General features: G+C 73.6%; 89 protein-coding genes, 1 tRNA gene, 1 other RNA gene and 5 pseudogenes (2 of these 96 running past the window's edge). 47 read left to right on the plus strand and 49 right to left on the minus strand.

Annotation, left to right across the window (positions count from 1 at the left end):
* From nadA to J7462_RS11470, 3 genes and pseudogenes are all read left to right on the plus strand, one after another.
* On the plus strand, positions 1 to 384 hold the 3' portion of the coding sequence (gene nadA / locus J7462_RS11460) for a quinolinate synthase NadA (protein ID WP_219464045.1). 816 nt of this gene lie to the left of the window's left edge; the window shows 384 of its 1,200 coding nt (coding positions 817-1,200); its start codon lies off the left edge, out of view; the stop codon is at positions 382 to 384.
* A gap of 239 nt (positions 385 to 623) precedes the next feature.
* On the plus strand, positions 624 to 1,979 hold the full coding sequence (murA, locus tag J7462_RS11465; protein ID WP_208568735.1) for a UDP-N-acetylglucosamine 1-carboxyvinyltransferase: 1,356 nt from the start codon (positions 624 to 626) through the stop codon (positions 1,977 to 1,979).
* A gap of 89 nt (positions 1,980 to 2,068) precedes the next feature.
* Positions 2,069 to 2,712 (plus strand): annotated as a pseudogene (locus tag J7462_RS11470) (DUF3043 domain-containing protein).
* Positions 2,713 to 2,839: 127 nt separating this feature from the next.
* Here the strand turns inward: J7462_RS11470 and J7462_RS11475 are convergent.
* From J7462_RS11475 to J7462_RS11485, 3 genes are read right to left on the minus strand one after another with little or no spacing between them, the layout of a single operon-like run.
* Complete coding sequence (locus J7462_RS11475) at positions 2,840 to 3,820, minus strand: ATP-binding cassette domain-containing protein (RefSeq protein ID WP_219464046.1); 981 nt, start codon at positions 3,818 to 3,820, stop codon at positions 2,840 to 2,842.
* Positions 3,817 to 4,659, minus strand: coding sequence for an ABC-2 family transporter protein (locus J7462_RS11480; RefSeq protein WP_308290861.1), 843 nt, complete (start codon positions 4,657 to 4,659; stop codon positions 3,817 to 3,819). The genes J7462_RS11475 and J7462_RS11480 overlap by 4 nt, the downstream gene beginning before the upstream one ends.
* Positions 4,652 to 5,500: an ABC-2 family transporter protein gene (locus J7462_RS11485; protein WP_219464047.1), complete on the minus strand. Its 849-nt coding sequence runs from the start codon at positions 5,498 to 5,500 to the stop codon at positions 4,652 to 4,654. The genes J7462_RS11480 and J7462_RS11485 overlap by 8 nt, the downstream gene beginning before the upstream one ends.
* 2,990 nt (positions 5,501 to 8,490) lie before the next feature.
* On the opposite strand from J7462_RS11485, the gene J7462_RS11490 reads away from it, so the two are divergent.
* Positions 8,491 to 10,287, plus strand: coding sequence for a WG repeat-containing protein (locus J7462_RS11490; protein ID WP_308290862.1), 1,797 nt, complete (start codon positions 8,491 to 8,493; stop codon positions 10,285 to 10,287).
* 90 nt (positions 10,288 to 10,377) lie between these two features.
* Entirely contained in the window at positions 10,378 to 11,376 is a 999-nt protein-coding gene (locus J7462_RS11495; protein WP_219464048.1) for an aldo/keto reductase family protein, read from the plus strand.
* 42 nt (positions 11,377 to 11,418) lie between these two features.
* Here J7462_RS11495 and J7462_RS11500 read toward each other — a convergent pair whose 3' ends face one another.
* Both J7462_RS11500 and J7462_RS11505 read right to left on the minus strand, forming a co-directional pair.
* On the minus strand, positions 11,419 to 12,216 hold the full coding sequence (locus tag J7462_RS11500) for a site-2 protease family protein (RefSeq protein ID WP_208568740.1): 798 nt from the start codon (positions 12,214 to 12,216) through the stop codon (positions 11,419 to 11,421).
* The gene (locus J7462_RS11505; RefSeq protein ID WP_208568741.1) at positions 12,216 to 12,416 is read right to left on the minus strand and encodes a hypothetical protein; all 201 of its coding nucleotides are present in this window, start codon (positions 12,414 to 12,416) and stop codon (positions 12,216 to 12,218) included. The genes J7462_RS11500 and J7462_RS11505 overlap by 1 nt, the downstream gene beginning before the upstream one ends.
* A 169-nt stretch (positions 12,417 to 12,585) precedes the next feature.
* Between J7462_RS11505 and J7462_RS11510 the strand changes: the two are divergent.
* The 3 genes and pseudogenes from J7462_RS11510 (at position 12,586) to J7462_RS11520 (ending at position 16,889) form a co-directional block, all read left to right on the plus strand.
* A pseudogene (locus J7462_RS11510) lies at positions 12,586 to 14,765 on the plus strand (bifunctional adenosylcobinamide kinase/adenosylcobinamide-phosphate guanylyltransferase).
* Positions 14,755 to 15,528: an adenosylcobinamide-GDP ribazoletransferase gene (gene cobS / locus J7462_RS11515; protein WP_308290863.1), complete on the plus strand. Its 774-nt coding sequence runs from the start codon at positions 14,755 to 14,757 to the stop codon at positions 15,526 to 15,528. Before J7462_RS11510 ends, cobS begins: the two are co-directional and overlap by 11 nt.
* A 65-nt stretch (positions 15,529 to 15,593) precedes the next feature.
* Entirely contained in the window at positions 15,594 to 16,889 is a 1,296-nt protein-coding gene (locus J7462_RS11520; protein WP_219464050.1) for a DUF2314 domain-containing protein, read from the plus strand.
* A 342-nt stretch (positions 16,890 to 17,231) separates the two neighbouring features.
* Here the strand turns inward: J7462_RS11520 and gcvT are convergent, their stop codons facing one another.
* Positions 17,232 to 18,362: a glycine cleavage system aminomethyltransferase GcvT gene (gene gcvT / locus J7462_RS11525; protein WP_219464052.1), complete on the minus strand. Its 1,131-nt coding sequence runs from the start codon at positions 18,360 to 18,362 to the stop codon at positions 17,232 to 17,234.
* A 160-nt stretch (positions 18,363 to 18,522) separates the two neighbouring features.
* On the opposite strand from gcvT, the gene J7462_RS11530 reads away from it, so the two are divergent.
* Positions 18,523 to 20,094, plus strand: a complete 1,572-nt coding sequence (locus J7462_RS11530) for a leucyl aminopeptidase (protein ID WP_219464053.1) — start codon at positions 18,523 to 18,525, stop codon at positions 20,092 to 20,094.
* 105 nt (positions 20,095 to 20,199) lie between these two features.
* On the opposite strand, the gene J7462_RS11535 is transcribed toward J7462_RS11530, so the two are convergent.
* On the minus strand, positions 20,200 to 20,529 hold the full coding sequence (locus tag J7462_RS11535; protein WP_219464054.1) for a hypothetical protein: 330 nt from the start codon (positions 20,527 to 20,529) through the stop codon (positions 20,200 to 20,202).
* Positions 20,530 to 20,671: 142 nt separating this feature from the next.
* Here J7462_RS11535 and lpdA point away from each other — a divergent pair, with 142 nt between their 5' ends.
* Entirely contained in the window at positions 20,672 to 22,099 is a 1,428-nt protein-coding gene (lpdA, locus tag J7462_RS11540) for a dihydrolipoyl dehydrogenase (protein WP_219464055.1), read from the plus strand.
* Between the two features lie 71 nt (positions 22,100 to 22,170).
* Entirely contained in the window at positions 22,171 to 23,997 is a 1,827-nt protein-coding gene (gene sucB, locus J7462_RS11545) for a 2-oxoglutarate dehydrogenase, E2 component, dihydrolipoamide succinyltransferase (RefSeq protein WP_219464056.1), read from the plus strand.
* Between the two features lie 223 nt (positions 23,998 to 24,220).
* On the opposite strand, the gene J7462_RS11550 is transcribed toward sucB, so the two are convergent.
* Positions 24,221 to 25,165: an SDR family NAD(P)-dependent oxidoreductase gene (locus J7462_RS11550; RefSeq protein ID WP_219464057.1), complete on the minus strand. Its 945-nt coding sequence runs from the start codon at positions 25,163 to 25,165 to the stop codon at positions 24,221 to 24,223.
* A gap of 298 nt (positions 25,166 to 25,463) precedes the next feature.
* Here J7462_RS11550 and J7462_RS11555 point away from each other — a divergent pair, with 298 nt between their 5' ends.
* From J7462_RS11555 to J7462_RS11590, 8 genes and pseudogenes are all read left to right on the plus strand, one after another.
* On the plus strand, positions 25,464 to 26,060 hold the full coding sequence (locus J7462_RS11555) for a TetR/AcrR family transcriptional regulator (RefSeq protein WP_307799482.1): 597 nt from the start codon (positions 25,464 to 25,466) through the stop codon (positions 26,058 to 26,060).
* A gap of 295 nt (positions 26,061 to 26,355) precedes the next feature.
* On the plus strand, positions 26,356 to 26,874 hold the full coding sequence (locus tag J7462_RS11560) for a hemerythrin domain-containing protein (RefSeq protein ID WP_219464058.1): 519 nt from the start codon (positions 26,356 to 26,358) through the stop codon (positions 26,872 to 26,874).
* A gap of 252 nt (positions 26,875 to 27,126) precedes the next feature.
* The gene (locus J7462_RS11565) at positions 27,127 to 28,065 is read left to right on the plus strand and encodes an LLM class flavin-dependent oxidoreductase (RefSeq protein ID WP_219464059.1); all 939 of its coding nucleotides are present in this window, start codon (positions 27,127 to 27,129) and stop codon (positions 28,063 to 28,065) included.
* A gap of 117 nt (positions 28,066 to 28,182) precedes the next feature.
* Positions 28,183 to 29,196 (plus strand): aldo/keto reductase, encoded by a 1,014-nt coding sequence (locus J7462_RS11570; protein ID WP_219464060.1) that lies wholly within the window; start codon positions 28,183 to 28,185, stop codon positions 29,194 to 29,196.
* Between the two features lie 261 nt (positions 29,197 to 29,457).
* The gene (locus J7462_RS11575; RefSeq protein ID WP_219464061.1) at positions 29,458 to 30,360 is read left to right on the plus strand and encodes a TIGR01777 family oxidoreductase; all 903 of its coding nucleotides are present in this window, start codon (positions 29,458 to 29,460) and stop codon (positions 30,358 to 30,360) included.
* Between the two features lie 64 nt (positions 30,361 to 30,424).
* Positions 30,425 to 32,248: a DUF2079 domain-containing protein gene (locus J7462_RS11580; RefSeq protein ID WP_219464062.1), complete on the plus strand. Its 1,824-nt coding sequence runs from the start codon at positions 30,425 to 30,427 to the stop codon at positions 32,246 to 32,248.
* A gap of 139 nt (positions 32,249 to 32,387) precedes the next feature.
* The gene (gene lipB / locus J7462_RS11585) at positions 32,388 to 33,026 is read left to right on the plus strand and encodes a lipoyl(octanoyl) transferase LipB (protein WP_208568756.1); all 639 of its coding nucleotides are present in this window, start codon (positions 32,388 to 32,390) and stop codon (positions 33,024 to 33,026) included.
* A gap of 4 nt (positions 33,027 to 33,030) precedes the next feature.
* Positions 33,031 to 33,414 (plus strand): annotated as a pseudogene (locus tag J7462_RS11590) (VOC family protein); the annotation flags it as partial.
* A gap of 594 nt (positions 33,415 to 34,008) precedes the next feature.
* Here the strand turns inward: J7462_RS11590 and aspS are convergent.
* On the minus strand, positions 34,009 to 35,295 hold the full coding sequence (gene aspS, locus J7462_RS11595) for an aspartate--tRNA(Asn) ligase (RefSeq protein WP_219464063.1): 1,287 nt from the start codon (positions 35,293 to 35,295) through the stop codon (positions 34,009 to 34,011).
* A 358-nt stretch (positions 35,296 to 35,653) separates the two neighbouring features.
* Here aspS and lipA point away from each other — a divergent pair, with 358 nt between their 5' ends.
* The 3 genes from lipA to J7462_RS11610 all read left to right on the plus strand — a co-directional run bounded on the left by lipA (position 35,654) and on the right by J7462_RS11610 (position 39,295).
* The gene (gene lipA, locus J7462_RS11600; RefSeq protein WP_208568758.1) at positions 35,654 to 36,703 is read left to right on the plus strand and encodes a lipoyl synthase; all 1,050 of its coding nucleotides are present in this window, start codon (positions 35,654 to 35,656) and stop codon (positions 36,701 to 36,703) included.
* A 215-nt stretch (positions 36,704 to 36,918) separates the two neighbouring features.
* The gene (locus J7462_RS11605; protein ID WP_219464064.1) at positions 36,919 to 38,445 is read left to right on the plus strand and encodes an NAD(P)/FAD-dependent oxidoreductase; all 1,527 of its coding nucleotides are present in this window, start codon (positions 36,919 to 36,921) and stop codon (positions 38,443 to 38,445) included.
* A gap of 160 nt (positions 38,446 to 38,605) precedes the next feature.
* Entirely contained in the window at positions 38,606 to 39,295 is a 690-nt protein-coding gene (locus J7462_RS11610; RefSeq protein WP_219464065.1) for a DUF4191 domain-containing protein, read from the plus strand.
* A gap of 393 nt (positions 39,296 to 39,688) precedes the next feature.
* On the opposite strand, the gene J7462_RS11615 is transcribed toward J7462_RS11610, so the two are convergent.
* Positions 39,689 to 40,096 (minus strand): RDD family protein, encoded by a 408-nt coding sequence (locus J7462_RS11615; RefSeq protein WP_219464066.1) that lies wholly within the window; start codon positions 40,094 to 40,096, stop codon positions 39,689 to 39,691.
* 392 nt (positions 40,097 to 40,488) lie between these two features.
* Here J7462_RS11615 and glnA (J7462_RS11620) point away from each other — a divergent pair, with 392 nt between their 5' ends.
* Positions 40,489 to 41,913 carry a type I glutamate--ammonia ligase gene (gene glnA, locus J7462_RS11620; protein ID WP_208568762.1) on the plus strand — a complete coding sequence of 475 codons (1,425 nt, stop codon included), beginning with the start codon at positions 40,489 to 40,491 and terminating at the stop codon, positions 41,911 to 41,913.
* Between the two features lie 319 nt (positions 41,914 to 42,232).
* Here the strand turns inward: glnA (J7462_RS11620) and mptB (J7462_RS11625) are convergent, their stop codons facing one another.
* From mptB (J7462_RS11625) to J7462_RS11640, 4 genes are all read right to left on the minus strand, one after another.
* A complete protein-coding gene (gene mptB / locus J7462_RS11625) occupies positions 42,233 to 43,717 on the minus strand; it encodes a polyprenol phosphomannose-dependent alpha 1,6 mannosyltransferase MptB (RefSeq protein ID WP_219464067.1) in 1,485 nt (494 codons plus the stop codon).
* Between the two features lie 13 nt (positions 43,718 to 43,730).
* The gene (gene mptB / locus J7462_RS11630; protein ID WP_219464068.1) at positions 43,731 to 45,146 is read right to left on the minus strand and encodes a polyprenol phosphomannose-dependent alpha 1,6 mannosyltransferase MptB; all 1,416 of its coding nucleotides are present in this window, start codon (positions 45,144 to 45,146) and stop codon (positions 43,731 to 43,733) included.
* A 154-nt stretch (positions 45,147 to 45,300) separates the two neighbouring features.
* A complete protein-coding gene (locus J7462_RS11635; RefSeq protein ID WP_308290864.1) occupies positions 45,301 to 46,914 on the minus strand; it encodes a hypothetical protein in 1,614 nt (537 codons plus the stop codon).
* Positions 46,915 to 47,023: 109 nt separating this feature from the next.
* Positions 47,024 to 47,638 (minus strand): XRE family transcriptional regulator, encoded by a 615-nt coding sequence (locus tag J7462_RS11640; protein WP_308290865.1) that lies wholly within the window; start codon positions 47,636 to 47,638, stop codon positions 47,024 to 47,026.
* A 101-nt stretch (positions 47,639 to 47,739) separates the two neighbouring features.
* Here J7462_RS11640 and J7462_RS11645 point away from each other — a divergent pair, with 101 nt between their 5' ends.
* Both J7462_RS11645 and J7462_RS11650 read left to right on the plus strand, forming a co-directional pair.
* Entirely contained in the window at positions 47,740 to 48,807 is a 1,068-nt protein-coding gene (locus J7462_RS11645) for an NAD(P)/FAD-dependent oxidoreductase (RefSeq protein ID WP_219464069.1), read from the plus strand.
* Between the two features lie 106 nt (positions 48,808 to 48,913).
* A complete protein-coding gene (locus J7462_RS11650; RefSeq protein WP_374197573.1) occupies positions 48,914 to 49,534 on the plus strand; it encodes a class I SAM-dependent methyltransferase in 621 nt (206 codons plus the stop codon).
* Positions 49,535 to 49,747: 213 nt separating this feature from the next.
* Here the strand turns inward: J7462_RS11650 and J7462_RS11655 are convergent, their stop codons facing one another.
* Together J7462_RS11655 and J7462_RS11660 are read right to left on the minus strand one after the other, a co-directional pair.
* Entirely contained in the window at positions 49,748 to 52,762 is a 3,015-nt protein-coding gene (locus J7462_RS11655) for a bifunctional [glutamine synthetase] adenylyltransferase/[glutamine synthetase]-adenylyl-L-tyrosine phosphorylase (RefSeq protein WP_219464070.1), read from the minus strand.
* Position 52,763: 1 nt separating this feature from the next.
* Complete coding sequence (locus J7462_RS11660; protein ID WP_219464071.1) at positions 52,764 to 53,528, minus strand: type 1 glutamine amidotransferase; 765 nt, start codon at positions 53,526 to 53,528, stop codon at positions 52,764 to 52,766.
* Between the two features lie 139 nt (positions 53,529 to 53,667).
* Here J7462_RS11660 and J7462_RS11665 point away from each other — a divergent pair, with 139 nt between their 5' ends.
* Together J7462_RS11665 and J7462_RS11670 are read left to right on the plus strand one after the other, a co-directional pair.
* Positions 53,668 to 54,543, plus strand: a complete 876-nt coding sequence (locus J7462_RS11665; protein ID WP_244252891.1) for an LD-carboxypeptidase — start codon at positions 53,668 to 53,670, stop codon at positions 54,541 to 54,543.
* Positions 54,544 to 54,776: 233 nt separating this feature from the next.
* On the plus strand, positions 54,777 to 55,253 hold the full coding sequence (locus J7462_RS11670; protein ID WP_219464075.1) for a hypothetical protein: 477 nt from the start codon (positions 54,777 to 54,779) through the stop codon (positions 55,251 to 55,253).
* A 189-nt stretch (positions 55,254 to 55,442) separates the two neighbouring features.
* Here J7462_RS11670 and J7462_RS11675 read toward each other — a convergent pair whose 3' ends face one another.
* From J7462_RS11675 to glnA (J7462_RS11690), 4 genes are all read right to left on the minus strand, one after another.
* Positions 55,443 to 55,817 carry a VOC family protein gene (locus tag J7462_RS11675; RefSeq protein ID WP_208568771.1) on the minus strand — a complete coding sequence of 125 codons (375 nt, stop codon included), beginning with the start codon at positions 55,815 to 55,817 and terminating at the stop codon, positions 55,443 to 55,445.
* A 220-nt stretch (positions 55,818 to 56,037) separates the two neighbouring features.
* On the minus strand, positions 56,038 to 56,730 hold the full coding sequence (locus J7462_RS11680; RefSeq protein WP_219464076.1) for a YafY family protein: 693 nt from the start codon (positions 56,728 to 56,730) through the stop codon (positions 56,038 to 56,040).
* A gap of 103 nt (positions 56,731 to 56,833) precedes the next feature.
* Positions 56,834 to 57,259, minus strand: coding sequence for a DUF350 domain-containing protein (locus tag J7462_RS11685; protein WP_219464077.1), 426 nt, complete (start codon positions 57,257 to 57,259; stop codon positions 56,834 to 56,836).
* Positions 57,260 to 57,467: 208 nt separating this feature from the next.
* The gene (glnA, locus tag J7462_RS11690; protein WP_208568774.1) at positions 57,468 to 58,817 is read right to left on the minus strand and encodes a type I glutamate--ammonia ligase; all 1,350 of its coding nucleotides are present in this window, start codon (positions 58,815 to 58,817) and stop codon (positions 57,468 to 57,470) included.
* Positions 58,818 to 59,062: 245 nt separating this feature from the next.
* On the opposite strand from glnA (J7462_RS11690), the pseudogene J7462_RS11695 reads away from it, so the two are divergent.
* The 3 genes and pseudogenes from J7462_RS11695 (at position 59,063) to J7462_RS11705 (ending at position 62,558) form a co-directional block, all read left to right on the plus strand.
* Positions 59,063 to 60,822 (plus strand): annotated as a pseudogene (locus J7462_RS11695) (NAD+ synthase).
* 308 nt (positions 60,823 to 61,130) lie between these two features.
* A complete protein-coding gene (gene panB, locus J7462_RS11700; RefSeq protein ID WP_219464078.1) occupies positions 61,131 to 61,976 on the plus strand; it encodes a 3-methyl-2-oxobutanoate hydroxymethyltransferase in 846 nt (281 codons plus the stop codon).
* Between the two features lie 66 nt (positions 61,977 to 62,042).
* Entirely contained in the window at positions 62,043 to 62,558 is a 516-nt protein-coding gene (locus tag J7462_RS11705; RefSeq protein WP_219464079.1) for a hypothetical protein, read from the plus strand.
* A 203-nt stretch (positions 62,559 to 62,761) separates the two neighbouring features.
* On the opposite strand, the gene npdG is transcribed toward J7462_RS11705, so the two are convergent.
* Both npdG and J7462_RS11715 read right to left on the minus strand, forming a co-directional pair.
* The gene (gene npdG, locus J7462_RS11710) at positions 62,762 to 63,460 is read right to left on the minus strand and encodes an NADPH-dependent F420 reductase (protein WP_219464080.1); all 699 of its coding nucleotides are present in this window, start codon (positions 63,458 to 63,460) and stop codon (positions 62,762 to 62,764) included.
* A gap of 105 nt (positions 63,461 to 63,565) precedes the next feature.
* On the minus strand, positions 63,566 to 64,996 hold the full coding sequence (locus J7462_RS11715) for an RNB domain-containing ribonuclease (RefSeq protein WP_219464081.1): 1,431 nt from the start codon (positions 64,994 to 64,996) through the stop codon (positions 63,566 to 63,568).
* A gap of 2,144 nt (positions 64,997 to 67,140) precedes the next feature.
* Here J7462_RS11715 and J7462_RS11720 point away from each other — a divergent pair.
* The 5 genes from J7462_RS11720 (at position 67,141) to J7462_RS11740 (ending at position 71,174) form a co-directional block, all read left to right on the plus strand.
* Positions 67,141 to 67,512, plus strand: coding sequence for a hypothetical protein (locus tag J7462_RS11720; RefSeq protein ID WP_067306011.1), 372 nt, complete (start codon positions 67,141 to 67,143; stop codon positions 67,510 to 67,512).
* Positions 67,509 to 67,997, plus strand: a complete 489-nt coding sequence (locus tag J7462_RS11725; protein WP_308290867.1) for a roadblock/LC7 domain-containing protein — start codon at positions 67,509 to 67,511, stop codon at positions 67,995 to 67,997. The genes J7462_RS11720 and J7462_RS11725 overlap by 4 nt, the downstream gene beginning before the upstream one ends.
* Positions 67,998 to 69,377: 1,380 nt before the next feature.
* Complete coding sequence (locus tag J7462_RS11730; RefSeq protein ID WP_208568782.1) at positions 69,378 to 69,938, plus strand: hypothetical protein; 561 nt, start codon at positions 69,378 to 69,380, stop codon at positions 69,936 to 69,938.
* Between the two features lie 176 nt (positions 69,939 to 70,114).
* On the plus strand, positions 70,115 to 70,597 hold the full coding sequence (locus J7462_RS11735; RefSeq protein ID WP_219464082.1) for a hypothetical protein: 483 nt from the start codon (positions 70,115 to 70,117) through the stop codon (positions 70,595 to 70,597).
* A gap of 268 nt (positions 70,598 to 70,865) precedes the next feature.
* Positions 70,866 to 71,174, plus strand: a complete 309-nt coding sequence (locus J7462_RS11740) for a hypothetical protein (protein WP_219464083.1) — start codon at positions 70,866 to 70,868, stop codon at positions 71,172 to 71,174.
* 302 nt (positions 71,175 to 71,476) lie between these two features.
* On the opposite strand, the gene rnpB is transcribed toward J7462_RS11740, so the two are convergent.
* Positions 71,477 to 71,895, minus strand: an RNA gene (rnpB, locus tag J7462_RS11745) — RNase P RNA component class A.
* A 136-nt stretch (positions 71,896 to 72,031) separates the two neighbouring features.
* On the opposite strand from rnpB, the gene J7462_RS11750 reads away from it, so the two are divergent.
* Positions 72,032 to 72,793 (plus strand): sulfite exporter TauE/SafE family protein, encoded by a 762-nt coding sequence (locus J7462_RS11750; RefSeq protein WP_219464085.1) that lies wholly within the window; start codon positions 72,032 to 72,034, stop codon positions 72,791 to 72,793.
* A 16-nt stretch (positions 72,794 to 72,809) separates the two neighbouring features.
* Here the strand turns inward: J7462_RS11750 and J7462_RS11755 are convergent, their stop codons facing one another.
* A complete protein-coding gene (locus J7462_RS11755; protein ID WP_219464086.1) occupies positions 72,810 to 74,033 on the minus strand; it encodes an MFS transporter in 1,224 nt (407 codons plus the stop codon).
* 69 nt (positions 74,034 to 74,102) lie between these two features.
* On the opposite strand from J7462_RS11755, the gene J7462_RS11760 reads away from it, so the two are divergent.
* Positions 74,103 to 74,582, plus strand: coding sequence for a MarR family winged helix-turn-helix transcriptional regulator (locus tag J7462_RS11760; RefSeq protein ID WP_219464087.1), 480 nt, complete (start codon positions 74,103 to 74,105; stop codon positions 74,580 to 74,582).
* 287 nt (positions 74,583 to 74,869) lie between these two features.
* Here the strand turns inward: J7462_RS11760 and mctP are convergent, their stop codons facing one another.
* The 7 genes from mctP to J7462_RS11795 all read right to left on the minus strand — a co-directional run bounded on the left by mctP (position 74,870) and on the right by J7462_RS11795 (position 81,893).
* Positions 74,870 to 76,525: a monocarboxylate uptake permease MctP gene (gene mctP, locus J7462_RS11765; protein WP_219464088.1), complete on the minus strand. Its 1,656-nt coding sequence runs from the start codon at positions 76,523 to 76,525 to the stop codon at positions 74,870 to 74,872.
* Between the two features lie 178 nt (positions 76,526 to 76,703).
* Complete coding sequence (locus J7462_RS11770; RefSeq protein WP_219464089.1) at positions 76,704 to 76,946, minus strand: DUF3311 domain-containing protein; 243 nt, start codon at positions 76,944 to 76,946, stop codon at positions 76,704 to 76,706.
* A 226-nt stretch (positions 76,947 to 77,172) separates the two neighbouring features.
* The gene (locus J7462_RS11775; RefSeq protein ID WP_219464090.1) at positions 77,173 to 78,408 is read right to left on the minus strand and encodes a bifunctional RNase H/acid phosphatase; all 1,236 of its coding nucleotides are present in this window, start codon (positions 78,406 to 78,408) and stop codon (positions 77,173 to 77,175) included.
* Positions 78,409 to 78,412: 4 nt separating this feature from the next.
* Positions 78,413 to 79,150, minus strand: coding sequence for a zinc ribbon domain-containing protein (locus J7462_RS11780; RefSeq protein ID WP_219464091.1), 738 nt, complete (start codon positions 79,148 to 79,150; stop codon positions 78,413 to 78,415).
* Positions 79,147 to 80,013 (minus strand): Nif3-like dinuclear metal center hexameric protein, encoded by an 867-nt coding sequence (locus J7462_RS11785; RefSeq protein WP_219464092.1) that lies wholly within the window; start codon positions 80,011 to 80,013, stop codon positions 79,147 to 79,149. Before J7462_RS11785 ends, J7462_RS11780 begins: the two co-directional genes overlap by 4 nt.
* Positions 80,014 to 80,068: 55 nt before the next feature.
* Positions 80,069 to 80,650 (minus strand): flavoprotein, encoded by a 582-nt coding sequence (locus J7462_RS11790; RefSeq protein ID WP_208568793.1) that lies wholly within the window; start codon positions 80,648 to 80,650, stop codon positions 80,069 to 80,071.
* Between the two features lie 16 nt (positions 80,651 to 80,666).
* Positions 80,667 to 81,893, minus strand: coding sequence for a helix-turn-helix domain-containing protein (locus tag J7462_RS11795; protein WP_219464093.1), 1,227 nt, complete (start codon positions 81,891 to 81,893; stop codon positions 80,667 to 80,669).
* 251 nt (positions 81,894 to 82,144) lie between these two features.
* On the opposite strand from J7462_RS11795, the gene J7462_RS11800 reads away from it, so the two are divergent.
* Positions 82,145 to 82,816 (plus strand): bifunctional DNA primase/polymerase, encoded by a 672-nt coding sequence (locus J7462_RS11800; protein WP_208568795.1) that lies wholly within the window; start codon positions 82,145 to 82,147, stop codon positions 82,814 to 82,816.
* A gap of 461 nt (positions 82,817 to 83,277) precedes the next feature.
* Here the strand turns inward: J7462_RS11800 and J7462_RS11805 are convergent, their stop codons facing one another.
* Genes J7462_RS11805 through J7462_RS11825 form a run of 5 tightly spaced genes read right to left on the minus strand, consistent with a single transcriptional unit; the run spans position 83,278 to position 89,449 of the window.
* A complete protein-coding gene (locus J7462_RS11805) occupies positions 83,278 to 84,000 on the minus strand; it encodes an FAD:protein FMN transferase (protein ID WP_219470256.1) in 723 nt (240 codons plus the stop codon).
* Positions 84,001 to 84,047: 47 nt separating this feature from the next.
* Entirely contained in the window at positions 84,048 to 84,626 is a 579-nt protein-coding gene (locus tag J7462_RS11810) for an FMN-binding protein (RefSeq protein ID WP_219464094.1), read from the minus strand.
* A 13-nt stretch (positions 84,627 to 84,639) separates the two neighbouring features.
* Positions 84,640 to 86,061, minus strand: coding sequence for a ferric reductase-like transmembrane domain-containing protein (locus tag J7462_RS11815; RefSeq protein ID WP_219464095.1), 1,422 nt, complete (start codon positions 86,059 to 86,061; stop codon positions 84,640 to 84,642).
* Positions 86,058 to 87,425, minus strand: coding sequence for a DUF1501 domain-containing protein (locus J7462_RS11820; RefSeq protein ID WP_308290869.1), 1,368 nt, complete (start codon positions 87,423 to 87,425; stop codon positions 86,058 to 86,060). The genes J7462_RS11815 and J7462_RS11820 overlap by 4 nt, the downstream gene beginning before the upstream one ends.
* Before the next feature lie 44 nt (positions 87,426 to 87,469).
* Positions 87,470 to 89,449 (minus strand): DUF1800 domain-containing protein, encoded by a 1,980-nt coding sequence (locus J7462_RS11825; RefSeq protein ID WP_219464098.1) that lies wholly within the window; start codon positions 89,447 to 89,449, stop codon positions 87,470 to 87,472.
* 640 nt (positions 89,450 to 90,089) lie between these two features.
* Here J7462_RS11825 and J7462_RS11830 point away from each other — a divergent pair.
* Positions 90,090 to 90,347 (plus strand): DUF3040 domain-containing protein, encoded by a 258-nt coding sequence (locus J7462_RS11830; protein ID WP_219464100.1) that lies wholly within the window; start codon positions 90,090 to 90,092, stop codon positions 90,345 to 90,347.
* Between the two features lie 117 nt (positions 90,348 to 90,464).
* On the opposite strand, the gene J7462_RS11835 is transcribed toward J7462_RS11830, so the two are convergent.
* The gene (locus J7462_RS11835; RefSeq protein ID WP_308290870.1) at positions 90,465 to 91,499 is read right to left on the minus strand and encodes an SWIM zinc finger family protein; all 1,035 of its coding nucleotides are present in this window, start codon (positions 91,497 to 91,499) and stop codon (positions 90,465 to 90,467) included.
* A gap of 98 nt (positions 91,500 to 91,597) precedes the next feature.
* Positions 91,598 to 94,903 (minus strand): DEAD/DEAH box helicase, encoded by a 3,306-nt coding sequence (locus tag J7462_RS11840; protein ID WP_219464103.1) that lies wholly within the window; start codon positions 94,901 to 94,903, stop codon positions 91,598 to 91,600.
* A 64-nt stretch (positions 94,904 to 94,967) separates the two neighbouring features.
* Between J7462_RS11840 and J7462_RS11845 the strand changes: the two genes are divergently transcribed.
* Positions 94,968 to 95,861 (plus strand): carbohydrate kinase family protein, encoded by an 894-nt coding sequence (locus tag J7462_RS11845; protein WP_219464104.1) that lies wholly within the window; start codon positions 94,968 to 94,970, stop codon positions 95,859 to 95,861.
* A gap of 20 nt (positions 95,862 to 95,881) precedes the next feature.
* On the opposite strand, the gene J7462_RS11850 is transcribed toward J7462_RS11845, so the two are convergent.
* Positions 95,882 to 96,403 carry a DinB family protein gene (locus J7462_RS11850; protein WP_219464105.1) on the minus strand — a complete coding sequence of 174 codons (522 nt, stop codon included), beginning with the start codon at positions 96,401 to 96,403 and terminating at the stop codon, positions 95,882 to 95,884.
* A 119-nt stretch (positions 96,404 to 96,522) separates the two neighbouring features.
* Between J7462_RS11850 and J7462_RS11855 the strand changes: the two genes are divergently transcribed.
* The gene (locus J7462_RS11855) at positions 96,523 to 96,720 is read left to right on the plus strand and encodes a hypothetical protein (RefSeq protein WP_208568803.1); all 198 of its coding nucleotides are present in this window, start codon (positions 96,523 to 96,525) and stop codon (positions 96,718 to 96,720) included.
* Positions 96,721 to 96,853: 133 nt separating this feature from the next.
* Here J7462_RS11855 and J7462_RS11860 read toward each other — a convergent pair whose 3' ends face one another.
* A complete protein-coding gene (locus J7462_RS11860) occupies positions 96,854 to 98,002 on the minus strand; it encodes a polysaccharide pyruvyl transferase family protein (RefSeq protein ID WP_219464106.1) in 1,149 nt (382 codons plus the stop codon).
* Positions 98,003 to 98,449: 447 nt separating this feature from the next.
* On the opposite strand from J7462_RS11860, the gene J7462_RS11865 reads away from it, so the two are divergent.
* A complete protein-coding gene (locus tag J7462_RS11865; RefSeq protein WP_219464107.1) occupies positions 98,450 to 99,409 on the plus strand; it encodes a phosphotransferase in 960 nt (319 codons plus the stop codon).
* Between the two features lie 89 nt (positions 99,410 to 99,498).
* Here the strand turns inward: J7462_RS11865 and J7462_RS11870 are convergent, their stop codons facing one another.
* The 7 genes from J7462_RS11870 to J7462_RS11905 form a co-directional block, all read right to left on the minus strand.
* Positions 99,499 to 100,287, minus strand: coding sequence for an alpha/beta fold hydrolase (locus tag J7462_RS11870; protein ID WP_219464108.1), 789 nt, complete (start codon positions 100,285 to 100,287; stop codon positions 99,499 to 99,501).
* Positions 100,288 to 100,345: 58 nt separating this feature from the next.
* The gene (locus tag J7462_RS11875) at positions 100,346 to 100,705 is read right to left on the minus strand and encodes a nuclear transport factor 2 family protein (protein WP_219464110.1); all 360 of its coding nucleotides are present in this window, start codon (positions 100,703 to 100,705) and stop codon (positions 100,346 to 100,348) included.
* Positions 100,706 to 100,816: 111 nt separating this feature from the next.
* A tRNA-Val gene (locus tag J7462_RS11880) sits at positions 100,817 to 100,888 on the minus strand.
* A gap of 138 nt (positions 100,889 to 101,026) precedes the next feature.
* The gene (locus tag J7462_RS11885) at positions 101,027 to 101,494 is read right to left on the minus strand and encodes a peroxiredoxin (RefSeq protein WP_204959437.1); all 468 of its coding nucleotides are present in this window, start codon (positions 101,492 to 101,494) and stop codon (positions 101,027 to 101,029) included.
* Positions 101,495 to 101,598: 104 nt separating this feature from the next.
* Positions 101,599 to 102,036: a DUF3052 domain-containing protein gene (locus tag J7462_RS11890; RefSeq protein WP_091238156.1), complete on the minus strand. Its 438-nt coding sequence runs from the start codon at positions 102,034 to 102,036 to the stop codon at positions 101,599 to 101,601.
* 113 nt (positions 102,037 to 102,149) lie between these two features.
* Positions 102,150 to 104,459: a thiamine pyrophosphate-dependent enzyme gene (locus J7462_RS32130; RefSeq protein WP_374197574.1), complete on the minus strand. Its 2,310-nt coding sequence runs from the start codon at positions 104,457 to 104,459 to the stop codon at positions 102,150 to 102,152.
* 827 nt (positions 104,460 to 105,286) lie between these two features.
* Entirely contained in the window at positions 105,287 to 105,766 is a 480-nt protein-coding gene (locus J7462_RS11905) for a MarR family winged helix-turn-helix transcriptional regulator (protein WP_219464111.1), read from the minus strand.
* Positions 105,767 to 106,009: 243 nt separating this feature from the next.
* On the opposite strand from J7462_RS11905, the gene J7462_RS11910 reads away from it, so the two are divergent.
* Positions 106,010 to 107,677, plus strand: coding sequence for an alkaline phosphatase (locus tag J7462_RS11910; RefSeq protein ID WP_219464113.1), 1,668 nt, complete (start codon positions 106,010 to 106,012; stop codon positions 107,675 to 107,677).
* Positions 107,678 to 107,809: 132 nt separating this feature from the next.
* Here the strand turns inward: J7462_RS11910 and J7462_RS11915 are convergent, their stop codons facing one another.
* The gene (locus J7462_RS11915; RefSeq protein ID WP_219464114.1) at positions 107,810 to 108,214 is read right to left on the minus strand and encodes a YjbQ family protein; all 405 of its coding nucleotides are present in this window, start codon (positions 108,212 to 108,214) and stop codon (positions 107,810 to 107,812) included.
* Positions 108,215 to 108,455: 241 nt separating this feature from the next.
* Between J7462_RS11915 and aceE the strand changes: the two genes are divergently transcribed.
* Positions 108,456 to 111,194 carry a pyruvate dehydrogenase (acetyl-transferring), homodimeric type gene (aceE, locus tag J7462_RS11920; RefSeq protein ID WP_219464116.1) on the plus strand — a complete coding sequence of 913 codons (2,739 nt, stop codon included), beginning with the start codon at positions 108,456 to 108,458 and terminating at the stop codon, positions 111,192 to 111,194.
* Between the two features lie 127 nt (positions 111,195 to 111,321).
* Here aceE and J7462_RS11925 read toward each other — a convergent pair.
* A pseudogene (locus tag J7462_RS11925) lies at positions 111,322 to 111,767 on the minus strand (SRPBCC family protein).
* 184 nt (positions 111,768 to 111,951) lie between these two features.
* On the opposite strand from J7462_RS11925, the gene J7462_RS11930 reads away from it, so the two are divergent.
* From J7462_RS11930 to gltX, 3 genes are all read left to right on the plus strand, one after another.
* Positions 111,952 to 113,277, plus strand: coding sequence for a GH1 family beta-glucosidase (locus tag J7462_RS11930; protein WP_219464118.1), 1,326 nt, complete (start codon positions 111,952 to 111,954; stop codon positions 113,275 to 113,277).
* Positions 113,274 to 114,551, plus strand: a complete 1,278-nt coding sequence (locus J7462_RS11935; protein WP_219464119.1) for an MFS transporter — start codon at positions 113,274 to 113,276, stop codon at positions 114,549 to 114,551. The genes J7462_RS11930 and J7462_RS11935 overlap by 4 nt, the downstream gene beginning before the upstream one ends.
* A 136-nt stretch (positions 114,552 to 114,687) precedes the next feature.
* Positions 114,688 to 115,343: the 5' portion of a glutamate--tRNA ligase gene (gene gltX / locus J7462_RS11940; protein WP_308290872.1), read on the plus strand. It continues 754 nt past the right edge of the window; the window shows 656 of its 1,410 coding nt (coding positions 1-656); its start codon is at positions 114,688 to 114,690; its stop codon lies off the right edge, out of view.

Raw genomic sequence — 115,343 nt, forward strand, 5'->3', positions numbered from 1 at the left:
AACGTGCTGGTGCACCCGGAGTGCCGGCACGAGGTGGTCACCGCCGCCGACCAGGTCGGTTCGACGGAGTACATCATCAAGGCGATCGAGGCGGCACCGGCCGGCTCGGCGTGGGCGGTCGGCACCGAGCTGAACCTGGTCCGCCGGCTGGCGCTGGCCCACCCCGACAAGCAGATCATGTTCCTGGACAAGGCGGTCTGCTACTGCTCCACGATGAACCGGATCGACCTGCCGCACCTGGTCTGGGCGTTGGAGGAGCTGGTCGCCGGCCGGGTGGTCAACCAGATCACCGTCGACGCGGACACCGCGCACCACGCCCGGGTGGCGCTGGACCAGATGCTCGCGCTGCCGGGTGCCGACACCCCGCCGCCCGCCGCAACCTGATCACCTACGGTCACCGCCGAGGTACGGGAACGTACCGGATTCGCCGGTTCGTTCCGTAACCCGTGCGGTGACCGATTCCTATTTCGTCACGGAGGGCTATGCTGCCGGGGCGACGTACCACGGGGACCGTTTTGAGCCGGCCCCGTCCCGGGTAGCTGGACAGCTCGTATCGGACAGCTGGACAGCATGCCCCATCATCGACTCACCCCGCACCACCCGACACGCGCTGGAGGTTTGCGTTGACGGACGACGTCCTGGTCGTACACGGAGGTACCCCGCTCGAAGGGCGGATCCGCGTGCGCGGCGCGAAGAACCTGGTCTCCAAGGCGATGGTCGCGGCCCTGCTGGGCGACTCGCCCAGCAGGCTGTTCGACGTCCCCAAGATCCGTGACGTCGAGGTGGTCCGCGGGCTGCTCGGCCTACACGGGGTGAAGGTGACCGACGGCACCGAGGACGGCGAGCTGGTCTTCGACCCGTCCAACGTCGAGAGCGCCAGCACCGACCAGATCAACGTGCACGCCGGGTCCAGCCGGATCCCGATCCTGTTCTGCGGCCCGCTGCTGCACCGGCTCGGCCACGCGTTCATCCCCGACCTGGGCGGCTGCCACATCGGCCCCCGCCCGATCGACTTCCACCTCCAGGCGCTGCGCGAGTTCGGCGCGACGGTGGAGAAGACCCCCGAGGGTCTGCACCTGTCCGCACCCAACGGGCTGCACGGCACGAAGTTCGCCCTGCCGTACCCGAGCGTCGGCGCGACCGAGCAGGTGCTGCTGACCGCGGTGATGGCCGAGGGCGTCACCGAGCTGCGCAACGCCGCCGTCGAGCCCGAGATCATCGACCTGATCTGCATCCTGCAGAAGATGGGCGCGATCATCAAGGTGCACACCGACCGGGTGATCGAGATCCAGGGCGTCAAGCGGCTGCACGGCTACAGCCACCGGCCGATCCCGGACCGGATCGAGGCGGCGAGCTGGGCGGCGGCGGCGCTGGCCACCCGGGGTCACGTCGAGGTGCTCGGCGCGCAGCAGGCCGACATGATGACCTTCCTCAACATCTTCCGCTCCGTCGGCGGCGAGTACGAGGTCACCGACGCCCGGCCGCCGAAGCTCAGCGACCCGGGCCAGGAGGGCGGCATCCGGTTCTGGCACCCCGGCGGTGAGCTGAACGCGGTGGCGTTGGAGACCGACGTGCACCCCGGCTTCATGACCGACTGGCAGCAGCCCCTCGTCGTGGCGCTGACCCAGGCCCGGGGCCTGTCGATCGTCCACGAGACGGTCTACGAGCAGCGGCTGGGCTACACCGAGGCGCTGAACACGATGGGCGCCAACATCCAGGTCTACCGGGACTGCCTCGGCGGCACCCCGTGCCGGTTCGGCCGGCGCAACTTCAAGCACTCCGCGGTGATCGCCGGCCCGAGCAAGCTGCACGCCGCCGACCTGGTCATCCCGGACCTGCGGGCCGGGTTCAGCCACCTGATCGCGGCACTCGCCGCCGAGGGCACCTCCCGGGTGTACGGCGTCGACCTGATCAACCGGGGCTACGAGGACTTCGAGGCCAAGCTGGCCAGCCTCGGCGCGCACGTAGAACGGCCGTAACCGACCGTCCCCCCGGCGGCCCCGACCGCCACCCGACGGCCCCCGTGGGCCCGTTCGACCCGCTCCACCGAGCGCCCGGTGCACCCGTGATGTGCACCGGGCGCCGTCGGGTGGCTACCCTTCACCTCGTGCCGTCGCTGTTTCGCCGCAAGTCCGCCGACTCCGACTCCTCCGCCACCGCCACGGTGGTGACCGAGGAGCCATCCGCCGCGCGCCCCCGGGGCTACACCCCGAGCAAGAAGGAACTGGGCGTCGAGACCCCGAAACGGCCGGTCGCCGGCCGCCGGCCGGCCGGTCCGACCCGGCCGCTGACCAAGGAGGAAGCCCGGGAGCAGCGCCGCAAGGCGCGCACCGAGGCCGCCGCCGAGTTCCGCCGCGAGGGCGGCCCCGGGACCGGGGGCCGGAGCGGCTGCTGGCCCGCAACGTCGTCGACTCGCGGCGGACGATCGGCACCTGGTTCTTCGGTGGCGCGTTGATCGTGCTGATCGGGTCGAACGCCGCGATGCCGCAGGCGATCCGGCTCGCCTCCAACGTCGTGTGGGGGGCGCTCGCGCTCGGCGTGGTGATCGACTCGGTGCTGATCTCCCGCCGGATCAAGAAGCTGGTGCGGGAGCGCCACCCCAACAGCGGCGAGCGGATGGGTTCGCTCTACCTCTACGCGATCATGCGGTCGATCACCTTCCGCCGGATGCGCGCCCCGGCACCCCGGGTGAACATCGGCGACCCGATCTGACCGACGTCTCCCGACGGCCCCGCCCCGGTGGCGGGGCCGTCGTCGTGTCCGGAAGCCGTCGTCGCGTCCGGAAGCCGTCGTCGCGTCCGGCGGCTCGGAACGGCGGGCGGGACCGGTCCGGGACCGGTCAGGACGGGCGGCGCGGGTCGGGGGCCGGGCTGCGGTAGAGCCGGGCCACCACGTCCTCGATGTCCGGTTCGACGATCGAGACGTCACGCAGCGCGGCCAGCCCGGCCAGCGCGGAGACCACCTCCGCCACCCCCGCCGACTCCAGCGCGTAGACCAACCGGCGGCCGTCGGCCTCGACCCGGTGCAGCGGCGCCCCCACCGGCTGCGGCGGCGTCGACAACGGGGCGTCCAACTCGGCGACGACCAGCCGGCGGGAACCGTAGCGGGCGTGCAGGGCGGCGATCGAACCGTCGTGCACCACCCGGCCGTGGTCGACCACCACCAGCCGGGCGCAGAGCCGCTCGATGTCGGCCAGGTCGTGGGTGGTCAGCACCAGCGTGGTGTCACCGGCCCGGCCCAACTCGGCGAGGAACCCCCGGACCGCCTGCTTGCTCACCACGTCCAGCCCGATGGTCGGCTCGTCGAGGAAGAGCACCTGCGGGCCGTGCAGCAGCGCCGCGGTCAACTCGCCGCGCATCCGCTGCCCCAGCGACAACTGCCGCACCGGGGTGTCCAGGAAGGCGTCCAGGTCGAGCAGGTCACGACAGCGGCGCAGCCGGGCGGCGTGGTCGGCGGCAGGCACCCGGTAGAGGTGGCGCAGCAGGTCGAACGAGTCGCCCAGCGGCAGGTCCCACCACAACTGGGACCGCTGGCCGAAGACCACCCCGATGCGCAGCGCCAGCCGGGTCCGGTCGGCGACCGGGCGCAGGCCGCAGACCCGGGCCTGACCCGCCGACGGGCTCAGCACCCCGGTGAGCATCTTCAGGGTGGTCGACTTGCCCGCCCCGTTCGGGCCGATGTAGCCGAGCATCTCGCCCTGCTCCACCCGCAGGTCGATGCCGTCCACGGCGGTGACCGTCCGCTTCTCCCGGCGTAGCCGGCCCGCCTTCACCCGTACCGTGAACTCCTTGCGTAGCCCGTCCAGTTCGATGACGCTCATGACCCCGTACTCCGGTAGTGGCGGATGCCGGTGCGCCAGGCCGTCGCCGCGAGCGCGGCGGCGACCAGGGCCACCGCCGGCGCCGCCCAGCCGGCCCACGACGGCAGGCCGAGCGGGTCGGCGCGGCCCAGCAGCGCCAGCGCCGGCTGGTAACTGACGAAGGCGAACCCCAGGCCGTACGCGAAGGCGGCCCGGAACCACCCGTCGAAGATGGTCACCGGGTACGTGGTGAAGTCCCGCCCGCCGTAGGTGACCGAGTTGGCCAGCTCACCGGAGTCCACCCACCAGAACGACACGGTGGCGGTCGCCACGAAGAGCGACCCGAAGAACACCACCCCGGCCAGCGGGGCGACCACCGCCAACGCCACCCGGGCCGGCGTCCAGTCGATCCCGGCCGAGGTCAGCGCCACCACCAGCACGCCCACCCCGAACACGCCCCGGGACACCTTGCGCAGCGGCAGGTTCATCAGCAGCAGTTGGGGCAGCGCGCCGAGCGGGCGCAGCAGCACCGCGTCGAACAGGCCGGTCCGCACGTGGGTGGGCAGCCGCTCGATGTTGCCGACCAGCAGGTCCGCCACCGCGAAGGCGCTGGCCGACAGCCCCACCATCACCAGCGTCTCGCGCAGCGTGAACCCGCCCAGCTCCCGGGTCACCCCGTAGATCACCAGGACGGTGACCACGTCGAACACGGTGGCCCCCACGTTGCCCAGCAGGTCCAGCAGGAACGATGCCCGGTACGCCGTCTGCGACCGGGCCTGCGCCCCGAGCAGCGCCCGGTACGCCCGCAACGTCCCACCCGACCGGACCGCCTCGCCGGTGCACACCCCCTGCTCAACCACCCTGCACCACCAGCCGACGTTCGGCCCGCCGCTGCACCAGCCGGCAGGCGGCCAGCACCAGCACCGCCCAGCCGAGCTGGAGCGCGACCAGGCCGACCTGGACGGCCGGCGGATCCCGCTCCACCAGCACGTCCAGCGGGGTCTGCAGCAGGCTCGGGAACGGGGTGCCACACCACAGCACCAGTTGCAGCCACTCCGGCAGAAACCGCAACGGGAAGTAGAGCCCGGCCAGCACCCCCGAGCCGAGGGTCCACAGCAGCAACGGACCCCGCGCGTCCTGCCACCAGTACGCGGTGGCGTTGACCAGGAACCGGCAACCGAAGCAGAGCACCACGGCGGTCACCACGGAGACCACGAAGAGCCCGACGGTGGGCCACCGCGACGGCAGGTAGACGTCGAAGAACAACGGCCCCACCAGGACCGGCGGCAGCAGCCGGGCCAGCGCCGCGTAGCCTGCCCGACCCAGGTCGGTGGCGAGGTAGCTGGTCACCGGGTGCACCGGGCGGAGCAGGTCGGCGGCCACGTCACCGGTGCGGATCCGGTCGGCCAGGTCGCTCCAGCCCCAGAGCAGCACCACGGCGAGCAGCCCCTGCCCCACCCAGACGAAGGTCGCGAGCTGTGGCCGGTCGTACCCACCGACGGTCCCGGAACCGGCCGCGGCCAGCAGCACCGCGCAGCGCAGGAAGCCGAACACGGTGTTGGTCACGGCACCGGCCACGGCCGCCTGCCGGTAGGTGGAGTAACGACGGAAGCCGGCCCGGGATAAAGCCCCGAATGTCCGGAACCATCGGGTAACGTTTGCGCTCGTGGCCGGTGCCACAGTGGCGGTGACCGAGCCCACGCCGTTACCCTCCTTCCGCAGCCCCGCCGTGCCGGACGGGGGACTCTACCGGCATCCCGGAGCGCCCCGCACGACAATTTGCAACGAGGTGACACCGCCGTGAGCGAGCGACGCGAGCCGGGCATCGGACCGCGCCGCACGCGTGGCCACGGAGCCCCCCGATGACGGGCGGTTGGCCCGACCGTTGGGACGCCCCGCCGGAACCCGCCTGGGTGATCGAGCCGACCGGCGAATGGCATCCCCAGTTCCCCGGCCAGCGCTACCCCGGCGACATCGGCAGCCAGTACGCCGACCCCCGGGGGCGGGTCGCCGCCTCCGGTCGTGCCGAGGTGCCCCCACTCGCCCCGACCCGCCCCGACGGCACCTACCTCGGCCGGTCCTGGGCCGACCAGCAGGACGACCAGACGAACCTCAGGGGCGAACCGCACACCGACCACGACGCGTACCGGCGACCGACCGACGACGCGTACCGGCGGCTCCCGGACGAGCCGATCTGGCAGCGGGAACGCCGTCAGCCCGCAGCGGACCGGCACGTACCCGACCGGTACGACGCACTGTCGGCCCTGGACCGGCAGACCGGTCGGACCAACTGGTCCGACCGGCGGCGCGGCACCGCCGAGCCGGCCCCGACCGGGTGGCACCGCGACCGGGCCGGCGGCGACCGGCACGACACCGACCGGCACGACACCGGGCGGCACGACGACACCGGCCGGCACGACGCCCCGCCCCGCCAGGACCGCACCGCCCCCGGTGTCACGCCGGTCTCCCCCGGCCGCCCGCCGGTATCCCCCGCCCCCCGCCACGAGCCGCCCCACGGTGCCCGGCCCGACCGGTCCACCGAACCGGGCTGGGGGGCCGCCCCGACGCAGAACCCACCCCGCCGCCGGGTCACCGGGGAACGCCCCAGCGCCGACCGTCGCACCACCGACGACACACACGACTACGACCGGCTGACCGCCGAGGACTTCGCCGAGCCCGACCAGCGGGCCGGCAACGGCGCGCAGCACCGCACCACCGGTGGGTACGAACCTCTCCCGGCCCGGCCGGCACCGACCGGACGGGACCTGCCACCCCGGTTCCGCGACGACGACCCGCAGCGGTCCCCCCGCCGGGACGACGACGGACGACCCGCCGCGCACAGCCACGACGACCAGCGGTACCGCCTGCCCGGGGACGCCCCACGGCACCGCCCGCCCGACGGCGGCCGAGGGGCGATGGCCGCCATTCCCGAGGAGCGTTGGCAGCACCCGCGCGGGCCCGACGAGCGCCGGTCGCCGGACCCACGCGAGGCGGCCGTGCGCAGCGAGTCGTACCCCGACCTACGCTCCCGCGAGGTGGTCACACCACCCCGCGAGCCGTGGAACACCTCCGGCACCGACCGGGCGGAGCCGCTGCGCCCCGCCCGGGAAGCGGAGCACGGTCGCGACGTCCGGCAGCCGTACTCCCGGCCGGAACGCCACCCGGCGGAGGCGACCCGGCCCCCGCCCCGCCTGCCCCGTCCGGCCCGTGGGGTCCCCGTCCCGGCCCGCCCCCGGCGCAGCCCGGCGAGCACCCCGCCACTGCCCGCCCGGGCGACGCCGACGCCACCAACCCGGGCGTCGGGCGGCCCGACCCGGCGCCGCCGGGCACGCCCGTACCGCCGGCCGACCTGCCGACCCGGCAGCGCCGCACCGACCGGTGGTCGCCCGCGCCCGACCCGGACGAGACCGCCCCGGTCTCGGCGCCGCCGGCCGCCCGGTTGCACCTCGAGTTCCGCCAGCCCACGCCGGCCACCCCGCCGGCCGACCGGCCCACCACGGGGTCCGGCACCGACCGGGCCGTTCCCGGGCGGACCCCGGCGGCGGCCACGGCTGGCTCCGCAACCGACCGGACCGCTCTGGAGATCACCCCGGACCGACCACGCCGGTACGTCCCACCGACGCCGGAACCCGACCCGACCGACCACCGGGACACCGCTGCCCGTACCACGTCCGGGGGTCCCGCAGCCTGGTTCCAACCCGGCCGCTCGGCCTCCGCACCAACCACGCCCGCACCGTCCAGCCCGACCACACCGCCCGGCCCAACCACAACACCGCCCGGCCCGACGCCCACGCCATCCGGCCCGACGCCTACGCCATCCGGCCCGACGCCCACGCCGCCCGGCCCGACCGTGTCGCACAGGCCGACCGCGTCGGCCGGCGCTGCGCCCGCCACGGTCGAGCCGCCGGCACCGCGCACCGGTCGACCGGCCTCCACCCCACCCCCCTCGGACGTGTCACGGGCGGAGGGCACGGAGGTCCGGGCCCCCGGTCGCCGGCCCCCGACGCCGCTCCCCGGCCGACCCCGCCCATCGCTCCCCCTCCCGCCGAGGACCGGCCGGAGACCCCGGTAGCCGACGCCGCCGACACCCGTGGGCGGCCGACCGTCGTCGACCGAGAAACGGGGTCGGCCGCCCACGGGCTCGCCGAGCGCGAAACGGGGTCGGTGGACCTGGCGCCCAGTTCCGGCACCTCCGGCACCCGACCCGGTCCCGACCGTGGTCCCCTGCCGACCGCCGGTCGGGACGCCCCGTCCCCCGTCGCCGGCCCCCCGGGTGGAACCGGGCTGCCTCCGTCAACTGACCCCGGCACGGCCGGCCCCGGCACGGTTGCCGGCTCCCGCCCGACCGCCCCTGTCACGGACGGCACCGGCACGGACGAAACCGGACCGGCCGACGACGATCCGGCCACCGGTAAAGCCACGGGCGTGAGTGCCGCCGCGGCGGCGACCGCCGCTCCCACGCCGCCCGACACCGCAACGGTGCCCGACACCTCAACGCCGCCGGGCACCACGCCACCGCCGGGCACCGCAACACCGCCCCGCCCGACAGCGCCGACCGATACCCCGCCATCGCGCGACACCACAGCACCGCCGGGCACCACGCCACCGCCCGGTACCCCGGCACGGACCGGCACCACGCCACGCGCCGGCACCACAGCACCGGTCGACACCCCGGCACTGACCAGCGCGGGGTGTCGAACGCCACGGCAGCGCCGACCGCCGCCGGAGTTCCGCCGGGCGACCTCGCACGGGCAACCGCCGCGCCCGCCACCGACGCAGTGGCCGACGCCGTCGGGCCGGCCGGTGGCACACCGGAGCCGGCCACCACCGGGACCCGACCGGACACCACCGGGGTCCAGCAGGACACCACCGGGGTCCAGCAGACCGCTACCGGGGTCCAGCCGGAGACCACCAGCCTGGCGGCGACGGTGGTCGGCGGCCTGGACCGGACGTCATCTCCGGACCGGCCCCCGGCTCCGGGGCGAGCCACGACCACGGACCCGACCACCAGCACGGAACGGAACACGGCTCCCGAAGGGGCCACGACCACCGGGCAGACCTCGACCACCGGGCAGACCTCGACCACGGACCGGTCCGGCACTGCCGAACAGGCTGCGACACCCGAGCTGGTCCCGGCCACGGGCGGTGCCGCTGCTGCCCGGCAGGCCGCGTCGACGCACCTGCCCCAGGGCGATCCGGAGCAGGCGCTGGCCGGCTACCGGTGGCAGCTGGACCCGCAGACCCTGCGCGAGGTGGTCGACGACCCGACCGAACTACGACTCATCCGCCGCCGGTTGACCGAGAAGCTCGCCTCGGCCCTGGACAACCGGGCCCGGGCCCGGCTGCTCAGTCTCCGGGCGGTGCTCTCCCGGCTGGTCGGCGACCTCGCCGACGCGGTGGCCGACGGCCGGCTCGCGCTGACCTACGCCGAGGCGACCGGTGAACTGCGGCGTACCGCGCTGGCCCGGGCGCGGCTGGCCGAGGCGCTGCGCTGGAAGGGTGAGTTCGCCGAGGCCGACCGGCTCTTCGCCGAGGCCAACTCGACGGAGCTGCCGGACCGGCTGCGGTCGGCCCTGCACGAGCACGCCGGCCGGTGCTGCTATGACCAGGGCCGGTTGATCGAGGCGTGCGGGCACTTCGAGCGGGCCCTCGACCTGCACCGGGCCGACGATCCGGAGCTGACCGAGCGGATCGGGGTGGCGCTGGACGCGGTGTACGCGCGGGCGGTGGCCCGGGAGGGGTTCGGGCCGTACCCACGCAGCCGTGACGAGGTGCGGCACGGCCGCCGGTCCCCGCGGCCCACCCAGGACGGCCGGGGCCGCTGGGGGTACGCGGACACCGACGGTGACCTCGTCGTCGACTACCGCTACGCCGAGGCGCAGCCGTTCCACGAGCGGCTGGCCTGGGTACGCCGCCCCGACCAGGCCGGCTGGGAGCTGATCGACGAGTCGGGCGTCACCCGGCTCGACACCGCGTACGCCCGGGTGCTGGCCTTCTCCGACGGCCTGGCCTGGGTGTCGCAGGGCGGCGACGCGGACTGGTCGGCGATCGAGCCCGACGGCACGGTGGTGGTGCCGGCGGGTTTCGAGGAGGTACGACCGTTCCGGGCCGGGGTGGCGGCCGTACGGCGGGGCGGCTGGGGGGCGGTGGACCGGCACGGTCGACTGGTCGTCCCCCCGCGCTACCACGGGCTCGACACGATGCTGTCCGACGGTCGCCGGCTCGACGGCTTCACCGACGAGGGGCTGGTCGTGGTGGAGCTGGCCGGCCGCCGGGGCGTGCTCGACCGCACCGGCGCGGTGCTGGTCCGGCCGGTGCACCCGGCGTTGGTGATCCATCCGGTGGCGTTCCTGGTCGGCGACGGGATGAGCCACTGGGGGGCGTTGGACCGGCGGGGCGAACCGCTGATCCCCCCGGTGCACCCCGACTGGGACACGGTGGTGGCGGAGATCGACAGGCTGCTCGCCGACACCCACCCGGTGCTCTGACACCCATCCGGTGCACCGACGCCCACCGGGTGCTCTGATGCCCGACCGCGTCGGCGGGTGCCCGGGGCCGGTCGGGGCTAGGGTCGCAGGATGGAATTCCGACACCTTGGCCGTTCGGGCCTCATGGTCAGTGAGATCTCGTACGGCAACTGGATCACCCACGGTTCCCAGGTCGAGGAGGAGGCGGCGCTGGCGTGTGTCCGGGCCGCCCTGGACAACGGCATCACCACCTTCGACACCGCCGACGTCTACGCCGGCACGCGCGCCGAGACGGTGCTCGGCAAGGCCCTCGCCGGGGAGCGCCGGGAGGGGTTGGAGATCTTCACCAAGGTCTACTGGCCGACCGGCCCCGGCCGCAACGACCGTGGCCTGTCCCGCAAGCACATCATGGAGTCGATCAACGGTTCGCTACGCCGCCTCCAGACCGACCACGTGGACCTCTACCAGGCCCACCGGTACGACTACAGCACGCCGCTGGAGGAGACGATGGAGGCGTTCGCCGACGTCGTACGTGCCGGCAAGGCGCATTACATCGGTGTGTCGGAGTGGAAGGCGTCACAGCTGCGCGAGGCGCACGCCCTCGCCCGGGAACTGCGCATCCCGCTGGTGTCCAACCAGCCGCAGTACTCGATGCTGTGGCGGGTCATCGAGGCCGAGGTGGTGCCCGCCAGCGAGGAGCTGGGCATCTCCCAGATCGTCTGGTCGCCGATGGCCCAGGGGGTGCTGTCCGGCAAGTACCTGCCGGGCCAGCCGCCGCCGGCCGGTTCCCGGGCCACCGACGAGAAGTCCGGTGCCAACTTCATCGCGCAGTGGCTGGGCGACGAGGTGCTGACCCGGGTGCAGCAGCTCAAGCCGCTCGCCGAGCAGGCCGGGCTGACCATGCCGCAGCTCGCCGTCGCCTGGGTGCTCCAGAACCGCAACGTCGCCTCGGCGATCATCGGCGCGTCCCGCCCCGACCAGGTGCACGACAACGTCAAGGCGGCCGGGGTGACCCTGGAGGCCGACCTGCTCAAGGCCATCGACGAGATCGTCGCCCCGGTCACCGAGCGGGACCCGGCCAAGACCGAGAGCCCGGCCCAGCGCCCCTGACCGGCGCCGGTCCCATCCCACCCCGTCTGGGGTGGGATGGGATCAGGTCTGCCAGAAGCGGATCAGGGACAGCGCGGTGCTGTAGAGCCACGGCGGCAGGCCCAGCAGGTCGCTCAGCCAGAAGACGGCGGTGAAGAACCAGTTGCCGATGCGCGGGTTCCACAGCAGGGCGAAGAGCAGGATGAAGCCGAACGGCGCGAACATGTCGTACATCCGGCGCCACTGCGGGTTGAGCCACGGCTGGATCATGTTGCCGCCGTCCAGGCCGGGCACCGGGAGCAGGTTCAGCACGCTCGCGGTGAGCTGGAGGAACGCCAGCAGCGCCACCCCGGCCCAGAACTCGATCGGGCCGCCCGCGTCGATGCCCACCCGCAGCACCACCACCAGCAGCAGGGTGAACAGCACGTTGGTGGCCGGGCCGGCGAGGCTGACCAGGGTGTGCCGCAACCGCCCCGGGATGGCGTGCCGGTCGACCCACACCGCCCCACCGGGCAGGCCGATGCCGCCGAGCAGCACCACCACCACCGGCAGCACGATCGACAGCAGCGGGTGGGTGTACTTGAGCGGGTTCAACGTCAGGTAGCCCCGGTGGGCGATGTCCCGGTCACCGGCCCGGTAGGCGACCACCGCGTGCGCGTACTCGTGCAGGCACAGCGAGACCAGCCAGCCGGAGACGACGAAGAGGAACACGTCGAACCGGACGTTGCCCACCCCGTTCCAGACCAACACGCCACTGGTGACGAAGAGCGCCACCAGGGCCAGGAAGATCGGGCTGGGCCGGAACGCCGCCCGGGGCACACCGAGCACCAGCGGCTCGCCCCCCGGGCGGTCGTACCCCATCACTCCGCCGTCGGCAGCAGGCTCATCCGGTAGTCCACCCGATCGTCCTCGACGAGCGTGACCGAGGTGACGCCGGACGTCGCGAGCTCCCGCCAGGTCTGACCGATCCAGGACTCGGCGTCCGCCTGGCTGCTGAACGTCTCCGCCGGCCCGTCGACCGGTGCGCCGTCCGTGCCCTCGTACCGCCAGCTCCACGCCATGCCGCGTCTCCCCTCGCCGCTCAACCGTCCCCGGGGGACGGACCCCCGCAAGCGTAGTCGGCCGGTGCGGAGCGCACCGGACGCACGCCCCCTGGCTGCCGGGTTCCGCGCAGCGTGACGGGCCCGGGCCGGCGGGCGGGGCCGGGTCGGGCGGCCTTAAGGTACGGGCATGTCCGTTGACGGGTGGAACACGGTCCTGGTGCTCGGCGGTATCCGTTCGGGCAAGTCGGAGTTCGCCGAGTCCCTGGTGGCCGAAGCCCCCACGGTGCGGTATGTGGCGACGTCGGCCGCCGCCGACCCGGACGACACCGAGTGGGCCACCCGACTGGCCGCCCACCGGGCCCGCCGGCCGGGCAGCTGGACCACCGAGGAGACCGCCGAGGACCCGCGCCGGCTCGCCGACGTGCTCGCCTCGGCCGGGCCGAACGAGACGCTGCTCGTCGACGACCTGGGCGGCTGGGTGACCGTGCTGCTCGACCCGACCCACCAGCCGGCCGACGACGTCGCCACGATCACCGAGCTGGCCGACGCGGTACGCGCCAGCGAGGCGCGGATCGTGCTGGTCAGCCCGGAGGTGGGGCTGTCGCTGGTGCCGACCACCCCGTTGGGGCGGGCGTTCACCGATGCGCTGGGCGCCGCCAACCGGGCCGTCGCGGACGCCTGCGACGCCGTCGCGCTGGTGGTCGCCGGCCAGCCGGTCTGGCTCAAGCCGGCCACCCCGGCCCGACCGGTCGACGTACCCACCCAGGCCACCCCGACCACCGGTGCGGCCGCGCCGACCGGCGGTGTGGCGGACCCGACCGGCGGCGCGCAGCCGCCGCTGCCGGACGTGCTGACCCCCACCGTGCCGGCGGCCCCGGCCGCACCGACCGCCGACGGCACCGGCTGGGCGGCACCGACCATGGCGCTGCCGGTGGTCGCCACCGGGCTCGTCATCCAGCCCGGCATGGAACTGCCGATGCCCGACGAGTACTCCGGACCGCAGGCGGTGCAGCGGCTCGGCACCCTGGACCTGCCGGGGGCAGGGCTGGGCGTGCTGGAGCGGGTGGTCGAGTTCGCCGCCGCCACCCAGGGCACGCCGACGCCTACGCCGTGGACCGGTGTCCGGGTGCTGCTACTGCACGGCGACCACGCCGGTGGCGCGGCGGCCGGGGCACCGGTCGGGGAGTCGGCCCGACTGGCCCGGCAGGCCCGCGCCGGCCGGGGTGCGTTGGCCCGGCTGGCCGCCGAGAGCGGTGCCAGCCTCCAGGTGGTGGACGCCCCGCCGTCCGCGCCGATCGAACACGGGCCGGCGCTGGACGCCGACGCCGTCGAGGCGGCGCTGCGCTACGGCTGGCGGTTGGCCGAGGAGGCCGCCGAGGCGGGCGTACGACTGCTGGTGCTGGGGGCCTGCGGCGCGGGCGCGGAGGCCGCTGCGGCGGCGGTGCTCGTCGCGACGGCCGGCGCGGAGGCCCCGACCGTGCTGGGTCGGGTGCACACCGCCGACGGCGAGATCGACGACGCCGCCTGGATGGTGCGGTGCGCGACCGTACGGGACGCCCTGCACCGCACCCGTCGCTCCCCCGCGACGCCAAGGACATCCTGGCCGAGCTGGGCGGCGGCGACGTGGCGGTGGCGGCCGGTGTGCTGCTCGGTGCGACCGCCCGCCGGGTGCCGGTGCTGCTGGACGGGCCGGTCGGGCTGGCCGCCGGCATGGTCGCCCGGGACCTGGCCGGCCAGGCCCGGCACTGGTGCCTGCTGGTCGACCACGGCGGCCACCCGGCGGTCCGGCTCGCCGCCGACGTGCTCGGCCTGACCCCGCTGCTGGACCTGCGGCTCGACCTCGGCGAGGGGGCCAACGCGCTGGCCGCCCTGCCGCTGCTGCGCTCGGTGCTGGCGCTGGCCGGGTCGCTGCCCGCGCACCCGCACCACGGTGGCCCCGACGACGAGCCCACCGGCACCACGCCGACCGGCGACGCCGCCCCGACCACGCCGACCTCCGCCACGACCACGCCGACCGGTGAGGTCGGGGCCACGCCGACCGATGAGGTCGGGGCCACCACCGCTCCGGCCACCGCCGACCGGGCCACCGGCCTCCCGGCCGGCGACGCCGCGACCGGGGCGGCGGACCCCGACGCCGGGCCGGCCGTGGCCGAGGTGGCCGATCCCGACGCCGGGCCGGCCGGGGCCGAGGTGGCGGACCCCGACGCCGGGCCGGCCGGGGCCGAGGTGGCCGATCCCGATGCCGGGCCCGCCGGGCCGGACGCCACCCCGGAGTTCGCGGAGCCGGTGCCGGCCGGCCCAGGCCCGACCACCACCGCCACCGACGCCGGGCCGGAACGCGACCCGTCCGGCCGGCGTGCCGGCTGAGTCGGGGCGCGGCGACGGGTTCCGACTGGCGCTGACCACCCTCACCACCGTGCCGGTCCGCGCCGGCCGGATCGACCGGGCCACGGCGGGCACCGCGATGGCGCTCGCCCCACTGGTCGGGGTGCTGCTCGGCGTGCTGCTCGGGGCGGTGCTGCTGGTCCTGGCCGCGCTCGCCCCACCCCTGGTCGCCGCCGGGCTGACCGTCGGAGTGGCGGCCCTGCTGACCCGGGGGCTGCACCTGGACGGGTTGGCCGACACCGTGGACGCGCTGGGGTCGTACCGGCGCGGGGCGGCGGCGCTGGAGATCATGAAATATCCGGACGTGGGCCCGTTCGGCGTGGTCGCGCTGGTGGTCGTCCTGCTGCTCCAGACGGCGACCCTCGCCGAGCTGGCCGGACGCTCCTGGCCGACGGCGCTCGCCGCGGTGGTCGCCGGCACCGCCGCCGGTCGACTCGGGATCACCCTGGCCTGCCGCCGGGGCGTACCGGCGGCCCGCCCCGACGGGATGGGCGCGCTGGTCGCCGAGACGGTCGGGCCGGTCGCACCGGTCGTCGGCACCCTCGTCGTCGCGCTGGCGGCGGTGCCGGCCGTGCCGGGCCGCCCGTGGCAGGGGCCGCTGGCCGTGCTGGCCGCCCTCGCCGTCGCCACCGGCCTGCTCCGCCATCTGGTACGCCGCCTCGGCGGGATCACCGGCGACGTGCTCGGGGCCCTCGTGGAGGTGGTGACCACGCTGGTCTACCTGGGCTTGGTGCTGTCCGGCTGAGGACGACGCGGCGCGCCGGGTAGCGTTTGCCCCGACAGCACCGGCACGGCCTTCCGGGGGACGACTTGCTCATCACGGACGACTTCCTGCCCGTACCGGTCCCGGAGTCGCTCAGCGCGACCTACCTGGTACCGATGGCGGGGTTGCCACCGGTGAGCCCGAAGACCGCGGTACGGGCGTTGGCGGGCCGGCTCGCCGACCCGGTCTACGGACTGGCCACGCAGATGCTGGACAGCCCGCTGATGTCGGTGGACACCCGCTCGATCGACGAGTTCCCGCAGCTGCCGCCGGACCTGCTCACCGCCTTCGGCGCGACCGAGGCCCAGTTGGGCCGGCTCGCCGCCGCCAGCCACCTGGTGGTGGTGCAGGCCGAGTACCGGCCGGGTTGGCCACCGGCGCACGAGTGGGCGGCCCGCGCGGTGGCCGCCGCCGTCGCCGAATCCGTCGACGGTGACGTGGTGGACGTGTTCGGGTTGCAGTTCCTCGACCCGGCGACGGCGCTGAAGTCGCTGCCGGACGCACAGGGCCGCATCCGGCTGGTCGACTGGGTGCTGGTCCCGTACTCCTCGGACACCGAGGGGCTGTGGTTCACCACCAAGGGGTTGCGCCGCTTCGGGCTGCTGGAGTTGCAGACCCAGGGGGTGCCCGACCACCTCACCCGGGCCTGGGGCGCGGTGCTGACCGGTGCCGCCCGCCGGCTGCTGCGGGACTGGACCGACGGGCTCGCCGGCGAGGAGGTGCCGGCGTTCGTGCAGCTGCCGGTGCTGGCCACGGTGACCGGCCACGACATCGCGGTGGCGTACGGCAACCCGGAGCAGCACGGCGCGACGGCCCCGGTGCTGCTGCGCTTGGAGCTGGACCCGGCGACCGACCCGGAGGCCGACTCGTTCCTCAGCCTGCGCCCGCCGCCCGGCCACCCCGGGCCGGACGGTCGCTACTTCGCGGCGGCCTGCGCGACCCTCTTCTCCGGCATCGAGCCGGACGTCCGGTACGCCCGCTCGGGCGACGCGATGAGCCGGGCCGTCGCCACCGCCCGCGCCGGGTTGGACGACATCCGGGCCCGGTTCCTCGCCGACGGGCTGCCACCGGAGGCCCAACTGGTGATCAAGTACGGCCTACCCGGCGACGACGGCCCCGAGTACGTCTGGGCCGGGGTCAACTCGTGGGACGCCCCGGAGCGGATCGTCGGCGCGAGCGCCAGCGACGCCAACACCGACCCCACCGTCCGGATCGGCTCCCCGGTCGAGGTGGCCGTCACCGAGGTCGTCGACTGGGCGGTCCTCGACGGCACCGGGGTCATCGAGGGCGGCTGGACCCAGGCCGTCCTCGACGCCGGCGAACGCCCCCACCCCACCCACTGACCCCACCCGGCCCACCCCGGCCCGCCCCGGCCCGGCTCGGCCCGCCCCGGCTCGGCCCGGTGATCAAGAGGTTTAGGTCAAAATCTCGGCCTGACATGACGTAAACCTCTTGATCACCGAGGCCGGTCGGAGGCGCGGAGGCCAGCCTCGGGTGATCAAGAGGTTTAGGTCAGGATTTCGGCCCGACGTGACGTAAACCTCTTGATCACCGAGGCCAGCCCCCCGGGGGCGGAGGCCAGCCCGGGGGCGGAGGCCAGCCCGGGGCGGAGGCCAGCCCGGGGCGGAGGCCAGCCCGGGGGCGGAGGCCAGCCCGGGGGCGACGCCAGGACCGGTGGGGTGGGGTCAGCGGACGGAGGGGGTGACGAAGGGGGGGCGGGTGATGCGCATCTGGGCGCGGCGGCCCCGGATGTCGACCTCGACGAGGTCGCCGTCGGCGAGTTTCGGGGCGGTGTCCAGCAGGGCGAGGGCGATGCCCTGCTTGCGGGTGGGGCTGAAGGTGCCGCTGGTGACCGTGCCGACCGGGGCGTCACCGGCGTAGACGGTCATCCCGGCGCGGGGGATGGCCCGGTCGACGGCCTCCAGGCCGCGCAGCGTACGGCGGGGGCCGGCGGTCTTCTCGGCGCGCAGCGCGTCGCGGCCCCAGAAGGCCGGCTTGTCCCAGCCGACGGCCCAGCCGGAGCGCCCCTGCACGGGGGTGACGTCCAGGGAGAGGTCCTGCCCGTGCAGCGGGTAGCCCATCTCGGTACGCAGGGTGTCCCGGGCGCCCAGCCCGCAGGCGCGCAGCTCGACCTGCTCCCCGGCGGCGAAGAGCGCGTCCCAGACGGCGACGGCGTGTTCGGCCGGCACCACCAGCTCGTAGCCCAGCTCACCGGTGTAGCCGGTACGGCAGACGGTCAGTTCGGCACCGGCCAGTGTCGCCGGGGAGAAGCTCATGTAGTCGTGCCCGGTGGGCAGGCCCAGCGCGTCGAGCAGCTCGGCCGAGCGGGGGCCCTGTACGGCCAGCACGGCGTACCGGTCGTGTTCGTCGGTGACCTCGACGTCGGCCGGGGCGGCGGCGCGCAGCCGGCGTACCACCTCGGCGGTGTTCGCCGCGTTGGGGATGAGGAAGACGTGGTCGTCGGCGTACCGGTAGGCGATGATGTCGTCGACCACCCCGCCGGTGGCGTCGTCGCAGCAGAGCGTGTACTGCGCCTTGCCCGCCCCGATCCGGTCCAGGTCGTTGGTCAGGCAGGAGTTGACGAACCGCGTCGCGCCGGGGCCGGTGACCCGCGCCTTGCCCAGGTGCGAGACGTCGAAGACGCCGACCGCCGTCCGGACCGCCGCGTGTTCCCTGAGTACGCCGCCGCCGGCGTACTCCAGGGGCATCTCCCAACCCCCGAAGGGGGCGAACTTGGCACCGAGCGCGGTGTGCCGCGCGTGCAGCGGGGAACGGCGCAGCCGGGTCGCGGCGGCGTCGGAGGTCACGTCCGTCATGGGTGGCAACTTACCGGTGGGTGCGCCGCTGGTTAGCATCGGCGGGACCCGTCGGCAGTTCGGCGGGACGCACCCGCGCTCCGGCGGATAGGTTGCCGCCGGAGACCATCACCGCCGGTACGCGACGACGCGGCCGGCCCGGCCCGCCCGGAGTAGCTCAGTGACATCGTCCAGCACCACCCTCAGCCTGGTCGACACCGACCCCGCCGAGCTCACGGTCGACGCGATCGTGATCGGCGTACACAGTCAGACCACCGGCCCGGACGCCACGAGCGGTCCCGCCGGCACCCTGCTGCTGGCCGACGGCGCGGAGAGTATCGCCGCCGCCTTCGACGGCAAGCTGACCGCGACGCTGGCCCTGCTCGGCGCGACCGGCGGCCCCGGCGAGGTGATCAAGCTGGCCACGCTGGGCACCGTCACCGCACCGCTGGTCGTGGCGGTCGGGCTGGGTCCGGAGCCGACCGGTGCCGCCCCCGCCCCGGAGACCCTGCGCCGGGCCGCCGGCGCGGCGGTCCGGGCGCTGGCCGGGGCACCCCGGGTGGCGCTGAGCCTGCCGCTGCCCGACAACGCCGACGCCCCGGCCGTGCTGCGCGCGGTCGCCGAGGGCGCGCTGCTCGGCGGCTACCGGTTCGCCGGTTACAAGACCAAGCCGCAGCCGTCCCGGCGGGAGCCGGTGGCCGAGGTGCTGATCGCCGTGCCGGACGCCGCCGACGCGACCGCCAAGGCCGAGATCGACCGGGCCACCGCGGTGGCCGGTGCGGTGCGCACCAGCCGGGACTGGGTCAACACCGCGCCGAACGAGCTGCGTCCGCCGGCCTTCGCCGACGCCGTCGCCACCGCCGCCCGCGCTGCCGGCCTCGACGTCGAGGTGCTCGACGAGCAGGAGCTGAGGGCCGGCGGGTACGGTGGCATCACCGCCGTCGGGCAGGGCTCCGAGGCCCCGCCGCGCCTGGTCAAGCTCACCTGGACCCCGCAGGGTGAGACGAACGGCAAGCGGGTCGCGCTGGTCGGCAAGGGCATCACCTTCGACACCGGCGGTATCTCGATCAAGCCGGCGCAGGGCATGTGGGAGATGAAGTCCGACATGGCCGGCGCGGCGGCCGTCGGGGCGGCGATGCTGGCGATCGCCGCGCTCAAGCCGTCCGTGACGGTGACCGGTTACCTGCCGATGGCGGAGAACATGCCGTCGGGTACCAGCTACCGGCCGGGTGACGTGGTCACCATGTTCAACGGCAAGCGGGTCGAGGTGCTCAACACCGACGCCGAGGGCCGGATGATCCTCGGCGACGCGATGGCCCGGGCCTGCGCCGACGGCACCGACTACCTGTTCGAGACGTCCACCCTCACCGGTGGTCAGGTGATCTCGTTGGGCAAGCGGATCGCCGGGGTGATGGGTACCCCCGAGTTGTGCGAGCGGGTGAAGGTGGCCGGTGACACGGTCGGCGAGCCGGCCTGGCCGATGCCGCTGCCGGACGACGTCCGCAAGGGCATGGACTCGGACGTGGCGGACATCTCGCAGGTCAACGCGGGCATGGACCGGGCCGGTCACATGCTCCAGGGCGGGGTGTTCCTGCGCGAGTTCGTCACCGACGACGTCGCCTGGGCGCACATCGACATCGCCGGCCCCGGCTACCACTCGGGTGAGCCGACCGGCTACTGGACCAAGGGCGGCACCGGTGTGCCGGTGCGTACCCTGGTGCAGCTGGTCGAGGACGTCGCCGCCAACGGCTGACGGATTCGCGACACGACGACGGGACGCCCACGGGCGTCCCGTCCGCGTTTTCCCGGGCCGGGCGCGTCGCCGGTCGGGCGTGACGTCGCCGGCGCCGGGCGGGACTCAGAACAGCTCGGGTCGGCGTTTGCGGCGTTCGTTGTAGTCGCGCATCCGCTGCGGGTAGCCCATCAGCCGGACGTCGTAGATCGGGATGCCCAGGGCGTGCGCGAAGCGGCGGGCGCCCTCCGGGCCGTCGATGCGCCGCCGGGTCCACTCGCCGTCGTCGGCGATCATGATGACGGTGGTCTCGGTCATCGTGGTCCGGGGTTCGACGAACGCCTCGACCCCCCGGCGGGTGCGGGCGAAGTTGGCCAGGTGATCCAGGTCAGCCCGTTCGGCCGGCCGGTCACGGTTGGCCGGGGTCGGCGGTTTGCGTCGCCGGAACAGCGCCACCGGGCTACTCCTCTCCCCCGTCCGTCGTCGAGGACGGTGCCAAGAGTACGTGTCGGGGACGTGTCGTTGGGCACCTCGGTACGCGCCCCGGACGGGCAAGTGACAAGATGACCGAGGTGGGGTCTGCCCGTGCCGCCCCGCCGTGACCCCCCGATGCAGCGAAGCGACCAGGGAGTTGGACGTGAGCGAGCCGAACGACGCAACCTTCGACATCGTCATTCTCGGAGGTGGCAGCGGCGGCTACGCGGCGGCGCTGCGTGCCGCCCAGCTTGACCTCTCCGTCGCGCTGATCGAGAAGGGCAAGCTCGGCGGCACCTGCCTGCACAACGGCTGCATCCCGACCAAGGCGCTGCTGCACGCGGCGGAGATCGCCGACCAGACCCGGGAGTCGGCGCAGTTCGGCGTCCAGGCCGAGCTGGTCGGCATCGACATGGCCGGGGTCAACGCGTACAAGGACGGGGTGATCTCCCGCCTCTACAAGGGCCTGCAGGGGCTGGTCGGCGGCAGCAAGAACATCACCTTCGTGGCGGGTGCCGGCAAGCTGGTCGGCAAGAACGTCGTCGAGGTGGACGGCAAGCGCTACACCGGCCGCAACGTGATCCTGGCCTCCGGTTCGTACGCCAAGAGCCTGCCCGGCCTGGAGGTCGACGGCGAGCGGATCATCACCAGTGACCACGCGCTGACCCTGGACCGGGTGCCCGCGTCGGTGATCGTGCTGGGCGGCGGCGTGATCGGCGTCGAGTTCGCCAGCGTGTGGAAGTCCTTCGGGGTGGACGTCACCATCGTCGAGGCGCTGCCCCGGCTGGTGGCCGCCGAGGACGAGGAGTCGTCCAAGGCGCTGGAGCGGGCGTTCCGCAAGCGGAAGATCAACTTCAAGGTCGGCAAGCCCTTCGAGAAGGTCGAGAAGACCGAGAAGGGCGTCAAGCTGACCATCGCCGGCGGCGAGACCGTCGAGGCCGAGCTGCTGCTGGTCGCCGTCGGCCGGGGCCCGAACACCGCCGACCTCGGCTACGCCGAGCAGGGCGTCAAGCTCGACCGGGGGTACGTGCTGACCGACGAGCGGCTGCGCACCGGCGTGCCGAACGTCTACGCGGTCGGCGACATCGTGCCCGGCCTCCAGCTCGCCCACCGGGGTTTCGCCCAGGGCATCTTCGTCGCCGAGGAGATCGCCGGCCTGAACCCGGCCGTGATCGACGAGGCCGGCATCCCGCGCGTCACCTACTCCGACCCGGAGCTGGCGTCGGTGGGGCTGAGCGAGGCCAAGGCCAAGGAGCAGTACGGCGACAAGGTCAAGGTCTACAACTACAACCTCGGCGGCAACGGCAAGAGCCAGATCCTCAAGACCGCCGGTTTCGTGAAGCTGGTACGCGTCGAGGACGGGCCGGTGGTCGGCGTACACATGGTCGGTGCCCGGGTCGGCGAGCTGATCGGCGAGGCGCAGCTCATCTACAACTGGGAGGCCTACCCGGCGGAGGTGGCGCAGCTCGTGCACGCCCACCCGACCCAGAACGAGGCGCTGGGCGAGGCGCACCTGGCCCTGGCCGGCAAGCCGCTGCACGCGCACGCCTGACCCACACTCATTCCGCGACGCCGGCGGCAAGCGGGCGAGGATCGCACCAGGCCACGAAGGAGTTTCAGAACATGCCGGTATCGGTCACCATGCCTCGGCTCGGCGAGAGCGTCACCGAGGGCACCGTCACCCGCTGGCTCAAGCAGGAGGGCGAGACCGTCGAGGTCGACGAGCCGCTGCTGGAGGTCTCCACCGACAAGGTCGACACCGAGATCCCCTCCCCCGCCGCGGGGGTGCTGAGCCGGATCGTGGTCGGTGAGGACGAGACCGCCGAGGTGGGCAGCGAACTGGCCGTCATCTCCGGCGAGGGCGAGTCGGCCGGCTCGCAGGACGACGGCGGGGCCGCCGAGCCGGAGCAGGCCGAGCCGGCCACCGAGCCGACGGCCGCCGCCGAGGGCACCGGCCCGGAGCCGGAGCAGCCGGAGCAGGAGCAGCCGGCGGCGCAGGCCGCCCCGGCGTCCTCGGGCGAGGGCACCGCGGTGAAGATGCCGGCGCTGGGCGAGAGCGTCACCGAGGGCACCGTCACCCGGTGGCTCAAGCAGGTCGGCGAGACCGTCGAGGTCGACGAGGCGCTGCTGGAGGTCTCCACCGACAAGGTCGACACCGAGATCCCGTCGCCGGTCGCCGGCACCGTCCTGGAGATCAAGGTCGCGGAGGACGAGACCGCCGCCGTCGGCGCGGACCTGGCGATCATCGGTACGGCGGACGCCGCCCCGGCCGAGTCGACGCCGGAGCCGGAGCCCGCCCCGAAGGCGCAGGCCAAGCCCGCGCCGAAGGCCGAGCCGAAGCCGGAGCCCGAGGTCACCGAGCCGACCCAGGGCGCGGGATACAACGAGCCGGCCGCCGAGACCGAGTCGGCGGCCCAGCCGGCGAAGGCGGAGCAGGCCGCCCAGCCGGCCGCCCCGACCGCCACGCCGGCCCGGCCGTCCGCCCCCGTCCAGGGCGGCGGCGAGGAGGCCGCCGGTTACGTGACCCCGCTGGTGCGCAAGCTGGCCGGCCAGCACGGCGTCGACCTGGCCTCGGTCACCGGCACCGGCGTCGGTGGCCGGATCCGCAAGCAGGACGTGCTGGAGGCGGCGGAGAAGGCGAAGGCGGCCAAGGCCGCTCCGGCGGCCCCCGCGCAGCCGGCTGCGAAGGCTCCGGCGAAGCCGGCGGCCAAGGCGCAGCCGAGCGCCAAGCGCGGCAGCACCGAGAAGCTGCCCCGGATCCGGGCGACCATCGCCAAGCGGATGCAGCAGTCGCTGCACGAGATGGCGCAGCTGACCACGGTGATCGAGGTGGACGTCACCCGGATCGCCAAGCTGCGCGCCCAGGCCAAGGAGGCGTTCCAGCAGCGGCACGGCGTGAAGCTGTCGTTCCTGCCGTTCTTCGCCCTGGCGACCATCGAGGCGTTGCAGACGTACCCGATCGTCAACGCGAGCATGGACCTCGACGCGGGCACGATCACCTACCCCGACGCCGAGCACCTGGGCATCGCGGTGGACACCGAGCGCGGCCTGATGGTGCCGGTCATCCACGGCGCGGGCGACCTCAACCTGGGCGGCATCGCCAAGCGGATCGCCGACCTGGCCGAGCGCACCCGGACCAACAAGATCAGCCCGGACGAGATCGCCGGGGCGACCTTCACGCTGACCAACACCGGCAGCCGGGGGGCGCTCTTCGACACCCCGATCGTGCCGTCGCCGCAGTCGGCGATGCTCGGCACCGGTGCCGTGGTGAAGCGTCCGGTCGTGGTGAACGACCCGGACCTCGGCGAGGTCGTCGCGGTCCGGTCGATGGTCTACCTGGCCCTGTCCTACGACCACCGGCTGATCGACGGCGCCGACGCGGCCCGTTTCCTGGTCGCGGTCAAGGAGCGGCTGGAGGGCGGCAACTTCGAGGCCGAGTTGGGCCTGTAACACCCGCGTTCGACGGAGGCGCCCCGGTCGGTCGACCGGGGCGCCTGCGTCGTCAGCACGCCAGGTGCCGGCACGGGCGGACCGACCGGCCACCACCCGCCGGGCCGTGCCGGGCCGCGCGGGGCGGGGAGGGGCATGGCGGGCGCACCGACCGGCTACCGCACGTCGGGCCCCTCGATCCGAGCAGGGCGGGCCGGGGCACGGCACCCGGCGGATCGGCGGGTCAGCCGCGCAGGGTCTGCTCGGAGACCGTCCAGAGCCGCTCGGCGGCGGCCGGGTCGAGGGCGTACGCGGCGACGCCGGTGCGGGTGCCGGGCTGGTGCGGGGCGGCCTGCTGGCAGTCCTCGAAGTACCGGCCACCGATCCCGTCGAGCAGCGGCGAGGTGGCGACCAGGACGGAGGTGGCGGCACCCTGCTCGACGGTCTTCCAGGTGGCCGCGCCGCCACCGCTGGCGGCCCGCATCCGCTCCAGTTCCTCGGCGCTGACGTACCGCTGGAGGTTGGTGTGGATCGCGCCGGGCATCAGCGCGTTGCTGAGGATGCCGTCGTCGGCCCAGCGCCGGGTCGCCTCGACGGCGAACAGCACGTTCGCGGTCTTCGACTGCCCGTACGCCGCCCACGGGTCGTAGGGGCGCTGCCGGAAGTGGATGTCGTCGAAGACCACCGGGGACCGCAGGTGCGCCGCGGAGCTGACCGAGACGATGCGGGCACCGTCGGCGGCGGCGAGGGCGCGGTGCAGCCCGGTGGCGAGGGCGAAGTGCCCGAGGTGGTTGGTGGCGAACTGCAACTCCCAGCCCTCGGGGGTACGCCGCTCGGGCGAGGCCATGATGCCGGCGTTGTCGACCAGCAGGTGCAGCGGCCCGTCCCAGGTGGCCACGAAGGCGGCCACCGACGCCTGGTCGGCGAGGTCGAGCGGGGCGACCAGCAGCCGGTCGTTGCCGGTGCTGGCGGTGATGTCCCCGGCGGCCCGCTGGCCGGCGTCGAGGTCCCGGACGGCCAGGGTGACGTCGGCTCCGGCGGCGGCGAGGGCGCGGGCGGTCTCCACGCCGATGCCGGAGGCACCGCCGGTCACCACGGCACGGCGGCCGGTGAGGTCGACGTCGCGGACCACCTCCAGGGCGGTGGTACGGGCGTCGAAGGGGGTGTGGACTGGCGAGTCGGTGGTCATGATCCGTCCTTGTCGGTGCGGTACGGGCCGGACGACCCGACCGCTACGATGAGAAGTGGAGGGCCCTCCGTTACAACTCCGAGCCTAACCGGAGGATCCTCCGTTTGCCACCCGACCCCCGAGCGGACCTGATCCCCGCGCAGACCCGCCCCTGAGCAGACCCGACCCTGACCGGACCCGGACCCGGACCCGGACCTGAGCAGACCCGGACCTGAGCAGACCCGGACCGGGGCCTGAGCGGACCCGACCGCCGGAGACACCACCCGTCAGCACCACTGCACCAGATCCAGGAGGCGACGTGTCGCAGAACCGCTCAGGAGGCGACGTGCCGGAGCGCGGTTCCCGGCCGCTGCGCGCCGACGCGCTGCGCAACCGGCAGCGGCTGCTCGACACCGCCGTGAAGGCGTTCTCCCGACAGGGGCCGGAGGTGACCCTGGAGTCGATCGCCCGGGACGCCGGGGTGGGCATCGGCACCCTCTACCGGCACTTCCCCACCCGGGAGGCGTTGGTCGAGGCCGCCTACCGCAGCGAACTGGCCAAGCTCTGTGCCGCCGCCGACGACCTGCTGACCCGACTGCCGCCCGCCGAGGCGACCCGGGCCTGGATGGACCGCTTCGTCGACTACCTGGCCACCAAACGGGGCATGGCCGACGCCCTGCGCCTGGTGATCGCCGCCGGCACCAACCCGTACGCGCAGAGCCGGGACCTGCTGGTCGCCGCGCTGACCCGGCTGCTGGCGGCCGGCGTCGCCGACGGCACGATCCGTCCGGACGTCGACCCCGGCGACGTGCTGGCCGGGCTGGGCGGGATGTCGCTGGCGGCGCAGGGACCCGAGCAGCGAGACCTCGCCGGCCGCCTGCTCGATCTCCTCCTGGCCGGCCTACGCCGACACTGACGGCCCGGGTGCCGACGCCCGTCGGCAGGCCAGGGCCGACACCCGTGACGGTGGGCCGGGTCGGCACCAACGGCGATGGACCGGCACCCGTGACGACAGGTCGGGTCGACACCCACGGCGATGGGCCGGCACCCGTGACGGTGGGCCGGGTCGACAACCGGCGGTGGGTCGGCATCCGTGGCGGTGGGAGGGCGGACAGCGCGGCGGGTGGGTCGTAGGATCGTCGCCAGCGTCGCAGTGCACCCGGCAAGGAGACCGCCGAGGGCATGGAGGCGCGGGACAGCATGGGACACACGTGCACCCCGATTCCACCCCGGCCGACCGGTTGACCGCGCTCGGCCACCAACTGGTAGAGATCCACCTCTGGTTGCTCGACGAACTCGACCAGCTCCGGGCCGGCCTCGACGCCGGTCCCGACGGATCACCCGGGGCAGGCCGGCTGCGCGGCCTGCGTACCCACTGCCTCAGCTTCTGCGCGGCGCTCACCCGGCACCACACCGGCGAGGACGCCGGGGCGTTCCTGGTGCTCGCCGACGAGGCACCCGAGCTGCGGCCCGTGCTCGACAAGCTCAGCCGGGACCACCGCATGGTCGACTGGATCGTCCACCGGATCGAGGCGCTGTTCACCGACCCACCGCCCGACGACCCGGCGGCCCTCGACCGGGTACGCGTCGAGCTGGACGGGCTGTCCGCCATCCTCGAATCGCACTTCCGCTACGAGGAACGCACCCTCACCGCCGCCCTCGACGCGCTCGGCGACCGGGCCGGCGGCACCACCGAACTGCTCGGGGTGACCCCACCGCCGGACTGGTGACCCCACCGGGGCACAGCAGACCCGGCCAGGCCGCATCAGACCCGGCCAGGCCGCAACAGACCCGGCCAGGCCGCAACAGACCCGGCCAGGGCGCAACAGACCCGGCCAGGGCGCAACAGACCCGGCCGGCGCGCAGCAGACCCGGCCGGGGCGCGCGGTAGGACCGTCGGGAGCGTGGGCGGTGATTCTCCGGTTGGCAGAATCCGGGGTCGCGGGCTGGCCGGAACGGCACGCGACGGCAAAGCTGGGCCGGTGACCGTCTTCTCGCTCCAGGCCACCCCGACCGACGCGGCGGGCTGGGTCGACCTCGCCCGCCGGGCCGAGGCGGTCGGCTTCGACGCCCTGCTCGCCGCCGACCACCCGGGCGACGTGACGTCCCCGTTCGTCGCGCTCGCCGCCGCCGCGTCGGTGACCACCACGATCGGGCTCGGCTCGTACGTGTCGAATCTGGGGGTGCGGGAGCCGATCCTGCTCGCCGGCGACGTGGCCACCCTCGACCTGGTCTCCGGCGGGCGGGCCCGGCTCGGTGTCGGGGCCGGCCACACCCCCGCCGAGTGGGCCGCCGTCGGCCGGGTACGCCCCGACGTGGCCGGCCGGGTACGCCGCTGTGTGGCCGTCGCCGAGGCGGTGCGTGCCCTGCTCGACGGTTCCCCGGTGACTGTCGACTCCCCCGACCTGGTGGCGCGGGAGGCCCGGCTGACCTCGCCCCGGCCGGTGCAGGAGCGCATCCCGCTGACCATGGGCACCGCCAACTCGACGCTGCTGCGCTGGGCCGGGGCGCACGCCGACGTGGTCGGGTTGACGGGTTTCGGGCGTACCCTCGCCGACGGTCACCGGCACGAGGCGCGTTGGCGGACCGACCAGATCGAGGCGCAGCTCGCCCAGGTGGCCGCCGGCGCGGCCGGCCGGGACACCCCGCCCGCGGTGGAGGCGCTGGTGCAGACGGTGGTGGTCACCGACGACGCCGAGGCCGCCGCCGCCGAACAGGCCGGCCGGATCGGGCTGACCGTCGCCGAGCTGCTGGCCACCCCGTTCGTGTTGATCGGCACGGTGGACGAGATCGTCGCGGCGGTCGCGGCCCACCGGCGTCGCTGGGGCGTCACCCGCTTCGTGGTACGCCGGGACGCCCTCGAACCGCTCGTCCCGGTCCTGTCCCGGCTGCCCGGCGCCGCAGCGACGCGGGACGGGTGAGGTCCCGGTCCGCGGGCACAGCGGAGAGTGCCGGGGCTGGAACACCCACGGGCGCCGGCCGAGGGGCGGAGGCCATCGCTTGACCTGGAGCGCGCTCCAGGTTGAACACTGGTCGGCATGACGACGACACGGACTCTGGGCCGCAGTGGAATCGAGGTCGGCGCGATCGGCATGGGGTGCTGGGCGATCGGTGGCCCGCTCTGGGGCGACGACGGTCAGCCGTACGGCTGGGGTGAGGTGGACGACGACGAGTCGGTCGCCACCGTCCACCAGGCCCTCGACCTGGGTGTCACCCTCTTCGACACAGCCAGCAACTACGGGGCCGGGCACAGCGAGCGGGTGCTCGGCCGGGCGCTCGCCGGCCGGCGGGACCGGGCGGTGATCGTCACCAAGTTCGGCAACCGCAGCGACGAGGCGACCCGGCGGGCGCTGGGCGTGGACGCCAGCCCGGCGTACGCGGTGGCCAGCCTGGAGGGGTCGCTGCGTCGGCTCGGCACCGACCACGTGGACCTCTACCTGCTGCACCTCAACGACCTGCCGGCGTCCACCGCGCTCGACCTGGTCGACACCCTGGAGGGCCTGGTCACCCAGGGCAAGATCCGCGGGTACGGCTGGAGCACCGACAACCCGGGGTCGGCGCGGGCGTTCGCCGGGGCGGGGCCGCACTGCGTCGCCGTCGAACACGACGAGTCGGTGCTGAACGACAACCCGGAGGTGCTCGCCGTCTGCGACACCTTCGACCTGGCCAGCCTCAACCGGGGACCGCTGGCGATGGGCCTGCTCACCGGGGCCACCCGCACGCTGGGCGCGGACGACGTGCGGGGCCGGGCGCCGCAGTGGCTGGTCTGGTTCCGCGACGGCCGGCCCACCCCCGAGTGGTCGGCCCGGGTGGCGGCGATCCGGGCGGCGTTGACCTCGGACGGCCGTACCCTCGCCCAGGGGGCGCTGGGCTGGCTGCTGGCCCGCAGCCCCCGTACGCTGCCGATCCCCGGGTGCCGGACGGTGGCGCAGGCCCGGGAGAACTTCGCCGCCCTCACCCTCGGCCCCCTCCCGGCGGACGCGTTCGCCGAGGTGGAGCGCCTCCTGGCCGACCTGCGCCCGACCCCCGCCGGCGCCCCCGCCACCCGGTAGGTCCCGCCACCGCGCACCCCACCCGCCACCCGCCACCCGCCACCCGCCCGCCCGCCCCGACTTCCCCACCCCACCTCGGCGGGTCGCCGGCCGGCCCCGGTGATCAAGAGGTTCAGGTCAGTTGATCAAGAGGTTCAGGTCAAATTGAAGATCAATCTTGACGCAAACCTCTTGATCACCGGGACGAGGCGGGCGGGGGTGGGGGTGGGGGGGTTGGTGGTCGGCGCATCCGGTCGGGGGCGCGTGCCCGAAGATGGGGGTATGCGGATCCTGATGGCCGGCGTGTCCGGCTTCCTCGGCACCCGGCTGGTCGACCGGCTCACCGGCGACGGGCACCAGGTCACCCGGCTGGTCCGGCGCTCGCCGCGTACCCCCGACGAACAGCGGTGGGACCCGGCCGCCGGGCAGCTCGACCCGGCCGTGGTGGCCGCGGCCGACGCGGTGGTCAACCTGGCCGGGGCCGGGGTCGGCGACAAGCGGTGGACCGACGACTACCGCCGGGTGATCCGGTCCAGCCGGGTGGACAGCACCACCACGCTGGCCGTGACGATCGCCGGGTTGCCGGCGGCGGACCGGCCCCGGGTGCTGCTCAACTCCTCGGCGGTCGGCTGGTACGGCAACACCGGCGACCGGGTGGTCGAGGAGGACGCCCCCGCAGGTGAGGGGTTCCTCGCCGACGTGTGCCGGGTCTGGGAGGCGGCGACCCGGCCCGCCGAGGACGCCGGGGTACGGGTGGTACGGCTGCGGACGGGCCTGCCGCTGCACCGCCACGGGGGGCTGCTCAAGCCGCAACTGCTGCCGTTCAAACTGGGCATCGCCGGCCGGCTCGGCAGTGGGCGGCAGTGGCTGCCGTGGATCTCACTGTTGGACTGGCTGGACGCCACGGTGTACCTGCTGACCGCCGGGGAGGTCGCCGGCGCGGTCAATGTGGTCGGCCCGCACCCGGTCACCAACGCCGAGTTCACCCGGGAGTTCGCCCGCCAACTGCACCGGCCGGCGATCGTCCCGATTCCGGCGCTCGCCCTGAAGGTCGCCCTGGGCGGCTTCGCCCAGGAGGCGCTGACCAGCACCCGGGTCCTGCCCGCCGTGCTCACCCGGGCCGGTTTCCCCTGGACCCACCCCGAGCTGCCCGCCGCGCTGCACGCCGCCCTGCACGACGACTGACCGGGAGGGGTCGGGGTCGCGGGTCCGACCGGTCGGTCCAGTTCCGGTTGGTAACGTCCGCTCCGTGCCGACTTCCCCGACCCTGGCCGCCGACCAGCCACCCACCGCCGCCCCCGACACCGCCCGGGGTCGGCGGGCCGACCTGATCATGCTGGTCGTCGCGGTGGCGCTGGCGGTCTGGGTGACCAGCGGCCTGTGGCGCGACCCGAACCAGCGGGCGATCACCGTGAACTCCAGCGACCAGGCACTCTTCGAGTGGTTGCTCGCCTTCGGCGGGCACGCGGTCACGCACGGGGAGAACCCGCTCTTCACCCATCTGCTCAACGTGCCGGACGGGGTGAACCTCGCCGTCAACACCTCGATCACCGTGTACGCGGTGGTCTTCGCACCGCTGACGTACCTGATCGGGCCGCCGGCGACGTTCCTGGTGATCCTCACCCTCAACCTCGCCGCCACCGCGCTGGCCTGGTACTGGTTGCTCTCCCGGCACCTGGTCGCCAGTCGGCTCGCGGCGGGCGTCGGGGCGCTGTTCGTCGCCTACTCCCCCGGCATGGTCGCGCACGCCAACGCCCACCTGAACTGGACCGCCGGCTGGTTGGTGCCGCTGCTGGTGGCCGGGGTGTTCGCGCTGCGCCGGCCGGGCCGTTGGTTGCGGGGCGGGCTGGTGCTCGGGGTGCTGGTCGCGGTGGCCTTCTCGATCGCCGCCGAGGGGTTGTTCTTCACCGCGCTGGCAGTCGCCGTCTTCCTCGCCGTCTGGGCGCTGCACCCGGCCCGCCGGGCGCAGGCCCGCGCCGCGTTGCCGGACCTCCTGCGCGGGTTGGCGGTGACCGCGCTGGTCGCCGGGGTGCTGCTGGCGTACCCGCTGTGGTTGCACTTCGCCGGGCCGCAACGGTTCCACGGCACCGGTTTCGACCCGGTCATCCACGCCGAGGACATCGCCGCGTTCGGGGCGTACCCGAGCCGGTCGGTGGCCGGGGCGCTGGGCTGGGACACCACGCTGGCGCCCAACCCGACCGAGGAGAACAGCTTCTTCGGGGTGCCGCTGCTGCTGCTCACCGTGGTCTGCTTCGGGTGGCTGTGGCGTCGGGCCAGCCCCGGCCGGCAGGCCACGCTGACCGCGCTCGGGGTGACCGCCGTGGTGTTCGCGGTGCTGTCCTGGGGGCCGGTGGCGAAGTGGAACGGGAGCCGTACCGGTCAACTGCTGCCTTTCGGGGTGCTGGACGACCTGCCGGTGGTCAACGCCGCCCTGCCGTCCCGGCTGGCCCTGGTGGTCGCCCCGGTCATCGGGGTGCTGCTGGCGTACACCGTCGACCGGCTGCGGGCGACGCCACCGGGTCGCACGGCGGCCTGGGTGTGGGGGGTGGGTTTCGCCGTGGCGTTGCTGCCGCTGCTGCCGACCCCGCTGCTGACCAGCGTCCGCCCGCCGGTGCCGGAGTTCGTCACCGCCGGCACCTGGCGGGAGTACGTCTCACCGGGCGGGGTGCTCACCCCGATCCCGCTGACCCTGGACGTCACGCCCGACGGGCAGCGCTGGCAGGCGTACGCCCTGTCCCACCGGCAGGGTGAGTTCCGGCTGCCCGCCGGCTTCTTCCTCGGCCCGGGCGGCCCCGACGGGCGGGGGCGGATCGGGCCGCCGCCGCGCACCTTCGACACGCTGATGGACCAGGCCGGCCGGACCGGGCTGGTGCCGATCGTCACCGAGGGCAGCATCCGCCTGTCCCGGGCGGACCTGCGGTACTGGGGGGTCGAGGCGGTCGTCCTGCCCGACGAGGTGCACGGGGCCAAGTACGACCTCGACGAGGACGCCCTGCGCCGTACCGCCACCGCCCTGCTCGGCGAGCCCCGCCGGGTGGACGACGTGTGGCTCTGGACGGTCCCCGCCGCCTGACGGTCCCCCTGACCGGTCACGCCCACGGCGCAGGTCCACGCCCGGACGCGCGGGGTCACGCCCAGTGCCTGGGGTCACGCAGGGTGGGGCGACGAGGCTCACGGGGCGGAGCGCGGGCGGGCGGGGCTAGGGTGGCGGGGTGAGCGTGACGACTTCCGGGGTGACCGCCGTCCGGGCCGGTGTGGTCGACTACCCGACCGCGTGGGACGAGCAGCGGCGGCTGCACGCCGAAGTGGTGGCCGGTGAGCGTGGCGACACCGTGCTGCTGCTGGAACACCCGAGCGTCTACACCGCCGGCAAGCGCACCGAGCCCTGGGACCGGCCGATGGACGGCACCCCGGTGGTCGACGTCGACCGGGGCGGCAAGATCACCTGGCACGGTCCGGGGCAGCTCGTCGGCTATCCCATCGTCCGGCTGCCCGACCCGGTCGACGTGGTCGCCTACGTCCGCCGCACCGAGCAGTTGCTGATCGACGTCTGCGCCGAGTTCGGGCTGACCGCCGGCCGGGTCGAGGGGCGCAGTGGCGTCTGGGTGCCCGACGACGACCGGGGCCCGGCCCGCAAGGTGGCCGCCATCGGCATCCGGGTCGCCCGGGGCGTCACCCAGCACGGCTTCGCGATCAACTGCGACTGCGACCTGTCGTACTACGACCGGATCGTGCCCTGCGGCATCGCCGACGCCGGCACCACCTCGCTCACCGCCGAGCTGGGCCGCCCCGTGACGGTGGCCGAGGTGCTGCCCGTGGTGGAGCGGCACCTGCCCACCCTGCTCGGCTGAGCGGGTGCGGATCGACCTCGTCACCGTCGTCGTCGCCGACTACGACCCGGCCATCGCGTTCTTCACCGGGATCCTCGGTTTCGAGCTGGTCGAGGACGAGCCGTCGCTGACCAACGGCGGCCGCCCGAAGCGGTGGGTGGTGGTCCGCCCGCCCGGCGCGCAGACCGGCATCCTGCTGGCCCGCGCCGACGGGGAACGGCAGGAGGCGGTGGTCGGTGACCAGGTGGCCGGTCGGGTCGGCTTCTTCCTCCAGGTCGACGACTTCGACGCCGTCCACCGGCGAATGGTCGACGCCGGCGTGGAGTTCGTGAAGCCGCCGCGCACCGAACCGTACGGTCGGGTGGCGGTGTTCCGGGACATCGCCGGCAACCGCTGGGACCTGCTCGGCCCCGGCCTGACGCCGCTGCCCGCTGCCTCCGTCGAGCCGCTGCAGCTCCACCGGGCCCGGTATCCGCCGGGCCGGGGCCCAGGTCCTACCTCCCGCCCCCGCCCCCGCATCCCCCATCTGTTCCGATCCCGGCCCGGCCCCCGCACTGGTCCCGCTCCCGGGCTCCGCTCCCGGCTGCCGATCCCGGGCTCCGGTCCCGGCTGCCGATCCCGGGCTCCGGTCCCGGGTCCCGCTCCAGCCGCCGCAGCACCTCCCCGTCCGCTACGCAGCGTAAAGACCTCGCCGGGCGTCACTTACCTCACTCGCACACTTTGCTCTGCTGCCCTGGACGCACCGCATGCGGAGAGTGACCGTCGCGTCGATGGCAGCAGAGCAAAGTGCGAATGGGCGGGTAAGTGGGACAGGAAGGGGTGGCAGCAAAACTCCTGTTCAGCGAGGTGCGGGATGCTGCCCGGCAAAAATCAGCTTTGCCCACACCTCGCATCGATCACGGAGAGCAACCAACAGCGAGTTCAGCGAGACCACTACCCAGAGTGCGTACCCAGACGCCTGGTGAGGGCCCACGGCAGGCCGGTCGCGCGGACACCCGGCGGCTCAGGGGGCCAGCCGGTGCAGGTCGCGGGGGAAGGCGGTGACCTCCCGGACGTTCGTCGCACCGACCAGCCGGGCCACGAAGCGTTCCAGGCCGATCGCGAAGCCGCCGTGCGGCGGCATCCCGTGCCGGAACGCGTCCACGTACCCGGCGTACGGCTCGACCGGCTCGCCGCGCGCCGCCAGCGCCGCCAGGTAGTCGGCGTGGCGGTGCAGCCGCTGCCCGCCGGTGACCAGCTCCAGCCCGCGAAAGAGCAGGTCGAAGCCGTTCGAGTACGCGGGCCGCGCCGGGTCGGGGTGGGTGTAGAACGGCCGCTTCGCCATCGGGTACCCGGTGACGAAGAGGAAGTCCGAGCCGTGGGTGGCACGGGCCCACTCGCTCAGTGTCCGCTCGTGGGCGGGGGCCAGGTCGGGTTCGTCGGCGGGTGCGCCGGCGATCCGCAGCGCCTCGGTGAAGTGCACGGCCGGGATCTCGACCGGCACGTCGGGCAGGGTCAGCCCCAGGGTCGCCACCGCGCCGCCGGCCCGCCGGGCCACCTCGGCGAGCATCCCCGCGAGGGTGTCCCGCAGCACCGCCATCACGTCCCGGTGGTCGTCGACGAAGCCCAACTCGACGTCGAGCGAGGTGTACTGGGCCAGGTGCCGGACGGTGTCGTGCGGTTCGGCCCGGAACACCGGCCCCACCTCGTAGACCCGCTCGAAGACGCCCACCATGAGCTGCTTGTAGAACTGCGGCGACTGGGCCAGGTAGGCGGGCCGGCCGAACCAGTCGAGGGCGAAGACGTTCGCCCCGCTCTCGGTGGACGTGGCGACCACCTTCGGGGTGTGCACCTCCACGAAGTCACGGCCGTCCAGGGTGGCCCGGAAGCCGGCCACCGCCGCCGCCGAGATCCGCAGGGCCGCCGAGCGGGTCGGGTGCCGCAGCGCCACCGGGGCGTGGTCGAGCTGGGTGGGCAGGGTCGCGGTGAGTGCCGGCCGGTACAGGTCGAACGGCGGCGGCACGGCGGCTGGGCCGAGTGGTCGTACCGTCGGATGGGTCACCTCGACCCCGGCGGGCGCGGTGCCGTTCGCGGTGACCGTGCCGACCACCTCGACCACGGTCTCCTCGGGCAGTGCCGTCACGGCGGCCCGGACGGCCGGGTCGGTGACCACCACCTGGGTCAGGCCGGCGGCGTCCCGGACGATCAGGAAGGCCACCGACTTCAACAGTCGGCGGCGGTGCACCCACCCGGCGATCCGCACGGTCTCGCCGACGCGGGTGGGCAGGTGGGAGGACAGGATGCGTTGCACGGCGGTTACCTCCTCGATCAATCGCAACGCGATCCCCGGGAGGTGTGGGCGAGCGGGAGCCTCGCGGTGCCACCACACCTTCGCCCCCGCCGTGGCGGGGGCCTCATTCGTCGCCTTTTCACCGGGGCCAGCCGGGCGGGGTCTACTGGGCGCGCGGACGCGCCGTTCTTCCCGCGGCTCGGGAGGGTCTTCGCGCCCCGGCGTCAGACCGCCTTCCAGCAAACCGGCGGCTCTCTGCACTGGCGGATCGGGGCGGTACTCGGCTCCGTCACAGCTCTGCCGGCACGCTAACACCCGTTCCCCCGGCTGTAACGGGCTTTTTCGGCCCGCCGGTGTCCGGTGTCACAAGACCGGTGACGTGACGCCGGTCGCCCGACGTGCATCGATCGCCGCCGTCGGGCGTAGGCTCGGTTTTGTGACGATCGAGCACTCCGCGCCGACGACCCAGCAGGCAGCGCGCTCCGCGACGGTCGCCCCCGAGGGGCGACGGATGCTGCGGATCGAGGCGCGCAACGCCGAGACGCCGATCGAGCGCAAACCGCCGTGGATCAAGGTCAAGGCCAAGATGGGGCCGGAGTACACCGAGCTACGCGGGCTGGTCTCGCGTGAGGGGTTGCACACCGTCTGCCAGGAGGCCGGCTGTCCCAACATCTACGAGTGCTGGGAGGACCGGGAGGCCACCTTCCTCATCGGCGGCGACCAGTGCACCCGGCGCTGCGACTTCTGCCAGATCGACACCGGCAAGCCGGCCGAGTTCGACGCCGACGAGCCCCGCCGGGTCGCCGAGTCGGTCGCCACCATGGGCCTGCGGTACGCCACCATCACCGGTGTCGCCCGGGACGACCTGCCCGACGGCGGCGCGTGGTTGTACGCCGAGACCGTCCGGCAGATCCACGCGCTGCGGTCCGGCTGCGGCGTCGAGCTGCTGATCCCCGACTTCAACGCGGTCCCCGAGCAGCTCGCCGAGGTGTTCGGTGCCCGGCCGGAGGTGCTGGCGCACAACGTCGAGACGGTGCCCCGGATCTTCAAGCGGATCCGCCCGGCGTTCCGCTACGAGCGTTCGCTCGACGTGATCCGGCAGGCCCGCGCCGCCGGTCTGGTCACCAAGAGCAACCTGATCCTGGGCATGGGCGAGGAGCGGGCGGAGGTCTCCCAGGCGCTGCGTGACCTGCACGAGGCGGGCTGCGAGCTGATCACCATCACCCAGTACCTGCGGCCCACCCCCCGGCACCACCCGGTGACCCGCTGGGTCAAGCCGGAGGAGTTCGTCGAGCTGCGCGCCGAGGCCGAGGAGATCGGCTTCGCCGGGGTGATGAGCGGGCCGCTGGTGCGTTCGTCGTACCGGGCGGGGCGGCTCTACCAGCAGGCGTTGACGGCCCGCGAGGAAGCCTCGGTCACGGTCGGCTGACCCGGGCCGTGGCGGAACGATGCCCCGGGATCGCGCCGGGTCACGGCGACGCCCGCCGGGCATTCGAGTGTGTCGATCTTCCCAGACCTGGGCGACGCCCGCAAGGGGTGGTGGGCGGCAGCTCAGCGTCGATTCGACGACGCTCCCCGGGCAGGGCGAGATCGTGTTAGATTCCGCCAGCCCCGACCCCTAACTCATCGATGGTGGTGTCTTTGATGGCGCAGCCGCACACGGTTGTCATCGGCGCCGGCCCCGCCGGACTCACCGCCGCGTACGAGTTGACGCGGCGGCACGCCCCGGTCGACGTAGTGGAGGCCGACGACGTGGTCGGCGGGATCAGCCGCACCGTGGAGCGGGAGGGCTGGCGGTTCGACATCGGCGGGCACCGGTTCTTCACCAAGGTGTCCCGGGTCGAGGCGTTCTGGCACGAACTGCTCTCCGAAGACGACTTCCTGCTGCGCCCCCGGATGAGCCGCATCCACTACCAGGGGCGGCTGTTCGACTACCCGCTGCGGGCCGGCAACGCGCTGCGCAACCTGGGCGTGTGGGAGGCGTGCCGGTGCGTCGGGTCGTACCTGTGGGCGCGGGTGCGCCCGCCGGCCGACCAGAGCCACTTCGAGGGCTGGGTGTCGGCCCGGTTCGGGGCCCGGCTGTACCGGATGTTCTTCAAGACGTACACCGAGAAGGTCTGGGGAATCCCCGCGACGGAGCTGCAGGCGGACTGGGCGGCCCAGCGCATCCGCAACCTCTCCCTCGGCGCGGCGATCCGCGGCGCGCTGCTGCCCCAGCGGGGCGGCACCGAGGTGACCAGCCTGATCGAGGAGTTTCGCTACCCCCGGCTCGGCCCGGGGATGATGTGGGAACGCTGCGCCGAGCTGGTGGTCAAGGCCGGGGGGACGGTCGAGCTGGAGACGCCGGTACGCACCGTGCACCGCGCGGACGGCCGGGCGGTCGCGGTGACCGTCGCCGGCCCGACCGGTGAGCGGCGCATCGACGCCGACCACGTGGTCTCCACCATGCCGATCTCGGCCCTGGTCCGGGCGATGGACCCGCCCGCCCCGCAGGCGGTACGCGACGCCGCCGACGCGCTGCGGCACCGGGACTTCCTGACCGTGGCGCTGGTGGTGCCGGCCGAGGCCGGTTTCCCCGACAACTGGATCTACGTGCACACCCCCGGGGTGCAGGTCGGGCGGATCCAGAACTACGGCGCCTGGTCGCCGGAGATGGTCCGCGACGGCGGCACCTGCCTGGGCCTGGAGTACTTCGTCAACGAGGGCGACGAGCTGTGGTCGACCCCCGACCCGGAGCTGGTCGCCTTCGGCACCGCCGAGCTGGAGCGGCTCGGCCTGGTCCGCCCCGGCTCGGTCACCACCGGGTACGTGGTGCGGATGCCGAAGGCGTACCCGGTCTACGACGAGGGGTACGCCGAGGCTGTCGAGGTGATCCGCCGCTGGCTGGCCGAGGCGGTGCCGAACGTGCACCCGGTGGGTCGCAACGGCATGCACCGGTACAACAACCAGGACCACTCCATGCTCACCGCGATGCTCGCCGCGGAGAACATCCTCGACGGCACCGACCACGACGTCTGGGCCGTCAACGTGGAGGAGGACTACCACGAGGAGGGCGGCAGCGACGGTGCCGGCCACGCCGGCACGGGTCAGGGTGGCACCGGCCGCGCCGCCCCCGTCATGCCGCGCCCCCGCACCGCACCGCCGGCCGGGGACCGCTCCCCCACCGGCTGACCACCGTCGGGAACAGCCCCGGTCGATCACGGCCCGACCCACCCCGCCGGCCGGGGATCGACCCCGCTCGCGGGGTCCCGCCACCCGGGAACACCGCGGCCCACCGCCGACCACCGGCCGGGGATCATCCGTCCTGGCGGCGACCACTAGACTCGGCGGCATGGCAAAGCCCCAGGAGAAGGTCTCGTTCGGCCAACGGCTGAAGCAGATCGGGATGGTGTTCAAGTTCACCGCCAAGCAGGACCGGTGGTTCGCGCCACTGGCCGCCGGGGCGGTGCTGATCCCGCTCGCGCTCTCCGTGGTCGCGGTGATCCTCTGGGGCTGGCTGTGGCTGCCGATCGGCATCCTGTTCGCCCTGCTCGCCCTGCTCGTCGTGCTCAACCTGCGGTCCAACAAGGCGATGATGAACGCCGCCGAGGGGCAGCCGGGCGCGGCGGCGCAGATCATGGAGAGCATGCGTGGCGACTGGCGGGTCACCCCGGCGGTCAGCTCCACCACCCAGATGGACATGGTGCACCTGGTGATCGGCCGGCCCGGCGTGATCCTGCTCGCCGAGGGCAACCCGCAGCGGGTCCGTGGCCTGCTGGGCCAGGAGAAGCGCCGGCTGGCCAAGGTGATCGGCTCCGCGCCGCTGCACGACTACGTGATCGGCCAGGGCGAGGGTGAGCTGCCGATCCGCAAGCTGCGGATGACCCTGATGCGGCTGCCGCGCACCCTCAACGGCAAGGACGTCAACTCGCTCGACAAGCGGCTCAAGGCGCTCACCGCCCGCCCGCAGATGCCCAAGGGCGCGATCCCGAAGAACATGCGGCCCCCGGGCCGCGCGTTCCGCCAGACCCGGGGCCGCTGACACCCCCGTCGTACGCCCGGCCACCGGCCACCGGCCGGCTGCCACCTGCCACCGGCCGGCTCCGTGCCCACCCGGCTCTGCCCGTGCCCACCCGGCTCTGCCCGTGCCACCCGGCTCTGCCTCGTGCCCGTGTGTCCACCTCTGCGCGGGGGACAACGCCTGCCCGCCCCGCGCCCACCCGTGCCGCGCCTGCACGCGACCCGGCGTGGTCCTCTCCGCAGCGGGGGTCGGCCGCGAGCGCCCGGGCGGCGAGCACCTGGCGGGCAGCGCGAGCACTCGCCGGGCAGCGCCGCGAGCACCCGCCGGGCGGGGCGGGCACCCGCCGGGCGGGCGGGCACCCGCCGGGCGGGGCGGGCACCCGCCGGGCGGGGCGGGCACCCGGCGGCGGGGCGATCAGGTGGTGGGGCGGGGGGCGTCGGCGATGACCGCGCCGGTGAGGCGGTCGTGCAGGCCCCGGCGCTGCTCGTCCATGATCAGCGGCGGTACGACCAGGGCCAGGAGCAGGCCGCGCAGGAGCGCCCGGGGGACGCCGATCCGCCCGCCGTCGGACCAGTCGAGGCAGCGCAGCCGGGTGATCCTCATCCCGGGGGTCTGGGCGAAGAGGCCGAGGAAGAGGCCGTACTCGACGATGAGCACCGCCACCGGGGCCCAGCCGTCGCGGACCGGGTCGGCGAAGAAGTTCGCCACCAGCAGGCAGAGCACCCAGTCGATCACCAGGGCCCCGAACCGTCGGCCGAGGGTCGGCGGGGTGAAGGCGGGATCGGTGGCGGGCGGCACCGGCGCCGCAGGCGAACTCGTCACGGTGCTCAAGGGTAGTCAGCACCGCCCTGCCACCGGCCAGGGCGGCACCGGCACCCGCCACCACTCAGGGCGGCACCGGCACCCGCTACCGCTCAGGGACGGCGGCCGGCCGGGGGTGGTCACCCGGGCCCCGGGTCGGTCGGCGGCCGGTCACCAGGTGGACAGGCAGGGTGTTCCAGCAATCTGTGCACATTCGGTCTAATCACTACGAATGGCAGCACAGCGCTTCAGCCGGTATCGTCCGAACGGACAACCCGGCGGGTACTGAGCGGCGCAGATGACGCTCCGCTAGCGGCGTAACACGGCAGAAACATTGGAGACACGGGCGAGCAACCCCACGGTCATAGCGTCGCCAGAGCCCAGCCACCGGAGTGGACGTGCCAGGAGGACGTGTGTTTGCCAATCCCGAGGAACTCCTGCGATACCTCAAGAACGAGGACGTAAAGTTCGTCGACGTACGTTTTTGTGACCTGCCCGGCGTGATGCAGCACTTCAATCTGCCGGTGGAGTCCTTCGACGACAGCGTCTTCACCGACGGTCTCGCGTTCGACGGTTCGTCGATCCGCGGTTTCCAGGCGATCCACGAGTCGGACATGCTCCTGCTCCCGGACGTCGCGACCGCCTTCATCGACCCGTTCCGCGCGCAGAAGACCCTCGCGCTCAACTTCTTCATCCACGACCCGTTCACCCGTGAGGCGTACTCGCGGGACCCGCGCAACGTGGCCAAGAAGGCCGAGGCCTACCTCGCCGCCAGCGGCATCGCCGACACGGCGTACTTCGGTGCCGAGGCCGAGTTCTACATCTTCGACTCGATCCGCCACGAGACCTCGGCGCACCAGTCGTTCTACTACATCGACTCGATCGAGGGCGCGTGGAACACCGGTCGTGAGGAGGCCGGCGGCAACCGCGGCTACAAGACCGCGTACAAGGGTGGTTACTTCCCGGTGCCGCCGGTGGACCACTACGCCGACCTGCGCGACTCGATCGTGCGTCGGCTGGTCGACGGCGGGTTCACCGTGGAGCGTTCGCACCACGAGGTCGGCACCGCCGGCCAGTCGGAGATCAACTACAAGTTCTCCACCCTGCTGCACGCCGGTGACCAGCTCCAGCTCTTCAAGTACATCGTGAAGAACGAGGCCTGGGCCAACGGCAAGACGGCCACCTTCATGCCCAAGCCGCTCTTCGGCGACAACGGCTCCGGCATGCACACCCACCAGAGCCTCTGGCTCAACGGCGAGCCGCTGTTCTACGACGAGACCGGCTACGCCGGCCTGTCGGACACCGCCCGCTGGTACATCGGTGGTCTGCTGCACCACGCCCCGTCGCTGCTGGCGTTCACCAACCCGACGGTCAACTCGTACCGTCGGCTGGTGCCCGGCTACGAGGCCCCGGTCAACCTGGTCTACTCGCAGCGCAACCGCTCCGCCTGCACCCGCATCCCGGTCACCGGCAGCAACGCCAAGGCCAAGCGGGTCGAGTTCCGGGTGCCGGACCCGTCCAGCAACCCGTACCTCGCCTTCTCGGCCATGATGATGGCCGGCCTGGACGGCATCAAGAGCAAGATGGAGCCGCCGGCCCCGATCGACAAGGACCTCTACGACCTCCCGCCGGAGGAGTGGGGCGACGTCAAGCAGGTGCCGGGCTCGCTGCCGGAGGTGCTCGACGCGCTGGAGGCCGACCACGACTACCTGCTCGACGGTGGCGTCTTCACCCCCGACCTGATCTCCACCTGGGTCGGCTGGAAGCGGGCCAACGAGGTCGACCCGGTGCGTCTGCGCCCGACCCCGCACGAGTTCGCGATGTACTTCGACTGCTGAGGTCCGCCTCGACGGTCACGTTCCACCGGCCGGGCCGGCTCCGCTTCCGCGGAGCCGGCCCGTTCCGTCACCCCGGCCCGTTCCGTCACCCCGGCCCGTTCCGTCACCCCGGCCCGTTCCGTCACGCCAACCCGCTGCGTTACACGACCGGCACCGTCACATCGGCCCGGCACCGTCACGCCGGCCCGTTCCGTCACGCCAGCCCGCAGCGTTACACGACCGGCACCGTCACATCGGCCCGGCACCGTCACGCCGGCCCGTTCCGTCACGCCAGCCCGCAGCGTTACACGACCCGCACCGTCACGCCGGCCCCGCACCGTCACGCCGGCCCGGCACCGTCACGCCGGTCCGTTGGATGCCACCGGCCCCGTGCCGCGCCGACCAGCAGCACCAGCAGCAGCGCGGTCATCACGATCGCGCCGGGTGCCTTGGTGTACCGGGCGACCGACGTGCCGTCGGGCAGGGTGAGGAAGGCCGCCACCGCCGCCGGCACCACGAACCAGGTCGTCCGGGTCGCCGACACCGCGAGCAGCAGCAACGGCCAGGTCACGTACCACGGGTGCAGGACCGGGGCGAGCAGCACCGTCGCGGCCAGCGCCGCGCCCGCCGCGCCCAGGGTGACCCGGGGCCGGGCCGCCGCCAGCCGGTGCACCCGCTGCCGGACGTCGTTGAGCCGGCGCAGCGCCGTCCACGCCCGCCACCAGAGCAGCACCAGCAGCCCCGCCAGGAGCAGCAGGCCCACCGCCCGGGTCACCGGCACCGCGTCCGGCCGCCGACCGGCCAGCTCGCCGACGTAGTCGACCACGAAACCGACCGCCGTCGGCGCCGACGTCCACTGCTGTGAGTCACCGCTGCGGGCCAACCCGGCGACCCAGCCCAGCCCCAGGCCGGACAGCGCCGAGACCGCCGCCAGGGTGGCCAGGGCCACCCCGGCGAGCCGGCCGCCGTCGCACAGCAGGGCCCGGAGGGTGTAGCGGCCGTGCACCGCCGCCAACGCCGCGAACGGCAGCACCACCACCGCTGTCGCCTTCACCGCCATCGCCAGCCCGAGCAGCACCCCGGCGACGAGCAGCCCCCGGGTCCGGCCGGGCGCGCGCACCAGCACCAGCAGGCCCAGCAGGAGCAGACCGAGCATCACCACGTCGTTGTGCGCGCCGGCCACCAGGTGCACCCCGACCAGGGGGGAGGCCAACCCCAGCCAGGCCGCCCGGCGGGTGGGTACCCCGGCGGCGCGGGCCAGGCCGGGCAGGCAGAGCGCCACCAGCAGCACCCCGGCCACCGCGTACAGCCGCAGCACCATCAGGGTGCCGACCAGGGTCCCGCCGAGCACCGCGGCGAGCGCGGCCAGCAGCACGAAGGCGGGGCCGTACGGGGCCGGGGTGTCCCGCCAGATCGGCGCGACCGCGTCGACCCACGGGCAGCCGGCCGCCGCCACCCCCACCCGGTACGGGTCGTGCCCGGCCGCGTACGACCACCCCTGGCAGGCGTACGAGTAGACGTCCCGGCTGGCCAGCGGTGGGGTGAGCAGCAGCGGCAGGGTCCACAGCCCGGCGGTGACGTACGCCCACCGGGTGGACGGTGCACCGGCGCGCAACGCCCACCAGGCACCCACCATCAGCGCCGTCCCGACCAGCCAGCAGAGGACCGCTGCCGGCCCGTGTGGCGCGCGCCACGGCCCGGTCGGCGGCACCTCGGGCAGCACCCCGCCCAGCCAGCCGGCCACGGCGAGCAGCACCGCTCCGGTCAACCCGAGGTGACGCGCCGCACGGGCCCGCCTCCCGGTCGGCACGCCGGGCTCGGTCACCGGCCACCTCTCCTCAGTCGGCGGGCGCGTCCACGGGGGCGGGCCGCCGGCCCGCCCGAGCCGACCGTACCAACCGGACGGCCACCACGATCACCAACAGCGTCATCAGCGGGGCACCGGGCATCTTGGTGTACCGGGGCAGCCCGGTGCCGTCGGGCAGCACCAGGAACGACGAGAGCAACGCCACCAACGCGAACCACCGGGTCGGCCGGTGGGTGGTCGCGGCGAGCACGGCCAGCGGCCACAGCCAGTACCAGGGGTGGAACAGCGGCGCGAGGGCCACCGTCGCGGCGAGTGCCAGGCCGGCGTGCCAGAGCGGGTCGCGGGTGCGGGCCCGCCACCACAACCAGACCAGCAGCACCGCCAGCACCAGCATGCCGATCGTCCGGGTCACCGGTAGCGCGTCGATGTCCGCGCCGAACAGGGCCGCGACGTAGCCGGCGGTCTGCCCGACGGCGGTCGGCGGCGACGTCCAGGCGATCGCCAGGCCACCCTGCTGCAGGCCGGAGATCCAGCCGAAGTTCAGTCCGGCCGCCAACGTCGCCCCGACCACCGTCCCCACCGCGCCACCGACCACCCAGCCGCCGTCCCGGCAGAGCCTGCGGATGGAGTACGTTCCGGCCAGCGCGGCCAACGCGGCGAAGGGCACGACGACCAACGCGGTCACCTTGATCCCGGCAGCCAGGCCGAGCAGCATGCCACCGGCCAGCAGCGGGCCGGGGCGGCCGGGATGTGACGCCACCACCGCCAGCCCGGCGACGAGCAGTCCGACCATCAGCGCGTCGTTGTGCGCGCCGGCGACCAGGTGCACCCCGACCAGCGGCGACCCGAGCGTCAGCCACAGCGCCCGTTCCGGTGCCACCCCGCATCGGCGGGCCAGTACCGGCAGCACCGCCGCGAGCAGGGCGACCCCGGCCACCGCCAGCAGCCGGAACAGCACGATGCTGCCGACCAGTGAGTCCGTCGCCGCCACCGCCGCGCCGGAGAGCAGGGCGAACAGCGGCCCGTACGGGGCCGGGGTGTCCCGCCAGATCGGCGAGACCGTGTCCAACCACGGGCACGGCAGCGCCGACACCCCCTGCTCGTACGGGTTGAACCCGGCAGCGTAGGTGGCACCCTGGCAGGCGTACGCGTACACGTCCCGACTGGCCAGTGGGGGGGCGACGAGCAGCGGGACGAGCCAGAGCCCGATGGTCACCAGCGCCCACCGGGTCGACGGGACGCGATCGCGCAGCGTCCACCACACTGCGGCCATCAGCCCCAGCCCGACCACCCACAGCGCGACGAGCAGGGGCCCGTTCGGGCCCTGCCAGATGCCGACCGGGGTGTTTCCGTGCCGCGAGGAAGGCAGCGCGCCGCCCAGGAACGCTGCGACGGCGAGCATCGTCGAGCCGGCCAGGCCGGTCCAGCGCGCCAAGGGGAGGGGCATGGGAGAACATGCTGCCAGTACCACGGTGACGCCACGGGGGTGGGCTATGGCAGTGGGCTACGGCGGCGGTGGGCGGGAGCGCCCTGGTGTCGGCACCGGGGCCACTCGGCGGGTGGGCGCGGGCCGGCCACGTCGCGGCGGCCGGTCGACCCGGTCAGCAGTGACGCGCGGGCAGGAGGTCGCTCGACATCCAGAACTCACCCGGGCCGTCCACCCTGATCTCGGTCCACCCGTCGGGTCCCGGCCGCAGACAGCCGGCTGCCCCCGACAGCGAGAGCCAGCGCGACCACCGTACGCGCACCTGCACGTTCCCGGTCCGGTCGGCCGTGAACCGGACCCCGCTCTGATCCGCGGAGACCAGCCGTCCGGGAGCGCTCACCATCGGCGCGGGGTCGGCGACGGCGTACAGCCGCCAGTCGGCGTTGCGCCACACCTCGCGCAGGTAGGGCTGGCCGCCCAGCACCAGGTTGGCCTCGTCGCGCGCCCACCGGTCGGGTGGCGCGTCGGGCGCGACGGCGACGTAGCGGACGGCGTTGGCGCGCAGCCATTGGGCGTACGAGTCGGCGGTCAGCCGGCCGGTGTAGAAGATCGCGTTGCGGTCGGCGTCGACCTGCCGTTCCCACCCACGGGCCAGCGGGACGGTCGGTGGGAGGTACGCCGACTCCCAGTGGTCGCGCAGCGGCACCACCTCGGCCCGGCCCACCGGTTGCCGTCGGGCCAGTTCGTCGACGAGCGGACGGTAGAAGGCGGCGCCGCTCTGCACTGAACCGGCGCGCGTCACGTCGCTGACCATCACCGGGTTCTGCCACCAGACAGCGGCGACGAGCAGACCGGCCAGCCACGGTCCGCGCACCGCAGCGAACGCGGCGAGCAGCGGCAGGCCGAAGAGCATCGGCAGCCGCAGGGCGTTGGAGCCGATCGGGCTGGGCAGGTAGAAGGCGGCGACCAGCAACACCACGGTCAGCAGCGCGCCGATGCGCAGCACCCGGTGTTGCCGGCCGAGGACGGCGTACCCCAGCACGGCCAGCGCCACGTTGATCCGCATCGACTCGGCCGAGTACGGCTGGGTGCCGCCGTTGCCGAACAGCACCGCCATCGGCGCGAGGGCGAGCGCGGGGGTGAGGCTGAGGACGAGTCCGTCGGCCACCGGGCTGGTGGTCCGCCAGCCGCCGGGCAGTGCTCTGCCCGGGCCGTCGCCTCGTCGCAGGGCGGCCAGCAGCACTGCGGCACCGGCCAGTCCGGTGAACAGACCGGCGACCGGGCTGGCCCAGGTGGCGAGGGCGGCGAGCAGGGCGGCTGCCACCAGCCGCAGTGGCCGGCCGGGTCGTTGCGCCGCCACCGCGCAGAGGGCGAGCAGCCCGAACGCGAGCCCGACGGCGAAGGTGATCCGGCCGCTCGCCAGGTTCCCGACCAGGACCACCGCGCCCAGGACCGCGCCCAGCAGGCAATGACGGGCACCGGAGCGGACGAACAGCCAGGCCAGTGCCGCCGACGAGACGACCGCTGCCGACGCGCCGAGCGGCCGTACGCCGACCAGCGCGCCGAGCAGTTGGGTGTAGAGGCTGTAACCGCCCTGGTGGACTCCGCCGTACCAGGCGAAGTCGATGGGGGCCAGGCCGTTGCGGTCGGCGAAGCCCGCGCGGGCGACCTGGGCCGACAGGTCGGTGCCCATCGGCGGGGCGAGCAGGAATGCGACGGCGAGCAGCAGCGACACCGCCAGCGCCGCGAGGACGGGACGCGCGGACTGCTCACGGCGGGTCGTCGGCACCGAGCAGTCCTACCACGGTAGGCGCGGTGACACCCGCCCGGGGTGGTCGCGCGTACCGCCAGCGCACGCCGCCAGTGCACCGCCAGCGCGCCGGCACCCGGGCTGCCGGTCAGGGGCGGGTGGGGCGGACCGGGGACGGGCGGGCGCGGACGTGCAGGCGCTCACCCTGGGGGCCGAAGAGGCTGAGGATCTCCGCCGGCTCGTCGTAGGGGTTGCCGAACCAGTGCGGGGTGCGGGTGTCGAACTCGGCGACCTCACCGGCGTCGAGGGTGAGATCGTGGCTGCCGAGCAGCAGCCGGACCCGGCCGGAGAGCACGTAGAGCCACTCGTACCCCTCGTGCGCCTGCTGGGTCGGCTCCCCCACCGGCACCTGCGGTGGATAGATCATCTTGTACGCCTGGACGCCACCCGGGCGACGGGTCAACGGCACGATGGTGACGCCGTGACGGACGACGGGCCGGCGGTGGACCCGGGGGTCGCGGGTCTGCGGCGTGCCGACCAGATCGTCCAGCGGCACCCGGTGGAAGCGGGCCAGGGCGAGCAGGAGTTCCAGGGTGGGCCGCCGGCCACCGGACTCCAGCCGGGACAGCGTGCTGACCGAGATGCCGGTCGCCGCGCCGAGCTGACCCAGGGTCACGCCGCGCTGCTGCCGCAGCGCCCGCAGCCGGGGTCCGACGGCGGTGAGCACCTCGTCCGGGGGGATGTCGCTGTGGTCGTCGGTCACCGCACCAGTTTGCCATTTCGGCAACCAGATTTGGCAGTACGGTGATCCGGGCGCACGATCCGGGGCATCGGCGGGACGGACCCGCCCGTGAGGAGGCGGTCATGACGTACCCGGTGGTGCACGACGTGGTGGTGGTCGGTGGCGGTGCGGCCGGGCTCAGCGGTGCGCTCGCCCTGGGCCGGTTCCGCCGCGACGTGGTGGTGGTCGACGGTGGTGCCCCGCGCAACGCCCCGGCCGACCACGTGCACAACTTCCTGACCAACGAGGGTGTCCCACCCGCCGACCTGTACGCGACGGGCCGGTCCGAGGTGGCCCGGTACGGCGTGACCGTCCTCGACGGCACCGTCACCGCCACCCACCCGATCGACCCTACCCACCCGATCGACCCGGCCCACCCGCACGACGCCACGGCACCGGCGGGCGACGTCGGTCCGGGGCGGTTCGCGGTGACCCTGGCCGACGGCCGTACCCTGCACACCCGCCGGTTGCTGGTCACCACCGGCCTGGTCGACGAGTTGCCCGACGTGTCGGGCCTGGCCGACCGCTGGGGCCGCGACGTGCTGCACTGCCCCTACTGCCACGGGTGGGAGGTACGCGACCAGGCCGTCGGGGTGCTCGCCACCGGCCCGATGGCCGCCCACCAGGCGCTGCTGTTCCGTCAGCTCACCGACGACGTGGTGGTCTTCACGCACACCGCCGGGCCGTTGCCCGCCGACGAGGCGGAGAAGCTGGCCGCCCGGGGCGTCACCGTGGTCGACGGGGAGGTGGCGGAGCTGGAGGTCACCGGCGACCGGCTCACCGGCGTACGGCTGCGGTCCGGCCGGGTGGTCCCCCGGGAGGCGCTGGTGGTGGCCCCCCGGTTCGGCGCGCGGGCCGCTTTCCTCGCCGGGCTCGGGTTGCCCACCGAGGAATTCGTCGTCGGTGGGCACACCTTCGGTGACCGGGTGGCCGCCGACGCCTCCGGCGCGACCGGGGTGCCCGGCGTCTGGGTGGCCGGCAACGTCACCGACCCGCAGGCCACCGTGATCGCCGCCGCCGCGGCGGGGCTGAAGGCCGCCGCCGCGCTCAACGCCGACCTGATCGCCGAGGACACCGACCGGGCGGTGGCCGCGCACCGGGCCACCGCCGCCCGCACCGGCGACGAGGACGGCGGACAGGCCAGTGAGTGACCACGGGACCGGCAACGAGGACGGCGGGCAGGGCCGCAGTACCCACGGGACCGGCAACGAGGACGGGCAGGGCGGCGGGACGCACGGAACCGTTGTCGACGCGGCCGTGGACGAGCAGACCGCCCGGCACTGGGACGAGATGTACCGGGCCCGGGGGCGGCAGTGGAGCGGCCGACCCAATCCGCACCTGGTCGACGTCGTCGGGGCGCTGCCGCCGGGCAGCGCCCTCGACCTCGGTTGCGGCGAGGGCGGCGACGCGGTGTGGCTGGCCCGGCAGGGCTGGCGGGTGACGGCGGTCGACGTCTCCACCACCGCGTTGGAGCGGTCGGCCGCCGCCGTGACGGCCGCCGGGGTGGCGTCCCTGGTCGACTTCCAGCGGCACGACCTGGCCCGGACCTTCCCGGCGGGCAGGTTCGACCTGGTCTCGGCGCAGTTCCTCCAGTCGCCGCTGGACTTCCCCCGGGCGCAGGTGCTGCGGGCGGCGGTCCGGGCGGTCGCCACGGGCGGACGGCTGCTGGTGGTCGAGCACGGCGCGGTGCCCCCGTGGGGTGCCGCCGAACATCGCCACGTGCGGTTCCCCACCCCGCAGGAGACCCTGGCCGAGCTCGACCTCGACCCGGACGGATGGCACGTCGAGCGCCTCGACGCGCCGCAGCGGCAGGCCACCGGCCCCAACGGCGAGGCCGGCACCCTGATCGACCATCTGGTGCTGGTCCGCCGCCGGTGACCCGGCGAGGCCGGTGACCGGGCCGCCCTGGTGACCGGGCCGCCGTCGTCGCCCGGCTACCCGGCCCGGCACGGCCGCCCGGCCCGGCATGGCCGCCCGGCCCGGCACGGCACGGCCGCCCGGCCCGGCTGCCCGGCCCGGCTGCCGGCCCGGCTGCCCGGCACGGCTGCCCGGCCCGACTATGCCAACGGCTTCGGTGCCGGCGGCGGGGGCTCAGCTCTCCAGGACCCGCTGCATGGCGGCCCGGGACCGCCGGGCGGTGCGCAGGTAGTCGTCGAGGAACTCCCCCGGGTCGTCCGCACCGAGCAACCGCGCCACACCGGCCAGCTCCACCCCGTGCCGGGGAAGCTGGTCGCCGGCCCGACCCCGGACCAGCATCAACGCGTTGCGGACCTGCGCGGCGAGGGTCCACCCGGCGACCATCGCGGCGGCGTCCGCCGGGTCGACCAGCCCCGCCTCCCGGGCCGCCGCGAGGGCATCGAGGGTACGCGTGCCGCGCAGCTGCGGGTACGCCCCGGCGTTGCGCAGCTGCAGCAGCTGCACCGCCCACTCGACGTCGGCCAGGCCACCCCGCCCGAGCTTGGTGTGGGTGGCCGGGTCGGCGCCCCGGGGCAGTCGTTCGTTCTCCACCCGGGCCTTGATCCGGCGGATCTCGACGACCTGCTCCCGGGTCAACCCGTCGGCCGGGTAGCGGACCGGATCGACCATCGTCTCGAACTCGGTGCCCAGGTCGGCGTCGCCGCAGACGAAGCGGGCCCGCAGCAGCGCCTGCGCCTCCCACACCCGCGACCAGCGGGCGTAGTACTGGGCGTAGGCGGCGAGGCTGCGGACCAGCGGGCCCTGCCGTCCCTCGGGGCGCAGGTCGGCGTCGACGCCGAGCGCCGGATCGGGGGCGGGGGCGGCGAGCAGCCGGCGCAGTTCCTCGGCGATCGCGTGCGCGGCGGCGCTGGCGGTGCTCTCCGCCGTCCCGGCCGGCGGGTCGTAGACGAACAGCACGTCGGCGTCGGAGAGGTAGTTCGACTCGTACCCGCCGAGGCGACCGAGGCCGATCACCGCGAACCGCAGGCCGGGTAGCTCCGGCTGGGCGGCCCGGACGGCGCGCAGCGCGGCGGACAGGGTGGCGTCGGTGACGTACGACAGGCCGGTGCCGACCCGGGTGACGTCGGCCAGCGGGCCGACCGGCACACCACGCTCGGGTCGCGGGGCCAGCCCGCCGGCCCGGCTGAGCACGTCGGCGCAGGCGATCCGGACGAGTTCCCGGCGGCGCAGCGCGCGTACCGCCCGGGTCGCCTCGACCGGGTCGGCGTGCCGGGCCGCCGCGGCGGCGAACCCGTCGCAGAGCACCTCCCGGGGTCGGGGCGTCAACTCGTTCTCCTCGGCCAGCAGCCGCAGCGCCTCCGGTTCCCGGGCCAGCAGGTCGGCCGCGTAGCGGGACGACGACAGCACCCGGGCCAGCCGGCGGGCCACCGGCCCGGAGTCGCGCAGCAGCCGTAGGTACCACGGGGTGCTGCCGAGGGAGTCGGAGACCTGCCGGTAGTTGAGCAGCCCCCGGTCCGGTTCGGGCGCGTCGGCGAACTCGCTGAGCAGCACCGGCAGCAGGGTCCGCTGAATGGCGGCGGTCCGGCTCACCCCGCCGGTGAGGGCTTCGAGGTGGCGCAGCGCCCCGGCCGGGTCGGCGAAACCGAGGATCTCCAGCCGGTGCCGGGCCGCCTCCGGGGTGAGCCGCAGGCCGTCGGCGGGCACCCGGGCCACCGACTCCAGCAACGGCCGGTAGAGCAGTTTGGCGTGCAGCCGGCGTACCTCGGTGGCGTGCGCGACCCAGTCGGCGCGGAAGCTCTCCACGGCGCTGCGGCCCGGGATGGCGGCGTAGCCGAGCGCGGCGGCCAGCCAGCGCAGCGCGGCCGGCTCGGTCGGCACGGTGTGGGTGCGCCGCAGCGCCTGGAGCTGGAGCCGGTGTTCGACCCCGCGCAGGAAGCGGTATCCGCGCAGCAGCGCCTCACCGTCGGCCCGCCCGACGTAACCGCCGGCCACCAGCGCGCGCAGCGCCGGCACGGTGCCCGGCACCCGCAGCGACTCGTCGCCCCGGCCGTGCACCAGTTGCAGCAGTTGGACGGCGAACTCGATGTCCCGCAGCCCGCCCGGACCGCGCTTGATCTCGCGGTCCAGCTCCTTCGGCGGGATGTTGTCGATGATCCGGCGGCGCATGGCGCGTACGTCGGAGACCGCTTCGGGACGCTCGGAGGCCCGCCAGACCAGCGGGGCGAGGGCGTCGACCCACTCGCCGGCCAACGCCAGGTCACCGGCGGCCGGGCGGGCCTTGAGCAGCGCCTGGAACTCCCAGGTGCGAGCCCACCGCTGGTAGTAGGCGAGGTGGCTGGCCAGGGTACGCACCAGCGGCCCCCGGTTGCCCTCGGGGCGCAGCGCGGCGTCCACCGGCCAGGCGACCAGCCCGCAGATGTGGATCAGCCGGGCGGCGACGGTGGTCGCGGCGGGCAGGTCCTCGTCGGTCGCGGCCACGAAGATCACGTCGACGTCGGAGACGTAGTTCAGCTCGTCGCCACCGCACTTGCCCATCGCCACCACGGCCAGCCGGGGCCGGGGCGTGCCCGCCGGCAGCTCACCCACCGCGATCTCGTACGCCGCCGCGAGGGTCGCGTCGGCCAGCGCGGACAGCGCCGACATCACCTGCTCCAGGCCGCGTCCGCCGGTCAGGTCGGCCGCCGAGATCCGCAGCAACGCCAGCCGGTACGCCTGCCGCAGCACCGCCACCGGCGCGGTGGCGACGGTCAACCGGCCGGCGAGGGCCAGGTCGAGTCGACCGTCGGCGGTGGGGGCCAGCCCGTCCGGGGCGGTGCCGAGCACCGTCCACTGCCCCGGGTTGGCGACCAGGTGGTCACCCAGTGCGGAGGAGGCCCCGAGGACGGCGACCAGCCGACGCCGCAGACCCGGATCGGCGGCGAGCCCGGCCAGCAGGGCCGACCCGGTGGCGTCGGCGGCGGTGCGGCGTTCGGTCTCCACCATCCGGTGCAGTTGACGCAGCGCCAGATCCGGGTCGGCGGCCCGGGAGAGCGCGGCCAGCAGGTCGGCCGCCGCGCGGTCGGTGGGCTCCTGCTCGTCGGCCTGCCACAGCCCGAGCCCGTCCGCGCCGAGCAGGTCGGCGGCGCGGACCCCGCCGTCGCCCTCGGCGAAGCCGTAGCGGGCCAGCCGTCCCCTGGTCGATCTGCTCATCTCAGTGCCCGAGCAGGGGCAGGCTGCGGCGGGTGTCGTCGTCCAGCTCGCCGAGGGCGAGGGCGGCGAACCGGACGGCGAACGGCTGCCACACCTCCTCGACGTCGGCCATCACCCGGTCGCAGGCGGCCACCACCAGGTCCTCGTCGTAACCCAGCTCGGCGAGCAGTTCGGAGCCGCGCGCCCACCCGGCGATCATCGCGGTGTCGCACTCGATGTGGAACTGCAGGCCCCAGGCCCGGTCGCCGAGCCGGAACGCCTGGTGCGGGTAGCGGGTCGAGGCGGCCAGCAGGGTGGCGGCCCGGGGCAGCTCGGTGATCTCGTCGGTGTGCCACTGGAGCACGTCCGGGATCAGCGGCACGTACCGGAACAGCAGGTCACTTTCGGCGGCGTCGCGCCGGCCGACCACGCCCGGGCCCACCTCGGGGCCGGACGGGCTGCGCTCGACCAGGCCGGCGTGCGCGGTGGCGAGCAGTTGCGCGCCGAGGCAGACGCCGAGGGTCGGCACCCGGTGCCGCACGGCCTTGCGCAGCAACCCTTCGAGCTTCGGGAACCAGGGTGCGCCGGGGGTGCCGTCGGGGGCCGGGTAGGCGTGCTGGTCACCGCCGAGCACCACCAGCGCCACGTGGCCGGCGAGGTCGTCGGGGAGTTCGTCGCCGGCGTACGGGCGCAGCAGCCGCAGCTCCAGGCCCCCCTCCACCAGCCACTCCCCCAGCCGTCGGGGGTCGTCGGTCGGGTCGTTCTCGATCACCAGTGCGGTTCCCACGCCGTCGAGGCTATCGGGTTCGTCGACGGACACCCGGAACGCCTCGGACCGCGCGGCGGGGCGACTATGCTCGGCCGCTGTGATCGCCGACGACCCGTCCGTCCTGCGCCCGCCCGTGCTGCGCGAGGGCGACACGGTGATGCTGGTCTCGCCGTCCGGGCCGACCCGGCCGGAGCGGGTGGCCCGGGGTGTCGAGTTACTGACCGGCTGGGGGCTGCGCCCGGTGGTGGCACCGAACGCGTACGCCCGACGGGGTTACCTCGCCGGTGACGACGCGCTGCGCGCCGCGGACCTGAACGCCGCCTTCGCCGACCCGCAGGTGCGCGGGGTGATCTGCACCCGGGGCGGGTACGGCGCGCAGCGGGTGGTCGACCTGATCGACATGGCCGCCGTGCGGCGGGACCCGAAGGTGGTGGCCGGGTTCTCCGACATCACCGCCCTGCAGTTCGCCCTCTGGCGGGGGGCCCGGCTGACCGGCGTGCACGGCCCCGGGGCGGCCTGGGTCGACGAGCGGACCCCGCTGCGCTCGGCGGAGTCGCTGCACGCCGCGCTGATGACCACCGCGCCGGTGACCGTGGCGGCGGTGCCCACGGAGGAGACCTACCCGGTGCGGGTCCCCGGTCGGGCGGTGGGTCGGCTGCTCGGCGGGAACCTCTGCCTGATCACCGCCACCCTGGGCACCCCGGACATGCCGGACCTGACCGGGGCGGTGCTGCTCGTCGAGGAGGTGCAGGAGCCGCCGTACAAGGTCGACCGGATGCTCACCCACCTGCGCCGCGCGGGCGTGCTGGACGGCCTGGCCGGGGTGGCGGTGGGCCAGTTCACCGACTGCGCCGACGGCTGGGACACCACCGTCGTGGACGTGCTCACCGACCGGCTGGGCGACCTCGGCGTGCCGGTCCTCGGCGGCCTGCCGATCGGCCACGGCCCCGGCCAACTCACCGTCCCGGTGGGCACCCCCGCCACCCTCGACACCGAAACCGGCACCCTCACCACCACCCCCGCCGTCCAGTAACCCCCACCCCCACGCCCCACCCCCACGCCCCACCCCACCCGCTCCGGCCCCGACCGTTCCGGTGATCAAGAGGTTCGCGTCACCGGAAAGCCCGTTCCTGACCGAAACCTCTTGATCACCGGGGCGGTGGGCGGGATTTTCAGCTGGGGGACAGGGTCGGGAAGGGGGATTCCCAGGTTCGGTGGTCACTGTCGGTGACGTCAACGCATCACCACCGACGTACTGGAGGACCGATGTCCCGCATGATGTCGAAGAAGCGCCTGCTGGTCGGTTTCGCCGCCGCTGGTGTGCTCGGGGTGGGGATCGCCGCTCCCACGGTCGCCTTCGCCGAGAACGGGGCCACCCCGACGCCGAGCGCCAGCAGCGAGGCCGCTCAGGGCACCGACCGGCAGCAGCAGCGCGCCGACCGGCAGAACGAGTTCGTCGAGGCGCTCGCCAAGGAGTTGGGCGTGGACACCGACAAAGTGACCGCCGCCCTGGAAAAGGTGCGCGAGCAGCACAAGGACCGCGCCACGGGTGACCGGCCGGAGCGTCCGTCGCCGCAGGACCGGCAGGAGAAGCTGGCCGAGCGGCTGGCCCAGGCGGTCAAGGACGGCAAGCTCACCCAGGACCAGGCCGACGCGATCACCAAGGCCGTCGAGGCCGGGGTCTTCCCGGGGCCGGGTGGCCCCGGTCACCACCGCGGCCCGGCGGGTACGCCCGGCGAGTGACCCACCTCCGGCCCGCCCGACCCGGCGGGCCGACAATCGACCCGCCAGGGCCGACGTTGCGGTGTCCGACGCACTGGGACACCGCAACGTCGGCCCTGGCGTAAAGCGCTGCCACCCGAGGAAGCGCAACACCGACCCGCTGGCGTCAGGCGCTGCCACCCGAGGAACCGCAACGTCGACCCGCTGGCGTCAGGCGCTGCCACCCGAGGAGAAGAGACCGAGGTGGGTGCCCACCGGGTCGCGCACCAGGGCGAGGGTCAGGCCGCTCGGCGTGGTCCGGGGCGGGGTCAGCACCGTGCCGCCCGCCGCCTCGGCCCGCCCGCAGGTCTGCGCCACGTCGGCCACCTCGGCGTAGAGGATCGCGTAGCCGGGCGCGTCCTCGGCGAGAGCCCGGATGCCGCCGCCGATGCCGGTCGGCTCCCCCGCCGTGGTCGTCCGGTAGGAACCGCCCTCGGCCGTGCCCTCCTCGGTGAAGGTCCAGCCGAACAACTCCGCATAGAAGCTCTGCGCCTCGTCCGGCCGGTCGGTGCCGATCTCGAACCAGGTGACGGGTGTACTGGTCACGCGTTGCCTCCTGTTCCCCGCCGACCGGGCGGCCGGCGGGCTCGGCAGTCAGCCTCCCGGGTGTCCGCGACACCGTCCTGTCGGTGTTTACCGCCCGGTCCACACGGCCCGCACGCCGACCCGTCCGGACAGCCCGCACGCCAACCGGCCTGCACGGCCCGCACGCCGACCCGTCCGGACAGCCCGCGCCGACCGGACTGTGCGGCCGGCCCACGCCGAGTCAGACCAGGGTCAGCCGGCGCACCCGCTCGGCCGGGACGTCCAGGTCGGCCGGGGAGAACTCCCGGGTCACCCGCTGCGACAACGCCTCGACCCCGACGATCCGGTCGGTACGGAAGCAGCGCAGCCCGTCGCGGAGCCGGCACCAGGCGAGCAGGTACCAGTGCCGGTCGTTGCCCAGGTAACCCAGCGGCTCGACCTCGCGCGACGAGGGCACCCCGCAGCGGTCGGCGTACCGCAGGCGGAGCATCCGACGGGCGGAGACCGCGTCGGCGACGACGGCCGGGACGGACGTGCCCGGCCCGGTGCCGACCAGCAGCACCCGGCCGGCGAGCAGGCGCGCGGCATCGGCGTCGGCGGCCGGCAGCACCGCGAGCAGCTTGCGCAGTGCGGTGCTGCCGGCCACGGCGAACGGGGTGCCGGCGAGCCGGTGCAGGGCCACCGCCATCGCCACCGCCTCGGTGGCGGTCAGGTTGACCGGCGGCAGGGTGTGCGACCGGTCGACCACGTAACCGCCGGTGCGGCCGGGCTCGGCCCAGATCGGCACGCCGGAACCCTGGAGGGCGACGATGTCGCGTTCGACGGTGCGGGTGCTGACCTCGAAACGGTTGGCCAGCCAACGGGCGCTGCGCGGCCGGGGCGACACCGCCCGCAGCTCCTCCACCAGGGCGTAGAGACGATCCGTCCGGTTCACCCCCGCACGCTACGACGGGGGTACGACGCACCGCCCCTGTCCGCCCCGGCGGGGAGGGCGGACGGGGGTCGGCTCGGACGGTACGGGCGGCAGGGCCCCCGGTTCAGGCGATGCAGGCGCAGACGATCAGAGCCGCACCGAAGTGGGTGGCGGCGCTGACCCGGGCCGCCGGGTGCGGCTGGTCCGAGCAGATGACCTCACCGAGCTTGCCCGGGGTGAGCAGGTCCAGCACGCCGAAGGCGAGCGCCATGACAGCCAGCCCGATCAGCCCGAAAAGCACCGTGGAGGCGAGCCCTTTGGCGAAGTCGTCGTAGCTGGTCACGATCGCGGTGAAGACGATGCCGGCGACACCCAGCTGATTGGCGGCCAGCAGCAGCCCGGCGTTGCCGTTGCGCTGCACCCAGATCAGCTCGCGCAGCTTGCCCGGGGTGAGCACGTCGACCAGCACGAAGCCGGCCGCCATCAGCGCCACCCCGACGATCCCGAACACGACGCTCTGCCATGCTCCGGTGAGCAGATCATCCAGCACCGACGGCCTCCCGACCTCCTGCGCCCGGCGCGGGTGCCGGCACGGTGATCGAGACGATAGCGGCACCGCGCCACCCCCGACACCCCCCGGACCGTCGAATGCCCGGACCGTCAGCCGGCCCGGCACCGCCGAACGCCCTGGGCCCCGGCGGACCCGGGACGTCGAGGACCCGGGGCCGCGCGGGCCCCGGGTCCTCGACGTCAACGGGTCACAACGACAGGTAGCGCTGCCGCTCGTACGGGGTGACCTCGCGGCGGTACTGCTCCCACTCGGCCCGCTTGTTGCGCAGGAAGAAGTCGAACACATGCTCGCCGAGCACCTCGGCGACCAGCTCGGAGCCGGCCATCACGTCGATCGCCTCGGACAGGTTCTCCGGCAGTGCCTCGTAGCCCATCGCGCGGCGCTCGGCGCTGGTCAGCGACCAGACGTCGTCCTCCGCGCCGGGTGGCAGCTCGTAGCCCTCCTCGATGCCCTTCAGGCCGGCGCCGAGCATCACCGCGAACGCCAGGTAGGGGTTGGTCGCCGAGTCCAGCGACCGGACCTCCACTCGGGCCGAGTTCGGCTTGCCGTACGCGGGGACGCGGACCAGCGCGGACCGGTTCAGGTGCCCCCAGCAGACGTACGCCGGGCTCTCGGTGATCCGGTCCGGCAACGCCTGCGGGAACAACCGCTTGTACGAGTTGACCCACTGGTTGGTGACGGCGGTGTACTCCCGGGCGTGCATCAGCAGGCCGGCGATGAACGACTTCGCCACCTTCGACAGTTTCATCGGGTCACCGGAGTCGTGGAACGCGTTGCGCTCCCCCTCGAACAGCGACAGGTGGGTGTGCATGCCGCTGCCCGGCTGGTCGGTGAACGGCTTCGGCATGAAGCTGGCCTGTACGCCGGTGGACAGCGCCACCTCCTTGACCACGTGCCGGAAGGTCATGATGTTGTCGGCGGTGGTCAGCGCGTCGGCGTAGCGCAGGTCGATCTCCTGCTGGCCGGGGGCGACCTCGTGGTGGCTGAACTCCACCGAGATGCCGATCCGCTCCAGCGCGAGCACGGCCTGGCGGCGGAAGTCCCGCGCGACGGCGTGCGTGGTGTGCTCGAAGTAGCCGCCGGTGTCCACGGCGGTGGGCACCGAGCCGTCCTGCGGGCCGTTCTCCAGCAGGAAGAACTCGATCTCCGGGTGGGTGTAGAAGGTGAAGCCCTTCTCGGCCGCCTTGGACAGCATCCGGCGCAGCACGTGCCGTGGGTCGGCCCAGGACGGGCCGCCGTCGGGCAGCAGGATGTCGCAGAACATCCGGGCGCTCTCACCGCTGACCCCGCCCTCGAACGGGAACACCTGGAAGGTCGTCGGGTCCGGCATGGCGACCATGTCGGACTCGAAGACCCGGGCGAAGCCCTCGATGGCCGAGCCGTCGAACCCGATGCCCTCCTCGAAGGCTGCCTCCAGCTCCGCCGGGGCGACTGAGACGCTCTTGAGCGTCCCCAGCACGTCGGTGAACCACAGCCGGACGAACCGGATGTCCCGCTCTTCCAGCGTACGGAGGACGAACTCCTGCTGACGGTCCACTTCCCCAACCCCTCGCGACGTACGTCCGGCACCGGTCGGCCGGTCCGTCCTGACCGCCCAGTCTTCACCGGCCTGGTTAAGCAGACGTTACGCGACCTGCCGCCGCTCGTCCTGCGGTGTCCCGACGGCCGGATCGACGGGCGGCCCCGCCACCAGCGGCGGGCCGGCCGGGCGCGGCGAGAGGGTGGCCGTCGTCTCGTCGCAGCCGCCGGGTCGACCGCCTGCGGCTGGGGCAAGATGAGGTCATGCCCACCCTGCGTCTGGCCCTGTGCCAGGTCAACCCGACCGTCGGCGACACCGTCGGCAACGCCGAGCTGATCCGCGCCTGGACCCGTCGGGCCGCCGACGCCGGCGCCCAGCTCGTCGCCTTCCCGGAGATGACACTCACCGGCTACCCCGTCGAGGATCTGGTCTTCCGCCGTTCCTTCGTCGCCGCCTCACAGGCCGCGGTGCGGCAGCTCGCCGCCGATCTGGCCGCCGACGGCCTCGGCGACCTGCCGGTCGTGGTCGGCTACCTGGACGCCGACGGTCCACCCCAGGTCAGCGGGGACGCCCAGCCGGGCCGGGGGCCCGCAACGCCGCCGCGCTGCTGCACCGGGGTGAGGTGGTCGCGACCTACTTCAAGCACCACCTGCCCAACTACGGCGTCTTCGACGAGGACCGCTACTTCGTGCCCGGCGACACCCTGACCGTGGTCCGGGTGGGCGGGGTGGACGTGGCGTTGACCATCTGCGAGGACCTGTGGCAGGCCGGGGGCCCGTTCGCGGTGGCCCGGCAGGCCGGCGTCGGCCTGGTGGTCAACATCAACGGCTCGCCGTACGAGTTGAACAAGGACGACGTCCGGCTGCCGCTGGTGCGTCGCCGGGCCGCCGAGGCCGGGGCCCCGATCGCGTACGTCAACATGGTCGGTGGTCAGGACGAACTGGTCTTCGAGGGCGACTCGATGATCGTGGACGCCGACGGGGAACTGCTCACCCGCGCGCCGCAGTTCGTCGAGCACCTGCTCGTGCACGACGTGGAGCTGGCCGGGGCGGGACCGCACCCCGCCGACACCGAGGACCTCGCCGACGGGATGCGGGTGCTGCGTCGTACCGTCGAGGTGGTGCCGGCGGCCCCGACCGGGCCGGCGGCCGACGGCGGCCTGCTGGCGCCGGTGGCCGACGAGGCCGAGGTGTGGCAGGCGCTGGTGCTGGGCCTGCGCGACTACGTCAACAAGAACCGCTTCCCCTCGGTGGTGCTGGGCCTGTCCGGCGGGATCGACTCGGCGGTGGTGGCCGCGCTGGCCGTCGACGCGCTCGGCCCACGGCGGGTGGTCGGCGTGTCACTGCCCAGCCAGCACTCCTCGGAGCATTCCCGGACCGACGCGGAGGACCTGGCCAAGCGCACCGGCCTGGACTACCGCGTCGAGCCGATCCAGCCGATGGTGGACACCTTCCTGGCGAACATCTCGCTGTCCGGGGTGGCGGTGGAGAACCTCCAGGCCCGGGTGCGCGGGGTGATCCTGATGGCACTGTCGAACCAGGAGGGGCACCTGGTCCTCACCACCGGCAACAAGAGTGAGCTGGCGGTCGGCTACTCGACCCTCTACGGCGACTCGGTCGGCGGGTTCAACCCGGTCAAGGACGTCTGGAAGACGCTGATCTGGCGGCTGGCGAAGTGGCGCAACGCCGACGCGGCCCGCCGGGGCGAGACCCCGCCGATCCCGGAGAACTCCATCGGCAAGCCCCCGTCGGCCGAGCTGAGCCCCGGCCAGCTCGACAGTGACAGCCTGCCCGACTACGACGTGCTGGACCCGATCCTGATCGGTTACGTCGACGGTGACCTGGGCCGGGCCGGCCTGGTCGAGTCCGGCCACGACCCGGCGGTGGTCGACCGGGTGCTGCGGCTGGTGGACACCGCCGAGTACAAGCGTCGGCAGTCCGCCCCGGGCACGAAGATCTCGATGAAGGCGTTCGGCCGCGACCGTCGGCTGCCGATCACCAACCGCTGGCGCGAGGACGGCTGAGCATCCGGGCCGGCCGACCTGCGGCCGGCTGAGCGTCCGGGACCGACCGACCCGGGTCGGCTGAGCATCCGGGACCGACCGACCCGGTCGGCTGAGCATCCGGGACCGACCGACCCGGTCGGCTGAGCAGCACAGCCCGACCGACCCGGGTCGGTCGGGCACCCCGACGCCGGCCGGCCACGGTCGGTCGGCGTCGCCCCGGCGGAGTGAAATCCTGCACTGTTCCCTGCCGTCGACCGGTCGCGTGGTGCGACGATCGCGACGGAACCCGGGGACCGCGACAGCGGCCTCGAGGAAAGGAGACAGTCATGGTGGAGTCCACCCCGACCGAGGTGACCGCCCTGTACGGCGGGCCGGCCACCCGACGGGTCCGCACCCGCGACCTGATCGCCGCCAAGAAGCGCGGCGACCGGTGGGCGATGCTCACCTCGTACGACCAGTACACCGCCGGAATCTTCGACCAGGCGGGGATTCCGGTGCTGCTGGTCGGCGACTCGGCGGCGAACAACGTGTTCGGTTACGAGACCACCCTGCCGGTGACCGTCGACGAGTTGTTGCCGCTGGTCAGGGCCGTGGTCCGGGCGACTCGGCACACCCTGGTCGTCGGTGACCTGCCGTTCGGCTCGTACGAGGAGGGGCCGACGCAGGCGTTGCGCACGGCGGTGCGGTTCATGAAGGAGGGTGGCTGCCACGCGGTGAAGCTGGAGGGCGGCCGACGCTGCGCCGACCAGATCGCGGCGATCACCGGGGCGGGCATCCCGGTGATGGCGCACATCGGCTTCACCCCGCAGAGCGAACACACCCTGGGCGGCTACCGGGTGCAGGGTCGCGGCGACACCGCCGACGAGGTGCTCGCCGACGCGCGGGCGGTGGCCGGGGCGGGGGCGTTCGCGGTGGTGCTGGAGATGGTGCCGGGTGAGGTCGCCAAGCGGGTCACCGCCGAACTGGCGATTCCCACCGTCGGCATCGGCGCCGGCCCCGACACCGACGCCCAGGTGCTGGTCTGGCAGGACATGGCGGGGCTGCGCACCGGGAAGGCCCCCCGGTTCGTCAAGCGTTACGCCGACCTGGCCGGGGCGCTGACCGAGGCGACCCGCCGGTTCGCCGACGAGGTACGCGGCGGCGACTTCCCCGCCACCGAACACACCTTCTGAGGTCGCGCCGGAGCCTGGTGGGGCGCTGCCCCCACCGCCCCACCAGGCTCCGCTAGGGTTCCGCTCGTGAATCATGCTCGCTTCTCGACTGTCACCCTGACCTGTCTCTCCGTCCTGGCACTCGCGGCGTGCAGCGAGGCGAAGCCGTCGACGACGGCCGCGCCGTCGTCCTCCGCCACCAGCGCGGCCGCGCCGGCCACCTCCCCCTCCGCCACGGCCGCGCCGACCACCGACGCCCCGACCGCAGCCGCCGACCCGGCAGCCGACAAGAAGCTCTGCACGGCGGCCAAGAAGATCGCCGAGACGACGAAGGTCGACGTCGTGAAGGCCGCGATGGCGGGTGGTGACCCGAACCCGGCCATCAAGAAGGCCTACAACGAGATGGCGTCGGGCCTGGCGAAGGCCACGGCCGGCACCCCCGGCAGCGAGGCGGCCACCGCGCTGGCGGCGTTCGGCGTCGCCGCCGGCAGGGTGGCCACCGCCCCGGACATGGACGCCGCCGCCGACGGCCCCGAGTTCCAGAAGACCAGCGCCATGGCGAACGCCGCCTGCAAGAAGGCCGGCGTCGACATCAACTTCTGACGGTGACGAGAGGGGAGCGGGTCACCCGGGCCGTCCGACCCACCGCCCGACCGCCCGCACCGGGGCCGGCCGGGGTCCCGGAGGTCACCCGTGACCGCGACGGGGCAGCACACCTCGGCACAGCCGGGTGGCCCGCTCCCGCATCCGCACGGTCAGCAACCGAGTCGGGGCAGCCGGGGTGATCTGCTCCCACATTCCCACCGTCAGAGGTCGGTGACCCGGATGCCGGCGTGCGCCTTGTAACGCTTGTTGATGGCGATCAGGTTGGCGGTGAACGCCTCGATCTGGTGGGCGTTGCGCAGCCGGCCGGCGTAGATGCCGCGCATCCCGGGGATCCGGGCGGCCAACGCGCCGACGATGTCGACCAGTTCCCGCTCCTCGGTGCAGATCAGCACGTCGAGGTCGATCCGGTCGATCTCCGGGTCGGCCAGCAACGGCGCGCTGACATGGTTGAATGCCGCGCAGACCCGCGAGTCGGGCAGCAGTGCCGCCGCCTGCTGCACCGCGCTGCCCTCGGCGACCGGCAGCGCGTACGGGCCCTGCTTGTCGAAGCCGAGCGGGTTGACACAGTCCACGACGATCTTGCCGGCCAGTGGCCCGGCCAGCGCGCCGACGGTGGCCGCGTGCCCGTCCCACGGCACCGCGATCACCACCACGTCGCTGCGGCGGGCCACCTCGTCGTTGTCCGCGCCGGTCACGTCGACCCCGGCGGGCAGCCGGGGCAGCACGGCGATCTCCGCCGCCGCCTCGGCCGCCCGGTCGGCGGAGCGGGACCCGATCAGCACCTGCTGACCGGCGCGGGCGAACCGGTAGGCCAGCCCCCGCCCCTGGTCGCCGGTGCCACCGATGATGCCGACGGTCAGCCCGGACACGTCGGGAAGGGTGCTCGCGTCGTATGCCATGGCGTCATCCTCGCAAACCGCCCGCACGGTCAGCGGCACAAGGCGCTGTGACGCTGCCCGCCCCGCCAGGGCCGCCGGACAGGGCGGGACCCGCCGGGGCCGGGTTCAGGCCCGCGCGAAGAGGACCTTGCGGCCGACCGGGTCGGCGGTGACCAGGCGTACGGTGACCCGCTCCCCCAGTGGCAGCTCACCGGTGCAGCGGGCCCGTACCGGCGGATCGTCCAACGCCACCGTCCCGCCGGGCACCCGACCGGGCTTCGACTGACTGTTCGGCGGTGCGTCCACGTCCAGCACCGCCGCCGAGAACGTCTCCCCCACCCGGTGCTCCAGCAGCACCGCCTCGGCCAGCTCGATCGCACCCCGGGTGGCGGTGCCCGCCGTCCGGTCGGTCGAGGCCATCGCCTCCGGCAGCCGGGGCAGCGCCGTACGGGCCCACTCCGGCACCTCACGGCCCTCGTGCAGGGCCAGGCAGACCTCCGTGGCGTACCGGTCGGCCAGTCGACGCAGCGGGGCGGTGACATGGGCGTACGCGGCTGCCACCCCACCGTGCTCCGGCTGCTCGGGCAGCTCGCCGTCGAACGCCGTGTACGCCGCACCGCGCATCAACTCCGCCGCCTGGTCGACGAAGGCGGCGGCCCGGGGCTGCGAGGCGTCCAACCCGGCCAGCACCTCCCCCACCCGTACCCCGTCCGGCCAGTGCACGCCCAGCGGGGCCGCCGCCGCGCGCAGCCGGGCCACCGCCTCCGGCTTCGGTGCCGGCATGGTGCGCAGCAGCCCGATCCGACCGGCGAGCATGATGTCCGCCGCCGCCATCCCGGTGAGCAGCGAGATCTGGGCGTTGTGGTCCTCCATCGGACCGGGGCCGCGCAGCACCAGCCGCCACCCGTCCCCGTCGGGCTCGACGTCCTGCTCGGGCAGGGGCAGGTTGACCGCACCCCGGCGCAGGCCACGGGCGGTGAGCAGGGCGCCGATCTCGGGCAGCAGGGCGATCGGTTCGGGGAGCCGACCGGCGTCGGCGGCCACCTGCACGCCCGAATAGTCCAGTTTGGCGCGGCTGCGGACCAGGGCGCGCTCCAGCCCGACGGCGACGGTGGCCCCGTCGGTGTCGAGGTCGATGGTCCAGAGCACCGCCGCCCGGTCGACGTCGGGCAGCAGGCTGGCCGCCCCTTCGCTGAGGGTGTGCGGGTGCAACGGCACGTTGCCGTCGGGCAGGTAGACGGTCTGCCCGCGCCGCCAGGTCTCCTCCTCCAACGGCCCGCCGGGGCGCACGTGGGCAGCGACGTCGGCGATGGCGTACCGCACCCGGTAGCCGCCGGGGCGGGCGCTGAGGTGCATCGCCTGGTCCAGGTCGCGGGAGGCGGCCGGGTCGACCGTGACGAACGGGATGTCGGTACGGTCGGCCACGGCGGGCGGCGGGGCGTCGGCCGCCTCGTCCGCCTCGCGCTGCGCTGCGGCCGGGAAGCTGTCGGGCAGTCCCAGCTCGCGGCGCAGCGCGCCGAAGTCGATGCGGGGCGCGAGCACACGTCGGATGACCACGGGTCAATCCTGGCAGCGTGCCGCGCGATCCGCTCTCCGGCAGGCGGGCGACGGTCTCCGTACGGTCAGCCGGTGGCCTTCCGGGCGCGGGAGCGGGCGCTGGCCGGCGCGGTGGCGCGCGCCGGCGCCGTACGGCCGGGGCCTTGCGGGCGGTGACCTTCTTGGCGGGCGTCTTCGTGGCGGTCGCCTTCTTCGCCGCCGTCGCGCGGGTGGCCGTCGCGCCCGCCTTGCGGGCCGGGGCCTTCTTAGCGGTGGACTTCGACGCGGGTGCCGTCTTGGCGGTCGACTTCCGGGCCGGCGCCTTCCTGGCCGCGGCGGCCTTCTTCGCGGGCGTGGTCTTCGTCGCCGCCGAGGTCTTCCTCGCCGCCGTGGTCTTCTTCGCCGCCGTCGCGGGCGTCGCCTTCCTGGCGGCCGTCCTCTTCGCGGGCACGGCCTTCTTCGCGGCTGTCTTTTTCTCGGGCATGGCCTTCGCGGCCGTCGTCTTCGCGGCCGTGGTGCGCTTCGCGGCCGTCGTGTTCGCGGCCGTGGTCCGCTTGGCGGCCGTCGTCTTCGCGGGCGCGGTCCGCTTGGCGGCCGTGGTGTTCGCGGCCGTGGTCCGCTTGGCGGTCGTCTTCTTCGCGGGCGCGGTCTTCCGGGCCATGGTCCGGGCGGTCGCGGTGGTCTTCTTCGCCGCTGCCGTGGTCGTCCGTTTCGCTGCGGTGGTCTTCTTCGCCGCCGTGGTCCGGGCGGTGGCCGTGGTCTTCTTCGCCGCCCCGGCGGTCTTCCGGGCGGCGGCGGTGGTCGTGTCGGCGGCTTTCCTCGCCGGAGCCTTCCTCGCGGTCGACTTAGCCGCGGTGCTCCGGGCGGCCGGGGCCTTCTTCGCGGTCGACTTCGACGCGGGAGCCTTGCTGGCGGCGCTGCGGGTGGCCGGGGTCTTCTTCGCCGGGCCGGTCGCCGCCGTCCTGGCGGTGCCGGTGGACGGGGGCCGGCCCGCGCCGGCACCCGCCGCGTTCGCCGTCGCCCGGCCGGCCGACGCCCTGCGGGCCGCGGTCATGGTGGTGGTGGAGCGGCGGGCCGCAGTGCTCCGGGTCGCGCCTGCGGTCCGCTCCGCCGCGGCGGTCTTCGTCGCGGCCGGGCGGGTGGTGGCCTTTGCTGCTTCGGCCATCTCGGTTCCCTCCTTGGGGACATGCTCCCGCGTGCCTCCTCACGGAGGCACGGAGTCCTCGACGCGGGCCGTCCCGCGCCGTTCAGTTGCCCTCCCCGGCCCAGCGGGCGTCTTCGGCTTCCCACGCCTCGTTGCGCTCCTGCACCTTCTGCAGGGCGTTCTCCGCGTCGGCAGCCGAGGGATACGGTCCGAGAACGTGCTTGGCAGGGCACACGTCGGCATCGGTCTCGACCCGGTGGTGTCGGGTGCACCAGTAGTAGTGCCCACCACTTCCGCTGTCGTTCATGAGATCACTGTGCACCGGGCGCAGCCCGACCGCCACCGGATCGCCGCAATTGGTCGCGACCACATCCACAGTAGACGTGCTCGGCGGCGCCGGAGGCGAAACCACGAAATTGGCCCTGACCTGCGCGGAGGCCGTCGCAGCGGCCCGGCGGCACCCACGTCGGGCCGGGTTCGGCAGCGGCCGGGGCGGGCCCACCGACGGCGACGCCACCCCGCGTGGTCGGCGGTGGGCGGGACCGGCCGAGCCGAAGAGCCGGTGGTACGACTTCGACGACCCCCGGCAGAATCGAACAGCGCGATCATGACGGGGACGTGTCCGCGCCGACGCGGAGTTGAGCCGGCACTTCGACCGGACGGCCCGGACCGTCGCCTGGACCGGCTGAGCCGCCGTCCGGGTGTCCACGGTCGGGACAGCCGCCGGTCCGTGGCGCGCGGTGGCCGACGGGTCGGGGACTTCCGGCCCTACCATCCGGACCTGGTACCTGGTATCAGCTCGCCCCCGAGACGGACCATCCCTCACCCGGTCCCCTCGACGGGACCGCCGGCCGGCCCGGGTCGGCCGGACAGCCCCGATGCGGCAGCCCCGAGTGCGGCCGGACCGGGTTGTGTGCGAGCCTCGTCAGACCTCTTGCGGCGCTGCCACCGCCCGTCAACCGGGCGGGACGAGGACGACGATGTCAACGGCGCCGCCCTGTCGAACCGGGAGAACACCACCGTGGCTAGCCTGGACGTCGCCCTGAAGAATGCGATGAGTATCGATGGAGCGATCGGGGTGGCGCTCGTCGACTACAGCAGCGGGATGACCCTCGGCGTAGCCGGCGGCACCGGCGAGATCGATCTGACCGTCGCCGCCGCCGGAAACACCGACGTCGTCCGCGCCAAAATGCGCACCCTGGAGATGCTCAAGATCGAGGATGAGATCGAGGACATCCTCATCACGCTCGGCAGCCAGTACCACCTGATCCGGCCGTTGACCGGCCGCACCGGCAAGGGCCTGTTCCTCTATCTGATGGTGAGCAAGAGCCGGGCCAACCTGGCCATGGCCCGACACCAGCTGCGCACGATCGAGGAGAGCCTGGAACTGTGAGCGCCGACAAGACCGAGACCGTCCTGCCCCGCCGCTCCACGCGCGCCAGCAAACTACCGGCCGCCCGACCGCTCCCCCCGTCGCTGGCCGGAGACCGCTCGTTGCCGTACCCGGCGATCAGTCGCGAGCTGGCGGAGCTGCGGCACCAGATCCCGGGGGTGCACGGCTGCGTACTGGGCGGCGTCGACGGCCTGCTCATCACGCACAACCTGCAGACCGAGGTGGACCCCAACGACCTGGCCGCGCTCGCCGCGACCACCTTCGGCCTCGGCCGGCAGGTCGGCATGCGGCTCGACCAGGGAGACTTCCAACAGTCCACGGTACGCAACCAGAACGGCTACCTGAGCGTCTACGCCGTCAGTGAGCAGGCCCTGCTCGCCGTGGTCGGCACGGACGCGGTCAACGTGGCCCGGCTGCACCTGCACGCCCCGGGGGTGGCCGGCCGCCTCGCGGCGCTGCTGACCCGCGTACCGACGGACGCCTGAACCGGACGACGGGGGTCGCGGCGGAGCACGCCGCACCCCCAGCGGCCGGCTCCGAGCCCGACCGGCAGGCCCGGCCCACCCGGGCGCAGACATTCTTTACCGGGCGAATCCCGGCCACTGTCCACACTCCACCGCACCACCCGACCAGATATCCCGGATCTGGCTTTTCCGAAATAGCCAACACTGCCGGGAAATAATTATCGCCGATGGGCCGGGACGCGCAAATCAGCAACGATAATTGACCGCGAAAGTAACTACGTCGACACAAGTGTCTGATCAAGTCGACGGATGCCACTCTCGGTGCTCACGCCACCGACGCGGGCCACGCGTCGGCCATTCCTCTTACTGTCCGGACTGATCGCGCTGACCATTCCCCTGGTCGGCACCCCTGCCGAGGCGGAACGTTCCGCCGCCGCCGTCACCATGCCGACCTGCGCCTGGTCGTCGAAGTACGGGGCGACGAGCCTGAACGCCTACTGGCCGGACACCGCCGCCACCTACTGGTCGACCGTCTATCCGGTCACGCCAGGCCTGGAAATCACCATCTCGGGGGCTTTCCCCGACGCCAGATACGCGTCTTTCAACGTCTATGACGACAAGCCCACCTACTTTACGCGCAATGGTGTCAGCTCCAGCATGCCCGATTACCTGATCACCCCGGACGCGGGCAGCCAGAATCCGTGGCAGACCGCCGCCGCGCCGGGCGGCCGGTTCACCCTCACCATCACCCCCGACGTGGCGTTCGGGCAGACCAACCGCCTGCCCCTGGCCCGGGAGGACGCCCTGCCCGGCGCGAAGGCATCGGTGATCTTCCGGGTCTACCTGCCGGCCGGCGGGGACGCTACGGTCGTACTGCCCACCATGACCCTCACCCTCGACGGGGTGGCGCAGACCCTGCCGCCCTGCCCGTCGGGAGGTGGTGGCCCCAGCACGCCCGCGACGGCGAGCGCCCGGGAGGCAGGACCGTCCGGCGTCGGCGGGCCCGGTGGCCCGCCGGGACCTCCCGGAGGTGGACCGGGCGGACCCGGTCATCCCGGCGGACCCGGTCATCCCGGAGGGCCTGGCGGGCCCGGCGGTCCTCATGGGCCTGGCGGACCCGGTGGGCCCGGCGGGCCTGGTGATCCTCATGGGCCCGGCGGACCCGGCGGACCCGGCGGACCCGGCGGGCCTGGCGGACCCGGCGGGCCTGGTGGTCCTCATGGGCCCGGCGGGCCCGGCGGACCCGGCGGACCTGGTGGGCCCGGCGGGCCTGGCGGACCCGGCGGACCTGGTGGGCCCGGCGGGCCCGGCGGACCCGGCGGACCCGGCGGACCCGGCGGACCCGGCGGGCCGGGGCATCCGGAGGAGACCGGGCAGAAGCTCTTCACCCGGACATCCGAGGTGGAGAACCTCGCGCCGAACCCGGACAACGCGTATCTCGGCACCTGGGTCACCCCGCCGACGGCGGATCAGGTGGTGGTGATCCGAGGCCGGGCACCGCGGACGGTCTCCGGCAACCACCCGGGCGTCTGGCCGCGCCGGCACACCGACCTGCGCTACTTCTCGATGTGCACCAACCTCGGCGGCCAGGTCAAGCCCGTCGTGATCAACCGGTTCACCGACGCACCGGCGAGCCTCGGCTGCCGCTACGACGACGACACCCGCCTCGACCGGCACGGCTACTACACCTATGTGCTCGGCCGGGAGCAGCAGCGGACGGCGATCGAGGCGGTCGACGACGCCACCTTCCTGCCGTTCTCCGTCTCCTATCCGGCGGCCCCGCACATGGTCCTGCTGCGCAACCTGATGCCGGTCGCCAACTTCCCGCACGCCACCCAGAACGTGCCGGTGGACAGCACGGCGGAGACCGCCGCGGCCGTCATGGGGCCGCACTACCCGCTGGTGAAGGTGTGCGCGTTGACCGACCTCGCGGCCACCGGGCCGCACGCGTGCACGGCCTGAGCTGAACGTCCGGGCGTCGGCGTCGACACCTCCACCGGTGCCGACGCCGACGTTCCTGTCGTTCCTCCAGTCCGGACGACGAGCAGAGCCGACCGGAATCCGCCCCAGCCGCAACCTGTCCCGCCCGTCACGGGTGTATCCGGTAGAGCACCGAACACGTCCGGACTGGAGGAACAATGGCCCTGAAGAACCTGCGTGTTCTGGCACCCGTCGCCGTGCTGGTAGCCGTGGCCGCCTGCGACCCCAGCTCACCCGACCCGGTGACGGGCTCCGGCACCACCCCGCCCGCGGCCGGCACCACGGGAGCCACCGACGTCACTCCGTCCCCCGACAGGGCATCGCCGACGCGCGGCGCGGTGTCCGCCGCACCGACGGCCACCAGGGCGGCCTGTCCGGTCAGCGCCGCCACCCTCCAGAAGGTGGCGGGGTTGGACGTCAAAACGCACCGGATCGACCCCGACCACATCAACTGCGCGCGGCAGTGGGCGACCGCCGGGGTGATCGCCGTCGACCCGGGGCAACAGGGCGACGGGCTGCTGGTGTTCGCGCACTCGGCGGGCAGGTGGCAGAAGATCGGCGAGGGCAGTGGGCTGGAGTGCAGTCCGTACGGCATCCCGGAGGAGATCGGCGACCAGCTCGGCTGCCGCGACCACAGCTGACCCGCCCACCCTCGCGGCACGGCCGGCAGGACCGTATGCAAAGTCGTGCAGTCAATAGCCGGCGTTGTCCGTCAATGCCATTCTGCGTTGTCTTCCAGCGCCAGTAACACCCCCACGAAACCCGACAGGAATCGTACGAGAACAAAGGCTTTCCATCAGCCGAACCGATTGCTAGGGTGACAGGCAGTCGTACGACGATACACGGGGATCCTCAATGTGGAATCTCGGCCTCCGCCGAGTTCTTTACCGCAGGCGAGGAGAATAGTAAATGAAAAACTACATGACTGCCGGCATTCGCCGTCAACTCGGACGGGCCGCGGTGGTCGTCATGGTGGGTGCGGCCGGGCTGGTGGCAGCGACACCAGCGCACGCGTTCCCGAGCAACTGCGACGTCTGGACCATCTACGAGGACGGCGTGGGTATCGGCGGCGCGACCAAGTGCGCGTCGGGAACCGGTACGCACCGGGTCGGCATCCACTGCTCGAACGGTCAGGACTACTACGGGGATGGAAGAACACGGGAACGTCTTCGACCCGCGTTTCCCGTCGGGAGTGCCCCGCCGTGGGTGTCATCCTGAGCTACCGCTGGCTGGAAGCACAGAGCTGACCGACCGACCCTCGGAATCTCTTTCCGGGTGAATAAAGCCCACGATCCCATCGGGACGTAATGGTGTGGCAAGCCTGAACCGGGCCGAATGCGGTTCAGGCTTGCCACACCACCCGCACCCTTATGCCCAGCGATCGGGTGCGGTCACCACAAGGGACATCTCCGCGTCGAGTTGATCCCGTCCGCCTGGGGCAGACCCCACCGGCACCGCCGCCTACAGGGTCGCAAGAAGGCCCACCAGAACCGTGATCACGGCTCTGAGCTGGTGGGCGACGGACGAGTCGACCTGTACGCCGGATTCTGTGCGCGGCGCGTACCCCTTGCGGGGCCCGCACCGGCGGCGGCCATCCATCTCGGCCTACCGTCGCCGGCAGGCTCCTGCGGCCTACCCGCAGACATCGGGCGGGCAGCCCTCAAGCGTCTGCGCCGGGTCGTCAGCTTGCGGTGACGGCCCTTGCTTGGCCTTGCTCCGGGTGGGGTTTACCTAGCCACCCCGGTCACCCGGGGTGCTGGTGGGCTCTTACCCCACCGTTTCACCCTTACCGTCCCCGAGTGGGGTCGGCGGTCTGTTTTCTGTGGCACTGTCCCGCGGGTCGCCCCGGGTTGCCGTTAACAACCACCCTGCCCTGTGGAGTCCGGACGTTCCTCGGCGGCGGGCCGCAGCCCGCCGACGCGACCGCCCGGTCGACTCGTCCGTCGCGTCCCCATCCTAACGGCGCGGCGTCCCGCGCCCATCTCACCCCGGGCCGGGCCGTAACAAACCCGAAAATGGTACGCGGTCGACGCGGTGGAGGGGCTCTGATCAGGGCGTACTAGCCTCTGGGCCCCATGGACCTCTCCGAAGCCGTACTGCTGGTCATCGCCGGTCTCGCCGCAGGCACGGTGAACGCGGCGGCCGGCGGTGGTTCCCTGATCACCTTTCCGGCGATGATCGCGGTGGGCATTCCGCCCGTGGCGGCGAACGTCAGCAACTCGGTGTCGGTCTTTCCCGGTTATGCGGCGAGTGTGGCGGGCAGCCGGATGGATCTGCCGCACCGGCGGACGCTGTGGCCGTTGCTGCCGACGGCGGTGCTCGGCACGGGGGTCGGCTGTCTGCTCCTACTGGCCACCCCGGCGCGGGCGTTCGACCTGGTGGTGCCGTTCCTGGTGCTCGGGGCCACGGCGGTGTTGGCGTTCCAGGGGCCGCTGCGCCGGCTGGTCGGTCATCCGGCCGAGTTGGGCCCGCGCCGCCGTACCCTCACGGTGCAGGCGATGGTCGCGGTCGGCACGGTGTACGGCGGCTATTTCGGCGCGGCGCTCGGGGTGATGTTGGTGGCCGGCCTGGCCCTGGTGCTCGACGCGACGCTGGCCCGGGTGTCGGCGGTGAAGAACCTGCTGTCGGCCGTGGTGGGGTTGACCACGCTTGTGGTGTTCGCCCTGTTCGGGCCGGTCAACTGGGCGGCGGTCGCGGTGGTCGCGCCGGCCACGATGCTCGGCGGGTACGTGGGGGCGCGGGTGACCCGCCGGTTGCCGCCGGTGGTGCTCCGGACGCTGATCGTCTGCTTCGGTACGGCGATCGGTCTCTACCTGCTCTGGCGGGCGCTGGGCTGAGCAGCCCCGGGGCCGTTCAGTAGGCCTCCCCGACGGGTTCGTGCTCGGCCTGCCGGGCGGCCCGGTTCCAGTGGGACCAGCGCAGCCGTTCGCCGTAGCCGGCGGCCATCAGGTGGGCGAAGGTCAGGTAGACGAGCAGGCCGACGGCGAGCACCCCGGCGCCGACCCAGAACGGCAGCGTCAGGCTGTGCTCGGCGAGCTTGCCGGCCAGGATCGGCGCGGGTGCGGCGGCACCCCAGCGGACCAGGTTGAACGCGCCGGTGGCGACCCGGCGGTCGGCGGAGCCGAGGCCGAGGGCCAGGTCGGTGAGGTTGGCGTTGGCCAGGCCCATGCACAGGCCGGCGACGACGAGCACCACGAGCGACTCGGCGGTGCCGGCCGAGGTGGCGAAGAGGACCATGCAGGCCAGCAGGCCCACGAGGGCCACCCCGACGGTCTGCACCGCGCCGATCCGGTGGGCGAGCCGGTGGCCGATGAGCAGGATGCCGGCGGCCAGGCCGAGGCCCCAGCCGGTGAAGGCGAGGCCGAGGGGAATGACGTCGAGGCCGAGGAAGAGCGGCGTGTAGCCGAGCACCACGAAGAAGACGAAGTTGTAGGCGGCGGTGACCACGCAGAGGATGAGGAACGCCGGCCGGCGGTAGGTGGCGAAGATCTGCCCCAGTCGTACGGGCGGCTGCCGGTTGGTCGGCTCACGGAGCTTGCGGGCGGCGACCAGCAGGGCGAACACCATGAACATGCCGCAGACGAAGAACGGCAGTCGCCAGCTGATCTCGCCGAGTAGGCCGCCGATCAGCGGGCCGACGGCGAAGCCGAGGCCGAGTGCGGTCTCGAAGAGGCCGACCACCCATTCCCGGTCGTTGGCGAGGTTGACCAGGACCACCATGGCGGTGGCGAAGAACATCGCGTTGCCCAGCCCCCAGACGCCGCGCAGCACCGACAGTTGCACGATGTCGTTGCTGAACGAGGCGGCGATGGCGGCCAGCCCGACCACCGAGACGCCGGTGACGAGCACCGGTTTGAAGCCGAAGCGTCCGCTGGCCAGGGTCGCCGGGATCATCCCGACCGCCATCACCGCGATGTACGCCGTGAAGAGCAGCTCGACCTGCCAGGCGGTGACCCCGATCGCGGTGCCGATGGCGGGCAGGATGGGGTCCACCACGGCGATGCCGGCGATGGCGAGGAAGGCCACCAGCGTGGTGGCGTAGATGGCACTGCGGTGGGGCTCGGTTCGCCGGTCCACTCCGCCTCCTGTCGGGCCGAAGCCGCAGATAGCTGTATCATACAGTTAATTCTGTTGTATCATACAGCTATGAGCGACGACCAGGCGAAGCGAACGGAGTCGGACGAGGCCACCCTCGGCCGGATCGAGACCGAGGTCGCCCTGTTGATGCGACTGGGCGAGGCCACCCGCCGGGCCACCGGCAGCGCCGAGCACCGGGTCCTCGACCGGGCGGCGTACGTGATCCTGCGCCACCTGGACACCACCGGCCCGCAGAACGTCTCGGCGCTGGCCGCCCGGCTCAACCTCGACGGCTCCACGGTCACCCGCCAGGTGTCGGCGCTGCAACGCGACGGCCTGATCGCCCGCGCCCCCGACCCGGCGGACGGCCGGGGCACGGTGATCTCTCCCACCCCCGCCGGCCTGCACCGGATGGCCGCCGTCCGGGCCGCCCGGACCCGGCTCTACGGCGACATCCTGGCCGACTGGACCCCCACCGACCGCGACACCCTGGCCACCCTCCTGACCCGCCTCAACCAGGCCCTGGACACCCGCACCCGCCGCCCCTAACCCCACCCCCACCCCACCCCGCCCGCTCCCCTCCACCCCCGCCTCGCCCCCCGCCCACCCCCGTTGATCAAGAGGTTTGCGTCAACTTGAAGATCGAACTTGACGCAAACCTCTTGATCACCAGCCCCAGCCGGCCGACCCGGGGCACGGTGACCGGGCCGGTCGCGTGATCAAGAGGTTTGCGTCAGTTCTTGGTCGGATGTTGACGTAAAGCTCTTGATCAACAGGGGCAGGCGGGGGGGCGAGGCGGGGAGGCGGGGGCGAGGCAGGGAGGCGGGGAGGCGGGGTTAGGCGATTGGTTCGCGGGCCGGGTCGGTGGCGCGGGCGGGGTCGGGGGTGACGCGGGGGTCGCCCTCGTCGGCGAAGTAGTCGTCGGGGGTGGTGCCGTCCACTCCCTCGGCCACCTTCGCCGCCCGCAGTGCCAGCGTGGCAAGGGCCGCCACCACCAGGTTCACCAGCACGGCCACGATGCCGACATAGATCGTCTTCTTGGTGTCGAAGCCGAAGTCGGACAGCGGGAACGCCGACCCGCCGAAGTGCGCGCGCTTCGACGCCGGGTTGGGGATCTGGTAGAGCATCCACATGCCCAACCCCATGCCGGCCGCCCAGCCGGCGATCAGCGCGCCCCGGTGGAACCAGCGGGTGTAGAGGCCCAGCGCCACCGCCGGCAGCGTCTGCAGGATGATCACACCGCCGATGAGCTGGAGGTCGATGGAGAACTGCGGGTCGAGGAAGACGATGCAGGCCACCGCGCCGACCTTGACCACCAGCGAGGTGATCTTCGAGACGTTCGCCTCCTGGGCCGGGCTGGCGTCCCGCTTCAGGTACTCCTTGTAGATGTTGCGGGTGAACAGGTTCGCCGCCGCGATCGACATGATCGCCGCCGGCACCAGCGCGCCGATGCCGATCGCCGCGTACGCCACCCCCGCGAACCAGTCCGGGAACTGCTGGTCGAACAGCACCGGCACCACCGTGTTGCTGTCGACGGTGCCCTCCTTCGCCCCGGGCAGCGGCTTCACCCCGGCCGCGATGGCCATGAAACCGAGCAGCGCGATCAGGCCGAGCAGCAGGCTGTACGCCGGCAACGCCGACATGTTCCGCTTGATCACGTCCCGGTTCCGGCTGGCCAGCACGCCGGTGATGCTGTGCGGATAGAGGAACAGCGCCAGCGCCGAACCGAACGCCAGGGTGACGTACTGGAGCTGGTTGTTGGCGTTGAGCAGGATGCCGTCGTTCGGATTGGGTGAGGCGGCGAACTTCGCGTCCGCCGCGTCGAAGATCGAACCCCAACCCCCCAGCTTGTACGGCAGGTAGATCACCGCCACCAGGATGACGATGTAGATCAGGGTGTCCTTGACGAACGCGATCAGCGCCGGAGCACGCAGCCCCGACTGGTAGGTGTAGGCGGCCAGGATCGCGAAGGCGATGATGATCGGCAGGTGCCGCGCCACCGCGCTGTCCCCGGTGACCCCCATCGTCTTGAGCACCGCCTCGATGCCCACCAACTGCAACGCGATGTACGGCATGGTCGCGACGATGCCGGTGATCGCGATCAGCAGCGCCAGCACCGGCGAGTCGAACCGGCGGCGGACGAAGTCGGCCGGCGTGACGAAGCCGTGCCGGTGCGACACCGACCAGAGCCGGCAGAGCACCAGGAACACCAGCGGATAGATGACGATCGTGTACGGCACGGCGAAGAACCCGGCCGCGCCCGCCCCGAACATCAGCGCCGGCACCGCCACGAACGTGTACGCCGTGTAGAGGTCACCGCCGACCAGGAACCAGGTGATCCAGCCGCCGAAGCTGCGCCCGCCCAGCCCCCACTCGTCGAGGTGGGCCATGTCCTTCGGCGCCCGCCACCGGGCCGCCACGAAACCCATGCCGCTGACCAGCAGGAACAGCGCCGAGAAGACGATGATCTCGGTCAAGTGATCGCGCCACATCAGAGCACCCCCTCCGTTCGCGACTGCGGGGCTCGCAAACCCGGCTCACTCCTCGCGCTCACCGGACCCTCTTCCGTTCGCGACTGCGGGGCTCGCAAACCCGGCTCACTCCTCGCGCTCACCGAGCCACCTTCCGTTCGCGACTGCGGGGCTCGCAAACCCGGCTCACTCCTCGCGCTCACCGGTGCCCCCGCTTCTTGGTCATCTGGTAGACCAGCGTGGTGGTGGCCACGCCGAGCAGGATCCAGACCAGTTGCAGCCAGTAGAAGCGCGGAAAGCCGAACAACCGGGGCGAGTCCGCATTGAAGAACATCGGGATCAGCGGTACCACGATCGGGATGAAGAGCAACCAGTTCCAGGGGCTGTGGTCCTTCGCCCTGGACGACGCCGCACGCGGCGTCTCCGGTTCGGCAGCGGTCATCTGACCCACCTCCGGTAGTCGTGCCGGCCAGTAACGGCCGGACGCTACGACCCGGTGAACCCGATCACGTTCAATCGGCGCGCGACGATGCGCTCAACGGCCGCCCGGCTGCGCCGAACGGCGCGACGCACGGGCCGACACATCGACCCACGACGAACGATGCGGCGACTCACGACGAACCGGGAAACGACGAACCGGCCCGGGCCGGCCGACGGACTATCCGTGATCAGCGGGTCGGGAGGTGGGCGGTGTCGTTGACGGAGCGGACGGCGACGCCCCCGTCGGGCCACATGTCGAGCACCGAGATGCCGGCCGCGTCCAGGTAGAGCCGGTGCAGGATGGCGTCGCCGGCCGCGAGGGCGTCGCGCAACGCCAGCTTGATCGGCGAGACGTGCGAGACGACCACCACGGTCTCCCCGGGGTACGCCTCCCGCAGCGCCACCATCGCCCGGTCGACGCGCTGCCCGACCTCGGTGAACGACTCACCGCCCGGCGGGGCCACCCGGGTGGAGGCGAGCCAGGCGTCCAGTTCGCCCGGCCACCGGTCGCGTACCTCGGCGAAGGTGTGGCCGTCCCAGTCGCCGAAGTCGCACTCGACCCAGTCGTCCTGCCGACGGACCGGCAGACCGCCGAGCGCCCCGGCGATCGCCTCGGCGGTGGCCGTACACCGGGACAGCGGGGAGCTGAGCACGGCCGCGACGGACGGGGCCAGCGCGGCCACCCGGGTGGCGGTGGCCCGCGCCTGGGCCTGGCCGGACTCGGACAGCGGCACGTCGGCGCGGCCGGCGTAGCGGTGCTGCACGGTCCACTCGGTCTCTCCGTGCCGGACCAGGATCAGCCGGGTGGCGGTGAAGCTCGGCCTCGGCTCCCAGGACGCCTTGGCGGTCGCCGGGTCGGTCCCGGCGCTGCGGGTGGCGGCACGGGCGGCCACCTCGCGGGCCTGCGCCCGGCCCGGCGAGTCGACGCCCGCCACCGACCGGGACGGCTCGTCACCGGGAGACCGGGACGCCTCGCCGCCGGCCGGTACGGCCACCGCGCGGGACGGTTTGCCGACGGCGGCGTCCATCGCCGCGTTCGCCAGGGCATCGGCGTGCCGGTTGCGTTCCCGGGGGATCCAACTGAACCGGACGGTGTCGAAGCGGTCCACCAGGGCGGCGGCCCGCGCGGCGAGCGGACGCAGCCCGGGGTGCTTGATCTGCCACCGGCCGCACATCTGCTCGACGACCAGCTTGGAGTCCATCCGGGCGTCGACCTCGACCGCGCCCAGCTCGGCGGCGGCCTCCAGCCCGGCGATCAGCCCCCGGTACTCGGCGACGTTGTTGGTGGCCGTCCCGATCGCCTCGGCGCGTTCGGCCAGCACCTCGCCGGAGGTCGGGTCCCGGACCACGGCACCGAAACCGGCCGGCCCGGGGTTGCCCCGCGACCCGCCGTCGGCCTCGATGACGACCGCGCGTACCGCCACCGGGCTACAGCCCCGACTCGTTGGTACGCACCATGATCCGCCGGCAGTCCTCGCAGCGGACCACCTCGTCCGGGTCCGAACTGCGGATCCGGGCCAGGTCCGCGCCGGACAGCTCCAGCCGGCAGCCACCGCAACGGCCCGCGGTGAGCAGCGCCGCACCGAGGCCGGTGTCCGCGCGGATCTTGTCGTAGAGGGTGACCAGGTCGGCGGGGAGGTCCGCGGCGAGCGGCTTGCGCGCGCCCTGCTTGAACTCCTCCTCCTTGGCGATGGCGGCGAGGCTCTCGTCGCGGCGCTGCTCGGCGGCGGCCCGCCGGTCCCGGGTCTCGGCGAGCCGGGACTCGATCCCGTCGAGGGTGGCTTGCGCCGTCTCCCGCTGCTCCATCAGCTCCAACTCGGCGTCCTCCAGGTCACCCTGGCGGCGGTTGAGGGAGACCAGCTCGTGCTGGAGCGCCTCCAGCTCGCGGGCCGGCCCGCTGCCGCTGGCCAACCGGGACTCGTCCTTGCTCTTGCGGGCCCGGACCTGGTCGATGTCCTTCTCCAGCCGGGCGATGTCGCGGTCCAGGTCGTCGACGGCGACCTGGGCGCGGACCCGCTCGTCCTCCAGCGCGGACAGCTCCCGGGCCAGGCCCTCCAGTTCGGCCCGTTCGGGCAGCGACCGGCGGCGGTGGGCGAGCTGGGCGAGGGTGGTGTCGATCGCCTGGAGATCGAGCAGGCGGCGCTGGACCTGGGGTTCAGCCTTCACGGTCGGGGCTCCTTGTCGTCCATCGCGGGTGCGGCGGCGTGCACGGTCCACGGGTCGGTGTCCAGATCGGACACCACGGTCTCGACGCCGAAGTCGGCCCGCAGGTGGGCGGCCACGTCGTCCAGCCAGGGTCGTTCGGTCGCCCAGTGCGCGGCCTCCAACAGGGCGGGCCCACCGGCGGCGAGGTGCTCACCGGAGGGGTGGTGCCGCAGGTCGGAGCTGAGGAACGCGTCCACCCCGGCGGCGGACGCGGCAGCCAGGAAACCTTCGCCCGAGCCACCGCTGACCGCGAGGGTACGCACGATACGCCCGGGATCGCCTCCGGCGCGAACCCCCCAGACCGTGGCGGGCAGGACGGCGGCGGCGTGCCGGGTCAGCTCGGCCAGCGTCAGCGGGGCGGGCAGCTCGCCGATGCGGCCGATGCCCCGACCACCACCGGCGGACGGGGCACCGGGGGCGGACGGCGCGAGGGGACGCAGGCCGGTCAGCCCGAACCGGGCGGCCAGCGCGTCGGAGACACCCGGCGCGGCGATGTCGGCGTTGGTGTGCGCCACGTAGAGGGCCACCCCGGCGCGGATCAGGTCGTGCACGATCCGCCCCTTCCAGGTGGTCGGGGCGACCGAGGACACACCACGCAGCAGCAGCGGATGGTGCGCGACGATCAGGTCGGCCCCGGCGGCGAGGGCCTCGGCGACCGTCTCGGGAACGACGTCCACCGTGCCGTAGACCCGGCGGACCGGGTCGGTGGGCTCGCCGAGCACCAGACCGACCCGGTCCCACTCCTCGGCCCAGGCCGGCGGGTAACGCCGGTCCAGCTCGGTGACGACGTCGGCGACGGACGGCGGGGACGCGGTTGTGCTCACGGCCGGTCAGCTTACCGGCGCGCACTGGCGGCCACGCCCACGCCCGTCCGGCGGGTCAGGCGGCCGAGGCGGCCCGGGACCGGTCGGGCAGGGCCGCCACCGCCGCCTCCCACGGGAAGGTGTGCAGGTGCCGTTCCCCCGTGCCGGGCGGGTGCAGCGGGTAGACGTGGTCGCCGAAGAGCACCGTGGCACCCCACTCGCCCAGCCGTTGCAGACCGGCCCGGAACGCCGGGTGCGCGGCCATCGCCGCGTTGGTGAACGGCACCACCACCACCGGCACCCCCCGGCCCTGCCCCTCGACCAGCAGGCCCAGCGCCAGGGTGTCGGTGATCCCGGCCGCCCATTTGTTGACCGTGTTGACGGTCGCCGGGCAGACCACCATCGCGTCCGCCGGGGGCAGCAGATCCGGGTCGCCCGGATTCTTGTAATGGGTACGCACCGGGTGCCCGGTCTGCCGGGCCAGCTCGGCCCGGTCCACGAACTTGGCCCCGTCGGGGGTGGTGACGACGCAGACCTCCCAGCCGTCGTCCTGGGCGAGGCCGACGAGTCGATCGAGGTGACGGGCCAGCGGCGAACCGCAGGCGATGACGTAGAGCACTCCGCGGTGCTCACTGCTCTGGTGGGGGCTGCCGCTCATCCGGCCGCCGCCGTGTTCATACTCCGACTCCCATCTGCTCAGCCAACTCCGCTATCGGCGCGGGCAACGCACCCCGTGTGCGACGCAGCACGTCGGACATCACTTCGTGGGCGATGGGTCGGCAGCGGATCTCGGACGGGGCGAGCCGGTCACCGCGCAGCAGCATCTCCCCCGCCTTGGCGACGTCACCGAGCTGGGCGTAGCCCCGGGCGATGTCGAGCAGGTGGTGGGCCCGGCGTTCGGGCAGCAGCCCGTTGAAGCTCGGCTCGGGGATGCGCTGGTGGATCTCCACGGCCCGCCCGCCGTCGCCCAGCTCCACGGCGGCGGCGGCCCGGTGCAGCTCCAGGTTGGTCGGGCCGAACGAGGTCCAGTAGTGGTTCTCGTCGCCGCCGAGCATCAGGGCCGCCTCGTGGGCCCCGTGCAGCAGGTCCTCGACCGTGTCCGAGTCGCCGAACCGGGCCGCCGCCATCGCGCCCTGCAACAGCAGCATGCCGTAGACGGAGAGCCGGTCCGGCGCGCTGTCGTTCATGCCGCCGGGGGCGAGCCGGTTGGCGATGCTGACGTTCAGCTCCAGGGCGGGCCGGGCCCGGCCCATCGCCACCAGCGCGTTGCAGACCCGGGCGGTGGCGACGCCGGCCAGCAACTGGTCGTCGGCGCGCTGGGCGACCGCCATCGACCGGTCGGCCGCCAACCAGGCCAGCTCGCACTCGCCGAGCTTGCGTAGGACCGAGGAGGCGATCTGGTAGACCTGCCCGAGCAGGTGGGCGGCTTCCTTGCCCTGCTCCCCGCCGTAGCCGGCGTCGGCCGCCTGGGCCTCCCGCAGCAGCTTCGGCAGCGCCCGGGTGAGCATCCCGTAGCGGCCGTACTGGTAGGTGAGCCAGGCGTGCGTGACGGCCTTGCGCATGTCGGACAGCGGCGGCGGGTACGCCACGGCGTCGAAGTAGACGGTCATCGAGGCGTACTGCTCCAGGGCGGCCCGGATCTCCTGCACCTCGACCTGGTCGATGCAGCTGAACGCGTCGCTGCGCCGTTCCGGGTCCTTGCCGAGCAGCAGCTGCACGTCGATCCGGAGGATCACGGCGATCTCGTACAGCACGGAGAACTTGTCCAGCCGGCGGACCCCGCGCTCGACCTTGTCGACCCAGCTCTTGGACTTGCCGAGTCGGTCGGCGAAGACCTGCTGGGACATTTTGCGCCGTCCGCGCCAGTAGGCCACCCGCCGCCCTATCGGAAGCTCGTCCATCTTCTCCCGTTCCTCCCCCTCGTGGGTCGTCCGACCGGGCTCCGGACGACCCGCACTGGGCGCCTCCGATCCGTCCGTCCCAGGTATTCGCTGGTCGCACAGGGTGTACGTCGTTCGTACACCTGCTTTTCGTACCTTCGTGCAAGTTGCATGAGCCGTTCGTCAGGTCAACGATCCCGGATCACGACAGTGACGGCGCTCGACGTGAGGGGTGGCGGGTGACCGGTCGAGGCCAGAGGAGAGCACGGGACATGTGGGGGAACGTCGGGCCACGGGTCGCCCAGCTGTCGCCGATCGAACGGGTCCGGCTGCGCCGGATCGCCGTGCGGTACGCGGTGCACGGCTGGGAGGTGACCCCCGGCGCCTGTTTGGCGCGCAGCCGCTTCGTGTGCGGCCGGGCCGGCTGTCCCACCGTCGGCTGCCATCCCGCGCTGGAGAACTGGGAACGGGGGGCGAGCACCGACCCGGCCCGGGTGGCCACCTGGTGGCGCAGCCGCCCGCACGGGGTGCTGCTGCCCACCGGTCGGGCGTTCGACGTGCTGGAGGTGTCGGCGCACCTGGGCCGCCGGCTGCTCGACGCCGTGCCCGGCCACCCCGCCGGCCCCGGGGCCCGGGGTCCAGTGGTGGTGACCCCGACCGGACGGTGGATGTTCCTGGTCCGCCCCGGTGACCCGCTGCGCCCCGAGCTGGAACACTGCTTCCACGTGGTCCGGCACGGCACCGGCTCGTGGATCCCCGCGCCCCCCACCAGGCTGCCCGAGGGACCGGTGCGCTGGGCGGTCGCCCCCGAGCAGGCCCGCTGGCAGCTGCCCGACTCGTACCTGTTGCAGAACACTTTGATCGGGGCGTTGCGGGCCGACGGGGTGACGCTGACCCCGGAGCTGCTGCCCGGCCAGCTCCCGCTGCCCCGCCGCGGCCACTGACCGCCGGGGCGCGACGGGACGGGCGTCGGCGGGGTCGGGTTCCCGCCAACGTCCCCGCCGACGCCGGACTCGTTGCACACCACGACGGCGCGCACGCGCCACCGGAGCGGGGGTAGGACATGGCCAGGGACGACGAGATGCGGCACACCGGCGGCACCGAACCACCCCACCGGCGACGGCCCCGACACTGGTCGGACACCCGGCCCGCCGGTTCCCGACCCGGCCGCCCCCGGCCGACCGGCTCCCGCCCGGCCGGCACCCACCGCACAGCCCGGTGAACGCCCGCACCGGGCACGCTCGGGTGAGAGCCCACACCGCGCCCGGCCGGGTGAAAATTTGCACCCCACGCGGCCCGGTGAACGCCCGCAACCCACACGGCCCGGAGCACCCCGGACTGCGGGCCGCCGACCTGTGCGTCGGCGCGCGTCGTCCACCGACCTGGTGACACTCGGCACGGGCGGTCAGTCGGCCAGCGGCAGGGCGGTGGAGCGCAGCAGCCGACCGTCGTCGGTGACCACCGCGTGCAGGTGGCCGGGCAGCCGGTCGAGCCAGCCGATCCCGGCCACGCCCATCGCCACCGCCGCCGTGGCGTACGCGTCGGCGACGCCCAGGTCCGGGCCGACCACGGTGACCGAGCGCAGCCCCCGGGCCGGGCCGCCCCGCCGGGGATCGACGACGTGGTGGCCCCGCTCGTAGACGCCCGAGGTGGCGACCGCCAGATCGGTGCCGGTGAGCACCAGGCAGGTGGCGTACGCGTCCCAGGGGTGCCGGACGCCGATCCGCCACGGCCGCCCGGACGACGAGTGCCCGCGTACCCGGACGTCACCGCCGGCGTTGAGGCAGTGGTCGACCGCCCCGGCGGCCACCAGCCGGTCCGAGGCGACCTGCGCCGCCCAGCCCTTCACGTAACCGGAGGGGTCCAGCCGCCCGGTGGCGTACGCGTCGAAGAAGCCGTCGGTGTCGCCCCACAGGTCGGCGCAGCGGGCCAGCACCGCCCGCAGGTCCGCCGACGCCCCGGACAGCGGCAACTCCCCCCGGTCGACGCGGCGCACCTCGCTGTCCTCGGCGTAGGTGGTGAACCGGGCGTCGACCTCGCGCAGCCAGTGGAACGTGTCGTCGGCCAACTCGCGCAGGATGGCGGCGGGCAGGTCGTCGGCGAGGTCCAGGCTGATCGCCGTACCCATCACCTGCTCGACCCGGCGCAGGCCGGGCCGGGTCACCGGCGCGGTCATCAGCGCACCTGGTCGAGGGCGGCCTGCAACGACTGCCGGTAACCGTTGCTGGTGGCGGTCGCCTGGGAGACGGTGTCCAGGTTGGCGTCCTGCTGGCGTACCACCGTGCCGGAGGTGCCGCTGTAGGTGTCGTCGACCCGGTTGCTGCGCAGGTCGGACTGGCCGCCCTGGGGCAGTTCCAGGGCCACCGCGTTGACGATCTTCGTGCCGGTGACGGTGATCTGCACCTGCACGTTGCCGAACTCCGTGACGACCACCGGCCCGGTGACCTTGCGGGTGGTCGACTTCGGCGCGGCGGCGCTGGTCCTCGGGGCGGCCGGGGTGCTGCGTGGGCCGGCTCCGGTGCCGGTCCGGCCCGCCCCCGGGGTGCGGGCCGCGGTGGTGTCGGGTCGGCCGGTCGGTCGGGGTTTCGCGGCGGCCCGCTCCGGAGCCGCGCCGGGTGTGGCCGCAGTGGTGCCGCCCGGCGCACCGGCCGGCAGGTCCTGGGCGACCTGGCGGGCGTCCGGTGCGCCCTTGAGCACCACCAGGGCGGTGGTGCCGGCGGCCAGCCCGGTGATCGCGAGCAGCGCGCGACGCATGTCAGGTGCCTTCCTACAGCTCGAACGGGGCGAGGTGGATCTGCCGGCGGGGCACACCGGCCTGGCGGAGCACCCGCATCGACGACTCGACCAGCCCCTCCGGCCCGCACAGGTACACGTCGCGGCGGATCAGGTCGGGCACCAGCCGGCGCAGCCCGTCCGGGCTCATCACCTGGCGGGGGCCGGGGTCGTCCCGGGAGCCGATGACATACCAGACCGACGTCTGCCGGGCCTCGGCCAACCAGTCCAGCTCGTGGTGCAGCAGCACGTCGGCCGGGGTGCGGGCCCGGTAGATCAGGGCCGCGCCGGGTGGCAACTCCTCAAGCATCGCCCGCAGCGGTCCGATGCCGCTGCCACCGGCGATCAGCAGAGCCCGGTCCCGGGTCCGGTGCGCGGCGGTGAACGTGCCGGACGGGCCCTCCACCCAGACCCGGGTGCCGGGGTCGAGGTCGCGCAGGTCGGCGGTGTGCCCGCCGACCACCTTGACGGTCAGCCGCAGCCAGCGGCCGTTCGCGGCGGCGGAGAGCGAGAACGGGTGTGACTGCCACCAGCAGCCCCGGGTCAGGAACCGCCAGCGCAGGTACTGCCCGCCGAGCAGGTCGAGTTGCTGGAGCCGACGACCGGTCAGATAGAGCGACACCGTGTCGGGGCTCTCCGCCACCACGTCGGCCACCCGCAGCCGGTGCCGCAGGTTGAGCAGCAGCGGCGCGACCAGCCGGCCCCACACCAGGGCGGCGGCGACCAGCAGGTAGCCGGTGATCCAGCCGGTGCGTACCGGGCCGGGTGGGAAGAGCTGCGCACCGTTGCTGAACTGGTGGCCGAAACCGAGCAGCAGCGCCAGGTAGCTGGTCAGGTGCAGGTGGTACCAGAGTTCGTAGGGCACCGCCCGGCGGACCGCCCGGATGCCGGTGCAGCCGACCAGCACCAGGATGCCGGCCGCGACGAACGCGGACACCATGTCGTCGAAGTCACGCAGCAGCACCCCCACCTGGGCGGTGACCGGGTTGCCCTGGGTGCGCGCGTAGCCGACCACCAGCAGCGACAGGTGGGCCAGCACCGCCACCAGCAGCGTCGCGCCCAGGTCCCGGTGCACCCGGGACAGCCGCTCGCCGCCGACCCCGCGTTCCAGCACCCCGAGCCGGCTCATCATCAGCACCTGCACCAGCAGCAGGTAGCCGGCGACCAGGCCGGTGACCCGACCGGCGGCGGTGAGCACGTCGGCGGTGCCGGCCAGCGAACCGGCCGGGGTGTCGAGCCACCACGGCAGCACCGCGGCCACCAGGCCCACCCAGAACAGCCCGGACACCACCCGCCGACCGGCCGACCCCCGTCGTGGCAGGGCGGGCGGCGGGCGTACGGACGCAGCCGACCGGCCGCCGGACCGGGACGGGTCCCCGGTGCGACGGCCGGCGGCGTGCATGTCCTGATAGGTCACGCGTAGAGCTTCATCGGGGTGTACTTCTTCCTCGGGAAGATCTTGTCGACCTGGGCGGTGGTCAGCCCGAACCGGCCCTGCGCCACCGCACCGTAGACGTCGAACATGTTGTTGTACTCAGGTACGTCTCCCGAGTCCAGATCGCTCAATCCGTCCCACCTGCCGAGCAGCGAGCCGGCGAGCCGACGCCCGGACAGGATGGTGACCACCCCGCCGTGGCCGTGGTCGGTGCCGCCGCCGTTGGAGGCGACCCGACGGCCGAACTCGCTGGACACCATGATCGTGACGTCGGCGGCCCGGTCGCCCAGGTCGGTGAAGAACGCCGCCATCGCGCCGGCCAGTTCGCCGAGCCGACGGTGCAGCTGACCGCCGGGGCGGGTGCCCTGGTTCTCGTGGGTGTCGTAGCCGCCCATCCCGACCGTGGCGACCCGGACGTTCGCCCCGCCCTTGATCAGCTGGGCGAGCTGCTGGAAGGCGTACCCGACGCCCTGGTAGGTCACGCCCTCCGCCGGCTGGTACGGCTTGGCGGCGAGCTGCTGGGCGGTCGCCAACGCACCCATCCCCTCGATCACCGCCTCCTCGACGGGGTGGTTGATCCCGGTGAACAGGCCCCGGATCGCCTTCTCGGTGGCCGCCCGGTAGCGGTCGTCGCCGTTGAGCCGCAGCGAGCCGACGCTGTTGAGCGACAACGCGCCGTTGGTGCCGACCAGCGAGCGGGGCAGCGTGCTGCCGATGCCGACGCTGCGGAACGCGGTGCCCTTGCCGAGGGCGTCGACGAGGCTGTCCAGCCAGCCCCGGCCACCGGTCTCGCTGGGCAGACCGCCCAGGTTGCAGGCGTCGGCGGCCTGGAAGTGGCTGCGCGACAACCGCTCGTCGGAGACCGCCGGGACGAACCCGAGCTGACCGGCCCTGAGCCACTTCTCCAACGGGGCGAACGCGCTGGTCAGCGTGAAGCCCCGGCCCAGGGCCAGCGAGTCGCCGCCGAGCAGCAGGTCGGGGCGGGCCCTGGCGAGCACCGGGTCGTCGGCGGGGGCGACCAGGCTGAGCCCGTCGAGCCCGCCGTAGAGGAAGACGTGGATCAGGGTGCCGGTCCTCGTCGCCGCGAACGAGGCGGAGGTGGTGACGAACTGGGCGGTGGCCAGCGTGGTGGCGGTGGCGGCGGCCCCGGCGACGAACGTCCGCCGGGTCACCCCGCGCCCGTCCTGCTGGGCCTCCTCCAGGTCCTCCAGCCGGCGGTAGCGGTCGGCCTCGGCGGCGTTCTCGGCGGCGACGACGTCGGCCTCGGCCCGCAGCAGCGCCTCGGTCGGGTCGTCGGCGAGGCGGCGCAGGTCGGGGCACTCGGGGTGCAGGGGGAACGCGGGCACGGTCTTCTCCCTCGGGTGCGTCACCGGCTTGTCCATCGTCTGCCTCACCGCAGGTGGTGCTGGGGGGACGCGAGGATCGCCCGCGCGACGGCGGCGATCGCCCCGTCGAACGTGGCGTCGACCCGTGCGGTGGCGGACACCCCGGCCACCCCGAGGATCAGGGTGCGCTCCCGCGCCGACAGCTTCTGGTGCACCAGCCGCAGGGCCAACGCGTCCACGTACGCCCCGGCGGTCGGCGGCGGCTTCGCCACCAGCTTCTCCGGCCGGGTGTACGTGAACTGGGTGCGACGGCCGGCGATCAGCTCCGCGGCCTCGTTCCAGCCGTTGACCATCGTGCCGGCCGACGTCCAGGCGACGTAGACGTCCGGGTAGCCGTCGGGGGTGGGTTGACCCATCGGGTACTGGCCCAGCTCGCGCAGCTTGTCGTGGATCTGGCGCAGCCCCTGGGCGAAGGCGGTGCGTTTGCTGTCGCCCTGCCGGAAGCCCGGCCCGGCCTGCGGCCCGACGCCCAGCGTCCGGTACGTGGCGACCAGGTACTCCATCGGTCGGCGCACCTTCTGCCCGACCGCCGCCCAGAACTCCGACGAGCTGAACAGCGACATCAGCAGCGGCTTCACCGAGCCCCTGTTGACCGTGTAGATGTTGGCGAGCCGGTCCACCAGGGACTTCGGCGGGGTGTCCGAGACGAACCGGGTGGCCAGGCTGCGGGCCACGTACCTGGCGGTCGACGGGTGCAGCGCGAGGTACGTGAGGTACGCGTCGATGACCTGGTCGGCCTTCTTCGGGTCGGTCGAGTCGTTGGGGTGGCTGAAGCCGAGGATCTTCACCTTGCCCCGGTAGTGCCGCTCGGGACGGAAGACGTACCGCCCGTCGTCGACGCCCCGGCCGGTCTGCAGCAGGGCGGCCTGCCGGACGTCCTTCTCGGTGTAGCCGCCGTCGACCCCGACCGAGTACAGCTCCAGGTTCTCCCGGGCCAGGTTCTCGTTGACCGCGTCGGCCCGGGAGTCGTTCTGGTTGAGGTAGAGCAGCAACGCCGGGTGCCTGTTGGCCGCCACCAGCATCTCCGGGTAGCTGCCCATGGCGTGCTTGCGGACCACGTCCCGGTCGAACGAGTTGCGGTACGCCTCACCGCCGTCGAAGTCCGCGGCGACGTGCAGGAAGTCGTTCCAGAAGTCGACCATCACCTCGTACAGCTGCCGTTCCGACCAGATCTGCCGGGCCAGCGTGCCGTCGACCATCTCCCGCTCCGGCTGCGCCCCCCGCGCGTTGAGCTGTTCGCGCTGGTCGCGCAGCTGCTGGCTGGTCAGCTTGAGGGTGGGCAGCTCGGCGAGCTTCAGCTCGGCGGCGCTGGGCGCGATCTTCTCCGGGTCGAGCTGTTGGCGCACCCAGGCGTCGATGCCCATCCGCCTGATGTCGGCGAGCACCTTCGGGGTGGCCCCGAAGGTGGCCCGGCTGGCCAGGTGCCGGATCGGGTCCTTGGCCAGCACGGTCCTCACCGTCACCGGGGTCTCCGCCGCCGCGGCGGCGGGGCCGGAGAAGGTCCGCCCGCCGTTGGGCGAGTTCTTCTTCAGCGCCGCACCGGCCCGGGAGCCCATGTAGCTCTCGTTCTGCTCGGTGTAGGTGCGTACCGTGCTCGGCTGCTGGCCGCTGGGTCGGGCCGGGGTGCCGTCGGTGACGGTGGCGCCGGTGGCGTCCCCGGCGACGGCGTCGGCACCGAACAGGCTCCGCACCTGGGGGCTCATCGCCAGCGCCGCGCCGCCGGCCACCACGGCGGCGGTGCCGCCCAGCGCGACCAGTGCGCGCCGCCGGCCGACCCGGTCGCGGGCGTCGCCGTCGTCGTCCAGGTGCGGTAGTCCGGTGCCGGCCGGCTGGTGGAACGCCTGCCGACCCAACCCCTCGGGCCCCACCCACTGTGGTCCCCGGGACACCGGCGGGGGTCCGGCGGTCGGCTCGCCGTAGGGTGCGCCGGAACGCCTCTCGTCGGTGGCGTGCGGTCGGCGCGGTGGCACCTTCTGGTCGGCCATGTACCGGTCCCGTTTTCTTTCGATGCGTCGTACCACTGCGGCCGGGGGGCGGGCAGGGGTGCGGCGGCGGCTGCCGGAGGAGTCGTTGCGGGGAAGGTAGCCAAGGGTTGCGGCGCCTTCAAGGCGGGTCGCGGCGGCCCCGGCGGGCACTTAAGCCGCAGCTCAGCACCCCGATCAGCCGGGCTGCCACACCCCGGTCGGCCGGCGGCGTCCCCAGCAGGGACGACGTGTCCGTCGGCAGCCCTGCCGTCACGACGCAGCGGTACGCGTCACCGCATCCGACGTTCACCGGCACAGCGAAACTTAAGCCACCGGTAAGCCTGGGCGAAGAGTCACCGCACGCCCCCGCAGCCCGGTTTCACCCGGCCCGCCCACCCTCAGGCCGGGCCGGGCCACCCGCAGCCTCGCCGCGCCCGTCCGCCAGCCGGGCCCGGTGTCGGCCGGTCTGTCGCGGTGCCGTCGACCGCTCTGCGTCGTTCGGTCGGCCGGGTGCGCCTTCGGTCGGCCTGTCCCCTTCGGCTGGTGGGTGGGACCGAAAGTAGCAGCAGCAGGAGGGCGTGACCCGCAGCCGGAGCGGGTAAGCCGCCGAACCGCTGACAAGCCGCCGAACCGCTGACAGCCGTGAGGGGAAGGCACCGCCATGCTCAGCAAAGAGGATCAGCGCAGATTCGAACAGATCACCCGGCAGCTCCGGGAGAGCGACCCGAAGTTCTTCGCGAGACTCGACCATCGGATCCGGGCCCGGCGCGGACGCTGGCTGATGTTGCTGACCGTCATCCTGTGGGCGTCGCTGCCCGCGATGACCGTCGTGGCCGGACGGACGGCCGGTGCCGCGTGCGTCGTGCTCGTGGCAGCCAACACCGGCCTGATGTGGCATTTCCGGCACCGCTGGCGTTGACCCGCGTCATGGTCGACACCAGGGTGGCGATGGTGCGGGGTCGACGCGACGGGGACACCCCGACATCGCCCCACTGGTGTCGACCATGAACCGTCACGGGTCGGGGCGGACCACTGGTCAGGACGGGCCGAGGGCCTGGTAGGCCCGGCGCAGGCGTTCCAGCAGGCCGGGGCCGCCGATCGTCGCAGCGGGCGAGCCGAGTTGCCGCAGCAGCAGTTCCGGACCGGTGGCCAGGATGGGCGGCCGGTCCGGCAACGGCACCGGCGGCAGCCAGAACCGGTCCACCGCCTCGGTGAGCGGCGCGTCGGGCAGGTCGGCGAGCACCCGGGCCGCCCCCGCCACAGCGCTCGGTGGCCCGGATGCCACCCCTTCCACCACCGACGACCCGGGCCCCGACGTCCGATCGGGCGTACCGGCGTCCGGCCCACCGTCCGGTACGCGCGACACCGGAACACCGGCCGGCCCGCTCGCCGATCCGACCCCCTGCCGCCCGGCGGCAGGGTCGACGACGGCGGGCGGAGACGACCCGACCGCCCCGGCAGGCAGCGGCCGGCCGACCGCCTCGGCGCGCAGGGAGCGGAGCCGGCCCAGCAGGGCGTCGCGACTGCGGCCCCGCCAGTGCAACAGTTGGAACGGGTCGGCGTCGAACGCCTCGGCGAGCAGATAGAACGTCGCCGCGAGATGCTTGCACGGCACCGCGAAGTCGGGGCACCCGCAGCGTTGGGTCAGCTCCCCCACCGAGTCGGGGAACAACGGCGCACCGGCACCGGCGAACAGCTCCTCCAACTCGGCCGGTAGGTCACCGGCGAGCAGCCGGGCGCTGAAGAACGCCTGACCGGCCAGCTCGCGTTCGACCCGGGCCCAGAGCGCCTCCGGAAACGGCGGCAGGGTGATGACCACCGGGTAGGGCCGGGGGCGGGAACCCTGCACACTCGCCTCGACCCGCCCGGGTGACACGTCGAGCCGGAGCACCTGCCCCCGGCGGGCGTACGCCCGGCCCCGGGTGAGTCGAGTGCCGAGCGCGAACGACTCCAGCACCTCCAGGAACCGCCGGGACCACCAGGAGACCCCGATCGCCCCCCGGGTGCTGCGCGCCCGCAATCCGCCGTCGACCCGACGCGGCGGGCCGAAGTCGGCGAACGCGCCCCCCACCCCGGAGCCCTCCGCCGCCGGACCAGTCGGCCCCGACCCGACCGGGTCAGGATCAGCCGTGCCGGGGCCGTCAGCGGGGGGTCCGGCACGCCGGGGGGTCATTCGACCACCGCCCCGGCGTCCAGCGTGAACAGTTCCCGCAGCTGCCCGGTGGACAGCTCGGTGACCCACTGTTCGCCGCTGCCCACGACCGATGCGGCCAGGGCCCGCTTGTCGGCGATCATCGCGGCCACCTTCTCCTCGACGGTGCCGGCACACACGAACTTGCGGACCTGTACCCGTCGCCGTTGGCCGATCCGGAACGCCCGGTCGGTGGCCTGGTCCTCCACCGCCGGGTTCCACCACCGGTCGACGTGTACGACGTGGTTGGCGGCGGTCAGGGTGAGCCCGGTACCGCCGGCCTTGAGGGAGAGTACGAACAGGGCCGGTCCGTCCGGGGACTGGAAGCGGGTGACCAGGTCGTCCCGGTCGGCCTTGCCCACCCCGCCGTGCAGGTAGAGCACCTCGCGACCGAAGCGGGCCGACAGGTGGCCGCGCAGCAGCGCGCCGAACTCGGCGTACTGGGTGAACAGCAGGGCTTTCTCGCCGGCCGCGAGCACCTCGTCGACGATCTCCTCCAACCGTTGCAGTTTGCCCGAGCGGGCGGCCAGCGGTGAACCATCGCGCAGCAGTTGGGCGGGGTGGTTGCAGACCTGTTTGAGCCGGGTCATGGTGGCCAGCACCAGGCCCCGCCGTTCCATCCCGTCGCTGGACTCGATCTTCGCGAGCATCTCGTCGACGATCGCCCGGTAGAGCGACGCCTGCTCGGCGGTGAGGTTGCAGACCACCTCCATCTCCAGCTTCTCCGGCAGGTCGGAGATGATCGAGGAGTCGGTCTTGAGCCGGCGCAGCACGAACGGGCCGGTGATCCGGCGCAGCCGGGCCGCCGCGTCGGCGTCCCCGTGCCGCTCGATCGGCACCGCGTAGGACTGTCGGAAGCTGCTGGCCGGGCCGAGCAGGCCGGGGTTGGCGAACTGCATGATCGACCAGAGGTCGGCCAGCCGGTTCTCCACCGGCGTACCGGTGACGGCGACCCGGTGCCGGGCGGGCAGCGCCCGGACCGCCTCGGCCTGCCGGGTGGCGGCGTTCTTGATCGCCTGGGCCTCGTCGACAACCAGCCGGTGCCAGCCCACCGACGCCAACGCGACCGCGTCCCGGGCCGCCACCGAGTAGGTGGTGAGCACCAGGTCGGCGGCGTGCACCGCAGCTTCGAACTCCGCTCCCCGGGCCCGGTCCGCGCCGTGGTGCACGTGCACCCGCAACCCGGGGGTGAACCGGGCCGCCTCCCGCTGCCAGTTGCCGACCAGCGACATCGGGCACACCAGCAGGGTCGGCCCGGCGTCCGGTCGGTCCCCGGCGAGCAGGGCGAGCAGCTGCACGGTCTTGCCCAACCCCATGTCGTCGGCGAGCACCCCGCCGAGCCCCAACGACTGGAGGAAGGCCAGCCAGGCCAACCCGCGCCGCTGGTAGGGCCGCAGGGTTCCCTGAAAGGTGGGCGGCGGGTCCAGCGGGACGAGCCGCCGTTCGGCCTGCCCGGCCAGCAGGTCACCGAGCGGCCCGTCGGCGGTCACCTGAAGCACCGGCAGCGCCTCCGGGTCGTCCGCCCCGGTCAGACCCATCTTGAGCAGGTCGGCGACGGTCAGCTCGCCGGGGGAACGCAGCAGTCGCAGGCCGGCGGCCAGCCGCTTCGGGTCCAGCTCCACCCACCGGCCCCGCAGCCGCACCAGCGGGGTCTTCATCGCGGCCAGGGCGGCCAACTCGTCGGCGTCGACCGTCTCGTCACCGAGCGCCACCTCCCATCGGTAGTCGACGAGCGCGTCCAGCCCGAGCCCCCCGGAGGTGGCGGCGACGGTGCCCGGGGCGGTCCGGCTGCTGGCCCGCAACCGGGTGCCGAGCCGCGCCGACGGCCGCCGCCACCACGACGGCAGCAGCACCCCGAAGCCGGCGGCGTGCAGCACCGGTGCGCCGTCACGCAGGAACCGGTGCGCACCCTCGACGTCCAACTCCAACTGCTCCGGGGTGGGGGTGCGCAACGCCTCGTCCAGCTCCGGCCAGAGCCGCCCGGCCCGGCCCAGCTCGGCCAGCAGGGTCTCCTGCGGGTCGTTCCACCGGCCGGCGAGCGCCGGCAACCGCTCCGGCGTCCGCCAGATGTCACCGGCGGCCACGTGCAGGCCCGGCTCGTCGGCGGCCTGGAGGCCGAACTCGATCCGCCACCGTCCACCCTGCCCGATGACGGTCGACGGGTCGGCCGGCACCACGGTCAGGGTTTCGACGATCTCGTCGTCGGCCGGCTCGACCAGCCGGAAACTGGCCCGGACCGGGCCGCCCACCGCGTCGCGCTGCCAGGCGTCCAGCTCGGTGCGGAGGGTGGCCAACGCGGTGGGCTCGGCGGTGAAACGCCGCTGCGGGCCGGTCAGGGCCGCCAGCCAACCGGCCGTCGCGCCGTCGCGCCGACCGCCCCGGACCAGGTCGGTGTCGGCCAGCACCCGGCGGGCGGCGGCATCCGTGAGCAGGTCCACCGCGTCGGCGACCAGACCTGCCGACCCGACCACGGCAATACCGGACCGCGCGCCCGCCACCGCGTCGGAACCGGACCAGGCCCCGGCCGGCACGTCGACACCGGGTCGGGCCGCCGTGGTGGTGCCGGAACCGGGCGACACCTCCCCGGGTTCGGACCGCAGGCCGGTCGGCCGGCGTGACCCGGAACGGGAGCGGGAAGTGGGCGTGGGGGTGTCGACGGCGGCCCGGGTGGCCGGCGGCAGGGCCAGGGCCAACGACCGGGCCCAGGCGGCGTCCGCGCCGGTGAGCAGGGGTCGCCACACCGCCCATCCGACCGCCGCTCCCGCCGACGGCACCGACCGGCCGGCCGCCCGCCGGCCCGCCGGTGACCGGGGCACCTCCCCCGGCGGGCGGTCGGCCACACCGGGCAGCAACCGGCCGCGGGCCACCAGGTCGGCGGCGAAGTCGGCAAGCTCCGCGAGGTGCCGCAGGCCCGCCCCGACCACGGCGTCGAGCCCGTCGAGGGTACGCAGCAGGGCGAACGCGTCGTCCGGGGCGTACCGGAGGGCGGGGGTCCGCCAGGCGGCGAGGGTGACCGGGCCGCGGACCGGTTCCCCGACGGTGGCCGGGACCAGCTCCGGGGAGTGCAGCGGCGCACCGGCCCGGGTGGGGAGGGTGAGCAGCACGGCGTCGGCCGGGCGGTCACCGAACAACGCGCACAGGGCGGCCGGTTCGGCGGCGAAGGGGTGGGGGCGTTCGCGCGGGGCGCGGCCGGGGCGGCGCGGCACCTGCGTCGGGCGGGTGGAATCCTCCGCCCACACCGCCAGACCGGCCCCGACCAGCCACACCCCGTGGACGACCAGCACAGTTTCCCCCTCGTCGACGCCCGGGGGCCAGGATAGGCGGCGGCGCCCGGTTACCGTCGACGCCATGGTGGACCTGCTCGTCGTCGGTGGGCTGGGCGTCGACATCCGCACCCGGGTGCCCGCGCTGCCGCTGCCCCTCGCCGACTCCGTCACCGTTCCCGGGATCGAGCTGCGGGTCGGCAACACCGGGTCGGGGGTGGCACTGGCCGCCGCAGCGCTCGGACTGACGGTGACCGTGGTCGACGTGCTGGGGGTCGACCCGGCCGGCGACGTGGTCCGCGCCGCGCTGGCCCGCACCGGCATCCGGTCGGTGCTGGCCGACGATCCCGGAGGCACCCGCCGGTCGGTCAACCTGGTCGACCCGGCCGGCCGCCGGATGGCGCTCTACGACCCCCGACCGTGGCGTGGGGAGCCGCCGTTCCCGCGCGCCGAACTGGCCGCGCTGGCCGGCGGCGCGGCCCACGTCCACGTTTCGATCATGGACTGGGTCCGGGGCCGGTTGCCCACGCTGCGCGCCGCGCTGGCCCCGGGCGTGCTGCTCTCCACCGACCTGCACGACTGGGACGGCGACGACCCGTACCACCGGCCCTTCGCCGAGGCGGCGGACCTGGTCTTCGTCAGCGGCGTCCGGCTGGGCGACCGGGCCCCGGCGGTCGCCGCGGCGCTCGCCCCCCGGACGGTGGTGGTGACCCGGGGAGCGGACGGCGCGGACGTCCACCCGGGCGACCGGCCCCCGGTGCGGGTGCCGACGACGACACCGCCCGGTGCGGTGGTCGACACCAACGGGGCCGGCGACGCCTTCGCCGCCGGCCTGATCGCCGCCCGGCTGCGCGGGGCGGCGCTGCTGCCGGCCACCGGGTACGCCGCCAGGGTCGCTGCGGCTGCCTGCACCCACGACGGGATGGAGTATCCGACCGGGCTGTTCCCCGCCACGCCCGGCCCACACCGGCCCGGCTGACGTCGTGCTCCGGCAGGGGGTCAGACCGCGCCGGTGCTGCCGTCGGTCAGCTCACGGAGGATGTCGGCGTGCCCGGCGTGCCGGGCCGTCTCCTCGATCATGTGCACCATGATCCAACGCAGCGACACCTCACCGAGCTGCGGCTGCGCGACCACATGGTCCAGGGGGAACCGGGCGGCCAACTCTCGGGACCGGGCACACGCCCGCTCGTAGCCGTCGGTGAGCTGGTCGAGGGTCTCCCCCGGCATCAGGGCGAAGCTGGCCGCCGCGTCCTCCTCGGAGGTGGGGAAGACATCGCCGGGGGCCGGGGCGAGCAGGAACGGGAACCAGTTCCGCTCGACCAGGGTGAGGTGCCGCAGGATGCCGGCCAGGGTGGTCGCCGACGGCACCAGCCGACGGGACGCCTCGGCGTCGGTCAAGCCCCGTGCCTTGCGCAGCACGGTCGCACGGTGGAAGTCGAGGAACGCGTCGAGCACCGCCCGCTCGTCACCGGTGCGGGCCAGTACCGGAGCGAGCGTCGGGTCGATCTGGATCTCCGCCATCAGCGGACGATACCCGCACCCCGACCCTGCCGGCCGACCGGCGCGGCCCGGACCGTCGGAGCCGTCCCGCTGTCCCGGCAAACCCTGCGGCCCGGCGGCCGGCTTGGCAGGATGGGCGCATGTCTTCGACGGTACGGATTCCCCTGGCGGACGGCCCGGCTGACGGCGAGGCGGTCGACGTCGAGCTGGACAGCAACGACCGGCCCCCGCTGACCCATCACCACCTCGGCCCGCAGGGGCTGGCCGACGCCCACATCTACGAGCTGGAGTCGGCCGGCGACCAGTGGCGCTACCGCTGGCGCGGCCCGGTGCTCTGACCCCGCCCCGGTTGCCGGGAACCGACCTGCCCGCCGATCAGGCAACCATCCGGGCCGCGTGCCCGCCGATCACACAACCATCCGGGCCTCGTGCCCGCCGATCACACAACCATCCGGGCCGCCTGCCCGCCGATCAGGCGGCCATCCGGGCCAGGGTGCGTGAACGCAGGCCGTCCAGCACCGCCCGGGTGACCTGGGAGGTGCCTCGGGCCTGGTCGCACACCTCGGCGACGCGGCGGGCGGTGGCCTCGCGGCGGGAGTCCCGTTCGTCCCAGAGCCGGTCGACCTCCGCCAGCAGCGGACCCTCCACCTCACGTTCCACGCCGCGCAGCGCCGGCACGCCGAGCCGCTGGGCCAGGTCGAAGACCTTCCCCGCGTACGGCAGGGGCAGGAACGGGGTGCCGACCATCGCCGCGAAGATCAGGAAGTGCAGCCGCATGCCGACCGCCAGGTCAAAGTGCTTCATCAGGCCGAGCACCTGCCGGGGCGAGTAGTCACCGTGCAGGATGCGCCCCCGGTCGGCGGCGATCATGTGGGACAGCACCCCGTGCGAGTGCCGGATGTCGTCGCGTTCCATCGGTACGAACAGCACGTGCGCGTCGATCCGTTGCACCAGGAAGTCGCCGATCTGGGCGAGCAACCGGTGGTACCCGTCGACGTCGAGTCGTTCCGCGGCCCGCCCCGGCTCCCGGACGCTCAGCCCGACCAGCCGCTTGCCGGCGGGCACCCCCTCCTCGCGCAGCAGCCGGGCCGGAAAGTCCTCCGGCTCCAACAGGAACGCCGGGTCGGCGGTGACGGTGATCGGGTTGAGCAACCCGGCCTCCTCCAGCACCATCCGGGACTCCTGATCCCGGACGGTCACCTCGGTCGCCCCGGCCAGCGTCTCCCGGACCATGCCGGTGTCCACCCCGTCGCTGAGCGGCCCGACCCCCACCGCGTACGTCAGCAGGGGCAGCCCACGTTCCTGGGCGACCCGCACGACGCGCAGGTAGCGGCGGGCCTCCTTGTCGTACAGGATGCCGCCCCCGCCGAGGATGAGCAGGTCGAGCTGGGCCAGCACCTCGGCCGAGTCGACCCGGCTCACGCCCTCCCAGGGCACCGCCTCGACGTCGGGGTGGGCCAGCGCGGTGTGCGCCGGATTACGGGAGAACACGATGATCCGGGCGTTCGGCTCCTGTTCCCGCAGGTCAGCCAGCAGACCGGTGAGGATCGCCTCGTCACCGAGGTTCCGACCGCCGTACGAGCCGAGCACACCGATGGTCAATCCGGTGGGACCCCTCATCCGTCACTCCTCCCCAGAACCGTCCCGCCCGCATTCCCCCCCAACCCCAACCCATGCCCCAGCCGAGCCCCCGCCCTCCCCCGTCCCCGCCCTCCCCCGTCCCCGCCCCGGTGATCAAGAGGTTTACGTCAACCCACCCGGGCGGAATGACGTAAACCTCTTGATCACCGAAAACAGCGGTGGGGGTGGGCGGGTGATCAAGAGGTTTACGTCAGGTCGGGCCTGCGGGGTGACGCAAACTTCTTGATCACCGGGGCGCGGGAGGGGACGGGACGAGGGCGGGGACGGGGCGGGGACGGGGACGGGACGAGGGCGGGGACGGGGGCGGGGACGGGGCGGGGGCGGGGACGGGACGAGGGCGGGGACGGGGACGGGGGCGGGGCGGTACGTGGGGTGGGTGGGGTAATCGGGTTGCCTGGGGTGTGGGGTGCTCGCCAGGGTGGGGGGATGGCGGATGCGAACGCGGGTGGGGGCAGGATCGGGTGGGATGAGCTGCCCGGGCATGTCCGGCAGGCGGTGGAACGGATCATCGGTGACCGGGTGGTCGAAGCGGTCTCCCAGCCCGGTGGATACTCCCCCGGCACGGCCGACCGGGTGCTGACGGCCGACGGGCGACGGGCGTTCGTCAAGGCGGTCAGCTCGGCGCAGAACCCGGACACCCCCCGGATGCACCGCGCCGAGGCCCGGCACACGGCCGCACTGCCCCGGTGCGCCCCGACGCCCCGGCTGCTCGGCTGTCACGACGACGGTGAGTGGGTGGCGCTCGTACTCACCGATGTCGACGGCCGGCACCCGCACACGCCGTGGCGGCCCGCGGACCTCGACCCGGTGCTGCGCGCGTTGGAGGCGCTGGCCGACACGCTCACCCCGAGCCCGGTGCCGGACGTGCCGACCGCCGCCGAGCGGCTGGCCCACGATTTCGCCGGCTGGCGGCGGATCGTCGCCGACCCGCCGCCCCGGCTCGACCCGTGGGTCGCCGCGCACCTGGTCGAGTTGTGCGCGGCGGCCGACCGGGGGCTGGCCGGGCTGACCGGCGACACCCTGTGCCACCTGGACGTGCGGGCCGACAACCTGTTGATCGACGCGGACGGTGCGGTCACCGTGGTGGACTGGCCGTGGGCCTGCCGGGGGCCCACCTGGTTGGACACGGCGCTGCTGCTGGTCAACGTGCGGCTGCACGGCGGGCACGACACCGAGGCGCTGCTGCGCCGGTTGCCACTCACCGCCGATGTCGACCCCGCCACCCTGACCGGCTTCTATGCCGGCCTGGCCGGTTTCTTCACCGACAGCGCCCGCCGCCCGCCACCGGCCGGCATCCCCACCGTCCGTGCCTTCCAACAGGCCCAGGCCACCGCCCTCGTCCCCTGGCTCCGCCACCGCCTCGAAACCCCCGGAGCAGTCCGGTGATCAAGAGGTTCACGTCAGCCTGCACCGCTTTTCTGACGAATACCTCTTGATCACCGCACCGGTGGTGGGGTGACCTCGGCGGGTCGGGGTCAGCGGAGCTGGTGGGTGAGGAAGGGGACGACCAGTTGGGGCAGGAGGGGGGTGGTGAGGATGTCGTGATGGGTGAGGCCGGGGAGTACCGCCAGGCGGGAGGTGGGGCGGCCGATGCCGTCTGCGCCCGGGTGCCGGTGGCCGCCGCCGAGCAGCCGGTAGAACTCGGCCATGTGGGTGACCGGGATCGAGTCGGCGTCGGCGAAGACCAGCAGGGTCGGTACGGCGAGGGCGGCCACCTCCGGCGACCAGTCGTACTCGTGGCGCAGCAGGGCACCGGACTTGGCCCACAGCTGCGGCCAGTCCTGGGGCCGGGGGGCGATCCGTTGGTAGAGCTGGTGCGGGGGCGTACCACGCATCTGCTCGCCCGCCCGTTCGTCCTGGCCGGCCATCATGGTCAGCACCTCGGGATACCAGCCCCGCCGCCGGCACGGGGTGGAGATGAGCACCAGCCGACGCACCAGTTCCGGGTGTTGGATCGCGGTACGCAGCGCCACCCCGCCACCGAGGGAGTAGCCGAGCACCTCCGCCCCGGGCAGGTCGAGGTGGCGTAGCAGCGCGGCGACGTCGTAGGCCATCGACTCGTACCGCAGGGGTCGGTCCACGTCGGCGGTCCGGCCGTGGCCCTGGAGATCCACCGCGATCACCCGGCGACGCTCGGCCAACGCCGGCAGGATCGGGGCGAACGTCTCCGTCGAGCCGTAACCACCGTGCAACAGCACCAGCGGCGGTCCGTCGCCGTGCTCCTCGTACCAGAGGCGCAACCCGTTGACGTCCGCGTAGCTCACCGGTGTCTCCCCGCCTCGGGCCCGGGGGCGTCGCCCGGGCCACCACGACGGCAGCGCCTCACGCCTCGGGCCGGTCGGGGGCGGCCTGCGGCTTCGCCGACAGGCCCCACAGCTCCACGATCCGGTCGTCGCGGAAGGTGAACATCTCCAGCATCGTCGCCGTCGAGCCGTCGGCGAGGCCGACCATCTCGGTCCGGGTCGCCACGCGCTCTCCGTCCGCGACCAGATCCTTCAGGGTCACCCTCAGGTCGGGATGCTGCGCCCACATCTGCTGCCAGGCCTGCTGCACGCGCCCCCGGCCGGTGGCCCGCAACGGATGGCTGTAGAAGGTGCCGGCGAAGATGGTCTCGATGGCCGCCACGTCCCGGCGGTTGAACGCGTCGTACATGCGCTCGGCGATCCGGCGTCCCTGATCCACAAGGTGAGTATGCCCGGTGTACGTCTCCACGGGAGGCCGGTCGGGACCGTCGCTGCGGTCAGCCGCCGGATCCCCGCTCTACGGGATCGCCACGGTGCCTGTGGTGCGGGGTGGGCGCGGCAGGTTTCGAACCTGCGACCCCTCGCTTGTAAGGCGAGTGCTCTCCCACTGAGCTACGCGCCCGGAACGCCCGTGCGGGCGGGCCGGTGGCTGGCAAGCTTACCTGCCGGCCGCCGGCCCGTCGCAACGGTGTGCCGATCGAGCGGTGTGCCGCCGCACCGGCGGAACCGGTACGGCGGCACGCGCGGTCGCCGCGGAACGTCAGGCGGCGACCGTGTCGGCGAGCGCCTTGCGCCAGCTCTGCTGGTCACGCGCCTCACCCGGCATGTTCATCTCGGCGAACCGGACGATGCCCGCCTTGTCGATGACGAAGGTGCCCCGGTTGGCGATGCCGGCGAGGTCGTTGAAGACGCCGTACGCCTGGGCGACCGCCCCGTGCGGCCAGAAGTCGGCCAGCAGCGGGAACTGGTAGCCCTCCTTCTCGGCCCAGATCTTGTGGGCGTAGATCGAGTCGACGCTGACGGTGAGCACCTGCACGTCGTCGTTGACGTAGTCGTTGAGGTTGTCCCGCACCTCGCACAGCTCACCCTGGCAGATGCCGGTGAAGGCGAGCGGGTAGAAGACCAGCAGCACGGTGCGGTTGCCCCGGTAGTCCGAGAGCCGTACCTCCTGGTTGTTCTGGTCCTTCAACAGGAAGTCGGGCGCCTCGGCACCAACCTCGATCGGCATGCGAACTCCTTGGGTCGACTCTGAGGTGGGTCCAGCCTGCCACACCCGGCGCGGACGCCCCGGGTGCGGGATTGCTCAGTTGGGCCACGGCCCGGCCGGGGAGCCTACTTACGCCCCTTGGACCCCCGGCGCAGCACGAGCCGGGCGGCGCTCCAGTCCAGGCCGGCGTTGAGGGTCGAGGTCTGCTGGAGCCCGGCGGTCTGCGCCGACTCGGCGACCTCGCTCGGCTCGACGTGCCCGTCCCGGCCGGCCTTCGGGGTCAACAGCCACACGACTCCGGCGTCGGCCAACGGACCGAGGGCGTCGACGAGAAGCTCGAAGAGGTCACCGTCTCCGTCGCGGTACCAGACGAGCACCGCGTCGACCACCTCGTCGGTGTCCTCGTCGACCAGTTCTCCACAGCGGTCGGTCAGGGCGTCCCGGAGATCCTGGTCGACGTCCTCGTCGTACCCCATCTCCATGACGACCATGCCCGGTTCGATCCCGAACCGGTCCGCCAGGAGACGTACCCCGTCGGCGGCCTGACCAGCGGTCGCGCTCACTGTCGCGTGCCTCCTCATCTCGTCCCTGCCCAGCGGCGTCGCGGTGACGCCGTCAGGCAGAGTCCACACAGTTGTGGTCCGTCGCGCAAGTGGCGCACCGGGTGGAACGGAATTTACCGTGCCAGCAGCGTACGGGCACCCTGGGTAATGGCATCCTCGGAGACCAGCACCTGACGGGCAGCCGGACCTAATGGTACAAACGAGTCGACTGCGGCCACCCGCCGCGCCGCTCCCACAAATCCGGCGTCGACAAGCGTCGCGAGGATCCCCTCACCGACCCCGCCGGACCGCCGGGTCTCATCCACCACCAGCACCCGACCGGTCGCGGACGCCTCCCGGATCAGGTCCGCCACCGGCAGCGGTGCCAGCCACCGCAGGTCCACCACCCGGCAGCCGATCCCCTCGTCGGCCAGGGTCGACGCCGCCCGCAGCGACATCCGCACCCCGTTACCGAACGTGACGATGGTGACGTCCTCGGCCGAGCCCACGCCGTACACCCGGGCCCGGCCGATCGGCGCGTGACCGGCCGCCCAGTCGGCCGGCTCGGCGTAGGACCCCAGCCACTCGCCGTCACCCGGCTCGTACAGGTCCCGGGTGTGGTAGAGCGCGATCGGCTCCAGGAACACCGAGACGGTGCCGTCCACCACGGCGGCGGCCAGGCAGGTCCGCAGCAGCGGACCGGCGTCGTCCGGCCGCGCCGGCACCGCGACCACCAGACCAGGCACGTCCCGCAGTACGGCCACCGAGTTGTCGTTGTGGAAGTGCCCGCCGAACCCCTCCTGGTAGGCCAGCCCCGGCACCCGAACCACCATCGGGTTGCGGAACGCCCCCTGCGAGAAGAACTGCAACGTGGCCGCCTCGCCCCGCAGCTGGTCCTCGGCGTTGTGCAGGTACGCCAGGTACTGGATCTCCGGCACCGGCAGCATCCCGGCCAGCCCGGCGCCCAGCCCCAACCCCAGCACCGACGTCTCGTCCAGCAGGGTGTCGAAGACCCGGGCCGCCCCGAACCGCTCCCGCAGCCCCTTGGTGACCCCGTACACCCCGCCCTTGGCCGCGACGTCCTCCCCGAAGACCGCCAACTGCGGGTGGCTGAGCATCCCGTCGGCGAGCGCGGCGTTGATGCTCTGCGCCAGGGTCAGCGGGCCGGCCAACTCCGGGGGCTTGCCACCGAACGCCGCCACCCGGTCGGCCGCATCCGGCCCGGCCGCCCGCTGCGCCGCCTGCGCCACCGTCGTGGCGACCCGCTTGGGCCGGCGGGGCGACAGCGGGGCCACCACGTCGACCGGGGCAGCCAGCTTCGGCTCGTCGAGCACCTCCTCGGCGGTCCGCCGCACCTGCCAGCCCCGCTCGTCGTAGCGGGCCAGCAGTTCCTCGCCGGTGGCCACCCCCGCCTCGACGAGCAGCCGGGCGGTGGCCAGCACCGGATCGCGCGCCTCGTCGGCGGCGATCTCGGCGGTGCTGCGGTACGCCCGCTCGGCGTCCGCCCCGGCGTGCCCCAGCAGCCGTACCGTCCGCAGGTGCAGCACCGCCGGCCGCCGGTGCCGCCGCACCCAGCCGGCGGCCTCGGCGGCCACCGCGTGCACGGCCACCGGGTCGGTGCCGTCGGCGGTGAAGTAGCGCACCCCGGGCCGGGCCCGCAGGACCCGCTCCACCCAGCCGTCCGGCGACCGGACGCTGATGCCCAGGCCGTTGTCCTCGCAGACGAAGAGCACCGGGATCCGCAGGCCGGTGTGGTCGTACCAGCCGGCGGTGTTGAACGCGGCGGTGGCGCTGGCGTGGTTGACCGAGGCGTCGCCGAACGAACAGACCACGATGGCGTCGCGGGGCCACGGCGAGCGCGGCGGACCGGCCGGGTCGTCGCGCCGGCCGGCGGTGTCGATCCGGCGCAGCCGTTCCAGGGCCAGGCCCAGGCCGACCGCCCGGGGCAGGTGCGAGGCGATGGTGGAGGTCGTCGGCACCACCGCCAGGTCGGCCCGGCCGAAGACCTTGTGCCGGCCCCCGGCGATCGGGTCGAGGGTCGAGGCGACCATCCCGCGCAGCACGTCCCGGGCCGCCCCGGCGTACGCCTCCTGCCACCCGTCGTCCCCGCCCGGTCCCGGGTCGACCGCCGTTGCCGGGGACGTCCCGGTCACCGGGAGCCCGGGGCCGGCCGGACCGGGACCGGCGGAGACGGGACCCCCGGAGACGGCATCGGTGGCGGTGGGGACGGCATCGGCGGCGGTGGGACTGCCCGGGGCGGGGTCCGGGGCGGCGGTCACCGGGGCGGCGGCGGGGGCGGCGGGGGTGCCCTCCGGGGCGGCGGGCCGCTGCCGGGGCACCGGCTCGGTGGTGCCGTCGCTGCCCACCCGGTAGGCCACCGGGCCGACCGGGACGGGCTGGCCGACCGGGCCGGCGTCACCGTCGAGGGGGTCGGTCGTGCCCACCGGCGCGGGGCGTTCGTCCCCGGCGTCGGCCGCTGGACCGGCTGCCGGCGACGATCCGGCGGGGCCGCTCCCGGCGGCCGACGACGCACCTGTGCGGTCCGGTGCCCCGACCGGGTGGAGGGATTCCGGCTCACCGGCCCCCGGGGCGGTGCCGTCGTCGGGGTCACCGCCGGCGGGCGGGGAACCGATCGCCGCCACGCCGTCCCCGCCGGTGCGGTCGACGGCCGGGCCGTCGCCGTCCGGGAAGCCGACAGCCACGGCGTCGCCGCCCGGGAAGCTGCCGGCCGGGCCGTCGCCATCCGGGAAGCTGCCGGCCGGGCCGTCACCGTCCGGGAACCTGCCGGCCGAACCTTCGCCGCCCGGGGAGCCGACAGCCACGGCGTCACCGTCCGGGAAGCTGCCGGCCGAGGCGTCGCCGCCCGGGAAGCTGCCGGCCGCCTGGGCAGCGCGCAGACAGTAGAAGGCGCCCGAGCGGTAGTGCAGCAGGGCCGGGTCGGTGGGGCGCAGCGCCGCGGCCACCGCCGCGTTGGCCTCGTGCCCGGCGGAGCCGATCGTGTAGAAGCCCTCGTCGAAGCTGCGCAGCCAGCGGCCGGCCAGGTCGAGCTGACGGCTGGTCACCTGCGCGTCGAAGAGGGCGAGCAACTGCCGGCCGGTCAGCGCGGCGGCCGGCCGTAGCGGTTGCCCGGGGTCACGCCGCCGCTCGGGCTCGGGTAACGCGCCCAGGGTCTCCCGGAACCGGTCGTCGAGATCTTGCGGGGTGGTCACGCGATCAGCATTACCGACGGAGGCCACGGTCGCCCACTCAGACACGACCCGACCGGGGTGAGTCAGTCCACCGCGCACCGCTGCGGGCAGTCCCCGTCGGACACCTTCTCCACCAGTTCCCGCAGCGTGGACAGCTCCTCGACGGTCAATCCGACGAGCAGCCGGGAACCCGACAGCGCCTCGCGCACCCGTTCCCGCACCCGGCGGCCCTCGTCGGTGACCAGCAGTGTCTTCTGCCGCCGGTCGATCGGGTCGACCCGGCGGGTGACCAGGCCGGCCTGTTCCAGCCGGTCGACCAGGGCGGTCACGTTGGACCGGTCGCACGCCAACCGGACGGCGAGGTCACGCGCCGGCGACGGCCGGTCCGGGTCCAATTCGCACAGTGCGCGGGCCGCCGCCGGGGTGAGTCCTAGCGCACCGAGAGCGGCCTCCTGGTCGTGCCGGATCGCGTCGGCGACGTGCAGGAACCGGCGTACCGTCTCGCCCGTCAACCCGGCGCGGTCGCCCCGGTCGGCCTGCGTGCGGCCGGCCTCCTGCGTCATCCCCCGACTGTACGGCCGCGCCTACCGCCCACCGCACCACCGGGCCGATCGACACCGCTGCCCGCCGGATGCCGACGTCGGGCTGCGCCGCCCGACCAACGGCCGCCCGACACGCCGCCCGGGGCGGTCGCCGGCCGCTGTTCGGCTGGCGGAGACGACGACGGTCTCCAGTCGTCACCTGACGGTCACCGTGGGTCGCGACGCTGCCGGGGTCAGGTACGCACCACATCCCGGGAGGTTCCCATGGCACTGTCCCGCCGTACCGTCCTGCTCTCCGGCGCGGCGCTCGGCGCGGCCGGCGCGACCGCCGGTCTGCCGACGTCCGCCGACGCCGCCGACGGGCGTCCCGCCCGCCCGGTGGGCACCGCCCGCCACCGACCGTTGATCTGGCCGTTCACCCTCGGGGTGGCCTCCGGCGACCCGGACCACGAGGGGGTGGTGCTGTGGACCCGGCTGGCCCCGCAGCCGCTGGCCGCGGACGGGTTGGGCGGCATGCCCGACCGGACGGTCGAGGTGCAGTGGGAGGTGGCCGCCGACGAGCTGTTCCGGCACGTCGTCCAGCGGGGTACGGCGACCGCCCGGCCCGAGTCGGCGCACAGCGTGCACGTCGAGCTGACCGGGCTGCTGCCGGGGCGGGAGTACTTCTACCGGTTCCGGGCCGAGGGGCACCTCTCCCCCACCGCCCGGACCCGCACCGCGCCCGACCCGGCGTCCCTGCCCGCCGCGCTGGCGATGGGTTTCGTCTCCTGCTCCCACTACGAGCAGGGGTACTTCACCGCCTACCGGCGGCTGGCCGAGAGCGCGCCGGAGCTGATCCTGCACCTCGGCGACTACCAGTACGAGTACGCCCGGGAGTACGGCCCGGACCGGCCGCGCGGGCACGAGGGGCCGGAGACCCGGACACTGGCCGGCTACCGGCAGCGGCACGCGCAGTACAAGACCGACCCGGATCTGCAGGCGGCGCACGCGGTGGCCCCCTGGGCGGTGGTCTTCGACGACCACGAGGTGGAGAACAACTGGGCCGGCGCGGTGCCGGAGGAGCCGGACCCGAACTTCCTGGCCCGGCGGGCCGCCGCCTTCCAGGCGTACCACGAGAACATGCCGCTGCGGCGGGCCTCGGTGCCGCGCGGTCCGGACATCGCGCTGCACCGGCGGTTGCGCTGGGGGCGGCTGGCCACCTTCCACCTGCTCGACACCCGGCAGTTCCGGGACGACCAGGCGTGCGGGGACGGCTACCGGGACTGCCCGGCGGCGGCCGACCCGGGCCGCACCATCACCGGGACGGCACAGGAGCAGTGGCTGCTGGACGGGTTCCGCCGCTCCGACACCCGCTGGGACCTCCTCGCCCAGCAGGTGTTCTTCGCCGCCCGGGACCGCGACCCCGGGCCGACCCGGCTGACCAGCATGGACGCCTGGGACGGCTACCTGGCCTCCCGGGACCGGATCACCCGGGGCTGGGTGACCGCCGGGGTACGCAACCCGGTGGTGCTCACCGGGGACGTGCACGCGCACTGGGCGGCCGACCTGAAGCTGGACTACACCGACCCGGGCGCGCGGACGGTCGGCACCGAGCTGGTCTGCTCCTCGGTCACCTCGGGCGGGGACGGCTTCGACTCGGCCAGCGGCTCGCACCCCTGGTTGCGCACCAATCCCCACCTGCGGTTCCAGAACGACCTGCGCGGTTTCGTCCGGACCACGATCACCCCGGCGCAGCTCAGTGCGGACTTCATGGTGCTGCCGTACGTGAGCCGGGCGGGCGCCCCGGCGTACCCCCGGGCGTCGTTCGTGGTCGAGGACCGGGTGCCCGGCCTGCACCAGACGGGCGACCGCCCGCCGACGACGGCCCGCGCGCTGCCGCCGGGCGTGGACCGGGACCGGTACACCGTCGAGACGGAGACCGGGCTGCGCTGAGCCGCCCCGACGCGGCGGCCGGGACGCGCCGGGGGCCGGGACGGCCGGGCGACGGGACGGCCGGGCGACGGGACGGCCGGGCGACGGGACGCGGCGCCCGGGTGGCCGGCGGCGGGGGCGGGCGGGGCGGGGTCAGCCGGGGAGGAAGGAGAAACGGAGCTGGCGCGACGGGTTGTCACCGTTGGGGTCGACCAGGCAGACCGACTGCCAGGTGCCGAGCTGGAGTCGCCCGCCGAGCACCGGCAGGGTCGCGTACGGCGGCACGAAGGCGGGCAGCACGTGGTCGCGGCCGTGGCCGGGCGAGCCGTGCCGGTGCCGCCAGCGGTCGTCGGTGGGCAGCAGGTCGTCGAGGGCCCGCAGCAGGTCGTCGTCGGAGCCGGCGCCGGTCTCGATGATCGCCACCCCGGCGGTGGCGTGCGGCACGAAGACGTGCAGCAGGCCGTCGCCCTGCCCGGCGACGAATCGCTCGGCCTCGGCCGTGACGTCGACGACGGTGGGTCGGGAACCGGTCCGGACGGTGATCACCTCGCTGCGCATACGGCGCATTCTGCCGCATCCGACCCGTTACCGCCGCCGTCCCCGGCCGCCGGGGCCGGGCCCCGGTGGGCCGACCCCGGCGGGGCGACGGCGGCCGGCCCCGACGCGGCCGACCGGGCAAAGTTACCGGCGGGTACCTGTGTTCAGCGTCGCGTCTGGGGGAGCTAGAGGTGACGACGGGTGCCACCAGAGGGCAGGATGGCGCTAGAGACCTATCCCACACACAACCGAGGGAACGCCTGTGGCTACGGAACGCAAGCGCCCGGTGATCACCGCTGGTCTGCCGAGCCAGCTTCCGGACATCGACCCCGAAGAAACCAGCGAGTGGGTCGAGTCGCTCGACGGTGTCATCGACGAGCGCGGAACCAAACGCGCCCGGTACGTCATGCTGAGCCTGCTGGAGCGGGCCCGCGAGCGGCAGGTCGGGGTGCCGTCCCTGACCACCACCGACTACATCAACACCATCACCCCGGAGCAGGAACCCTGGTTCCCGGGTGACGAGCACATCGAGCGGCGGATCCGGGCGTACGTCCGGTGGAACGCGGCGATGCTGGTGCACCGGGCGCAGCGGCCGGAGATCGGCGTCGGTGGGCACATCTCCACCTTCGCCAGCTCCGCCTCCCTCTACGAGGTGGGCTTCAACCACTTCTTCAAGGGCAAGAACCACCCGGGCGGCGGCGACCACATCTTCTACCAGGGGCACGCCTCCCCCGGCATGTACGGGCGGGCGTTCCTGGAGGGTCGGCTCTCGGAGGACCAGCTCGACGGGTTCCGGCAGGAGCTGTCCCACCCGGGCGGCGGACTGCCGTCCTACCCGCACCCTCGGCTGATGCCCGACTTCTGGGAGTTCCCCACGGTCTCCATGGGTCTGGGCCCGCTGAACGCGATCTACCAGGCCCGGTTCAACCGCTACCTGCAGCACCGGGGCATCAAGGACACCTCCCAGCAGCACGTCTGGGCCTTCCTCGGCGACGGCGAGATGGACGAGGTCGAGTCGCTCGGCGCGATCGGCGTGGCCGCCCGCGAGGAGCTGGACAACCTCACCTTCGTGATCAACTGCAACCTTCAGCGGCTGGACGGCCCGGTCCGGGGCAACGGCAAGGTGATGCAGGAGCTGGAGGCGTTCTTCCGGGGCGCCGGGTGGAACGTGATCAAGGTGGTCTGGGGCCGGGAGTGGGACCCGCTGCTCGCCGCGGACACCGACGGCGCGCTGGTCAACCTGATGAACACCACCCCCGACGGCGACTACCAGACCTACAAGGCGGAGTCCGGGGCGTACGTGCGGGAGCACTTCTTCGGCCGGGACCAGCGGACCCGCAAGATGGTCGAGCACCTGTCCGACGACGAGATCTGGAACCTCAAGCGGGGCGGGCACGACTACCGCAAGCTCTACGCGGCATACAAGGCGGCCACCGAGCACACCGGGCAGCCGACCGTCATCCTGGCCAAGACCATCAAGGGCTGGACGCTGGGCTCGCACTTCGAGGGCCGCAACGCCACGCACCAGATGAAGAAGCTGACGCTTGACGACCTCAAGCTGTTCCGCGACCGGCTCTACCTGGACATCCCGGACAAGGCGCTGGAGGACAACCCCTACCTGCCGCCGTACTACACCCCGGGTGAGTCCTCGGACGAGATGGCCTACCTGCGGGAGCGGCGCGAGCAGCTCGGCGGTTACCTGCCGTCCCGGCGGACCAGCCACAAGAAGCTGGCGATCCCGGGGCCAGAGCGGTTCGCCGACGTCAAGCGCGGCTCGGGCAAGCAGAAGGTGGCCACCACGATGGCCTTCGTCCGCCTGCTCAAGGACATCATGAAGGACAAGGAGTTCGGCAAGCGCTGGGTGCCGATCATCCCGGACGAGGCGCGTACCTTCGGCCTCGACTCGATCTTCCCGACCGCGAAGATCTACTCCCCGCACGGCCAGCGGTACACCTCGGTCGACCGGGACCTGTTCCTGTCCTACAAGGAGTCGACGACCGGGCAGATCCTGCACGAGGGGATCAACGAGGCCGGTTCGGTCGCCTCGTTCACCGCCGCCGGCACCGCGTACGCCACCCACGACGAGCCGATGATCCCGATGTACATCTTCTACTCGATGTTCGGGTTCCAGCGCACCGGTGACGGCTTCTGGGCGGCGGCCGACCAGATGGCCCGGGGCTTCGTCCTCGGCGCGACCGCCGGGCGGACCACGCTCAACGGTGAGGGCCTCCAGCACGAGGACGGCCACTCGCTGCTGCTGGCCGCGACCAACCCGGCGGTGGTCGCCTACGACGCGGCGTTCGGGTTCGAGCTGGCGCACATCGTGGAGCGCGGCCTGCACCGGATGTACGGCGAGGACCAAGAGAACATCTTCTACTACCTCACCGTCTACAACGAGCCGATCCACCAGCCGGTCGAGCCGTCCGAGCTGGACGTCGAGGGGCTACTCAAGGGCATCTACCGCTATGCGCCGGCCCCGCAGGTCGACGGGCCGCGGGCCAACATCCTGGCCTCCGGCACCGGCATGCAGTGGGCGCTCAAGGCGCAGCAGCTGCTCGCCCAGGACTGGGGGGTGGCCGCCGACGTCTGGTCGGTGACCTCGTGGTCGGAGCTGCGCCGCGACGCGGTGCTCTGTGAGGAGCACAACCTGCTCAACCCGGGCGCGGAGCAGCGGGTGCCGTACATCCAGGAGAAGCTGGCCGAGGCCGACGGGCCGAAGGTCGCGGTCAGCGACTGGATGCGCGCGGTACCGGACCTGATCGCCCGCTGGGTACCTGGTGACTACACCTCGCTCGGCACCGACGGCTTCGGCATGTCGGACACCCGGCACGCGCTGCGTCGGCACTTCCACGTCGACGCCGAGTCGGTTGCGGTGGCGACGCTGCGGCAGCTCGCCCTGCGCGGGACGATCCCGGCCGGTGTCCCGGCCGAGGCGGCCAAGAAGTACGCGATCGACGACGTCAACGCCGCCCCGGTCGGTGAGACCGGCGGCGACAGCTAGTTCCCGGGTACGACGAAGGGCCCGGCGCCTCGCGCCGGGCCCTTCTCGTGTCCTCCGCCCGCTCCGCCCCTGCGTGATCGAGCGTGATCTTGACCGGATCCGCAGGTGGTGCCGACGGGGTGTCGGGTCAGCCGACGACGGCCAGGTCGGTCAGCCGGGCCAACGAGTCCTCCAGGTCGGCGCCGACCCGACGCAGCCCGAGGCGCAGCAGGGCGCCCTTGACCGGGCCGGCCGGCCAGCGGACCACGATCAGTCGGACGATCGTGCCGCCCTCCTCCTCGTCGGCGGTGAGCTGCACGTAGATCTCGGTGCGTGCCTCGGCGCGGGCACCGGCCCCCGGGCGCGTTCCCGCCAGCCGATCAGGTTGGGCTCCTGGTAGGCGATCACCTCGGCCTCGTGCGCCGAGCCGCGCCCGGCCTGGACGAGTTGTCGACGGCCGAAGCCCTCCCCCGAGAGGACCTCGGCGGCCCGGACCCCGGCCAGCCAGGCGGGCAACTGCTCGGCCCGCTGGACGACTTCCCAGACCGCTTCCACCGGCGCCGTCACGTGCGCACTGCGTTCGACGAGGATCATTCTGTTTCTTCCCCCACTGAGGACATCCGCGATATTCCGCACTCTATGCGCTAAATCGGACTTACTGGGACGTGTTCGGAAAAAGACACGCCGGAAGCCCTTGCGCCCGCATTGCCCCGCACCTATGGCGCTCCCGGGCTTCGCGCCCTAGAGTGCGAACACGTTTCGCGTTCTGGGAGGGTGGATGACGACCGCACCGATCCCCGGTTTCCCCGCCGGCTTCCGTTGGGGGGTGTCCACCTCCGCGTACCAGATCGAGGGAGGCGCCACCGCCGACGGCCGGGGAGCGTCCATCTGGGACACCTTCGCGCACACCCCCGGCCGGATCATCGACGGCAGCACCGGCGACGTGGCCTGCGACCACTACCACCGGCACCGGGAGGACGTCGCGCTGCTGGCCGGGCTCGGGGTGTCGGCGTACCGGTTCTCGATCGCCTGGCCCCGGGTCCGCCCCGGCGGCACCGGCCCGGTCAACGCCGCCGGCCTGGACTTCTACGACCGGCTCGTCGACGACCTGCTGGCCGCCGGCATCGACCCGGTCGCCACCCTGTTCCACTGGGACCTGCCGCAGCCGCTCCAGGACGCCGGCGGCTGGCTGAACCGGGACACCGCCGCCCACTTCGCCGAGTACGCCGACGTGACCGCCGAACGCCTCGGCGACCGGGTGAAACTCTGGATCACCCTCAACGAGCCGTTCATCCACCTGAGCCTCGGCCACGGCACCGGCGAACACGCCCCCGGCCAGACCCTGCTCTTCGACTCCTTCCCCGCCGCCCACCACCAACTGCTCGGGCACGGGCTGGCGGTGACCGCGCTGCGCGCCCACAGCACCGCCCCGGTGGCCATCGCCAACAACTACTCGCCTGTCGTCCGCCACGGCGACACCGACGCCGACCACGCCGCCGCGGCGGCGTACGACGCCCTGCACAACCACCTGTTCACCGACCCGCTGCTGGGCCGGAGCTACCCCGACGGCTTCGACCCGGGCGTGGTACGCGACGGCGACCTGGCGGTGATCGCCGCGCCGCTGGACGTGCTGGGGGTCAACTACTACAACCCCACCGGGGTACGCGCCCCCGAGGAGGGCTCGCCGCTGCCGTTCGAGCTGGTCCCGCTGGAGGGCTACCCGCGTACCGCGTTCGACTGGCCGGTGGTCCCGGACGGGCTGCGTACCCTGCTCGTCGGCCTGCGTGACCGGTACGGCGACGCGCTGCCGCCGATCCAGGTCACCGAGGGCGGCTGCGCCTACGACGACGTCCCGGACGCCGACGGTCAGGTGCCCGACCCGGACCGGATCGCCTACCTCGACGGGCACCTGCGCGCCGTCCTCGCCGCCATCGACGAGGGTGTCGACGTGACCGGGTACTTCGTCTGGTCGCTGCTGGACAACTGGGAGTGGGCGGAGGGCTTCACCAAGCGCTTCGGCCTGGTGCACGTCGACTTCGCCACCGGCACCCGTACCCCGAAGTCCTCGTACGCCTGGTACCGGTCCCAGGTCGGCCGGGGGTGACCACCGTCGACCCGACGCCGGCCTCGCTGCCGGCGGCGCTCGCCGACCCGGTCGTCCCGGTCCGGCGCAGCTGGATCGCGTTGATCTTCGCGGCCAACCTCGGCGTGTGGATGGCCTTCTTCACCCCCATCCAGGTGCTGCTGCCCCAGCAGGTGGAACGGATCTCGCCGGACCACAAGGAGGCGATGCTGGCCGTCGTCACCGGGCTGGGCGCGCTCGCGGCCGTGCTGGCCAACCCGCTCGCCGGGGCGCTGTCGGACCGCACCTGCCTACGCGTCGGCGGGCGGGAGTTCGGCCGCCGGCACGTCTGGACCGCAGGTGGGGCGGTGCTCGGCGCGCTGGCGCTGGTGCTGCTGGCCCGGCAGCAGACCATCGCCGGGGTGGCGCTGGGCTGGGTCGCCGCCCAGGTCTGCTTCAACGCGATGCTGGCCAGCCTCACCGCCGGCATCCCCGACCGGGTGCCGGTGGTGCAGCGCGGCGGGGTCTCCGGGTGGGTGGGCATCCCGCAGGCGCTCGGCCTGGTGCTCGGCGCGGTGCTGGTCACCGCCCTGGTCAGCGGCACCGTCCCCGGCTACACGGCGATGGCGTTGGCGGTGCTGCTGCTGTCGCTGCCGTTCGCGTTCCTCACCCCCGACGACCCGCTGCCCCGGGAACACCGCCCACCGCTGCGGCTGCGCGCGCTGGTCGCCTCGATGTGGATCGACCCACGCCGGCACCCCGACTTCGCCTGGGCCTGGATCACCCGGTTCCTGGTGCAGATCGGCAACGCCCTGGGCACCCTCTACCTGCTGTACTTCCTCACCGACGGGGTGCGCTACCCCGATCCCGAGGGCGGGCTGCTGGTGCTGATCCTGCTCTACACCCTGGGCATGATGCTCACCGCCGTGGTCTCCGGGATGCTGTCCGACCGCTCCGGCCGGCGCAAGGTCTACGTGATCGTCTCCGGGGTGGTGATGGCGGTGGCCGCGCTGCTGCTGGCGGTCGCGCCGACCTGGTCGATGGCGCTGGTCGCGGCCGTGCTGCTCGGTGCCGGCTACGGCGTCTACCTCTCGGTCGACGCGGCGCTGATCACCGAGGTGCTACCGCGCGCCACCGACCGGGCCAAGGACCTCGGGGTGATCAACATCGCGAACTCGGCACCCCAGGTGCTCGGCCCGGCGCTGTCCGCCCCGATCGTGGTCCACCTGGGCGGCTACCCCACGCTCTACGCCGTGACCGCCGTGGTCACCCTGCTCGGCAGCGCCCTGGTCCTCAAGATCCGGGGCGTGCGCTGACCCCCGGCGGCGACCCGGCCGGTCCGGGCCGGGTCGCCGCCGCCCGCAGGTCGGGAACGCCCGTCGGTGGCCGGCCCGGCAACGGCGTCCGGCCCCCTGGGGAAACCGGGTCGCGGCCGGCCGTAGGCTGGACGGCGTGACGGTACGTGTGCGCTTCGCCCCTTCCCCGACCGGTATGTTCCACGTCGGCGGCGCCCGCTCGGCGCTGCAGAACTGGATCTACGCCAAGCAGCAGGGCGGGGTGTTCGTGCTGCGCGTCGAGGACACCGACGCCGCCCGCAACAGGCCCGAGTGGACCGAGGGCATCCTGTCCGCGCTGGACTGGATCGGCATCGCCCGCGACACCTACGAGGGCCCCTACTTCCAGTCCGCGTACGCCGGTGAGCACCGGGCCGCCGCCCAGCGGCTGCACGACGCCGGGCGGGCCTACTACTGCGACTGCACCCGGGAGGCCGTGCAGGCGCGTACCGGCTCGCAGTACCAGGGCTACGACGGCTTCTGCCGGGACCGGGGCCTGCCGCCGGGCGAGGGGCGGGCGTTGCGCTTCCGGACCCCCGACGAGGGCACGACCGTGGTGGTCGACCTGATCCGGGGCGAGCCGACGTTCGAGAACAAGCTGATCGAGGACTTCGTCATCGCCCGCGGCGACGGCTCCCCGGTGTTCCTGCTCGCCAACGTCGTGGACGACATGACGATGGGAATCACCCACGTGATCCGGGCCGAGGAGCACCTGCCGAACACCCCGAAGCAGCAGCTGCTCTGGGACGCGCTGGGCGTCAAGCCGCCGATCTG

The sequence above is a fragment of the Micromonospora sp. RL09-050-HVF-A genome, assembly GCF_019374995.1.
In the GTDB taxonomy this organism is placed as follows: Bacteria; Actinomycetota; Actinomycetes; order Mycobacteriales; family Micromonosporaceae; genus Micromonospora; species Micromonospora antibiotica.

Coding starts and splice junctions, on each gene's coding strand:
- J7462_RS11475 (WP_219464046.1), bottom strand. CDS start 3,820: ATGAGCGTCATCGAACTGGACGGGCTACGCAAGGAGTTCACGGTACGG.
- J7462_RS11495 (WP_219464048.1), top strand. CDS start 10,378: ATGGAATTCCGACACCTTGGCCGTTCGGGCCTCATGGTCAGTGAGATC.
- J7462_RS11500 (WP_208568740.1), bottom strand. CDS start 12,216: ATGGGGTACGACCGCCCGGGGGGCGAGCCGCTGGTGCTCGGTGTGCCC.
- J7462_RS11505 (WP_208568741.1), bottom strand. CDS start 12,416: ATGGCGTGGAGCTGGCGGTACGAGGGCACGGACGGCGCACCGGTCGAC.
- gcvT (WP_219464052.1), bottom strand. CDS start 18,362: ATGACGGACGTGACCTCCGACGCCGCCGCGACCCGGCTGCGCCGTTCC.
- sucB (WP_219464056.1), top strand. CDS start 22,171: ATGCCGGTATCGGTCACCATGCCTCGGCTCGGCGAGAGCGTCACCGAG.
- J7462_RS11550 (WP_219464057.1), bottom strand. CDS start 25,165: ATGACCACCGACTCGCCAGTCCACACCCCCTTCGACGCCCGTACCACC.
- J7462_RS11570 (WP_219464060.1), top strand. CDS start 28,183: ATGACGACGACACGGACTCTGGGCCGCAGTGGAATCGAGGTCGGCGCG.
- J7462_RS11575 (WP_219464061.1), top strand. CDS start 29,458: ATGCGGATCCTGATGGCCGGCGTGTCCGGCTTCCTCGGCACCCGGCTG.
- J7462_RS11605 (WP_219464064.1), top strand. CDS start 36,919: ATGGCGCAGCCGCACACGGTTGTCATCGGCGCCGGCCCCGCCGGACTC.
- J7462_RS11610 (WP_219464065.1), top strand. CDS start 38,606: ATGGCAAAGCCCCAGGAGAAGGTCTCGTTCGGCCAACGGCTGAAGCAG.
- mptB (WP_219464068.1), bottom strand. CDS start 45,146: ATGCCCCTCCCCTTGGCGCGCTGGACCGGCCTGGCCGGCTCGACGATG.
- J7462_RS11645 (WP_219464069.1), top strand. CDS start 47,740: ATGACGTACCCGGTGGTGCACGACGTGGTGGTGGTCGGTGGCGGTGCG.
- J7462_RS11655 (WP_219464070.1), bottom strand. CDS start 52,762: ATGAGCAGATCGACCAGGGGACGGCTGGCCCGCTACGGCTTCGCCGAG.
- J7462_RS11665 (WP_244252891.1), top strand. CDS start 53,668: ATGCTGGTCTCGCCGTCCGGGCCGACCCGGCCGGAGCGGGTGGCCCGG.
- J7462_RS11670 (WP_219464075.1), top strand. CDS start 54,777: ATGTCCCGCATGATGTCGAAGAAGCGCCTGCTGGTCGGTTTCGCCGCC.
- panB (WP_219464078.1), top strand. CDS start 61,131: ATGGTGGAGTCCACCCCGACCGAGGTGACCGCCCTGTACGGCGGGCCG.
- npdG (WP_219464080.1), bottom strand. CDS start 63,460: ATGGCATACGACGCGAGCACCCTTCCCGACGTGTCCGGGCTGACCGTC.
- J7462_RS11735 (WP_219464082.1), top strand. CDS start 70,115: ATGGCCCTGAAGAACCTGCGTGTTCTGGCACCCGTCGCCGTGCTGGTA.
- J7462_RS11740 (WP_219464083.1), top strand. CDS start 70,866: ATGAAAAACTACATGACTGCCGGCATTCGCCGTCAACTCGGACGGGCC.
- J7462_RS11750 (WP_219464085.1), top strand. CDS start 72,032: ATGGACCTCTCCGAAGCCGTACTGCTGGTCATCGCCGGTCTCGCCGCA.
- J7462_RS11760 (WP_219464087.1), top strand. CDS start 74,103: ATGAGCGACGACCAGGCGAAGCGAACGGAGTCGGACGAGGCCACCCTC.
- mctP (WP_219464088.1), bottom strand. CDS start 76,525: ATGTGGCGCGATCACTTGACCGAGATCATCGTCTTCTCGGCGCTGTTC.
- J7462_RS11770 (WP_219464089.1), bottom strand. CDS start 76,946: ATGACCGCTGCCGAACCGGAGACGCCGCGTGCGGCGTCGTCCAGGGCG.
- J7462_RS11790 (WP_208568793.1), bottom strand. CDS start 80,650: ATGAGCGGCAGCCCCCACCAGAGCAGTGAGCACCGCGGAGTGCTCTAC.
- J7462_RS11795 (WP_219464093.1), bottom strand. CDS start 81,893: ATGGACGAGCTTCCGATAGGGCGGCGGGTGGCCTACTGGCGCGGACGG.
- J7462_RS11800 (WP_208568795.1), top strand. CDS start 82,145: ATGTGGGGGAACGTCGGGCCACGGGTCGCCCAGCTGTCGCCGATCGAA.
- J7462_RS11805 (WP_219470256.1), bottom strand. CDS start 84,000: ATGGGTACGGCGATCAGCCTGGACCTCGCCGACGACCTGCCCGCCGCC.
- J7462_RS11810 (WP_219464094.1), bottom strand. CDS start 84,626: ATGCGTCGCGCGCTGCTCGCGATCACCGGGCTGGCCGCCGGCACCACC.
- J7462_RS11825 (WP_219464098.1), bottom strand. CDS start 89,449: ATGGCCGACCAGAAGGTGCCACCGCGCCGACCGCACGCCACCGACGAG.
- J7462_RS11830 (WP_219464100.1), top strand. CDS start 90,090: ATGCTCAGCAAAGAGGATCAGCGCAGATTCGAACAGATCACCCGGCAG.
- J7462_RS11845 (WP_219464104.1), top strand. CDS start 94,968: ATGGTGGACCTGCTCGTCGTCGGTGGGCTGGGCGTCGACATCCGCACC.
- J7462_RS11850 (WP_219464105.1), bottom strand. CDS start 96,403: ATGGCGGAGATCCAGATCGACCCGACGCTCGCTCCGGTACTGGCCCGC.
- J7462_RS11855 (WP_208568803.1), top strand. CDS start 96,523: ATGTCTTCGACGGTACGGATTCCCCTGGCGGACGGCCCGGCTGACGGC.
- J7462_RS11860 (WP_219464106.1), bottom strand. CDS start 98,002: ATGAGGGGTCCCACCGGATTGACCATCGGTGTGCTCGGCTCGTACGGC.
- J7462_RS11865 (WP_219464107.1), top strand. CDS start 98,450: ATGGCGGATGCGAACGCGGGTGGGGGCAGGATCGGGTGGGATGAGCTG.
- J7462_RS11885 (WP_204959437.1), bottom strand. CDS start 101,494: ATGCCGATCGAGGTTGGTGCCGAGGCGCCCGACTTCCTGTTGAAGGAC.
- J7462_RS11905 (WP_219464111.1), bottom strand. CDS start 105,766: ATGACGCAGGAGGCCGGCCGCACGCAGGCCGACCGGGGCGACCGCGCC.
- J7462_RS11910 (WP_219464113.1), top strand. CDS start 106,010: ATGGCACTGTCCCGCCGTACCGTCCTGCTCTCCGGCGCGGCGCTCGGC.
- J7462_RS11915 (WP_219464114.1), bottom strand. CDS start 108,214: ATGCGCAGCGAGGTGATCACCGTCCGGACCGGTTCCCGACCCACCGTC.
- J7462_RS11930 (WP_219464118.1), top strand. CDS start 111,952: ATGACGACCGCACCGATCCCCGGTTTCCCCGCCGGCTTCCGTTGGGGG.